82 protein-coding genes (1 of these 82 cut by a window edge) are annotated in these 103,838 nt (G+C 73.2%); 47 read left to right on the plus strand and 35 right to left on the minus strand.

What is annotated here, in order from left to right; translation table 11 throughout:
- Positions 1-686 carry the 5' portion of a PAS domain-containing protein gene (locus ABZ951_RS05030; protein WP_344093890.1) on the minus strand. Its footprint begins 469 nt before the window's first position, so only the first 686 of its 1,155 coding nucleotides appear in the window; the start codon lies at positions 684-686; the stop codon falls past the left edge of the window.
- 172 nt (positions 687-858) lie between these two features.
- Between ABZ951_RS05030 and ABZ951_RS05035 the strand changes: the two genes are divergently transcribed.
- The 3 genes from ABZ951_RS05035 (at position 859) to ABZ951_RS05045 (ending at position 4,130) form a co-directional block, all read left to right on the plus strand.
- Entirely contained in the window at positions 859-1,608 is a 750-nt protein-coding gene (locus tag ABZ951_RS05035; RefSeq protein ID WP_344093892.1) for an ANTAR domain-containing protein, read from the plus strand.
- 158 nt (positions 1,609-1,766) lie between these two features.
- Positions 1,767-2,975 carry an aminotransferase class I/II-fold pyridoxal phosphate-dependent enzyme gene (locus ABZ951_RS05040; protein WP_344093904.1) on the plus strand — a complete coding sequence of 403 codons (1,209 nt, stop codon included), beginning with the start codon at positions 1,767-1,769 and terminating at the stop codon, positions 2,973-2,975.
- A gap of 123 nt (positions 2,976-3,098) precedes the next feature.
- Positions 3,099-4,130 (plus strand): MBL fold metallo-hydrolase, encoded by a 1,032-nt coding sequence (locus ABZ951_RS05045; RefSeq protein ID WP_344093894.1) that lies wholly within the window; start codon positions 3,099-3,101, stop codon positions 4,128-4,130.
- Positions 4,131-4,218: 88 nt separating this feature from the next.
- Here ABZ951_RS05045 and ABZ951_RS05050 read toward each other — a convergent pair whose 3' ends face one another.
- From ABZ951_RS05050 to ABZ951_RS05060, 3 genes are all read right to left on the minus strand, one after another.
- Positions 4,219-4,842 (minus strand): VTT domain-containing protein, encoded by a 624-nt coding sequence (locus ABZ951_RS05050; RefSeq protein ID WP_344093906.1) that lies wholly within the window; start codon positions 4,840-4,842, stop codon positions 4,219-4,221.
- A complete protein-coding gene (locus ABZ951_RS05055) occupies positions 4,842-5,624 on the minus strand; it encodes an MBL fold metallo-hydrolase (protein WP_344093897.1) in 783 nt (260 codons plus the stop codon). The genes ABZ951_RS05050 and ABZ951_RS05055 overlap by 1 nt, the downstream gene beginning before the upstream one ends.
- Positions 5,625-5,992: 368 nt before the next feature.
- Entirely contained in the window at positions 5,993-6,517 is a 525-nt protein-coding gene (locus ABZ951_RS05060) for a GNAT family N-acetyltransferase (protein ID WP_344093900.1), read from the minus strand.
- A gap of 120 nt (positions 6,518-6,637) precedes the next feature.
- Here ABZ951_RS05060 and ABZ951_RS05065 point away from each other — a divergent pair, with 120 nt between their 5' ends.
- Complete coding sequence (locus ABZ951_RS05065; RefSeq protein ID WP_361279002.1) at positions 6,638-8,707, plus strand: phage holin family protein; 2,070 nt, start codon at positions 6,638-6,640, stop codon at positions 8,705-8,707.
- An 83-nt stretch (positions 8,708-8,790) separates the two neighbouring features.
- The gene (locus ABZ951_RS05070) at positions 8,791-10,188 is read left to right on the plus strand and encodes an amino acid permease (protein WP_344094649.1); all 1,398 of its coding nucleotides are present in this window, start codon (positions 8,791-8,793) and stop codon (positions 10,186-10,188) included.
- Here ABZ951_RS05070 and ABZ951_RS05075 read toward each other — a convergent pair.
- The 10 genes from ABZ951_RS05075 to ABZ951_RS05120 form a co-directional block, all read right to left on the minus strand.
- Complete coding sequence (locus tag ABZ951_RS05075; RefSeq protein WP_344094647.1) at positions 10,178-10,939, minus strand: glucose 1-dehydrogenase; 762 nt, start codon at positions 10,937-10,939, stop codon at positions 10,178-10,180. The genes ABZ951_RS05070 and ABZ951_RS05075 overlap by 11 nt on opposite strands.
- 117 nt (positions 10,940-11,056) lie before the next feature.
- On the minus strand, positions 11,057-11,638 hold the full coding sequence (locus tag ABZ951_RS05080) for a TetR family transcriptional regulator (RefSeq protein ID WP_344094645.1): 582 nt from the start codon (positions 11,636-11,638) through the stop codon (positions 11,057-11,059).
- 46 nt (positions 11,639-11,684) lie between these two features.
- Complete coding sequence (gene glyA, locus ABZ951_RS05085) at positions 11,685-13,037, minus strand: serine hydroxymethyltransferase (RefSeq protein ID WP_344094643.1); 1,353 nt, start codon at positions 13,035-13,037, stop codon at positions 11,685-11,687.
- A 16-nt stretch (positions 13,038-13,053) separates the two neighbouring features.
- Positions 13,054-14,676, minus strand: coding sequence for a condensation domain-containing protein (locus tag ABZ951_RS05090; protein WP_344094641.1), 1,623 nt, complete (start codon positions 14,674-14,676; stop codon positions 13,054-13,056).
- A gap of 40 nt (positions 14,677-14,716) precedes the next feature.
- Positions 14,717-15,994, minus strand: a complete 1,278-nt coding sequence (locus ABZ951_RS05095) for a hypothetical protein (RefSeq protein WP_344094639.1) — start codon at positions 15,992-15,994, stop codon at positions 14,717-14,719.
- Positions 15,991-16,761 (minus strand): alpha/beta fold hydrolase, encoded by a 771-nt coding sequence (locus ABZ951_RS05100; protein WP_344094637.1) that lies wholly within the window; start codon positions 16,759-16,761, stop codon positions 15,991-15,993. The genes ABZ951_RS05095 and ABZ951_RS05100 overlap by 4 nt, the downstream gene beginning before the upstream one ends.
- Entirely contained in the window at positions 16,758-16,937 is a 180-nt protein-coding gene (locus ABZ951_RS05105) for an MbtH family NRPS accessory protein (protein ID WP_344094635.1), read from the minus strand. Before ABZ951_RS05105 ends, ABZ951_RS05100 begins: the two co-directional genes overlap by 4 nt.
- The gene (locus ABZ951_RS05110) at positions 16,934-20,923 is read right to left on the minus strand and encodes an amino acid adenylation domain-containing protein (protein ID WP_344094633.1); all 3,990 of its coding nucleotides are present in this window, start codon (positions 20,921-20,923) and stop codon (positions 16,934-16,936) included. The genes ABZ951_RS05105 and ABZ951_RS05110 overlap by 4 nt, the downstream gene beginning before the upstream one ends.
- Positions 20,924-20,957: 34 nt before the next feature.
- A complete protein-coding gene (locus ABZ951_RS05115) occupies positions 20,958-24,836 on the minus strand; it encodes a condensation domain-containing protein (protein ID WP_361279011.1) in 3,879 nt (1,292 codons plus the stop codon).
- An 8-nt stretch (positions 24,837-24,844) separates the two neighbouring features.
- Entirely contained in the window at positions 24,845-26,680 is a 1,836-nt protein-coding gene (locus ABZ951_RS05120; RefSeq protein WP_361279014.1) for a non-ribosomal peptide synthetase, read from the minus strand.
- A 1,126-nt stretch (positions 26,681-27,806) separates the two neighbouring features.
- On the opposite strand from ABZ951_RS05120, the gene ABZ951_RS05125 reads away from it, so the two are divergent.
- The 5 genes from ABZ951_RS05125 to ABZ951_RS05145 all read left to right on the plus strand — a co-directional run bounded on the left by ABZ951_RS05125 (position 27,807) and on the right by ABZ951_RS05145 (position 33,806).
- Positions 27,807-28,394, plus strand: coding sequence for a hypothetical protein (locus ABZ951_RS05125; RefSeq protein WP_344094629.1), 588 nt, complete (start codon positions 27,807-27,809; stop codon positions 28,392-28,394).
- Between the two features lie 93 nt (positions 28,395-28,487).
- A complete protein-coding gene (locus tag ABZ951_RS05130) occupies positions 28,488-30,317 on the plus strand; it encodes a non-ribosomal peptide synthetase (protein WP_344094626.1) in 1,830 nt (609 codons plus the stop codon).
- Positions 30,318-30,345: 28 nt separating this feature from the next.
- Positions 30,346-31,644 carry a cytochrome P450 gene (locus ABZ951_RS05135; protein ID WP_344094623.1) on the plus strand — a complete coding sequence of 433 codons (1,299 nt, stop codon included), beginning with the start codon at positions 30,346-30,348 and terminating at the stop codon, positions 31,642-31,644.
- Positions 31,645-31,710: 66 nt separating this feature from the next.
- Complete coding sequence (locus tag ABZ951_RS05140; RefSeq protein WP_344094620.1) at positions 31,711-32,466, plus strand: alpha/beta fold hydrolase; 756 nt, start codon at positions 31,711-31,713, stop codon at positions 32,464-32,466.
- Between the two features lie 80 nt (positions 32,467-32,546).
- On the plus strand, positions 32,547-33,806 hold the full coding sequence (locus ABZ951_RS05145; protein WP_344094617.1) for an MFS transporter: 1,260 nt from the start codon (positions 32,547-32,549) through the stop codon (positions 33,804-33,806).
- An 80-nt stretch (positions 33,807-33,886) separates the two neighbouring features.
- Here the strand turns inward: ABZ951_RS05145 and ABZ951_RS05150 are convergent, their stop codons facing one another.
- Positions 33,887-35,371, minus strand: coding sequence for a M28 family peptidase (locus ABZ951_RS05150; protein ID WP_344094614.1), 1,485 nt, complete (start codon positions 35,369-35,371; stop codon positions 33,887-33,889).
- Between the two features lie 550 nt (positions 35,372-35,921).
- Between ABZ951_RS05150 and rsgA the strand changes: the two genes are divergently transcribed.
- Entirely contained in the window at positions 35,922-37,049 is a 1,128-nt protein-coding gene (gene rsgA / locus ABZ951_RS05155) for a ribosome small subunit-dependent GTPase A (protein ID WP_344094611.1), read from the plus strand.
- 169 nt (positions 37,050-37,218) lie between these two features.
- Positions 37,219-37,587 (plus strand): nuclear transport factor 2 family protein, encoded by a 369-nt coding sequence (locus ABZ951_RS05160; RefSeq protein WP_344094608.1) that lies wholly within the window; start codon positions 37,219-37,221, stop codon positions 37,585-37,587.
- Here the strand turns inward: ABZ951_RS05160 and ABZ951_RS05165 are convergent.
- Together ABZ951_RS05165 and ABZ951_RS05170 are read right to left on the minus strand one after the other, a co-directional pair.
- Complete coding sequence (locus ABZ951_RS05165) at positions 37,577-38,389, minus strand: helix-turn-helix transcriptional regulator (RefSeq protein ID WP_344094605.1); 813 nt, start codon at positions 38,387-38,389, stop codon at positions 37,577-37,579. The two genes, ABZ951_RS05160 and ABZ951_RS05165, sit on opposite strands and share 11 nt — an antisense overlap.
- 38 nt (positions 38,390-38,427) lie before the next feature.
- Positions 38,428-40,200, minus strand: a complete 1,773-nt coding sequence (locus ABZ951_RS05170) for an FAD-dependent oxidoreductase (RefSeq protein WP_361279022.1) — start codon at positions 40,198-40,200, stop codon at positions 38,428-38,430.
- Positions 40,201-40,376: 176 nt separating this feature from the next.
- Between ABZ951_RS05170 and ABZ951_RS05175 the strand changes: the two genes are divergently transcribed.
- Positions 40,377-40,682, plus strand: coding sequence for a 4a-hydroxytetrahydrobiopterin dehydratase (locus ABZ951_RS05175; protein ID WP_344096093.1), 306 nt, complete (start codon positions 40,377-40,379; stop codon positions 40,680-40,682).
- 76 nt (positions 40,683-40,758) lie between these two features.
- On the opposite strand, the gene ABZ951_RS05180 is transcribed toward ABZ951_RS05175, so the two are convergent.
- Both ABZ951_RS05180 and ABZ951_RS05185 read right to left on the minus strand, forming a co-directional pair.
- Positions 40,759-41,262 (minus strand): Asp23/Gls24 family envelope stress response protein, encoded by a 504-nt coding sequence (locus tag ABZ951_RS05180; RefSeq protein WP_344096095.1) that lies wholly within the window; start codon positions 41,260-41,262, stop codon positions 40,759-40,761.
- Positions 41,263-41,348: 86 nt separating this feature from the next.
- Entirely contained in the window at positions 41,349-42,722 is a 1,374-nt protein-coding gene (locus ABZ951_RS05185; protein WP_344096098.1) for a deoxyribodipyrimidine photo-lyase, read from the minus strand.
- A 527-nt stretch (positions 42,723-43,249) separates the two neighbouring features.
- On the opposite strand from ABZ951_RS05185, the gene ABZ951_RS05190 reads away from it, so the two are divergent.
- Together ABZ951_RS05190 and ABZ951_RS05195 are read left to right on the plus strand one after the other, a co-directional pair.
- Positions 43,250-44,368, plus strand: a complete 1,119-nt coding sequence (locus tag ABZ951_RS05190) for an ROK family glucokinase (protein ID WP_344085460.1) — start codon at positions 43,250-43,252, stop codon at positions 44,366-44,368.
- Positions 44,365-44,931 (plus strand): hypothetical protein, encoded by a 567-nt coding sequence (locus ABZ951_RS05195; protein WP_344085457.1) that lies wholly within the window; start codon positions 44,365-44,367, stop codon positions 44,929-44,931. Before ABZ951_RS05190 ends, ABZ951_RS05195 begins: the two co-directional genes overlap by 4 nt.
- A gap of 63 nt (positions 44,932-44,994) precedes the next feature.
- On the opposite strand, the gene ABZ951_RS05200 is transcribed toward ABZ951_RS05195, so the two are convergent.
- Positions 44,995-46,710 carry a CTP synthase gene (locus ABZ951_RS05200; protein WP_344085454.1) on the minus strand — a complete coding sequence of 572 codons (1,716 nt, stop codon included), beginning with the start codon at positions 46,708-46,710 and terminating at the stop codon, positions 44,995-44,997.
- Positions 46,711-46,747: 37 nt separating this feature from the next.
- Complete coding sequence (locus ABZ951_RS05205) at positions 46,748-47,773, minus strand: AsnC family transcriptional regulator (protein WP_344085451.1); 1,026 nt, start codon at positions 47,771-47,773, stop codon at positions 46,748-46,750.
- A 248-nt stretch (positions 47,774-48,021) separates the two neighbouring features.
- Between ABZ951_RS05205 and ABZ951_RS05210 the strand changes: the two genes are divergently transcribed.
- The 5 genes from ABZ951_RS05210 to ABZ951_RS05230 all read left to right on the plus strand — a co-directional run bounded on the left by ABZ951_RS05210 (position 48,022) and on the right by ABZ951_RS05230 (position 52,493).
- The gene (locus tag ABZ951_RS05210) at positions 48,022-48,525 is read left to right on the plus strand and encodes a flavin reductase family protein (protein ID WP_361279029.1); all 504 of its coding nucleotides are present in this window, start codon (positions 48,022-48,024) and stop codon (positions 48,523-48,525) included.
- A 305-nt stretch (positions 48,526-48,830) separates the two neighbouring features.
- A complete protein-coding gene (locus ABZ951_RS05215) occupies positions 48,831-49,376 on the plus strand; it encodes a nucleoside 2-deoxyribosyltransferase (RefSeq protein ID WP_344085447.1) in 546 nt (181 codons plus the stop codon).
- 50 nt (positions 49,377-49,426) lie between these two features.
- Positions 49,427-50,290, plus strand: coding sequence for a dihydroorotate dehydrogenase (locus ABZ951_RS05220; protein ID WP_344085444.1), 864 nt, complete (start codon positions 49,427-49,429; stop codon positions 50,288-50,290).
- Positions 50,287-51,183: a creatininase family protein gene (locus tag ABZ951_RS05225; protein ID WP_344085441.1), complete on the plus strand. Its 897-nt coding sequence runs from the start codon at positions 50,287-50,289 to the stop codon at positions 51,181-51,183. The genes ABZ951_RS05220 and ABZ951_RS05225 overlap by 4 nt, the downstream gene beginning before the upstream one ends.
- A complete protein-coding gene (locus tag ABZ951_RS05230) occupies positions 51,180-52,493 on the plus strand; it encodes an NtaA/DmoA family FMN-dependent monooxygenase (RefSeq protein ID WP_344085438.1) in 1,314 nt (437 codons plus the stop codon). Before ABZ951_RS05225 ends, ABZ951_RS05230 begins: the two co-directional genes overlap by 4 nt.
- A 97-nt stretch (positions 52,494-52,590) precedes the next feature.
- On the opposite strand, the gene ABZ951_RS05235 is transcribed toward ABZ951_RS05230, so the two are convergent.
- On the minus strand, positions 52,591-53,007 hold the full coding sequence (locus ABZ951_RS05235; protein ID WP_344085718.1) for a helix-turn-helix domain-containing protein: 417 nt from the start codon (positions 53,005-53,007) through the stop codon (positions 52,591-52,593).
- Positions 53,008-53,162: 155 nt separating this feature from the next.
- Here ABZ951_RS05235 and ABZ951_RS05240 point away from each other — a divergent pair, with 155 nt between their 5' ends.
- The 4 genes from ABZ951_RS05240 to ABZ951_RS05255 all read left to right on the plus strand — a co-directional run bounded on the left by ABZ951_RS05240 (position 53,163) and on the right by ABZ951_RS05255 (position 58,017).
- The gene (locus ABZ951_RS05240) at positions 53,163-54,674 is read left to right on the plus strand and encodes an MFS transporter (RefSeq protein ID WP_344085435.1); all 1,512 of its coding nucleotides are present in this window, start codon (positions 53,163-53,165) and stop codon (positions 54,672-54,674) included.
- A 358-nt stretch (positions 54,675-55,032) separates the two neighbouring features.
- Positions 55,033-55,431: a spore germination protein GerW family protein gene (locus tag ABZ951_RS05245; protein WP_344085432.1), complete on the plus strand. Its 399-nt coding sequence runs from the start codon at positions 55,033-55,035 to the stop codon at positions 55,429-55,431.
- A 175-nt stretch (positions 55,432-55,606) separates the two neighbouring features.
- The gene (locus tag ABZ951_RS05250) at positions 55,607-56,959 is read left to right on the plus strand and encodes a cytochrome P450 (protein WP_344085430.1); all 1,353 of its coding nucleotides are present in this window, start codon (positions 55,607-55,609) and stop codon (positions 56,957-56,959) included.
- Entirely contained in the window at positions 56,956-58,017 is a 1,062-nt protein-coding gene (locus tag ABZ951_RS05255) for a hypothetical protein (protein ID WP_344085427.1), read from the plus strand. The genes ABZ951_RS05250 and ABZ951_RS05255 overlap by 4 nt, the downstream gene beginning before the upstream one ends.
- 24 nt (positions 58,018-58,041) lie before the next feature.
- Here the strand turns inward: ABZ951_RS05255 and ABZ951_RS05260 are convergent, their stop codons facing one another.
- Positions 58,042-58,644, minus strand: coding sequence for a DUF2867 domain-containing protein (locus ABZ951_RS05260; RefSeq protein ID WP_344085424.1), 603 nt, complete (start codon positions 58,642-58,644; stop codon positions 58,042-58,044).
- A gap of 95 nt (positions 58,645-58,739) precedes the next feature.
- On the opposite strand from ABZ951_RS05260, the gene ABZ951_RS05265 reads away from it, so the two are divergent.
- The 4 genes from ABZ951_RS05265 (at position 58,740) to ABZ951_RS05280 (ending at position 62,506) form a co-directional block, all read left to right on the plus strand.
- Positions 58,740-59,300 carry a TetR/AcrR family transcriptional regulator gene (locus ABZ951_RS05265; protein ID WP_344085421.1) on the plus strand — a complete coding sequence of 187 codons (561 nt, stop codon included), beginning with the start codon at positions 58,740-58,742 and terminating at the stop codon, positions 59,298-59,300.
- 278 nt (positions 59,301-59,578) lie between these two features.
- Positions 59,579-61,039, plus strand: coding sequence for an alpha/beta fold hydrolase (locus ABZ951_RS05270; RefSeq protein ID WP_344085418.1), 1,461 nt, complete (start codon positions 59,579-59,581; stop codon positions 61,037-61,039).
- A 13-nt stretch (positions 61,040-61,052) separates the two neighbouring features.
- Entirely contained in the window at positions 61,053-61,697 is a 645-nt protein-coding gene (locus ABZ951_RS05275) for an MBL fold metallo-hydrolase (protein WP_344085415.1), read from the plus strand.
- Between the two features lie 29 nt (positions 61,698-61,726).
- The gene (locus ABZ951_RS05280; RefSeq protein WP_344085412.1) at positions 61,727-62,506 is read left to right on the plus strand and encodes an exodeoxyribonuclease III; all 780 of its coding nucleotides are present in this window, start codon (positions 61,727-61,729) and stop codon (positions 62,504-62,506) included.
- Between the two features lie 119 nt (positions 62,507-62,625).
- Here the strand turns inward: ABZ951_RS05280 and ABZ951_RS05285 are convergent, their stop codons facing one another.
- Together ABZ951_RS05285 and ABZ951_RS05290 are read right to left on the minus strand one after the other, a co-directional pair.
- The gene (locus ABZ951_RS05285; RefSeq protein WP_344085409.1) at positions 62,626-64,377 is read right to left on the minus strand and encodes an SGNH/GDSL hydrolase family protein; all 1,752 of its coding nucleotides are present in this window, start codon (positions 64,375-64,377) and stop codon (positions 62,626-62,628) included.
- 322 nt (positions 64,378-64,699) lie between these two features.
- Positions 64,700-65,116, minus strand: coding sequence for a hypothetical protein (locus ABZ951_RS05290; protein WP_344085406.1), 417 nt, complete (start codon positions 65,114-65,116; stop codon positions 64,700-64,702).
- 274 nt (positions 65,117-65,390) lie between these two features.
- Between ABZ951_RS05290 and ABZ951_RS05295 the strand changes: the two genes are divergently transcribed.
- A complete protein-coding gene (locus ABZ951_RS05295) occupies positions 65,391-65,831 on the plus strand; it encodes a DUF6278 family protein (protein WP_344085403.1) in 441 nt (146 codons plus the stop codon).
- A 24-nt stretch (positions 65,832-65,855) separates the two neighbouring features.
- Here the strand turns inward: ABZ951_RS05295 and ABZ951_RS05300 are convergent, their stop codons facing one another.
- Positions 65,856-66,602 carry a GntR family transcriptional regulator gene (locus ABZ951_RS05300; protein ID WP_344085400.1) on the minus strand — a complete coding sequence of 249 codons (747 nt, stop codon included), beginning with the start codon at positions 66,600-66,602 and terminating at the stop codon, positions 65,856-65,858.
- A gap of 211 nt (positions 66,603-66,813) precedes the next feature.
- On the opposite strand from ABZ951_RS05300, the gene ABZ951_RS05305 reads away from it, so the two are divergent.
- Genes ABZ951_RS05305 through ABZ951_RS05325 form a run of 5 tightly spaced genes read left to right on the plus strand, consistent with a single transcriptional unit; the run spans position 66,814 to position 71,108 of the window.
- Entirely contained in the window at positions 66,814-67,557 is a 744-nt protein-coding gene (locus ABZ951_RS05305) for an amino acid ABC transporter ATP-binding protein (RefSeq protein ID WP_344085397.1), read from the plus strand.
- Between the two features lie 32 nt (positions 67,558-67,589).
- Entirely contained in the window at positions 67,590-68,519 is a 930-nt protein-coding gene (locus ABZ951_RS05310; RefSeq protein ID WP_344085394.1) for a glutamate ABC transporter substrate-binding protein, read from the plus strand.
- Between the two features lie 10 nt (positions 68,520-68,529).
- A complete protein-coding gene (locus tag ABZ951_RS05315) occupies positions 68,530-69,174 on the plus strand; it encodes an amino acid ABC transporter permease (RefSeq protein WP_344085391.1) in 645 nt (214 codons plus the stop codon).
- The gene (locus tag ABZ951_RS05320; protein ID WP_344085388.1) at positions 69,171-70,040 is read left to right on the plus strand and encodes an amino acid ABC transporter permease; all 870 of its coding nucleotides are present in this window, start codon (positions 69,171-69,173) and stop codon (positions 70,038-70,040) included. Before ABZ951_RS05315 ends, ABZ951_RS05320 begins: the two co-directional genes overlap by 4 nt.
- A 48-nt stretch (positions 70,041-70,088) precedes the next feature.
- Positions 70,089-71,108: an aldo/keto reductase family protein gene (locus ABZ951_RS05325; protein WP_344085385.1), complete on the plus strand. Its 1,020-nt coding sequence runs from the start codon at positions 70,089-70,091 to the stop codon at positions 71,106-71,108.
- A gap of 97 nt (positions 71,109-71,205) precedes the next feature.
- Here ABZ951_RS05325 and ABZ951_RS05330 read toward each other — a convergent pair whose 3' ends face one another.
- The 3 genes from ABZ951_RS05330 to ABZ951_RS05340 form a co-directional block, all read right to left on the minus strand.
- Positions 71,206-72,402, minus strand: a complete 1,197-nt coding sequence (locus tag ABZ951_RS05330; protein WP_344085382.1) for a cytochrome P450 — start codon at positions 72,400-72,402, stop codon at positions 71,206-71,208.
- Positions 72,399-72,629, minus strand: coding sequence for an MbtH family protein (locus ABZ951_RS05335; protein ID WP_344085379.1), 231 nt, complete (start codon positions 72,627-72,629; stop codon positions 72,399-72,401). The genes ABZ951_RS05330 and ABZ951_RS05335 overlap by 4 nt, the downstream gene beginning before the upstream one ends.
- 91 nt (positions 72,630-72,720) lie before the next feature.
- Positions 72,721-80,322, minus strand: coding sequence for an amino acid adenylation domain-containing protein (locus ABZ951_RS05340; protein WP_361279047.1), 7,602 nt, complete (start codon positions 80,320-80,322; stop codon positions 72,721-72,723).
- A 452-nt stretch (positions 80,323-80,774) separates the two neighbouring features.
- Here ABZ951_RS05340 and ABZ951_RS05345 point away from each other — a divergent pair, with 452 nt between their 5' ends.
- A complete protein-coding gene (locus ABZ951_RS05345) occupies positions 80,775-81,953 on the plus strand; it encodes a tryptophan dimethylallyltransferase family protein (protein WP_344085373.1) in 1,179 nt (392 codons plus the stop codon).
- Positions 81,954-81,963: 10 nt separating this feature from the next.
- Here ABZ951_RS05345 and ABZ951_RS05350 read toward each other — a convergent pair whose 3' ends face one another.
- The 3 genes from ABZ951_RS05350 to ABZ951_RS05360 form a co-directional block, all read right to left on the minus strand.
- Complete coding sequence (locus ABZ951_RS05350; protein ID WP_344085370.1) at positions 81,964-83,565, minus strand: CocE/NonD family hydrolase; 1,602 nt, start codon at positions 83,563-83,565, stop codon at positions 81,964-81,966.
- 116 nt (positions 83,566-83,681) lie between these two features.
- Positions 83,682-84,872 carry a globin domain-containing protein gene (locus tag ABZ951_RS05355; protein ID WP_344085368.1) on the minus strand — a complete coding sequence of 397 codons (1,191 nt, stop codon included), beginning with the start codon at positions 84,870-84,872 and terminating at the stop codon, positions 83,682-83,684.
- A 335-nt stretch (positions 84,873-85,207) separates the two neighbouring features.
- Positions 85,208-85,663, minus strand: a complete 456-nt coding sequence (locus ABZ951_RS05360) for an Rrf2 family transcriptional regulator (protein ID WP_344085365.1) — start codon at positions 85,661-85,663, stop codon at positions 85,208-85,210.
- Positions 85,664-86,060: 397 nt separating this feature from the next.
- Between ABZ951_RS05360 and ABZ951_RS05365 the strand changes: the two genes are divergently transcribed.
- The 6 genes from ABZ951_RS05365 to ABZ951_RS05390 all read left to right on the plus strand — a co-directional run bounded on the left by ABZ951_RS05365 (position 86,061) and on the right by ABZ951_RS05390 (position 91,607).
- A complete protein-coding gene (locus tag ABZ951_RS05365; RefSeq protein WP_344085362.1) occupies positions 86,061-86,456 on the plus strand; it encodes a nuclear transport factor 2 family protein in 396 nt (131 codons plus the stop codon).
- Positions 86,457-86,467: 11 nt separating this feature from the next.
- Positions 86,468-87,802 carry an FAD-dependent monooxygenase gene (locus ABZ951_RS05370; RefSeq protein ID WP_344085359.1) on the plus strand — a complete coding sequence of 445 codons (1,335 nt, stop codon included), beginning with the start codon at positions 86,468-86,470 and terminating at the stop codon, positions 87,800-87,802.
- 117 nt (positions 87,803-87,919) lie between these two features.
- Positions 87,920-88,279, plus strand: a complete 360-nt coding sequence (locus tag ABZ951_RS05375; RefSeq protein ID WP_344085356.1) for a nuclear transport factor 2 family protein — start codon at positions 87,920-87,922, stop codon at positions 88,277-88,279.
- An 82-nt stretch (positions 88,280-88,361) separates the two neighbouring features.
- Positions 88,362-89,780, plus strand: coding sequence for an NAD(P)/FAD-dependent oxidoreductase (locus tag ABZ951_RS05380; protein WP_344085353.1), 1,419 nt, complete (start codon positions 88,362-88,364; stop codon positions 89,778-89,780).
- A 75-nt stretch (positions 89,781-89,855) separates the two neighbouring features.
- Positions 89,856-90,263, plus strand: a complete 408-nt coding sequence (locus ABZ951_RS05385) for a nuclear transport factor 2 family protein (RefSeq protein WP_344085350.1) — start codon at positions 89,856-89,858, stop codon at positions 90,261-90,263.
- 261 nt (positions 90,264-90,524) lie between these two features.
- Complete coding sequence (locus ABZ951_RS05390) at positions 90,525-91,607, plus strand: acyltransferase (protein WP_361279067.1); 1,083 nt, start codon at positions 90,525-90,527, stop codon at positions 91,605-91,607.
- Positions 91,608-91,689: 82 nt separating this feature from the next.
- Here ABZ951_RS05390 and ABZ951_RS05395 read toward each other — a convergent pair whose 3' ends face one another.
- Positions 91,690-92,148: a MerR family transcriptional regulator gene (locus tag ABZ951_RS05395; RefSeq protein WP_344085345.1), complete on the minus strand. Its 459-nt coding sequence runs from the start codon at positions 92,146-92,148 to the stop codon at positions 91,690-91,692.
- A gap of 59 nt (positions 92,149-92,207) precedes the next feature.
- Between ABZ951_RS05395 and ABZ951_RS05400 the strand changes: the two genes are divergently transcribed.
- Both ABZ951_RS05400 and ABZ951_RS05405 read left to right on the plus strand, forming a co-directional pair.
- A complete protein-coding gene (locus tag ABZ951_RS05400) occupies positions 92,208-93,110 on the plus strand; it encodes an NAD(P)-binding domain-containing protein (protein WP_344085342.1) in 903 nt (300 codons plus the stop codon).
- A 384-nt stretch (positions 93,111-93,494) separates the two neighbouring features.
- A complete protein-coding gene (locus tag ABZ951_RS05405; RefSeq protein ID WP_344085339.1) occupies positions 93,495-94,673 on the plus strand; it encodes an acyl-CoA dehydrogenase family protein in 1,179 nt (392 codons plus the stop codon).
- A gap of 162 nt (positions 94,674-94,835) precedes the next feature.
- Here ABZ951_RS05405 and ABZ951_RS05410 read toward each other — a convergent pair whose 3' ends face one another.
- Together ABZ951_RS05410 and ABZ951_RS05415 are read right to left on the minus strand one after the other, a co-directional pair.
- The gene (locus tag ABZ951_RS05410) at positions 94,836-95,711 is read right to left on the minus strand and encodes an NAD(P)-binding domain-containing protein (RefSeq protein ID WP_344085336.1); all 876 of its coding nucleotides are present in this window, start codon (positions 95,709-95,711) and stop codon (positions 94,836-94,838) included.
- A gap of 58 nt (positions 95,712-95,769) precedes the next feature.
- Positions 95,770-97,971 carry a BTAD domain-containing putative transcriptional regulator gene (locus tag ABZ951_RS05415; RefSeq protein ID WP_344085333.1) on the minus strand — a complete coding sequence of 734 codons (2,202 nt, stop codon included), beginning with the start codon at positions 97,969-97,971 and terminating at the stop codon, positions 95,770-95,772.
- Positions 97,972-98,394: 423 nt separating this feature from the next.
- Between ABZ951_RS05415 and ABZ951_RS05420 the strand changes: the two genes are divergently transcribed.
- From ABZ951_RS05420 to ggt, 4 genes are all read left to right on the plus strand, one after another.
- The gene (locus tag ABZ951_RS05420) at positions 98,395-99,717 is read left to right on the plus strand and encodes a transposase (RefSeq protein ID WP_361279058.1); all 1,323 of its coding nucleotides are present in this window, start codon (positions 98,395-98,397) and stop codon (positions 99,715-99,717) included.
- A 156-nt stretch (positions 99,718-99,873) separates the two neighbouring features.
- Entirely contained in the window at positions 99,874-100,704 is an 831-nt protein-coding gene (locus ABZ951_RS05425) for an AfsR/SARP family transcriptional regulator (protein ID WP_344094704.1), read from the plus strand.
- 247 nt (positions 100,705-100,951) lie between these two features.
- Positions 100,952-101,770: an SGNH/GDSL hydrolase family protein gene (locus tag ABZ951_RS05430; RefSeq protein WP_344094712.1), complete on the plus strand. Its 819-nt coding sequence runs from the start codon at positions 100,952-100,954 to the stop codon at positions 101,768-101,770.
- A 75-nt stretch (positions 101,771-101,845) separates the two neighbouring features.
- Positions 101,846-103,708: a gamma-glutamyltransferase gene (gene ggt, locus ABZ951_RS05435; protein WP_361279062.1), complete on the plus strand. Its 1,863-nt coding sequence runs from the start codon at positions 101,846-101,848 to the stop codon at positions 103,706-103,708.
- Positions 103,709-103,838 lie beyond the last annotated feature (130 nt).

The following is a 103,838-nucleotide window of genomic DNA, read 5'->3' on the forward strand; positions in this document are numbered from 1 at the left end:
CCCAGGAGGGCGGTCGCCATGGCGTCCAGAAGATCCATCAGCTCGGCGTGGCGCGTCACCTCGCCCACGTCCACCCGCCGCGGGCGGGGCACACCGCCCGCCCCCGGCACCGGGCCCTCCGCTCCCTCGCCCGTCGGCTGGAACACCGCCAGCACCGCCGTCCGCAGCTCGCCCGGCGGCCGCAGCGCCGCCAGCGTCGCCCGCAGGGCCGTGCCCGGCTGCGCCCCCGGCAGGTGCACCACCAGGCTGCGCCCGCCCTCGCCCCGCGCCACCGCCGCCACATGGCTGCGGAACGCCGCCCGCCCGTCGTGGCGCAGCGACCCCGTCAGCGTCCGGCCGGTGGCGAACCCCGCCCGCATCGAGAACAACTGGGTCGCCGCGAAGTTCAGCCGCCGCACCACGGACTCGCCGTCGAGCAGCGCCACCGCCAGCGGCATCCGCTGGAACAACGCCCGCAGTAGCCGCTGCTCCTGGCCGTCCGCGCCCCGCCCGCCGCCCCCGTCGCGGGACGCGGCCAGCGCCTCGTACCGGGGCCACAGGAAGTCCGCCGCGTGCTGTAGTTCGAACAGGGCGGCGTCCAGCGCGGACAGCCGCTCGTGGGACGGCAGCGCCCGCGCCGTACGCAACTCCTCGACCCGCCGGCGGAAGCCCGCCAGCTCCGTGCCCAGCTCTTCGGCCTCCGCCATGGGCACACCGTAGCCGCGCCCGCCGGAGAGCGCGCCGGGCACCCGGCAGTTGTTCCCCTCCGGTTGTTTCCCTCCGGTTGTTTCCGGCAGGGCGCGCGGGGCAGCCGACTCCACGCACCCTCAGGGAGCCTCAGAGAGCTCGCAGGGAAAGGCGAAAGGAGAGTGAGCCCGTATGGAGGACGACCCGCAGCGCGGAGCCGGCGCGCTCCCCGTCGACGAGGACGGCGTGCCCTCGCTCGGCCGCGGCCTGGCCCGCCTCGCGGAACGCGCGGTGCGCTGCGCCCCCGACAGCTGCGGCGCCACCACGACCGCGGTCACCGACGAGGAACCCGAGCCGTGCACCGCCGCCACCCACCCCGACCTCTCCGCGCTCGTCGCGGCCCAGCTGGCCTCGGGGGAGGGGCCCGTCCCCGCGGCGCTCGACACCGGCCGCCCGGCCGGTTCCGACGACCTGCTCCACGACCACCGCTGGCCCGCCTACCGGGCCCGGGCCCTGGACGCGGGCCTGCGCTCCAGCACCACCCTCGTCTTCCACCGCGACACCCTCGACCTGGCCCTGACGGTCTACGGCTTCCGCCCCGGCTGCCTGGACGAGGCGTGCCGGGGCGCCGCCGGGGAACTGGGTGACCTCGCCGCGACCACCCTTGTCCGCGACCGCCGCTACCGGGAGGCCCTCGCCGAGGTCGAACAGCTCGACACGGCCCTGCGCCGCCGCCCGGTCGTCGACCAGGCCCGCGGCATCGTGATGTACGTCCTGGGCTGCGACGCGGACGACGCACTGGCGCTGCTGCGCCGGCACTCCCAGCGGACCAACCGCAAGCTCTCCGAGCTGGCGGCGGACGTCGTCGACACCCGGGGCCGGGGGCTGGAGCGCACCCTGATGACCCTCGGCAGCCCGGACGGCGCCCGGGCGGTGCGCTGAGCCCCGCCCGGCCGCCCCGCACCCCGCCGGACGAAATCCGGCTCACCCGCCCGGCCCGTGTCGGACCGCCGCGTACCCCGTGATCTGCGAAGGTGGACCGCGGGACGCAACGGCCGGACGCGGCCGTCGCGGTGACGTCGGCGTGGGCGGAGGTACGGATGCAGTCGAGCCGCCCGGCGCTGCCCGCCGTCACCGCGCCGGAGCGAGGGCTGCCCGTCCTGCCGGAGATCGCCGCCCGGCTCGCCGAGACCGCCGCGCGCACCCAACCCGAGCCCATCGGCGGCGGCCCCGAACTGCGCGCCGCCGCCTGCGGCTACTGGGCGCGCCGCGGACTGCCGACCGGCCCCGAGCACGTCGTCGCCGCCCCCGGCGCCCAGCCGCTGCTCCTCGCCCTGCTCGCCGCGGCCGGCGGTGACGTCCTGCTGACCCGGCCGTGCGCCGCCTGGTACGGGCCGCTGGCCCGCCTCGCCGGCCGCCCGTCCTACCACGTGCCCGTCCCGGCGGAGTGCGGCGGCGTGCCCGACCCGTTCGCGTTCCTGGAGACCGTCCGGCGCATCCGGGACGAGGGCGGCCGCCCCCGCGTCCTGGTCCTCTCCGCCGCCGACGACCCCACCGGCACCGTCGCGCCGCCCGAGATCGTCCACGAGGTCTGCGAGGCCGCCGTCGCGGAGCGGATGACGGTCATCAGCGACGAGACGTGGCGCGACATGCGCCACGACCCCCACGGAACCCTGTTCTTCGGCCCCGCCGAGATGTGGCCGGACGACGTCGTCGTCCTCACCGACCTCGCCGGCGCCCTCACCCCCACGGTGTGGCCCGCCGCCGTGGCCCGCTTCCCGGCCGGGGGCCACGGGCCCGTCCTGCGCGGCCGGGTCGTCGCCGCCCTCGCCGCCGTACGGGCCGAAATGCCGCCGCCCGTCGCCGCCGCGGCCGCGTACGCGCTGACCGAACCCGACCCCGTCCGGGCCCGCACCGCGGCCGTCGCCCGGCTCTACGGCGTCCTGGGCGCCGCGGCGCACGAGCGGCTCGACGCCGCCGGGGTCCTCAGCCGCCCGCCGCAGGCCGGCCCCTACCTTTACGCCGACCTCGGCGAGCTGCGCACCGCCCTCGCCGCCCGAGCCGTCACCGACTCCGTCGAACTGGAGGCCCACCTCAGCACGGCGCTGGGCCGCACCGTCCCCGGCGGCCACCGCTTCGGCGACGCCCCCGACGCCCTGCGGGTCCGCCTGTCCACCCCACCGCTGCTCGGCGCCACCGACGACCTGCGGCAACGCGCCCTCGACGCCCGCGACCCGCTGGCCCTGCCGGAGATCCGCACGGCACTGACCACTTTCGGGTCGGCGTTCAGCGCACTCGCCGGCGGCTGACCTACCGTCGATGCGGACCGTTGCCCACCACCCCGCCCGTGTCGTACGGGCGAGCGCGCCCCACCCGGCACGCGGGGCCGCGCGGCGCGCCACCCCGGTTCCCCACCGAATGGAGCCCCCTCGATGACCGAACAGACCGAGCGCTCCCTCGCTGAGCCCCGCCCCCTCGGCGGGACCCGCGTCTGGCCCAGGACGTTCGCCGACCGGCTCACCGCGCCGCTGCCCGGCGTCCGCGCCCTGGCCCGCCTCGCCCGCGAGGGCCGGCTGCGGCCCGGTGCCGAGGCGCTGCGGGACATCTCCGCGCTGCCCGTGGAGCTCGGTCCGCTGCCCGTCGTCGACGCCGCCACGACCGCCGTGACCTGGGCCGGGCACGCCAGCTGGGTGCTCCGCATCGGTGGCCTGACCGTTCTCACCGACCCTGTCTGGTCCCGGAAGATCCTCGGCACGCCCGCCCGGCTCACCCCGGTGGGCGTCCGCTGGGAGGACCTGCCGCCGGTCGACGCGGTCGTCATCAGCCACAACCACTACGACCACCTCGACGCGCCCACCCTCAAGCGGCTGCCCCGCGACACCCCGCTCCTCCTCCCCGCGGGCCTCGCCCGATGGGCACGCCGCCGCCGCTTCACGCACGTCACCGAGCTCGACTGGTGGGAGGCGGTCGAACTCCCGGGCCCGGCGGGCCCGGTGCGCTTCGACTTCGTGCCCGCCCACCACTGGAGCAAGCGCTCCCTCACCGACACGTGCCGCTCCCTGTGGGGCGGCTGGGTGCTGACCGCCCCCGGCGGGCAGCGCGTCTACTTCGCCGGCGACACCGGCTACGGGCACTGGTTCGCCGCCATCGGCGACCGCTACGCGGGCATCGACCTGGCGCTGCTGCCGATCGGCGCGTACGACCCCCGCTGGATGCTCAGCCCCGTCCACACCGACCCGGAGGAAGCGGTCCGCGCGTGCCAGGACCTGGGCGCCCGGGCGATGGCCCCCATGCACTGGGCGACGTTCGTCCTCTCCGCGGAACCCCCGCTGGAGCCCCTGCACCGCGTCCGCACGGCCTGGGCGGCCACGGGCCGCCCCCGCGAGGATCTCTGGGACCTCCCGGTCGGCGGCTCCCGCGTCCTGCCGTCGGTGGACGCGACGGCGTTGCAGAACGCGCGGTGAAGGGGGGTCTTACCGGGCGCCTTACCGGGGCGCCTTGCCGGGCGGGGCGCACGTACCGGGTGGCGGTGCGGCACTCGGGCCCCCGGCCCTACCCCGCCCCCCGCACCCGCCGCCACACCCCCGGGGCCGCGCCTACCGCCAAGGTCACGGCCACCGCCGCCGCCACGCCCTGCCACGGGCGGGTGAAGAGGGAGCCGCCCAGCACCCCGATGGCCTGGTACGTCGCCGCCCACGCCAGGCACGCGGGGAGGGCGCCGCGGGCGAAGCGCGTGGGGGAGACGTGGGAGAGGAGGCAGGCCAGCATCACCGGGATACGGCCCGCCGGGACCAGGCGGGACAGGACCAGCACCGTCACCCCGTGCTCCGCCAGTTTCGTCTGCGCGCGGGCCAGGCGTTCCGGTGCGGCCCGGGCGCGGAGGCGTTCCAGCCGGCGGGAACCGTTGTCGGACGCGACGCCCCGCCGGCCGAGGGCGTACAGGCCCATGTCGCCGAGGAACGCGGCGCCCGAGGCGACCAGGAACACCCACAACAGGGAGAACGGGGAGCTCTGGTGGAAGGCCACCACCGCCGCCGAGCTCACCAGCGCACCCGTCGGCACCACCGGCACCAGGGCACCCAGCGCCACCAGTAGGAACAATGACGGGTAACCGACGGCCTGCTGCGTCGACTCCGGAGGGACGGCGCGGGTCACCGCCTCGGCGAGTGGGCCGATCACACCGCCCCCAGCGGCCGCACCGACTCGCCGTGGGCCAGCCGGTGCACCCCCGCCTCCGGCGCCAGCCGGGCCGCCAGGCGCACGAACTCCTCGCCCGGCGCGTGGAATTCGTGCGGCCGCACCCCGTCCAGGCCGATCGGCCAGTACGTGCCGTAGTGCACGGGCACCGCGCTGCGCGCCCCGAGCGCGGCGAGCGCCCGGGCGGCCCGGCCCGCGTCCAGGTGGCCGTGGCCCAGGAAGGGGCCCCAGCCGCCGACCGGCAGCAGCGCCACGTCCACCGGCCCCACCGCGTCGGCCATGCCCGCGAACCAGCCCGTGTCCCCGGCGAAGTACGTCGTCGCCGAGCCGTGCACCACGTAGCCGAGCGCCGGCACCCGGCGCGGCCCGTACGGCAGGCGGCGCCCGTCGTGCTCGGCGTGGACGGCCCGGATCCGCACGTTCCCGACGTCCACCTCGTCCCCCGGGCGGGTCTCGCGCAGCCGCAGGCCGCGGGCCGAGGCCAGCCGGCGCAGGCCCGGCACGGCCGCCGGCGCCCCCTTCGGCACGACGAGGAGGGTGCCGGGGGCGATCCGGGCCAGCGAGGGCAGATGCAGGTGGTCGGCGTGCAGGTGCGAGACGAGCACGGCGTCGGCGACCGCGGCCGCCGCGGGCGGCAGCGCGCCCCGGCGGCGGCGCAGGTGGGCCAGCCGCCGGACGAAGAGCGGGTCGGTGAGCACCCGGACCCCGGAGTCCTCCACCGTCGCGGTGGCATGCCCCCACCAGGTGATCTCCACCGACACCCGGCCACCTCCCTGGCTCGTCGCCGCCCTCCCCGTGGACCCCAGCCTACGAGCCCCGGCCTGGGGCGTGTCCGCGCCGTCGTATCCGGCCCGCGATGCCTGGGTGCCGCCGGGCGGCAGCCGGGGAACTCGGCGGTTCTCGGGTTCACCCGAGTGTGCCCGGTTCGGGGGCGGCCGTGGGCGCGGTGGTGCGGACGCGCCCCGGGGGCTTGCGAGCGCGCCTGGGGCGTGTCCGCGCCGTCGCGTTCGGCTCGCGATGCCTGGGGCGCCGGGGGTGCCGCCGGGCGGTCGCCGGGTTCTCGGGTTCCCCCGAGTGCGTCCGGCTCAGCGGTGACCCTCGACGCGGCGTCGCGGAAACGCGCCACGGCCTATGAACGCGCCTCAATGACATGCACACATACCGGCCGAGCCGACTGCGGGTCCGTCGTCTCCCGCTCCCGCCGCATCCCGAGCTTGCGCATGATCTTCTCGGAGTCGTCGTTGCCGATCTGGTGGACGCCCACGACCCGGGCCAGCCCGCGGTCGCGCAGCGCGAAGTGCAGCACCGAGCGCGCGGCCTCCGTCGCGATGCCCCGGCCCCAGAACGGGCGGCCGAGCCGCCAGCCGATCTCCACCGCCGGCAGGATCTCGGGCAGATAGGAGGGCACCGACAGCCCGGCGAAACCGGCCAGTTCGCCCGTCTCCCGCACCTCGACCGCGAAGAGCCCCACCCCCCGTTCCTCCCACTCCCGCTCCCACTCCGCGATCCCCGCGGCCGTCTCCCCGCGGCCCCGCACCGAGCCGTCGGCGATCCAGCGCATCACTTCCGGGTCGGCGTTGATGGCGGCCATCGGGCCGAGGTCGTCCTCGCGCCAGCGGCGGAGCGTCAGTCGGGGCGTGCGAAGGGAGGTCATGTCCGCATCCTGCCCAGCGGCACGGCGGTTGCCACGTGCACGTGAGGGTGTTGTGACGTTCTGTCGATCAAGTGATCCGTCCCTCCGGACGGGTTGACCTACCCTTCCACCATGGGGCGTGTGAGCAGCGCGGTTCGCCGCGCCGGAAGACGGGCCGGGGAGCGATGGCAGGAGGTCGTCGTCCCCTGGGCGGCCGGCACGCTCACCATGCTGGTCCTGGCCGGGGCCCTGCCCGACTTCCGGCTGCAGTCCGCCGACGGGGAGAGCGCCACCCGGGTGGCGATCACGGCGGCGCTCGGCGCCGGTGCGTTCGGCCTGCTCAGCGCGGTCGTCTGGCCGCTGCTCGTCCGGGCCATGCTGCTGGTGCCGGCCCTCGTGCTGGGCCTGCTCGTCTTCTTCCTCAACGGCTCGCTGCTGCTCATCGCCCTGGCCCTCATCCCGGTCGGCAGCGGCGCCGCCGAGCCCGAGACCGCCGTCGTGGTGGCCGCCGCGATGTCCGCGGCCTCCTCCGCCGCGGGCGCGTCCGTCGCCCTGCGCGACGACGGCGCCTACCGCCGCCGGCTGGCCCGCCTCGCCGGCCGCGGGCGCCGCCGCGGCGGCCGTCCGAGCGGGCCGAGCACCCCCGGCACCGTCTTCCTCCAGCTCGACGGCGTCGGCCACGACGTCCTCCGCGACGCCCTGCGCGAGCGCACCGGGCCCGGCGGCCGCGCCCGGCCCCCGCTGATGCCGACGGTCGCCGGCTGGCTGGGCACCACCCACCGCCTCACCCCCTGGCGCACCGACTGGTCGAGCCAGACCGGCGCCAGCCAGCTCGGCATCCTGCACGGCTCCAACGAGGACGTGCCCGCCTTCCGCTGGTACGAGAAGGAGACCGGCGAGATCCTGGTCAGCGGCCGGCCCACGGGGGCGGCCGAGCTCCAGCGGCGGGCCGTCGCCCGCACCGGTGACGCCGGGCTGCTGGCCGCGGACGGCGCCAGCCGCGGCAACCTCTTCAGCGGGGGCGCCGGCCAGGTCGCGCTCGTCCTGTCCGTCGCCGCCCGCCGCGGCCGGCACAACCGCTCCCGCTCCGGCTACTTCGCCTACTTCTCCGACCCGGCCAACGCCACCCGCACCGCCGTCTCCTACGTGGCCGAGGTCTTCCGCGAGATCGGCCAGGCCACCCGCGCCAGGATCCGCCGGGAGAGCCCCCGCCTGGGCCGGGGCGGCCTCTACCCCTTCGTCCGGGCCTTCGCGACGGTCGTCGAGCGGGACGTGGTCGTCGCGGCCGTCCTCGGCGACATCCTCTCCGGGCGCACCGCCGTCTACGCCGACCTCGTGGGCTACGACGAGGTCGCCCACCACTCCGGGCCGCGCGGACGGGACACCCACCAGGTGCTGCGCGGCCTCGACCGCGCCGTCGCCCTGATCGCCAAGGTCACCGAGCACGCCCCCCGCCCGTACCGCCTGGTGCTCCTCTCCGACCACGGCCAGAGCCCCGGCGAGACCTTCGCCGCCCGCTACGGGACGACCCTGGAGGAGCTGGTGCGGGGCGGCTGCGCCGCCGCGGCCCGCGAGCCGGTGGTGCTCGCCTCGGGCAACCTCGGGCTGGTGTCCTTCCCCGACCTGCCCGGCCGGGCGAGCCGCGAGCGGATCGAGGAGCGGCACCCGGCCCTGCTGCGCACCCTCGCCGACCACCCGGGCATCGGCTTCCTGCTCGTCACGTCCGAGGAGCACGGGCCGGTGGTGCTCGGCCCGGGCGGCAGCGAGCACCGGCTGGAGACCGGCGAGGGCGCGGCCACCAGCCCGCTGCGGGCCCTGGGGCCCGGGGCGGCCGAGGCCGTGCGGCGCACGGCCGGGTTCCCGCACACCGCCGACATCATGATCAATTCGGCGTACGACCCGGCGACGGGCGCGGTGCACGCCTTCGAGGAGCAGATCGGCTCGCACGGCGGGCTGGGGGGCGAGCAGGGCCGTCCGTTCCTGCTGTGGCCCGTGGAGCTCAGCCCGCCGGTGGCCGCCGGCGAGGAGCTGGTGGGCGCGGAGCGGGTGCACCGGGTGCTGCGGCGCTGGCTGGGGGAGGCGAGCGGCCCCCAGGTGCCGGTAGAGCAAATTCCGGTTGTCCGGAAGGTGGCGGACGAATCGCTGCCGATGGGCGATTTGCCAGCACCTTTTGCGGTCGGCGACCCGGGAATGCTTGACAAAACCCAGTGATTTGGCGGAGTGTCGCGCCTCGTTGAACCATGTGCTGTCGCAGACCCGGCGACCTGCCCGCAGGACGAGAGGCGCACCACCCCATGCACGACACCGACGGCAAGAGCCGCCGTTTCGGCCTCCCCACGGCCATATCCCTGGTCATGGGCAACATCATCGGCGGCGGCATCTTCCTGCTCCCCGCCTCGGTCGCCCCCTTCGGGACCGTCAGCCTCCTCGCCTTCGGTGTCCTCACGGTCGGTGCCATCGCGCTCGCCCTCGTCTTCGGGCGCCTCACCGAACGCTTCCCGCGCACCGGCGGCCCGTACGTCTACGCCCGCGAGGCGTTCGGTGACTTCGCCGGCTTCCTCTCCGCCTGGTCGTATTGGACGATGACCTGGGTCAGCAACGCCGCGCTGGCGGTCGCGGGCGTCGGCTACGTCCACGTGCTGACCGGCGGCGACGGCTCCAAGGCCGGGGACCTGGCCCTGGCGCTGGCCATGATCTGGCTGCCCGCGCTGGCCAACCTCGCCGGCACCCGCTGGGTGGGCGCCGTGCAAATGATCTCCACGGTGCTGAAGTTCGTGCCGCTGCTGTTCGTCGCCGTCGTCGGGCTGTTCTTCTTCGACCCCGACAACCTCGGCTCCTTCACCGCCGGCGACGGCAACTGGACCGGCGGGCTCACCGCGTCGGCCGCGATCCTGCTCTACAGCTACGTCGGCGTCGAGTCGGCCGCGATGAGCGCGGGCGAGGTCCGCGACCCCGAGCGCAACGTCGGACGCGCCAGCGTCTTCGGCACCATCGGCGCCGCCGTGGTCTACCTGCTGGGCACCCTCGCCGTCTTCGGCAGCGTCCCGCACGACAAGCTGGTCGACTCCACCGCCCCGTTCTCCGACGCGGTCAACGCGATGTTCGGCGGCGCGTGGGGCGGCACGGCGATCGCGGTCTGCGCCGTGATCTCCATCGTCGGCGCGCTCAACGGCTGGACGCTGATGAGCGCCCAGGCCCCGTACGCGGCCGCCAAGGACGGGCTGTTCCCCGCGGTGTTCGCCAAGAAGCGGCGCGGAGTGCCCACGGCGGGCGTGCTGGCTGCGGCCGTCCTCGCCTCGCTGCTGACCGTCATCAACTACACCTCCGGGGTGGCCGGGGTCTTCGAGATCCTGGTGCTGATCACGACGTTCTCCGCGACGGTCCCGTATCTGCTCTCCGCCGCCGCGCAGGTGTACTTCCTGCTGACCGGGCGGCGCGGAAAGGTCCGCCCGGCCCGCTTCACGCGCGACATGGTGCTCGCGCTCGGCGCGTTCGCCTTCTCCTTCTGGCTGGTGGCCGGCGCCGGTTACGCCGCCGTCTACCAGGGCGTACTGTTCCTGTTCGTCGGCATCCTGCTCTACGCGTGGATGGCGGCCCGCCGCCCGGAGGCGACCCCGGACGCGGAAGCCGCGGCGGACGCGGAAGCCGCGCCCGCCGCGGTGACGGGGCTCGCCGACGCCGTCAGGCGCTGACGCCCCCGTCGAGGACGAGGTCGGCGCCGACGGTGTAGCCGGCCTCGTCCGAGGCGAGGTGGAGCACGGCGGCGGCGATCTCCCCGGTGGCCCCCGCCCGCCCCACCGGCACGGTGTCCCGCATCCGCCCGGCCTTCTCCGCCGCCGACTCGCCGGGCCGGGAGGACATCGGGGTGTCCACCGGGCCGGGGCTGACGGTGTTGATCCGCACGCCGTCGCCGATGTGGTCGAGGGCGGCGTTGCGGGTCAGGGCGGTCACGGCCGCCTTGCTGGTCACATAGGCGCCGAGGCCCGGCAGCCGCACATGGGCGCCGAGGTTGGACGCGACGTTCACGACGGCACCGCCGCCGTGCTCGCGCATGTGGCCGATCTCGTACTTCATCGACAGCCAGATCCCCTTGAGGTTCGTGGCCATGGTGCGGTCCCAGTCCTCCTCGTCGATATCGGCGATCTTGGCGGGGGCCGCGAGCAGCCCGACGTTGTTGACGGCCACGTCGAGGCTCCCGAAGCGGTCGACGGCCGCCTCGACGAGGGCCCGCACCTCCGCCGCCCGCGTCACGTCCGCGGTGATCGCGGCGGCCTCGCCGCCCGCGGCCTCGACGAGGGCGACGGTCTCCTTCAGCGGCTCCGCCCTGCGGCCCGCGACGACGACCCGGGCGCCCTCACGGGCGAAGGCGAGCGCGATGGCCCGCCCGATGCCCGTCCCGCCGCCGGTGACGAGGACGGTCTTGCCGGTGAAGCGTGAGGTCATGACGACGACTCCTACGGGGCAGATGTGTTTTAGTTATTAACTAGAACGATTGGTCTTGAAAAGAGACATGCGTCAACCGGGAGGCGGCTCGCGCCCCGCCGGTTCAGTCCAGCCGGTTCAGTCCAGCAGGCTCAGGGCCTGGTCGGCCGCGTCCCGCAGCCGCGCCGGGCCCGGGTTCACCTTGCCGACGACGCGCATGCCCTGCAGGAGCACCATCAGCATCCGCGCGAGGGCGGCCGGATCCCGGCCCGCGGCGAGCTCCCCCTGCGCCCTGGCCCGCATCAGCGCCGAGGTGAGGGCGGTCTCCAGGCTGTTCCAGCTCTCCTCGACGCTCCGCGCCGCCGCCCGGTCGCGCGCCGCGAGCTCGACGGCCGTGTTGGTCACGAAGCAGCCGCGCCGCAGATCGTCGCAGGCGGACTCCGCCGCGAACCGGCGGACCAGGGCCCGCACGGCCGGCAGCGCGGGGCCGGGCTGGGACAGCTCCTCCACGAGGGAGGGGCCGCTCTGCTCCCCGTACCGTTCCAGCGCCTTCAGGTACAGCTCGCGCTTGCTCCCGAACGTCGCGTAGAGGCTCGCCCGGGCGATGCCGAGCTCGGCCACGAGGTCCGCCATCGACGTCGCCTCGTAGCCGCGCCGCCAGAACAGCTCCAGGGCTGCCTGCAGGGCGGCGTCGGGATCGAATTCCTTGGTCCTGGCCACGTCCTCACGATAGAGGTATCCAGAATGATCGGTCAATAAAGCGGGGTCATGCCGGGGAGCCGGCCCCCGGGGGCGAGAGAGGATGGAGCGCGCACAGTTCGGCGACCTCGGCCCGGACGGCGGCCCGGACGGCGGCGTCGAGATGCCACTCGCGGGTGCCGGTCGCCCGCACGGCCGACAGGACGCGGTCGACCAGGGCCGCGCACCGGCGGACGGCGTCCTCCTCCATGCCCCGGGCCGCCAGCAGGTTGGTGCCCAGCCGCAGACCGCTGGTGACGCCGGGACCGTGCGGGTCACCGGGGATCTTGTTCTTGTTCACGATGATTCCGCAGGACTCGAGCGCCTGCTCGGCGATGATGCCGGTCAGGCCCCTGCGGCTCACGTCGACGAGCACCATGTGGTTGTCCGTGCCGCCGGTGAGGACGTGGTAGCCCGCGGCGGCCAGCGCCGCGGCCAGCGTGGCGGCGCCGTCGAGGACGCGTCCGGCCAGCTCCTTGAAGGCGGGCTCCGCCGCCAGCGCCAGCGCCCGGCCCTTGGCCGCTATCGCCTGGAGCTGCGGGGTGCCCTGGACGAAGGGGAACACCGCGCTCTGGAGGGTCTCGGCGAAGGTCCTGCGGGAGCCGGGCACGCGCGTGCCGGCGTCCTTGCCCATCAGGATGAGCCCGCCGCGCGGCCCGTAGAGCTGCTTGTACGTGCTGGTCGTGGTCACATGGGCGAGGTCGATGGGGCTCGGGTGCAGACCGGCCACCACGAGACCGGAGATGTGGGAGATGTCGGCGAGGAGGACGGCCCCCACCTCGTCCGCCACCGCACGGAAGCGGGCGAAGTCGATCGTGCGGGGGTAGGCGCTCGCCCCGCAGACGATCAGCTTGGGCCGGTGCTCCCTGGCGAGGCGCTCGACCTCGGCGAAATCGATCAGCCCCGACGCGTCGGTGCCGTACCCCACCGAGGTGAAGTAGCGCCCGGAGACCGAGGCGCGGGAGCCGTGGGTGAGGTGGCCGCCCGCGCTCAGCTCCATCCCCAGCAGCACGTCGCCGGGTTCCAGGAGGCTGAAGAGCACGGCCTGGTTGGCCGTACTGCCCGAGTGCGGCTGGACGTTGGCGTACTGGGCGCCGAAAGCGGCCTCGGCCCGCCGCACCGCCAGCCGCTCCACCTCGTCCACCACCTCGCAGCCCGCGTGGAACCGGGCGCCGGGATACCCCTCGGTCGTGACGTTGCCGAGCACCGTGCCCTCGCAGGCGGTCACGGACGGGGGCGCGACGCTGGCGGCCGCGATCATGGCGAGCGTCTCGGACTGCCGCCGGTGCTCGCGCTCCAGCAGGTCGTACAGTTCGGGGTCCTCCTCGCGCAGTTGACGGATGCCGAGCTGCGCGTAGGAGGCGAGAGGGCTGGAAGACATGTCGGGCACCGGCTTTCTACGCGGTCTGGAGGCCGGCGAGGGCCGGCTCTTCGGGGCCTGCGGCCATCAGGCGCAGTGCGGACAGCACGTACCGCAGCAGCTTCTCGGCCGTCCCCTCGCCGTACTTGGCCTCGTCGGCCGTGACCTCCAGGACGTGGCCGCGGCCCCGGGGGTCGTTGATCACCTCGACGCGGACCGGGAAGCTGGAGCGGTCGCGCAGGTCTTCGTCGGCGGTGACCAGCCCGGTGTCCAGGAGCCGGTCGCGGGCGTGGAAGTGCACGTAGTTGAAGACCGTGGTGAAGGGGGTGCCGCCGAGCAGGGCGCGCACTTCGGCGTCGGGGAACCGGCGGTGGGCCAGCAGGGCGTTCTCCGCCTCGAAGGCCCGCCGGGCCGCGGTGTGCCAGGACACCCCGGCCACGTCCAGGCGGAGGGGCAGGGTGTTGAGGAAGAGCCCGAGCGTCACCTCGCTGCCCACGCGCTCCGGACGGCCGCTCACGGTCAGCCCGACCGTGACCGAGGTGCCCTCCGCCAGAGCCGCCTGGGCCGTGCAGTTCGCGGCCAGCAGCAGGCTCTTGACCGGCAGGCCCCACTCGGCGCCCAGCCGGTGGATCCGCTCGGCGTCCGCCGCGGGAATCACGGCGGAGGTCTTGCGGTACGGGTCGCCCGAGCCGTCTCCCCGCTCCGGCAGCACCGCTCCGGTGCCGGTGTCCAGGCTCGCGAAGTAGCGCGGCGACGCCTCGTCGCGCAGGGCCGCGCGCTCCAGGCGCACGTACTCCTCCGCGGGCGCCGGCTCGGGGAGTTCGAGCGGCTCGCCGCGCAGCAGGGCCGCGTACGTGCGGATCAGCTCGCTGCCGAGGACCGACTCGCTCCAGCCGTCGAGCGCGGCGTGGTGGAAGGAGTAGGAGAGCCGGAATGCCGAGTCGCCGGCTGCCGCGGCGTGCACGCGCCAGAGGGGGGCCCGCTCGGGATCGAAGGGCGTCAGCAGCTCCTGCATGGTCTTCTCGTACCGCTCGGCCGCCGTGGCCTCGTCCCCGACGGAGCCGTCCACGTCGAGCGGCACGGTGACGTCCCGCTCGACCACCTGAACGGCCTCGCTGAACGTCGTGAGGTCGAAGCGGGAGCGCAGCACCGGGTGGCGGCGGGCGAGTCGGTCGACGGCCTGCCGCAGCACCGGCACGTCGAGGGGGAGGGTGACCGTTCGGGAGACGGCGTCCATGTAGAGGTCGCCGCCGCTGAGCAGGCTCTCGTAGATCAGGCCGAGCTGGAGGCGGGTCGCGGGATGGACGGCCTCGGCGCTCTCGGGGACCAGGGCCTGGTCCGCCGCGGACAGCAGCGCGTCGCCCGGGCCCTCCTCCTCCGCCGCGCCGGCCGGCGCCGCCCCGGCGCAGGCACCCCGCGGGGTGGGGTTCTTGAACAGGTCCAGGAGGGTCAGGCGCAGCCCCCGCTCGTTGGCCGCGCCGATGACCTGCACGGCGAGGAGGGAGTCCCCGCCCAGGGAGAAGAAGTCGTCGTCGGGCCCGACGTGGCCGACGCCGAGGACCTCCGCCCAGATGCCGGCCAGCACGCTCGCGTCGGCCGGGGCACTCGCGCCGGGCAGCCGGTCCGGCCGGGCTGCACCCTCGGTGGCTGTGTCACTCACGTATCCGCTCCTTCGTGTTGTCGTGGCATCCGGGCCGGTCTCACAGCCGGCCGAGCTCGGCCCCGGTGACGGTCAGCGGGCCGGGTGCGCCGGGGAAGGCGAAGGTGAACCGCAGCCGCGCCCCGACTTCCTTGAAGACCGTGGCGAGTTCCTCCGGGCCGGCGGTCTCGCCGAGGACGACGTCGAGGTCCTGGGTGTGCACGCCGCCCGGCAGCCGGGCGCCCGGTCTGGCGTACGGGCGGTGCAGCGTCACCTCGGGCAGCGCGCGGATCTCGTCGATGCCCGCCACCCCGACCAGTTCACACGCCTGGCGGGGGGCGGGGTGGGTGATCTGGTAGACGACCCGGCCGGCCGGGAGGGCGGGCACGGTGACGCGCTCCCCGAGGGCGATCCGCCCGGCCAGCCCGATCAGGTTGACCCCGATGGCCCGGCCGGAGAGCTCGTTGATGCCACCGCCCAGCCGTCCGTTGACCTCGATGAGCCGGGGCCCGTCCGGGGTGTGCTTGACCTCGGTGTGGGTGAGGCCGGTGGTGATGCCCAGCGCCGCCACCGCCCGCCGGGCCAGGCTGAAGATCTCCGCGGTCTCCCCGGGGTCCAGCGGGGCGGGCCAGAACCGTCCGGTCTCCCGGAAGGGCGGCACCATGGGGAACTTCCCCGTGACGGCGATGTCGGTGATCTCGCCGTCCTGCACCAGCTGTTCGATCGAGACGTAGTCCCCGAACGGCGCGCAGTCGCGCCCGGTCAGGTACTCCTCCAGCACCAGGGCACCGTCGGGGTCGTACCCGGGGGCCCCGGCGGCCAGCAGGCGCTCGACGGTGCGCAGGCCGGCCTCCTCGTCGTCGATGTAGAAAGTGTTGCGGCTGGCGCCCCCGAAGGCGGGCTTGAGCACCGCGGGCAGCCCCACGTGCGCGACGGCGTCCGCCCAGTCGCGGACGGAGTCCACCCGGTGGAAACGCACGGAGTCGATGCCGGCCGCGCGCAGCGCGCTGCGCTGCTTCCACTTGTCCGTCAGCATCGCCGTGGTGGCCGGGCCGTGCTGGGGCAGCCCCAGCCGGTCGGCCAGCTCACCGGTGAGCCGCAGGGCCTTCTCGCTGAACGTCACGATGCCGCCGGGGGCGTGGCCGCGCAGCTCCCGCACCGCCTGGTCGGGGTTCTCGATCCACACGACGGGGGCGAACTGCTCCAGCAGCGGCGCCATGCGCAGAGTGTGCTCGTTGCGCTCGGCCGCGAAGACCCACGTGGCCCAGTCGCCCAGACCCACCGCGATGTCGCCCGGCTGGGCGGCGCCGAAGTCGTACACCACGATCAGGGGTTTCACCGGTACACCTCTCGTGCGTGGTCGCCGTCCAGGGCGCCGTGGATCAGCCGGGCCAGGGCGGTCAGGTCGTCGCGGTAGAAGAAGTGGCCCCCCGGCAGCGTGCGGGCGGTGAGGCCACCGGTGGTCCACTCGCTCCAGGCGGCCAGGTGGCCGCCGGTCACCCAGGTGTCACCGGCGCCGCCGACGGCGAGCACCGGGCAGGAGACCGGGCGGTGCGCGGGCCGGTGCCGGGCGAGCATCAGGTAGTCGGCCCGCAGCACGGGCACGATCAGATCCAGCACCTCGGGATCCTCCAGCAGCCCGGGGTCGAAGGTGCTGTACCGGGTGAGCTCTTCGAGCCACTCCCCGTCCGTCATGGCCAGGACCCGGTCGGCGTCCAGCCGGGCGGCGGCCGGCGGCCGTGCCGCGGAGGCGGCCAGCAGCTCGACCGGGCGCCCGGCGTCCTCCAGGCACAGGGCCAGGGAGTGCGCGAGGACGCCGCCGAGGCTGTGGCCGACCAGGACCACGGGCCCGGCGGAGTGCGCGAGGACCGCGTCCGCGGCCTCGGCGGCGAGAGCGGCCAGGCTCGCTGCCTGCGGCTCGGCGGCACGCGGCCCCCGGCCGGGGTACTGGAGGACGAGCGCGCCCTCGCCCTCGCGCAGCAGGTGCCGGGGCCAGTCGCCCATGGCGTACGCGCTGCCGCCCGCGAAGGGGGCCAGGACGTAGGTGCGGGTCCCCCGCGCCGCGCCGTAGCGCCACAGCAGGGGAGTGGGCTCGGTGCGCCTCACGACGCGCCGTCGACCACGGACCGGGGGCGGATGTCCGTCCACACCCGCGCGATGTGGTCCAGGCACTCGTCCCTGGAACCGGTGAATCCGGTGCGCTCCCAGCCGTTCGGCAGGGCCTTGGCCTCGGGCCAGACGGAGTGCTGCGCTTCGGCGTTCACCACGACGGCGTAGGTCATCGGGACGTCTCCTTCGGGTCGGACGGGTCGGACAGGTCGGACGGGTCGGTCAAGTCGGGTGGGCTGGACGGGTCGGACGGGTCGGGTACGGGAGAGCTCCTGCGCAGTGCCGCGGCGTAGGCGTCCACCAGCGCGCGCATCCGGTGCGGGCTGAAGACCTCACCGCTGAAGCGCCACAGGACCGTCAGCCGGCCGTCGACGACGCTGGGGTAGATCTCGATCGGGAAGGGGCGCGGCATGTCCGCGGGCCGGTCGTCGCCGGAGATGTCGATGCGGACGTCCCCGAGCGGCCCCGGGTCGCTGTCCGGGTCCGCGCCCGCTGCGCCGTCCGCGTGCAGGTAGGCGGGCTCGCCCCAGTAGTTGAAGAGCACCTGGGGGACCGGCACGGCGGCGAGCCGGGCGCGCAGCGCGGGGTCCGGGTGGAGGTGGCGCAGCAGGTCGTGGTCGAGGCCGCGGCCCGGTATCCCCCTGAGCAGGTCGGCCACCGCGCGCACCTGTGCGGGGTCGGCGGGGTCGGTGAGCATCGGCAGGCAGAAGGGGTAGGCGGTGTTGAAGAAGCCGACCGTGCGGCTGAGATCGACGTCGTCGAACAGGTCCTCCCGGCCGTGGCCGCCGAGCTGGACCTGAAGGGTGCCGCCGTCGATGCCGAGCCACTCCCTGAAGCCGGTGCCGAGGGCGGCCAGCAGGCGTTCGTAGACCGTCAGCCCGGCGCCGGCCGCCGAGGTGGTGAAGTGGCGGGTCCAGTCCCGGTCGAAGGCGTAGGTGATCTCCCGGGTGTTGCCCTCGACGCCCCGCGGCTCGGTGTCCGCGACCGGCACGCACGCTGCCCAGTCACGGGTCAGCCAGTACTCCGCGTCGAGTTGCTCCGGGTGGCGGCGCACGAACTCGGCGAGGCGGCTCGCCCACGCGGTGTAGGAGGTGCCGACGGGCTCCAGGGACCCGGTGTCGCCGTCGCGCAGGATCGCTGAGAGCTCCTCGGTGATCACGTTCCAGGAGTAGAGGTCCACCACCGCGTGGTGGACGATCATGACCAGCCGGTCGGGCAGACCGCCGGGGGTCCGCAGCAGCCCCGCGCGACACACCGGTCCCGTGCGCAGGTCCAGAGCCGCGTGGAGCTCGGTCGCCGAGGCGTGCATCCGGCCCTCCAGCTCGTCCTCCGCCACCGCCCGCAGGTCGAACTCCGTGACGGGCGGGGCTTCCTGGCCGATCGACTGGGCCGGCCCGCCGTCCGCCGTGGTGATCCGGGCGCGCAGCATGGGGTGCCGCTCGGCCAGCAGGCGGACGGCGTGTTCGATCTGTCCGGTGGTCACCGGGCGCCGCACGGCGTAGAGCACGCCGTGGTTCCAGTAGTCGGGGCGGGGCACACCGCGCTCGAAGAAGGCCAGCTGGGCGGGGGTCAGGGGGGCGGGCCCGCCGTCGGCGGCCGGCTCGGCCGGCCGCGGTGCGCCGCCGCCGGGACCGCGCCACCGGGCGACCTCCGCCAGCGCCTCGACGGTCCGGTGCTCCAGCAGGTGCCGGGGGCGCAGCTCGATGCCGCGGCGCCCGGCCGCCTGGACGATGCGGATACCGGTGATGGAGTCACCGCCGAGCGCGAAGAAATCGTCCCGGGTCCCGATGCGTTCGAGCCGCAGCGAGCTCGCCCACAGCTCGCACAGCGCGGCTTCCAGCGGGGTGCGCGGCGCGGTGTACGCGGTGGTCTCCACGCTGCGTTCGGCGGCGAGCGCGCGCAGCGCCTTGCGGTCCACCTTGCCGTTGCGGTTGCGCGGCAGTTCGCCGAGCAGCAGCACCTCGCCCGGGACCATGTACGCGGGCAGCCGGGCGGCGACGGACTCCTTGACCGCGGCGGCGGCGGGGGCGCTGCCGGGCTGCGCGGTGACGAAGGCGACGAGCCGCTCCAGGCCGTCCTCCTTGAGCAGTTCGACGACGCCCCGGGCCACCTCGGGGTGGCTCTCCACGGCGTGCTCGATCTCGCCGAGTTCCACCCGGCGTCCGCGGATCTTGACCTGGTTGTCGGCCCGGCCGAGGAGCTCGACACTGCCGTCCGCCCGCCACCGGCCGAGGTCTCCGGTGCGGTACATGCGCCGGCCGGGCTCGGGCGCGAACGGGTCGGGCAGGAAGGCACCGGCGGTCAGCGCGGGCTGCCCGACGTAGCCGCGCCCCACGCTCTCGCCGCCGATGTGGACCTGGCCGGTGACACCCGGCGGCACGGGCTGGAGGTCGGTGTCCAGGACATGGACGCGGACGTTGGGCAGCACCTTCCCGACGGAGGTGTACATCCCCTCGTCGGCGGTGACCGGGCCGCCGGTGCTGTCGTCGGCTACCTCCGCCGGGCCGTAGGCGTTGAGCAGCTCCACCCCCGGCATGACGGCGTGCCAGCGCCGGGCCAGTTCGCCGCTGAGCGGCTCGCCCGTGGCGATCATGCGCCCCAGGGTCGCGCGCACCGCCGCCGCGGAACCGGGGTCGTCCTCGAAGTGGGCGAGGAGGACGGCGAGGAAGGTGGGCACCAGGGCGAGGCAGCCGAAGCGGTGGTCGGCCGTCATCGCGGCGAGCGCCGCGGGGTCGCGCACCACGTCGTCGGGGACCACGCAGACCGTCGAGCCCGCCGTGAGGCCCGCGAACATCTGCCAGATGGACAGGTCGAAGGTCAGCGGCGCGGTCTGCGGGACCTCCACCCCGGGGCGCAGGCCGTAGTCCGGCACCCGGGTCGCGAGCAGGTTGAGGAACGAGTGGTGTTCCACACCGGCGCCCTTGGGCGTGCCCGTCGAGCCGGAGGTGAAGATGACGTAGGCGAGGTCGGTGGGCGCTGCCGGGGGGCCGAGCAGGTCCCGTACCGCCTCGGGGCCGTACGCCCCGGCCGCCGACTCGGCCTCCGCGCGCAGCTCCTCGGGGCTCAGCCGGGTCGCCTCCGTCTCCGGCGGCACCTCCACGCCGTCCTCCGCCACCACCACGCGGGCGCCGCGCAGCAGCGGGTCCCGGCGCTCGGCGGGCATCGTGGGGTCGAGCGGTACGTACACGCCGCCGGCGAAGAGCACCCCGACCGCCATGACGAGGAACCAGGCGCTGCGCGGCGCGACCAGCGCCACCTGGCTCTCGCGGGTGACCCCGGCCTTCCGCAGCCGCAGGGCGACGGCCGTGGCGTGCGAGCACAACTCGCGGTAGGTGTACGACCGGTCGCCGTCGTGCACGGCGACGGCATCGGGGCGCGACGCCGCCTGAGCCAGCAGCAGTTCCCGGTACGGCGTGCCGCTGTCCAGTTCGGCGGTGTCGTTGAAGGCGTCGAGCACCTGGTGGCGGGTGGCGTCGTCGAGGCCGCTGATCTCCGCGAGGCGGCGGTCCGGGTCGGCCAGCCCCTCCTCCAGCACGGCGGCCACCCCGGACGCCAGGGCCTGGAGCCGCGCGGCGGGCAGCAGCCGGGAGGTGACCGTGATCTCCCCGGCTTCCGCGCCGAGGGACAGGGTCACCGAGGCGCGGGACTCGGCGGCGGCCTCACCCGCGTCCCGCGGCGGGCAGCCTCGCCCGTGCACGGTGACACCGAGCGCCGGGCCCTCTTCCAGCAGGTCCTTCAGGGCCGTCTCGTCGGCGTCACCGTGCGGGAGGACCTCGGCGGCCGCGGACCGCACCGTGCCCAGCCACTGGCGGAAGGCCGCCGCGGGGTCCGGCCGGAGGCGTACGGGACGGTCGTGGCCCAGGGGCGCGCCGGCCAGCACGGTGACCGGGCCGTCGGCCCCGAACCGGCGCAGCACGAGGGCGGCGGCGGCCGCGACGGCGGTCCAGCACAGCAGGGGCTCGCCGCCGGTGATCCGGGTCAGACGGGCGCGGGTGTCGGGTGTGAGGGCCGACCTGGCGGTCGCCGGGCCGCCGGGGACGGCGTCGTGGGAGCCGCCCAGGGCTTCCGCCGTCGCGAGCGCCCCTTCGCGCAGTCCGTCCCGGCGTTGCAGCCAGAACTCGCGGGAGGCGAGGCCGGTCGAGTCGGTGGTGGTGTCCACGTGCGGGTTCTCCTCTTCGCGGGCCCGAGGGCTCTCAGAACGTGAAGTCCGGCACGGCCGGCGGGCCGGCGTCCACCGCCGGCGAGTCGAACAGGTCGTACAGAGTGGCGCCGGTGCCGAGCTCGGCCAGGCGCAGCAGGAGCGTGCGGTACTCCTCCAGCCAGGCGGCGGCCGTCTCCGGGCGGAACAGGTCCGTGGCGTACTTCAGCCGCGCCCACAGGGCGTCGCCGTACTCCATGACCGACACGTTGAGCGCGAACGTGGGGGCTTCGGGGTCGACGTCGAGCAGTTCGACACCGGGGCCGCCGGGGCCCAGGCCGCGGATCGGCTCGACACCGTTCTGGAAGCCGAAGTTGGTCGTGGCCGCCGGTTCGGCCGACCGCGGCCGGGCGATGCGGATGATCCGGTCCGCGGGCAGATCGCCGTGCGACAGGGCCGACAGCTGGGCGTCGCGGACCCTGGCGAGCAGAGCGGCGAAGGGCTCCTCGGGCACGAGGGCGGCCCTGACGACGATGGTGTTGGCGTAGCAGCCGATCACCTCGTCGTGGCCCGGCGCACGGCCGGTGACCGGCCCGGCGACGGCCAGATCGCGGTCGCCGCTGAGTTTCCACAGCAGCGCCATCCACCCGGCGAGCAGGACCATGTTGAGGGTGCCGCGCTCCCGGCGGGCGATCTCCCGCAGCTCGGCGGCGAGGGCGGCGTCGAGGGTCAGGGGCAGGTCCGCGCCGCGGCGGGGCGGCTCGGAGAAGTCGGCGTGCGCGGTGTCGGCGGGCAGCCGCACGGCCGGCACGCCGCTGAGCCGTTCGGTCCAGAAATCGACCAGTTGCCGCCCGCGTGGGCCGTCCAGCATCTCCCGCTGCTCGCGCACGAAGTCCAGGTAGGTCCGCTCGGGTGCCGGGCGGGCCTCCGCCGCGCTCAGGTCGTCCATCAGGACGCGCCAGGACCAGCCGTCGAAGAAGAGGTGGTGGAAGGTGACGAGGAGGACGTGCTGGTCGCCGTCGGCGAAGCGGGCCCGGACGAGCTGGTAGCGCGCGGGCGTCGGGGCGTAGAGGTCGACGGGCCGGCCGACGAGCTCCTTGAGGCGGGCCAGCAGGGGCTCGCGGCCCCCGGCGGCGGTGTCCGGCCTGAGGTCGACGTCGAGGTGTTCGAGGGTGACCCCGGCTTCCTCGGGGGCGGCGACCCTCTGGACGGGGCCGTCCTGTCCGTCACGCAGGCTGACGCGGAGCATGGGGTGGCGGCGCACGACCGCTTCGAGACGCCGGGTGAGCCGGTCGGGGTCCACCGGGCCGTCGAAGAGGAAGGCGCCCGGGACGTTGTAGGCGGCGGAGTCGGGGGCGAGCTGGACGGCCGCCCAGATCGCGGCCTGCTGCCCGGAGAGGGGGCCCTCGACGGCGGCGCCCCCGGCCCCGGTCTCCGCCCGGGCCGGGGCGGCGGGCGCCGTGGCTTCGAGCGAGGCCGCCAGCTCCCGCAGGGACCCGACGTCGAAGAGGTCCAGCACGTCGAGGCCGGTGCCCAGGAGTTCGTTCAGCCGGGTGACCAGCTGGACGCCGTTGAGGGAGTTCCCGCCCAGCTCGAAGAAGTCGTCGTCCAGGGTGAGCCCGGGCTCCTTGAGCACGTCCCTGGCCGCGTCCAGCACCGCCTCCGCGGGGGTCACGGCGCCCGCCCCGGTCCCTGTGGGCGCCGGCGCCGTCCGCGCCACGGGTGCGGTGAGGGCGGCGTCCGGCCAGCAGTGCCCGGCGGCGAACGGCGCGAGGGGGAGCTCCAGGCGCCGCCGGGGCCCGTGCCCCAGGGCCGTGCGCCAGTCCAGGGAGAAGCCGAGACGGTGGCAGACACTGAGCAGGTCCGCGGGCGAGAGCGCGGTGACGATCCTGAAGCGGGTGCCGTGCCGCTCCCGCAGCAGGCCCGACAGCTCGCTGCCGGGCGCCAGGTCCACCAGGACCGTCCCGTCGGCGCACCCGGCCAGCGCCGCCCGCAGACGGTCCGCGTCGGGCGCCCCGGCCCGCGCCTCGGCGTCCGCCAGGTCCAGGGCGGCCGGCAGGTCCACCGCCCCGCGCGCGCAGCGGGCCGCGGTCGCGCCCACGCCGTGCGCGAGGACGAGGCCGGGGGTGACGCCGAGATCGGCGAGGAGCGCCTGCAGGCCGGCGAAGCGGAGCAACCGCCGCTGCGCGGGCGTCCAGCGCTCCGGCGGGAGGTGCCGCCCGGCCGCGTCCAGCACGCGGGCGACGGCGGGGAACGCGGCGGCCGCCGCCGCGAGGTCCGCGGCCTCCGGAGCCGCCGGCGCGTCCGCGGGAGAGCCGAGGACGAGGACGAGCGGGCCGCGGGTGCCCTCGGTCACGACGGGCGGGCCGGTCAGGAAGGCGTCCAGGGCACCGAGGAGCCCTGCCGCGTCGCGCACCGGCCAGGCCAGCCGGTGGGAGAAGCGCTCCGGGTGCTCGCGGCCCAGGGCCAGGACCTCGGCCGCGGCGGCGAGCGGGAAGCTGCCGGGGGCCGCGGCGACGGTGTCCCGCAGCCGGGCGGCGTACTGCCGCAGGCCCTCCTCGCTGGGCGCGGAGAGCACGACGGCGCACTCGGCCGGTTCGGCGGCGCGGCCCGCGGCCGGCGGCCGGGCGGGGCGGCCCTCCTCGACGATCAGGTGCGCGTTGGTGCTGCTGAGCCCGAAGCTGCTCAGCGCGGCGCGCCGCGGGGTCTCGCCGGCCGGCCACGGCTCGCACCGGTCGGCGATGCGCAGCGGCCCGCCGTCCAGGCCCAGCAGGGGGTTGGGAGCGGTGAAGTGGGCGGTGGGGAAGATCTCCCCGGCCCGGAACTGGGCGATGACCCGGACCAGGCCGGCGAACCCCGCCATGCAGTCCAGGTGGCCGAAGTTGCCCTTCACCGAGGACAGGGGGAGGGGCGCGGAGGCCGGGTGGCGGGCGGGGAAGGCGGCCAGGGCGTCGGTCAGCCCCTGGACCTCGATGGGGTCGCCGATGCGGGTGCCGGTGCCATGGGCCTCGACGTAGCCCAGGGTGGCCGGCTCCACGGCCGCGTCCCGCAGGGCGGCCGCGATGACGTCGGCCTGGCCCGCCGGGCTGGGCGCCGTCAGGCCGTTGCTCCGCCCGGCGTCCTGGTTGACGGCGCTGCCGCGGATCACCGCGTGCACCGTGTCCCCGTCGCGCAGGGCGTCGGCGAGCCGCTTGACCAGGACGAATCCGCCGCCCTCGCCGAAGGTCGTGCCGTCGGACTTCTCGTCGAACGGGCGGCAGCGGCCGGTGGCGGAGAGCACCCCCAGCCCGTCGGCGCCGTCCGGGCGGCGCGGCGGGTCGCCCAGGATGAGTTCGTAGCCGCCGACCAGGGCCATCTCGCCCTCGCCGCGGGTCAGTTTCCAGCGCGCCTCGTGCAGGGCGACCAGGAAGGACGAGCAGGCGGTGTCGATGACCAGCGCGGTGCCGCGCAGGTCGAGGTGGTAGGCGATGCGTCCCGCGGCGAAGGCCCGGATGCTGCCGGTGAGGGCCGCGCCGTCGCGCCGGGCGGCCTCGGGCAGCAGGTCGTGCAGGGTCGGCTCGGGTCCGCCGTACCCGGCGGTGTAGACGCAGACGTCCCGGCCGCGCAGCTCCGAGGGCGCGTAGCCGGCGCTGCCGACGGCCCGCACCGCGAGCTGGAGCATCTTGCGCTGGCGGGGGTCGATCAGCTCCGCCTCGGCGCGGGAGAGGCCGAAGTACCGGTGGTCGAAGCTCGTGATGTCCTCGATCCACCCGCCCTCCTGGTCCTCGTCGGAGCGGGTGGCTCCGGTGGCCTCGGCGCGGGCGGCGGGCATCGGCCCCACGTGGTCGCGTCCGGCGCGCAGCACCTCGGTCAGCGTGTCCCAGTCGTCGCACCCGGGCAGTTCGAAGGCCAGGCCGACCACGGCCACCGCGCTGCTGTCATTTGCCGTGTCCATGACGCCCCTCACAGCTCGACGGTCGCCGCGGGCCGCTCGGCCGGCGCGGGGGCCGTGCCGTCGAGGGCGGCGGCCAGTTCGGCGACGGTGGGGTGTTCGAAGAGCTGGCCGATGGTCAGGGCGGGCCAGCGGCGGCGCAGCCCGGCGAAGACCCGCAGGGCCTTGAAGGAGTCCCCGCCGATCTCCATGAACCGTTCGTCGCGGCCGACTTCGGAGCGGCCCAGTGCCGAGCACCACAGGCCGGCCACGAACCGCTCGGTGTCGGTGCGCGGCGGGTGGTCCACCGGGCCCGCGGGCGCGGCACCGGCCGCGGCCGCGGCGCGCAGGGCGGCCAGGTCCGCCTTGCCGTTGACCGTGACGGGGATGGCCGGAACGGGGACGATGCGGCTCGGGACCAGCGCCTGGGCCAGGGTGGCGCGCAGGCGCCGGGAGATCTCCTCCGGCCCGAGGGGCCGGGCCGTGACCACGTAGGCGACGAGCTCGGCCGGTGTGCCGGGTGCCGCGCTCTCCCCGACGACCAGAGCCTGCCGGATCCCGTCCAGGGCGAGCAGGGCCGACTCGATCTCGTCGGGCTCCACGCGGTTGCCGCGGATCTTGAGCTGCCGGTCGGCCCGGCCCAGGTACTCGTAGACGCCGTCGCCGTCCCGGACCATGAGGTCGTCGGTGCGGTAGAAGCGCTCGCCGGCGGCGTCGCGGGTGAACTTCCGCTCGGTGAGGGCCGGGTCGCCGAGGTAGCCGTGGGCGAGGCAGGCGCCGCCGATGTACAGGATGCCCGGGGTGCCGTCGGGCACCGGCTCGCCGTCGTCGCCGAGCAGCCGCAGGTCGACGCCGTCGATGGCCTTGCCGACCGGAATGCGCGAGCGGCGGGTGTCCTGCTCCGTCACCCGGTGGAGCATCATTTCGATGGTCGCCTCGGAGGGCCCGTAACCGTTGAAGACGAGCAGGTCGGGGCGGGCTTCCAGCATGGCGGCGGCCAGCCGGGGCGGGAACGCCTCACCCGCGACGACCGCCATCCGGGTGGGCAGCAGCGCGGCGATGTCCTGCTGTCCGGCCAGTGCTTCGAGGAGGGAGGGCGTGTACGTCAGCGCCTCCACCGGGTGCCGCCCGAGCTCCGCCGCGAAGGCGCCGGCGTCGAGCGTGGTGTGGCGGTCGTAGATGTCCAGCCGGGCGCCGCTGAGCAGGGCACCGAACACCGAGATCAGGCCGAGGTCGGCGGCGAAGGTGGTGGTGAGGCCGAAGCTGTCCGCGGTCGTGATCGGTTCCATGTGGCGCCAGAACCCGAAGTGGTGGTTGAGAACGGCGCGGTGCGGGACGTCCACGGCCTTGGGCACACCCGTGGAGCCGGAGGTGAAGACGAGGTACGCCGTGTCCTGCGGCTCGCTCTCTTCGGGGAGCTCGTACGGCGCGGTCGGCAGCGAGGCGTCCAACAACAGGACGGGAGCGCTCCGTTCAGGCAGCCGCGCGCGGTTGCGGGCGTCGGCCAGCACCGCCCGGGCCCCGGTCGCGGTCAGCAGTGCCGCGATGCGGGCTTCGGGGTCCGAGGGCTCCAGGTGCACATGGGCCGCGCCGGCCGACCAGGCGCCCAGGATGGACACCACCGACCACACCGAGCGGTCCGCCACCGTGGCCACCACGTCCCCGCGCCCGATGCCCTCCTCGCGCAGCCGGCTCGCGAGCCCGCCGGCGGCCAGCGCCAGCTCCGCGTAGCTCAGTTCGGTGTCGCCGTGACGCACGGCGGCACGCGCTCCGTCCCGGTCGGCCACCTCACGGAAGAGGGCGGCGGTCGATCGGTAAGCGGAGGAGGATGCGGACGGACCCCTGGATGGTGCGGCGAACACGAGCACTCCTTAACTGTCCTTGCTGACCGGCGTAAGACCTGTGCGGGGCGCAACGGGCGGCCCCGGCACGGGGATTCGCTGCGGCCGAAATCTGAAGGAAGAAGTCCGGAATCACAGAGCGGCAACAGGCCGGCGGATTCCCAGAAGGCATCTCGGTGCGAGTGGTGCTGATACGTGAAGTTAAGCCCACGGAGGGCCTGGAATGCCACTGTCACCGGGAAGTAGAGCATGCTCCCTCGTGTTCGCACCAGGACCTTTAAAAGCCCCCGAATGCTTTCCTCCAAGTTGAGAGCGCTTTCAACCAGGCAGCCCGGGGAGGGAGGAAAAGCGCCGCTTTGGGCGGTACATATCGGACTTGTGGGTCCAGGAGAGGCCACGGCGGAGACCCCCCAGTGGCCGACAGTCCCTGGCGGGCGGCGGTCGGTCCGGGGCGCGGATCGCCTCCCGGAGTTATCGGCGGGCAGCAGCCAGCAATATCCCGCGCGAGTAGGGCCGGTTGGCCTACTCGCGGCGGGCGGAAGGGTCGTCCGGCCCCGCGCGCCGCCCCGCTCGAAGGCGACGGTGGTGCCCCGCGCCGAATTGAAGCGGGCCGGCGGAGCCGAGCAGTCCGGTAAACCGCCAACCCCCTGTGGGAAATACCCCATTGCCCGGCGCGGATCCGTTGGGCTACGCTCCGAGCGTTTGATCCTAAGGCTGTCCCGCGACTCTCGTACGCTCCTGACGATGCCCGGTTCGATCGGCAGGTGGCGGTGCGGAACGCGAGTCAGGCCGGTACCGGGGCAAGCCGCTCCGGTCATGGCAACCCGCCGGTTCCTTAAGTCCGTCGAGGGGCAGCCCCCTCAATAACGGACGGCATGCTCCGCACTGTCCGGCACCCGGCCGACGGCAATGCGGCGAAACCGTGGAACCGGCGGCGTGAAAGGTCGGCGGAAATCCTGCCGTTCTTTGGCGCATTGCGTAGCTGAGGGGGGTCGTGCGCGGCGTGCAGGATCTGGTCAGACCTATTATCGCTTCCCGGTTCAACGGCCCACCGCATTCCGCGCAAGGCGGTTATGCGTGCGGCCTCTTCGCCGGTCTGATCGAGCCCGGAGAAGGCTTATCCGCGGCTGTGACGCTCCTGTCCCCACCGCCCATGGACGCTCCCCTCGACTTTCAGCGAGGAGAGCGCAGATCCCATATCCGGTCGGCCGGAGACCTCATCGCCACCGTCACCGCGGTGGCCGGGGAGCCGGCCGGGACCGACCCTTGTTCCCCCGCCGACGCCGCACAGGCGGCCCGCGGCTTCCCCGGGTTCGCCGGACACCCCTTCCCGACCTGCTTCGTCTGCGGCCACGAGCGCCCGGCCCGCGACGGACTCGCCCTGACCCCCGGCCCGGTGGACGGCAGGCCGGGCACCGTCGCCTGCCTGTGGACCCCCACGGACGAGCAGGCCGGCGCCGACGGCCGCATCCCGGACGAGCTGGTCTGGAGCGTGCTGGACTGCCCCGGCGGATGGACCGGTGACCCGGCTACCGAGCCCATGGTGCTCAGCCGGATGACCGCCGTGATCACCCGGCCGCCGGCCCCGGGCCGGACCCACGTCGTGGTCGGCACACTGCGGCGCAGGAACGCCAGGACCGCCTCCGTCGACACCGCCGTCTTCGACGCGGCACAACAGCTCGTCGGCAAGGCGTCAGCGGTCTGGACCGCCGTGCCCGGCGGACTGCCCCCGGCCGCCTGACCGACGCCCGCCGGCCCCCAATCCCATCCACGCCCCGACGGTGCCGCGGTCGTCACCGCGGCAGCGCGGAAGAACTCACAGGACGGACGGAGAATGTCGACGAACACCGTAGTGGACGGGTCGGTCGGCGCTGCGAACGCAGCATCGGTGCACTCCCTCTTTTCCCGGCGCGCCGCGGACCACCCGGACGCCGTGGCCCTCAGCGCCCATGACGAGGAACTGACCTACGCCGAACTGGACGCCCGCTCCGACCAATTGGCCCACCAGCTGAACGGCCTGGGGATCGGTGCCGAGGACACCGTGGGAATCTGCCTGGACCGCTCGGCGGGACTGATCGTCGCCCTGCTCGCCGTCCTCAAATCCGGCGGCAGCTACCTGGCGCTGGACCCCAAGCAGCCCCCGGAGCGCCACACCACCCTCCTTGAGGATTCCGGCAGCAAGGCCGTCATCACCACGTCCGCCTTCGCCGGGCGGCTCGGCCGGACGGCCACCACCATCCTCCTCGACGCCGTCCCCGCGCCCTACGCGGACTTTCCCGCGACACCGCCCGGCGGCCGGACGGCACCGAAGAACACCGCGTACATCGCCTACACCTCCGGGTCGACGGGAAAGCCCAAGGGCGTGTGCGTGCCCCACCGGGCCGTCGTGCGCCTGGTGGTCGGCGCCGACTTCCTGCCGGTACGGCCCGAGGACGTCTTCCTGCACTTCGCCCCCGTGGCCTTCGATGCCTCCACCCTGGAGATCTGGGGCGCGCTGCTCAACGGCTGCCGCCTGGTCGTGGCCCCGCCCGGGGAGCTCACCCCCGCCGAACTCTCCGCGATCATCGCGAAGAACCACGTCACCGTCGCCTGGCTGACCGCGGGGCTCTTCCACGCCGTGGTCGAGTCCGGCACCCAGGACCTGGGCAAGCTGCGCTACCTGCTGGCCGGCGGCGACGTGCTCTCCGCCGCGCACGTCGACCGCGCGCTGCGCGAGCTGCCGGACACCACCCTGGTCAACGGCTACGGACCCACCGAGAACACCACCTTCACCGCCTGCCACACCTTCGACGGCGCCGTGGCCGACGGCCCCGTCCCCATCGGACGGCCGGTCAGCGGCACCAGCGTCCACCTCCTCGACGAGAACCTCCAGCCCGTCCCGGACGGCGAGGTCGGGGAGCTGTACGCCGCGGGCCTCGGCCTGGCCCACGGCTACCTCAACAACCCTGCCCTGACCGCCGACCGGTTCCTGCCCAACCCCTTCTCGGACGTGCCCGGCGAGCGGATGTACCGCACCGGCGACCTGGCCCGCCGCCGCCCCGACGGCTCGCTCACCTTCCACGGCCGGGCCGACGACCAGGTCAAGATCCGCGGCTACCGCATCGAGCCCGGCGAGGTCGAGACCGTCCTGCGCGCCCACCCCGAGATCGCCGACGCCGCGGTCGTCGCCCAGGGCGCGGCCGGCGCGGACCGCCACCTGACGGCCCGCTACGTCAGCGAGGAGCCCGTTCCCACCGCCGAACTGCGCCGCCACCTGGCGCGGAGCCTGCCCGCGTACATGCTCCCCGCCTTCTTCCTCCGCGTCGACGCCCTGCCGCTCACCTCCAACGGCAAGGTGGACCGCGCGCGCCTCGCCGCCGAGCCCCGGCCCGGGCGCCCCGAGCTGAGCAGCGACTACCGCGCACCCGAGACCGAGGTGGCCACCTGGCTCGCCGAGCTCTGGGCCGACTTCATGGAGTTCTCGCCCGTCGGCGTCGACGACGACTTCTTCGAGCTCGGCGGCCACTCCCTGATGGCGGCCCGGATCACCGGTGAGATCAGCGCCGAATACGACGTGAACGTGCCGCCGGTGGCCTTCTACGAGAACCCGACCGTCGACGAACTGTCGGCCTACATCACCGGATTGCTGACCCCAGGCGAGAGCGACGGCACGCGGGCCGGGTGACCGGCGCGAACAGGAGACGACGAACCCGATGAAGATTTCCCTCCCGCACCCCGGCACCGACATCGACCTGAGCACGGTCGACCTGTTCGACCCCGCGCTCTACGCCGCCGGTGACCCGCACGCCATCTGGTCGCTCCTGCGTGAGCGCGCCCCCGTCCACCGGCAGACCCTCGCGGACGGCCGTTCGTTCTGGTCGGTGACGAAGTACCACGACGTCAACGACGTCCTGCGCGACCACACCCGGTTCACATCCAACCGCGGCACGCTCCTGTCCATCCTGGGCGGAACGGACCCGGCCGGGGGCAAGATGATGGCGGCGAGCGACCCGCCCGTTCACACCGCGATGCGCGAGCCGATGAACAAGGTGCTCTCGCACCGCGCCCTCAAGACCCGCCGGCCGCAGATCCGCCGGGTGGTGCACCGGCTGCTCGCCCCGCTGCTGGACGGCGGCACCTGGGACGTCGCGGCGGCCGGTGCGGGCTTCCCGATGGCGTTCACCGGCACCCTGATGGGGCTGCCCGAGGCCGACTGGCCCCGGCTCACCCGCCTGACCACGATGGCCGTCGCCCCCGAGGATCCCGACTACCGCCAGTCGGACGGCGACGGCACCCTCGCCGCCGCCCACCACGAGCTCTTCGCGTACTTCTCCGGCCAGGTCAAGCGGCGCGTCCGGCACGGCTTCGCCGACGACGACCTGATCGGATTCCTGACCGAGCTGGAGGCGGACGGCAGGAAGCTGCGGCACGACGAGATCGTCTACAACTGCTACAGCCTCCTCCTGGGCGCCAACGTCACCACGCCGCACGCGATCGCCGCGACCGTCCTGGCGCTGATCGAGCACCCGCAGGAGTACCGGCGGCTGCTGGACGACCCGTCCCTGATCACGGGCGCCGTCGAGGAAGGGCTGCGCTGGGCGTCCCCCGCCAACCACTTCATGCGCTACGTCACCCGGGACATCACCCTGCGCGACCAGGAGCTGAAGGCCGGGGACGCGGTGGTGGCCTGGCTGGGCTCGGCCAACCGCGACGAAGAGGTCTTCGCCGACCCGTTCCGCTTCGACGTGAGCCGCTCCCCCAACCGCCACGTGGCCTTCGGCTTCGGACCGCACTACTGCATCGGGGCCCCCTTGGCCCGCATCGCGCTGCGGCTGCTGTTCGAGGAGATCGTCGCCACCGTCGACGCCTTCGCCCCCGCCGGCCCCGTCGAGCACCTGACGTCCAACTTCGTGGCGGGCATCAAGAGCATGCCGCTCACCGCGCGGCTGCGCCCCGGCGCCGAGCGGATCCTCGACGAGGCCGTCACGGCGGACGGACCCGTACCGGCCTGAGGCCGGCCCGCCCCGCGACCCACTCCCCGACCACGCCCGGAAAAGCCCGAGAAAGCGAGGTGGCCCATGCCCCCGGCCCGCCCGAACAAGACGCTGCTGCGGCCCCCGAAGCAGGACAGCACGGCCCGGCTCTTCTGCTTCCCGTACTCCGGCCTCGGCGCGTCGATGTACAACAAGTGGCCCGACCGCGTCGGCGACGTCGAGATCTGCCGGATCCAGCCCCCGGGCCGGGAGAACCGCCTCCGCGAACCCCACTACGGCACCTACGAGGAGCTCGCCGAGCAGCTCGTCGAGGCGCTGCTGCCGCACTTCGACCGGCCCTTCGCGTTCTTCGGCCACTGCGGCGGTGCGCTGCCCGGCTTCGCCACCGCCCTGCTGCTGGCCCGCTCCGGACTGCCCACCCCCCGGACGCTGTTCATCTCCTCCCAGGTCGCACCGCACATCGGCCCCTTCGGGCGCTTCCTGGGGATGACCAACACCGAACTGGCCGTGGAACTCGCCGAGCTGACCAGGTCGATGGGCGGCACCCCCACTCCGGACATGATCCAGATGAGCCTGCGCGTGCTGCGGGCCGATGTCGGCGCCAACCAGAAGTACCACCTGGAAGAGCCGGTGACCCTGCCCTGCGACGTCCGGGTGATCGGCTGGAGCGAGGACCAGGAGATCCGCCCCGACCAGATGCGGGAGTGGAGCGCGTACGCGGAAGCCGGGAGGTACTCCGCTACCGTCCTGGAGGGCGGTCACCACGCGTTCCTCGGCGCCCCGGCCGAGCTGCTCGCCGAACTGACGGGCACGCTGCGGACCCCCGCACCACAGCACTGAACCCGGCACCACCCCGCTCACCACCCCCGCACGCCTCTTTCCCTACGCGTCTCCCCCTACGAATGGCGGACCCTGCCCCCATGCCAGCCCCTGCTGCCCCGTCAACCCCCATCGCCGGCTTCCGGCGATTGCTGGCCGGCCGGACCCTGTCCGTGCTGGCCACCTGCTTGATCCCCACCGCCCTGACCCTGGCGGTCATCCACGCCACCGGCTCGGCCACGGACCTCGGCCTGGTCCTGGCCTGCGAACTCGTCCCGCAGCTCGTGCTGTTGCCGATCGGCGGCGTGCTGGCCGACCGGCTCCCGCCCCAGCGGGTGGCGTTCGCAGCCGACATGGTGCGGGGCCTGGTCCAGCTGGTGATCGGCCTGGAGCTGCTGATCGGCACCGTCGACATCCTCCACCTCTCCGTCCTGTCGGTGATCACCGGCGCCGCCGTCGCCATCGGGACGCCCACGGTGTCGCCGCTGGTGACGGCGGTGGTACCGCCGGAGGCCCGGCTCCGGGCCAACAGCCACCTCGGCACGGCGCGCGGCATCGCCCTGGTCGCCGGACCGGGAATCGTCGGCGTCATGGTGGTCACCATCGGTGTCGGCTGGTCGTTCGTGCTCACCGCGGCCCTGTTCATCCTGGCCGCCGCCACCCTGGGCGGCCTGCGGGTGACGCGCCACGAGCGCCCGGCGGGCCACAGCACGTTCATGACGGACCTGGCCGAGGGCTGGCAGGTGGTCCGCGCCCACCGCTGGTTCTGGACCAACCTCATCGGCCACGGCATCTCCAACCTGACCGCGGGCGTCCTGATGACGCTCGGGCCCCTCATCGCCCTCCGCGAACTGGGCGGCGACGCCTCCTGGGTGATCACCTACCAGTGCGGCATGGTCGGCATGCTGCTCGGCGCCTACCTGGCGCCGCGGCTGCCGATCCCGCGCCCGCTCGTCGCCACCTCGCTCGGCGGCGCCGTCTTCGCCCTGCCGCTGCTGACGTTCGCGGTGCCCGCGCCGACCGCGGTGAACGCGGCCGCGTACTTCGTGGCGATGCTGGGCCTGGGCGTCCTCAACACCGTCTGGCAGACCGTGATGCAGCAGCGGTTCGAGCCGCACACCCTGGCCCGGGCCGACTCCTACGACGCGCTGCTGTCCTTCGCCGCCCGTCCGCTCGGCCTCGCCCTGGCCGCCCCGGTCGCCGCCACGACCGGCAACGCCGCGGTCCTGGTGGTCGCCGCCGTCCTGGTGGGCGGCAGCAGCCTCGGGCTGCTCGCCCTGCGCGAGGTACGCACCATGGGCTTCGTCACGGCGAAGGAACCCGTCAGGAAGCCCGTGCCGGAAGCGGCGGAGGAGCACTGACGGACGCGGCACGGGGATGAACGCGACGGCCTGTCCGCACCGGAAGGGGTGCGGACAGGCCGTCCTCGTACGCCCCGCGGCTACTTCACCTCGCCGCCTTTGCCGTTGACGTCGGAGGTGTCGACGCCGAAGCGGCCGGCGGCCCAGGCCATGGCCCGGCCGTTCTGCTCGAAGATGGTCCGGTTGACATTGGCGAGGGTGTCACACGCCTGGTGGTAACAGGGGTCGAGCATCTCGCCCGCCTTACCGCCGAACAGCTGCGCCCACTCCGGTGACTTGAGCTTGTCGGACCCGGCGTTGACCCCGCCGGCCGGTATCCCGGCGGCGATGAAGGGGGAGTGGTCGGAACGCCCGTCGAGCTCCAGGCCCACCGTCGGCAGCTTACGTGCGGCGAAATGCCCGTTGATGAGCTCGGAAATCCGCTCGGAGCCGGCCGGGCCCGCGCCGGTGGAAGTGCGGCCGTTGTAGACCTGCCGGGCGAAGTTCGGCGAGCCGATCATTTCGAGATTCAGGTAGAGAGCGGTCTGCTTCCGCTGCTCGGCGCTCAACTGGTCCACGTAGTACTGGGACCCGGATATCCCCTTCTCCTCGGCGGCCCACCAGGCGAACCGCACGCGGTTCTTGAGGTGCTTCCACTCCGGGGCCATTCGGACCGCGGTCTCCAGCAGCATGGCGGAGGCGGCACCGTTGTCGTTCATGCCGGGGGTGGTGTCCACGCTGTCGATGTGCGCGCCCATGACCACGGTGTTGTCCGCACGGCCGGTCGGGGTGTCGGCGATCAGGTTGTAGGTCTTGGTCGTCTTGTTGTTGCCGCGCAGCTCGACATTGACGGTGACGGGCCCCTTGGCGACATCCGCCTTCAGCCGCTCGGCCTCACCCCGGCTCAGCGTCGCGATGGGAATGCGGGCGTCCTCGGGCGGCACCATGCGGTACCGCAGATTCAGGTCGGGATTGGGGGCGTTGACGTTCATGAGTACGGCGGCCGCGCCGACCTGGGCCGCGACGATCTGCTTCTGCGTGATGAAACAGTCGTTGACGTCCACCAGCACGACCTTGCCCTTGACGTCCGCTCCCGCGTAGTCGTCCGCCGAGCAGCCGGTGGACTTGCCCGAGGGCACCCCGACGCCGGCGGTCAGCCCGCCCACCGGGGTGGAGACCGAGAACCGGGCGATGATCGGCTTCAGCGTCCTGGCCTCCGGAGCCGTCACGGACGCCTTCTCCGCGAGGATGTCGTAGTCGGGGAAGGAGAATTCCTGCCGCTTCACCTGGTAACCGGCGGCGGTGAGCGTACGGCTCACATACTGGGCCGACGCCTCGTAGCCCGGTGAACCGTCGGCCCGGTGCCCGCCATTGGCCTCGGTGGCCCGGGATATGGCCTCCAGGTGGCGCCATGCATTCTGACCGGTCACGGACCGGGACATCTTTTCCGCCAGCGTCTTCGCCGGCCCGGGCGGCACCTCCGCCCGGGCGGGAACGGCGGAGGCGGCGAGGAGCAGGGCGGCCCCGGCGGCCAGATACGCCGGGGAGGTGACACGGAACAGGTTCCTTCTGGGAAGGCCCGTCATGGGATGGCCACTCCTTGATCTGTCGGATGCCCCGCCGAGGAATTCGGCCGGGGGCAGACGGAGGCGGCCGGGCGAGTGATCGCGCGGAACCGGGCACGCCGCGCCGGTGTTCCTCGCGCGCCCCGGGCACCCCCGCCGAAGGTCCCGAAGTCGCGGTGCGCATTCCGCAACGCCGCTGCGTCACAGTGCACTTGATCGCTATCGGGCGGTGTGATCATATCGCGGTGGCCGGAAGCCGACGCAAGGAAAATCCGTCCTGAAATCAGCGCCGCGACCTGCGGGACGGGCACCGCGAAAAGGGGCTGGCGCAGCCGTGCGGGGCTGGTCTAGGGTCGGTTGAGTTGGAGAAGACGGCCTCGGGCCGTCGTCGTCGGCTGTTGAGGGAGGTGTGTATTGATGGCTGTCATTGCGATGAGTGCTGCCCGCATCCAGAAGACCGTCAATTCCACTTCCGTGGTCTCCGGCTGACGCGCCTCCCCTTTAACCCCCTTTATCTTTACGCGCCCTTGGCGCGCGCGGCCGGTACCTCTCCACTCGAAGGGCCTTCCCGTTGTTCAGTTACGACCTTCCTTCCGCACACCCTTTGACGTCCTTCGGCTGGGACGAGGAGTTCGCGGACAGCTTCGCCACGCACGGCGGACCGGGTCACCTGCCCGGCCGGATCGTCCGGGTGGACCGCGGCCGCGTGGACGCCGTGGTGCCCGACGGGGACGACGTCCGTACGGTGTCGGCCGATACGGCGCAGGTGGCGACCGGTGACCCGATGCGGGCGCCCTGCACGGGCGACTGGGCCGTGATCGACATCGAGCACGGGGTGACCGGCGGCGTGGACGGCGTGGTGCGGTCCCTGCTGCCCCGCCGGACGGCGATCGTGCGTTCCTCCTCCTCCAAGCGCTCCGAGGCGCAGGTCCTCGCCGCCAACGTGGACCACGCGGTGATCGCCGTCTCGCTCGCGGCCGAACTCGACCTGGGGCGCATCGAGCGCTTCCTGTCCCTGGCGTGGGAGAGCGGCGCCGAACCGCTGGTGGTGCTCACCAAGGCGGACCTGGTGCAGGACCCCGCCGTCCTGTCCTACCTGGTCTCCGACACGGAGTCCGTGGCGCCCGGCGTTCAGGTGCTGCCCGTCAGCTCGGAGACCGGCGAGGGGGTCGAGGTGCTCTCCGCGGTCCTCGCGGGGGGCACGTCGGTGCTGCTCGGCCAGTCCGGCGCGGGCAAGTCCACCCTCGCCAACGCCCTGCTCGGCGAGAGCGTCCAGGACGTCCGGGCCACCCGCGACCAGGACGGCAAGGGCCGGCACACCACCACGACCCGCGACCTGCTGCGGCTCCCCTGGGGCGGGGTGCTCATCGACACCCCGGGCCTGCGGGGCGTCGGCATCTGGGACGCGGAGTCCGGGCTCGCGCAGACCTTCTCGGACATCGAGTCACTGGCCGGGGAGTGCCGGTTCCACGACTGCGCGCACCTCGCGGAGCCGGGGTGCGCCGTCCTGGGGGCGATCGAGCGGGGGGCGCTGCCGGAGCGGCGGCTGGAGAGCTACCGCAAGCTCGTGCGGGAGAACCAGTGGGTCGTGGCCAAGAGCGACGCCCGGGTGCGCTCGGAGATGCGCGAGGGCTGGAAGCAGATGAGGGCCACCTATCAGCACATGGGCGAGCGCAAGCGCGGCGGCCCCCACCGCTGACGCTCCGGCCGGCTGCCGTGGCCGGTGCCGCGCGCCCCACCGCATTACCTCCGCGGTAATCGCGCCTCCCGCCCCGCCCGGGCACAGTGAAGCCATCGGGTTCCGGGGCGGCGCACTCCGCTCCGGGGCCCGGCCTCTACAGCCGTACCGATCCCTCCAGGAGACCGCCATGTCGCAGCACGAGAACGCCGTCGACCGCTACTTCGAGGCGTGGAACGCCACCGGGCCCGCGGCGCTTGCCAAGGCCGTGGCCGCCGCGTTCACGGAGGACGGGACCTACACCGACCCCCTCGTGGACGTCCGCGGACACGAGCAGCTCGCCACCGTCATCGCCGGGGCGCACGAGCAGTTCCCCGGCTTCGCGTTCCGGCGGACCGGCCGGGCGGACGGGCACCACGGCATCGCGCGGTTCTCCTGGGAGCTGGTCTCCCTCACCGACGGGTCCGCGCCCGTCGCCGGGTTCGACGTGATCACCCTGGACGAGGACGGGCGGATCCGCTCCGTCCTCGGCTTCCTCGACCGGGTGCCTACGGCATGAGGCGGTGCAGCTCCCGGAGGTGATGGGCCGTCTCCGGGCCGGCGGGCAGGAACGTCTCCACCGCCAGCTCGGAGACGGTGACGTCCATCGGGGTGTTGAACGTGGCGATGGTCGAGATGAACGACAGCGTGCGGCCCCCGTGCTCGACGACCATCGGCAGCGCGTACGGCACCCCCTCGTCCCCGGCCGTCACCCACTCCTTCACCCCCTCCGGCAGCGGATAGGCGCTGACCTCCTCGTACAAGGCGCGCAGGGGAGCGGACCGCATCAGGGCCAGCTGCCGTTCCATCTGGTGCAGCAGATGGCCGCGCCACTCCGGGTAGTTGCGGATGCGCGAGGACAGCCCCCGCGGGTGCATGGTCACGCGCATGGCGTTCAGCGGGGGCGCCAGCAGCGCGCCGTCCACGCCCTCCAGCAGCATCGCGATGCCCCGGTTGGCGGCCACCACCTGGTACGTACCGTCGACGACCAGCGCGGGGAACGGCTCGTAGCTCCGCAGCAGCCGCTCCAGCCCCTCCCGCAGCCCCGTCATGGCGGGGTCGTCCAGCGGCCGCTCGGGGAAGCGCGGCGCGTAACCCGCCGCCGTCAGCAGGGCGTTCCGCTCCCGCACCGGCACGTCCAGGTGATCGGCCAGGCGCAGGACCATCTCCTGGCTGGGCCGGGAGCGGCCCGTCTCGACGAAGCTGATGTGCCGGGCGGAGGAGCCCGCCCGCAGCGCCAGCTCCAGCTGGCTGATCCTGCGCCGGTCCCGCCACTCGCGCAGCAGCGCGCCGACGCCGGGGGCTTCCGTGACAGTCCTCATGGCCCGACCGTAACCCGTCCCCGTCCGCCGCCCGCGCCCTACCCCAGGTCGAGGGCGTTGGGCAGCCCGAGCCGGTAGCGCGCCTCGTCGTGGGCCCGGGCCGGCCCGAGCTCCGGCGCCCGGTACAGCGGGGTCACCGCGCACCGCTCCGCCGCCGAACCGGCCGCCTCCAGCAGGGCGTTGACGGCGGCGCGGGCGGAGGCGTTGGCGCCCTCCATGGTCGCCAGGTCGATGTCGGTGGCCACGTAGTCCCCGCACAGGAAGAGGTTGGGGATCGCGGTCTTCGCCCGGGGCCGGTCGTACCAGGTGCCGGTGGGGTGGATGAGCAACTGCTCGTCATTGGCCGGGCGGGGGCCGCCGAGCTCCACGGCCGGGTCCAGGAACCACGAGTGGAGGGCCGAGTCGCGCAGCACCGTGCGCCCGGTGTCGTTGAGCCCCGCCTTCATCTGGGCCCACACCTCGCGCGCGACCTCCTCGCGCGTGCACTGCTTGGCGGTCTTCCCGTAGAGGATGCCGGGCCTGTCCCACTCCGAGACGTCGACCGACAGGCAGTCCGCGGCCACGCCGTCGCCGTAGTCGGCGCGGAAGTCGCGCCCCGGCCAGTACTGCGCCTGCCCCACGGACGTGATCGACCAGGGCGAGTCGATGTGGTTGACGTGCCCGTGGATGACGGGCGTCGGCTCCGTCAGATAGAACTGTATGCCCGTCATCCAGTCCGTCTGCAGCCTGTCGCAGCGCGCCAGGGCCGGGTCCGCGGCCCGCACCCGCGCGTTCCAGGTCGTCCGGGCGTGCTCGACGGGCATGGCCGACACGAAGTGGTCGGCGGTGACGGCCTGCCGGGCGCCGGAGGGGTCCTGGACGACGGCCTCGGTGATCCGGCCGCCCGCGAGCGTGAGGTCCCGTACGGTCCAGCCGACGCGGAAGGTGACGCCCAGCGACCGCAGGTGCGCCACCCACGGGTCGATCCACGCCTCGTTGGTCGGGGCGTTGAGGACCCGGTCGGGCTCGCCGTCCGCGCCCCGGCCCAGGGCGGTGAAGACGAACGCCTCCATGCATGTCGACACGGTCCTGGTGCTGGCCACCTCCGCCTTCGTGGCCACGATGTTGCGGGTGATGCCGATGGCCAGCAGCCGCTGGTAGTTCGGCGACATCCGCGCGGCCCGGATGAACTCCCACCACGGCACCCGCTCCCAGGCGGCGTCCCGGCGCCGGTCGCAGCTGGTGAACCAGACCAGCAGTCGGCCCACGAAGTACGCGAGCTCGTGCGCCGGGATGTTGCCGAGGGCGTCGAACAGACCGGTCAGCGCCCGGCGGAGGGCGTCGGGGGTGAGGACGGGCGGGGGCTTGCCGACGCTGCGGAACGGCAGGCGGATGTCCTCGTGCCCGATGCGCGCCAGCATCACCTCGGTGGAGGGCACGAGGTTGTCGTGGCAGCCGTTGGCGTTGCCGGGGAAGGGGATGCGGCGCATGGTGTCCGGGAGGTTCCGGTAGAAGCCCGGGAAGAAGCGGAACCCGTGCTCCCCGGGCAGCGGTCTGCGGTTGCCCTTCGCGCTGCCCGGCACGTCCATGCTGCGCGCCTTGCCGCCCGGCGCCTTCTTCTCGTACACCGTCACGTCGAAGCCGCGCTCGGCGAGTTCGTGCGCCGCCGTCAGCCCCGCCACGCCACCGCCGAGCACGGCCACCGCCCGCCCGCCGGGACCGCGCCGGGGCGCGGCGGCCGCCGGCGCGCCGAGCCCCGCCGTTCCCGCCGCGGCGGCCACCGCCGCCGCACCGCCGATGAAGCCTCTGCGCGTGCTGCCCGAACCGCCCATGCCCTGCCCCCTACCGCCGGTAACGAGTCACGTCCGGCGCAGGAGCATAGGAGTGTCACCTCTCTCCCGGAAGAGTCCTCCCAACCCGCCGTGCGTCCCCCCGCACATTGGCCCGAAAGCGCCCCCGGCCCGTGGGACCCTTGAGCCACCGCAACCCGCGACGAAGGGGATCCCTCATGGCGGTCGAACCGCTCTCGCAGAAGGACGTCGAAGAGCGCCTCCAGGAGCTGCCCGGCTGGACCACCGACGGCGAGCGCATCCGCCGCACGTACTCCTTCGAGGGGCACCTTCCGGCGGCGGCCATGGTGATCCACATCGCGCAGATCCAGGAGGAGCTGGGGCACCACTCCGATCTGACGCTCGGTTACAACACGGTGGCCGTCGCCGTTAACACCCACAGCGCCGGGGGCAAGGTGACCGGCCTCGACGTCGAGCTGGCCCGCCGCATCGAGGCGATCGCCGCCGCGCACGCGGCGAGGTAGGGCCCCTCGGCGGCAGATCGGTGACAGCGACGCGCGCACGAGCCGCGCCTCGGCGTCACCGATCTGCCGCGAGCGCTCACCGGACGCGGGCCTCCGCCTCCGGCTCGTCGTCATCGGGCAGCCGGACGTCCACCACCGAGATGTTGACCTCGACGACCTCCAGCCCCGTCATCCGCTCCACGGCGGCGATCACGTTCTCCCGGATGTCGCCCGCCACCTCGCGGACCGGCACCCCGTACTCCACGACGATGTCGAGGTCGACGGCCGTCTGCCGCTCCCCGACCTCGACCTTGACCCCCCGGGTGACGTTCGACCGCCCCCCGGGCACCCGCTCCCGTACCGCGCCCAGCGTCCGGGCGAAGCCACCGCCGAGCGCGTGCACGCCCGGCACCTCGCGCGCGGCCATCCCGGCGATCTTCTCCACGACGCCGTCGGCGATCGTGGTCCGGCCGCGCTCGGCCGCCGGTGCCCCGGCGCCCGCCGTGCCGGCCTGCACGGTGGCGGCCTCCTGGGGCCGGCGGCTGTCGGGGAGCGGCCGGTCCGGCGCGGGGGAGGGGGAGAGCTGCGGTTCTGTCGTCATGACCCTGTCTCCTTCTGGTGCGACGCGGCGGCGGCCGGTGCTCCGGCCTCCGGTGCTCCTCGTCTTCTGTCCCCCGAGCTCCCCGCTCACCCCTCCAGGCCGCGCGCCCGCCGGAAGCGCGCCAGTGCGTCGGTGAGGTCGACGACCGGCTCGGGGTAGGCGAGGCGCCGCCGTTCGCGGTCGGGCAGCCGCCACGGCTCGTGGACCGCCCGGCCCTCCAGCCCCGCCAGCTCGGGCACCCAGCGCCGCACGTACGCGCCCGACGGGTCGAACCGGCGCGCCTGGGCCAGGGGGCTGAGGACCCGGTTGGGCCGGGTGTCGCTGCCGGTGCCCGCGACCCACTGCCAGTTGAGCTGGTTGTTCGCCACGTCCCCGTCGACGAGCAGGTCCAGGTAGTGCCGGGCGCCCGCCCGCCAGTCGAGATACAGCGTCTTGGTGAGGAAGCTCGCCGCCAGCAGCCGGGCGCGGTTGTGCATCCACCCCTCGTGGGCGAGCTGCCGCATCGCCGCGTCCACCACCGGGTACCCCGTGCGGCCCGCCCGCCACGCGGCGAGCTCCTCGGGGGCCTCGCGCCACCGGTCGTGCCGGGTGCGGTAGTCGTGCGCGGCGGCGCGGGGCCGGGCGGCCAGCAGCTGGTGGTGGAAGTCGCGCCAGGCGAGCTGCCGGACGAACGCCTCGGCACCCTCACCGCCCGCCTGCCGCGCCCGGGTGACCAGCTCGACCGGTGACAGGCAGCCGAAGTGCAGGTAGGGGGAGAGCCGGGAGGTGGCGTCCCCCGGCAGGTCGTCGTGGCGGTCCGCGTAGCCGGCGAGCCCGTCGCGCCGCCACGCTTCCAGGCGCCGCCGCCCTTCCCGCTCGCCGCCCTCCGGCAGCGCCGGGGACGGCCGCCCCCGGGCGAGGGACCCCGCGTCCGGCAGCGGCTCCGAGCGCACCCCGGGCGGCACGTGCACCGCGCGCGGCGGTGGGGTCACCGTCCGCAGGGACTCCGCCGACCAGCGCCGGAAGTACGGGGTGAACACCGCGAAGTGGTCCTTGCCCGCCGGGACGAGCGCGCCGGGGGCGACCGCCGTGACCACCGCGTCGTGCACCCGCAGCCCGCGCCCGTCCGCCTCCAGCGCGGCCCGCAGCCGCTCCTCGCGCCGCTGGGCGAAACCGCTGACGTCACCGGCGAGGTGCACCTCCCCGGCACCGGCTTCGGCGGCCACCCGGCAGGTCTCCTCGACCACGTCGCCGCGGCGGATCACCAGCCGGCCGCCGCGCTCCCGCAGGGCCTCGTCCAGGCCGGCGAGGGCGTCGGCGAGGAAGGCGGCCCGGTTGGGCACGGCGAAGCCCGCCGCGGCGACACCGGAGTCGACGACGAACAGGGGCACCGTCCGCCGGGCGGCGCGCAGGGCGCCGCCGAGCACGGGGTTGTCATGGAGCCGCAGATCGGACGTGAAGAGGGCGATCGATACATCCACCCACCGATTGTGCGCGCGCCGCCCGCCGCGGACGGGCGCGCCGCACCGGCTCACCGGGTTCCGGCGGAGAGACGGGGGCACGGCGAAGGGCCGCCCGCCGCTGTGGTGGCGGGGGGGGCCCCAAGCCCGGGGGGGGGCAGGGGGGGGGACAGGTTGAGGGGGCTGGGGGGGGCGGGGTGGGGGGGTGTGGGTGGGGTGGTTTTTTTTTTTGTGTTTGTGGGGGGGGGGGGGGGGGGGGGGGGGGGGGGGGGGGGGGGGGGGGGGGGGGGGGGCGCCGGGTGGTGCGCGCGCCCGCCGGGGCGGGGGGGGGGCTGGTGGCGCTACCGCCCTGTGGCCCCCGGGGGGTGTGCGGCGCCGTTGTGCGCCGCACACCGCCCGTGAGGCACAATCGCCACGACGGGCCGGGCCCGTCACCCACCCGTACGCCCGAGGCGCCAGGCGCCTCCCAAGACCCCGCAGGGACGACGACTCGTGCGAGCACGCCCCCGTACACCCGCCGCAGGCCACGCCGTGGGGGAGGTGGAGCGATGAGCATGTACCGCGAGCTCCACCGGGGTGCGGCGAGAGCGACGGTCCTGCGTACGGTGGGCACCCGCGAGCGGCGCTCCCACCTGACCGCGCCCCGCGTCCCCACGGTCGGCATCGACATCGGCGGCACCAAGGTGATGGCGGGCGTCGTCGACGCCGACGGCAACATCCTGGAGAAGATCCGCACCGAGACGCCGGACAAGTCCAAGAGCCCCAAGGTCGTCGAGGACACCATCACCGAGCTGGTCCTGGACCTCTCCGACCGGCACGACGTGCACGCCGTCGGCATCGGTGCCGCGGGCTGGGTCGACGCCGACCGCAACCGCGTCCTGTTCGCCCCGCACCTGTCCTGGCGCAACGAACCGCTGCGCGACCGCCTCGCGGGCCGGCTCGCCGTGCCCGTCATGGTCGACAACGACGCCAACACCGCCGCCTGGGCGGAGTGGCGCTTCGGCGCCGGCCGGGGCGAGGACCACCTCGTCATGATCACTCTCGGTACCGGGATCGGCGGCGCGATCCTGGAGGACGGGCAGGTCAAGCGCGGCAAGTACGGCGTCGCCGGCGAGTTCGGCCATATGCAGGTCGTCCCCGGCGGCCACCGCTGCCCCTGCGGCAACCGCGGCTGCTGGGAGCAGTACAGCTCCGGCAACGCCCTGGTGCGCGAGGCCCGCGAGCTGGCCGCCGCCGAGTCCCCGGTCGCCTACGGCATCATCGACCGCGTCGGCGGCAACATCCCCGAGATCACCGGCCCGCTCATCACCGAGCTGGCCCGCTCCGGCGACGCCATGTGCGTGGAACTGCTCCAGGACATCGGCCAGTGGCTGGGCGTCGGCATCGCCAACCTCGCCGCCGCCCTCGACCCGTCCTGCTTCGTCATCGGCGGCGGCGTCAGCGCCGCCGACGACCTGCTCATCGGACCCGCCCGGGACGCCTTCCGCCGCCACCTGACCGGCCGCGGCTACCGCCCCGAGGCCCGCATCGTCAAGGCCCAGCTGGGCCCCGAGGCCGGCATGGTCGGCGCCGCGGACCTGGCCCGGCTCGTCGCCCGCCGCTTCCGCCGCGCCAACCGCCGCCGCGTCGAGCGCTACGAGCGCTACGCCCAGGCGGGCCGCGGGTGATCACGGTGGACCCCGAGCGCACGGCGGCCGAGCCGGAGGAGCCGGGCCGGCCCCGCCCCCGGCACCGCTGGATCAAGCCGGTCGTCGTCTTCCTGCTGATCGCCGTCCCCGCCGGGTACCTCTACATCTCCGCGATGCAGAGCCGCGGCGGCAGCGCGTCGAAGAAGGAGCAGGCGGCCGCCTCGGGGCTGCAGGCGGAGTGGCCGTCCCGGCTCCAGCGCCGCATCTACCAGGTGTGGATCCCGCCCGGCTCGGCGGACGTCGCCCACTACGAGACGAACTCGTGGAAGGCCAGCTCGCTGTACCTGCAGTTCACCACGACCGGTGACGGCTTCAGGAAGTTCCTGGACCGGGTGGGCAGCGGGACCGGTCAGCTGGAGGAGGGCGAGGTCACCGTCGACGGCGACCAGGCCGCCGAGGTCGGCTGGAACTTCGGCGCGGGCCACCGCTGGACGGGCACGGTCCTGGAGCAGGACAAGCCCAAGCCGTCCCTGCAGATTACCGCCAACCTGGACGATCCGAAGTACCCCCGGGTCTTCGTGGTCTCGACGACGACCCCTTGACCGCGCTCCGCCACCGCGGCGGACAGCGTGGCGCGGGAGAGCGGGACCCGCGCGGGGCAGCGGTCACCCCGCCGTCCGCCACGAGGCGGAGTCCGGCCCGCCGGCGTCCGGGAGCGGCTGGTCCGCCGCGCCGCCGCTCGCCTCCCGGCGGGCCAGGGCCGCCGCCACCAGCCCGGTGAAGAGCGGGTGCGGGCGGGTGGGCCGGGAGCGGAGTTCGGGGTGGGCCTGGGTGCCGACCAGATAGGGGTGGACCTCGCGGGGGTACTCCACGTACTCCACCAGCGTCTCGTCCGGGGAGGTGCCCGGGAACACCAGGCCCGCCTTCTTCTCCAGCTCGGCGCGGTAGGAGTTGTTCACCTCGTACCGGTGGCGGTGCCGCTCCTCGACCCGGGCCCGCCCGCCGTAGACCGCGCGCACGATCGACCCTTCGGCGAGTTCCGCCGGATACGTCCCCAGCCGCATCGTTCCGCCCATGTCGCCGTCCCCGGCCACGATGTCCAGCTGTTCCGCCAGCGTGGAGATCACCGGGTCCGCGGCACCCGCCTCGAACTCCGTGGAGTTCGCCCCCGCGATCCCCGCGAGGTTCCGCGCCGCCTCGATCACGATGCACTGCATTCCCAGGCACAGACCGAGCAGCGGAACGCGGTTCTCGCGCGCATGGGTGATCGCACCGATCTTGCCGTCCACCCCGCGCTCCCCGAACCCCCCGGGGATCACCACCGCGTCGGCACCGGCCAGCTCCCGCGCCGCGTCCGCCGGAGTGCGGCAGTCGTCCGACGCCACCCACATGATCCGCGCCCGCGCATGGTTGGCGAACCCGCCGGCACGGATCGCCTCCGTGACCGACAGATAGGCGTCCGGGAGATCGATGTACTTCCCCACCAAGGCCACCGTCACCTCGTGCTCCGGCTCGTGCACCCGGTGCAGCAGATCGTCCCACCGGCTCCAGTCCACGTCCCGGAACGGCAGGTTCAGCCGGCGCACCACATAGGCGTCCAGCCCCTCCGCGTGCAGGACCTTGGGAATGTCGTAGATCGACTCGGCGTCGACCGCCGCGACCACCGCCGCCTCGTCCACGTCACACATCAGCGAGACCTTGCGCTTGATGGAGGCCGGCACGGCACGGTCCGCCCGCAGCACGATCGCGTCCGGCTGGATTCCGATGCTGCGCAGCGCCGCGACTGAGTGCTGGGTCGGTTTCGTCTTCAGCTCACCGGCGGGGCCGATGTAGGGCAACAGGGAGATCTGGACCACGAAGACGTTGTCCCGGCCCACCTCGTGCCGTACCTGCCGTACCGCCTCCAGGAACGGCAGCGATTCGATGTCGCCCACCGTGCCGCCGACCTCGGTGATCACCACGTCCACCGCGTCGGTGGCCATGCGCCGGATGCGGCTCTTGATTTCATCGGTGATATGCGGAATCACCTGCACCGTTTCGCCCAGGTACTCTCCGCGCCGCTCCTTGGCGATCACCGTCGAATACACCTGCCCCGTCGTGACGTTCGCCGACGCGTCCAGGTCCACGTCCAGGAAACGCTCGTAGTGCCCGATGTCCAGGTCGGTCTCCGCGCCGTCGCCGGTGACGAAGACCTCACCGTGCTGGAACGGGTTCATGGTGCCGGGATCGACATTGAGATAGGGATCCAGCTTCTGCATCGTCACCCGCAGCCCCCGCGCCTTGAGCAGGGCACCCAGGCTGGAGGCCGTGAGCCCCTTGCCCAGTGAGGAGGCGACGCCCCCGGTGACGAAGATGTGCTTGGTCGGTTCGGTGTGGCGCACGTCTGATCAGCTCCCGTGGACGGAGGGGGAAGGGTCGTCAGGCTCCGCCGCCGATGTCGGCCACAGGCGAGGGCAAGGCCGGGTCCTTGATGACGGAGCCCCGTTTGTAGGCGTGGGCGATGATCTCGGTCTCCACGTCCATGATGTGCGGCATGGTGCCGAGGCGTTCGACGAGGAAGCGGTAGAGGTCCGACTCGTGTTCCAGGCACAGCTCCACGAGCAGGTTCTGTCTGCCGGTGACAGCGGCGCAGTAGCGGACTTCCGGACATCGGGCGAGGGCGCGGCCCACCTCTTCCAGTCCTTCGGCGCGCACCCGGAGGCCGAGCTGGACCTCGTTGGGCCGGCCCAGGCAGGCCGGTTCCACTTCGGTCCGCAGATGGAGCATCCGGCGTTCGAGCAGCGAGGTCACCCGGCGGCCCGCGGTCGCCACGGAGAAGTCCAGTTCTTTCGCGAGGTCGGTCAGGGTGATGCGCGAGTTCCTGATGAGGGCCTCGGCCACCCGCCGGTCGGAGGGGCACAGTTCATAGTGGTCCTGAGGGTCGGGAAGTGGCTTGATCGCGCTGGACCGCAGTCGGCAGACTTCCTGCTCCGTGAGAAGCGGAGCGTGCCATTCGGCGACGGTCATGAAGGTGCGGATCGTGAGGTACGCGCTGAAGCTGTCGATGTGCGGGACGTGCGGCAGGTCCTTGGTCATCAGGGCGTACAGACCGGTGTCCCGCGATGTGATCATCTCGGCCCAGAGCACATCGCTCTGGCCGCCTATCGCCATCACCAGCCGGACGTCCTGACGGTTCGAAAGAAAAGCCGCGACCTCCGTCTGCGTGCCGCGTTCGGCCTGTATCCGTACATGGGTCGAGACGCCCATGCTGCACCGCAAGGCGTCGTAGATGGCCGTCGGAACGACGATTTTCTCGGTCAGCAGCCGGTGGAGCCGCCTGGCCACGGTGCGTTCGTGCTCTCCGAGAATCCGCCCGATCTCACCGATACTCGCCCGCGGGTTCACCTGGAGCGCGGCGATGACGCGTCTGTCGAGACGGTCGGTGACGTCTGGTTCTTTCAGCATGGGGTGATGATTGCAAGATTCTCGCCATCCAGCATAGACCTGTTGTCAGATCCGTTCAGGCCGTGCATGCTTATGATCACCCGGTGGTGTCCCGCCGGGCAGGTGGCCGTCAACACCTCCAAGGGACCGGCGCGTTCGGAAGCCACCCCTTGGATGCAGTGCCCGGTCCATCGCCCACGCAACGCAAGGAATTTCTCGGCACCGCCGTTCCCCGGGACGAAAGTGCATGCTCGATGAGTGGAGAGAACATGCCTGCTGACAACGCACCCCCGGTCTTAGAGGATCAGGCGGCATTTTTCCGGTCCGTACTCGGAAACTTCCCTTCCGGTGTCACGGCCGTCACCGCCATGAGCCCCGAAGGCCCGGTCGGGTTCACCTGTCAGGCGTTCTCCTCCCTCTCCCTGGACCCACCGCAGGTCGTGTTGTGCGTCAGCCGCACCTCGACGACGTGGCCGCTGATCAGCCGGATCCGGCATTTCTGTATCAACGTCCTTGCGGAATACCAGCAGAACCTCAGCGACAGCTTCGCCCGTACCGGAGGGGAGAAGTTCGCCGGCGTGCGCTGGGACTACTCGCCGGGCGGGTCCCCCTTGCTCGCCGGTGCCTCGGCGTGGATCGACTGCGAACTCCACGCGGAGTACCCCGGGGGCGACCACGTGATCGCGGTCGCCGACGTGCACCGGCTCGACGCAGCCCGGGACGTCCGTCCGCTGCTGTACCACCGCGGTCGGTACACCGGTCTCACGCCGTAACGGCGCCGGCTGACCGCAGGCTCCGCCCGGTCGGGCCGGAGCGCCCACCGCGCGGAATGCCGTCGTCGTGGATTCCGCCCCTCATCCCTACGCTCCTCCGCCCGTTCCGGCGCCGCGGGCGCGTGAACCGGCCCCCATGGCCGGTTCCGCGGCGACCCCCGGCGCACGGGCCCGTTCCGTCCGGCCTCGCGCTTCCCGCCGCCCCACCGGTCCATCGCCTCGGCACGCCTTGATGCGGCTCCCACAGGTGACCCACCCGTGCCGCACGCCGTCGAGGTGCATTAGTAAGAATGAGGAGAACTCGTATGTCAGGAACCGCCCTTACCTCCGGCCTGCTGACCGGTCTGGATGTCTTCGTCGGCGGCCCGATCCAGCACGCGATCCTGCCGAACGGCTTTGTCCACCACTTGCAGGACGCCATTCAGACGGCGATCGCCGTGGCCGAGGAAAACGGCGCGAATACCTTCTCCGCCCACCGTGTGGAGGAATTCGGCGCCCAGACCGCGGCGTTCACCCCGGAGCAGGTCTCCGTACGCGACTTCCGCTGGATGCGGAAGTGTGACGTCTTCGTCCCGGTGCTGCCCCTCCTGGAGGACCAGACGCTGCGGCGTACCGACGGCACCCATGTCGAGCTCGGCTGGGCCACCGCCCTCGGGCGTCCGATCGTGCTCATCACCAAGCAGCCGTTCGTCGAGTCGGCCAGCCACCTCCTCAAGGGGCTCCACAAGGTCGGGGCCGTGCGGACCATCGACTTCGACGAGTTCGTCGACAAGCCGAACCTGCTCATCGAGGCCGTCCTCGCCGCCACCGAGCAGCAGCGGGAAGCCGTCAACGCGGGCTATGTCGCCTGACCGCGCACCCTCTGCCGCCGCACCCCACCGCACCCCCCCCGGAGGAACGTGTGTCTGACCTCTCCATCTTGGGCATACCCATCGCCAACCCCGTGATCGTCGGCTCCGGGCTCCTGACGGACCAGGAGCGCAACATCCGCAAACTGCTGGAGACGGGCGCCGGAGCCGTCGTCACCAAGACGATCCACCCGAGCCCGCCCGTCGGGCTGGACGAGCGCATCCTCCGGCTCCCGGTGGGGATGCTGAACAGCACGACCTACTCGAAGCGCTCGGTCGGCCACTGGCTGGGGGTGCTGCGCTCGTTCGCCAACGACGGGCTCCCGGTCATCGCCTCGATCCACGCCGACACCCCGGCCGAACTCGCCGTCCTGGCCCGGCAGGTGCAGACCACCGGCTGCCGGGCGCTCGAACTCGGCATCTCCTGCCTCAACGAGGAATCCGGCCTCCCGGACGACAACCCGGACCGGGTGTACTCGTACACCTCCGAGGTGCGGTCGGGCACCTCGGTGCCCATCTCGGTCAAACTGGCCATCGGGGAAGGGCTGGAGGACCGGGTCCGGGCCGCGATCGCCGGCGGCGCGGACGCCATCACCGTCAGCGACACCATCTCCGGGGCCGCGGTGGCGCCGGAATCCGGCGAACTCGAACTCGGCGGCGTGTACGGCTACTCGGGCCCCGGGATCAAGCCGCTGGTGCTGGCGGCCATCTGGCGGCTGCGCAGCCGGCGCTTCACCATACCGATCATGGGCAGCGGCGGCATCGCCTCCGGCCGCGACGTCGCCGACTACCTCCAGGTAGGGGCGAACGTGACCCAGGTGTACACCGCCCTGCACACCGACATGTACACCACCTTGGACCGGATCGTCACCGAGACCGCACGGATCACGGGCACACCGCAGGAGGCGCTGGCATGACCGCCGCGCGCGCCGGCGCCCGCTCCTACACGGACCTGACCAGCGCGGAGACGGCCGGCGCCCTGGGCGGCCACACCCTCGTGTGGCCGATCGGTGCCACCGAGCAGCACGGGCCGCACCTGCCGCTGTCCGTGGACTCCGTGCTCGCCGAGGAGTTCGGCCGCGCGATCGCGGAGGAGCTCGACGGCTTCGTCCTCCCGGTGCAGCCGGTGGCGGCCCGTTCGCTGCCGCAGAGCGGCGGGGGGCTGTCCTTCCCCGGCACGCTGCACGTCCACGGCGACACGCTCGTCCGCTTCCTGCGCGAGGCGCTGCTCTCGGTCGCCGAGCTGCCCTGCGCCCGGCTGCTGGTGGTGAACGGCCACTTCGAGAACGAACCGTTCATCTTCGAGGCCCTGGACCAGGTGTGCCGGGACGGGGCGTTCGACGACAAGGAGGTGCTCGCCTTCAGCTGGTGGAGCCTGGTGCAGGAGTCCTGGCTGCGGGCCGAGCTCCCGGAGTTCCCCGGCTGGCACGCCGAGCACGCCGGGGTCACCGAGACCAGCCTGATGCTGCACCTCCGGCCCGACCTGGTGCGCGAGGCCAGGCCGGGCCACGACCGGCCGCCGCGCAGCGGCATCTACCTGCACCCGATCGACGTGGCCCAGACCACCAACGAGGGCGTGCTGTCGTCCACGCAGGGCTCCAGCGCGGCCCTGGGGGAGAAGCTCTTCCGCCACGTCGTCGCCGAGGCGGTCGCCCTCGTCCGCAGCGGTGAGGGCCTGCTGCTCGCCCGCACCAGGCCGGACCGCCGCCGGAACGGCACCGCGGCCGCCGCGCCGACCGCCACCCATGCCGTACCGACCGCTGCCGTACCGACCGCCGCCGTCACGACCGAGGGGACAGAGACACCGTGAGCCGCCCGTTCCATCTCGCCTTCATCTTCAACTTCACCCCGGACGACTGGCAGGGCCCCTTCGGATCGGGCGGCACACCGTGGGACGGGAAGTTCCACACCGAGGTCGCCCAGGCGCTGGAGCGCGCCTGCTTCGACTACGTCATCATCGAGGACAAGCTGATGGTGCCGGAGAGCTACGGCGGCTCCGCGGAGGCCGTGCTCAAGCAGGCCATGGTGGCGCCCAAGCACGACCCGGTGCCGCTGGCGGTGGCGATGGGCCTGGCGACGCGGCACCTGGGCATCGTGGCCACGCTCTCCACGATGGCGTACCCGCCGTTCATGACGGCCCGGCTCTCCTCCACCATGGACAGCATGCTGGGCGGGCGCTTCGGCTGGAACATCGTCACCAGCGCCGAGGACCTGGCCGCGCAGAACTTCGGCATGGACGTCCTGCCGCCGCGCGACGTGCGGTACGAGATGGCCGACGAATACGTGGACGTGGTCAAACAGCTCTTCGCGTCCTGGGACGAGGACGCGGTCGTCATCGACCGGGAGAACGGCGTCTACGCGGACCACACCAAGGTCCGTCCGATCCACTTCAGGGGCAAGCACTTCTCGGTGCGCGGCCCGCTGAACACCGTGCCCTCGCCCCAGCACCGCCCGGCGTTCGTCCAGGCCGGCGCCTCGCCGCGGGGCCGCCGGTTCGCGGCCCGCAACGCCGACTCGATCATCGCGATCGGCAGCGGCGTGGAGAGCATGCGGGAGTTCCGCGAGGACGTCCGCCGGCACGCCGTGGAGGCCGGCCGGGACCCCGACGAGATCAAGGTGCTGTTCTGCGTCACGCCCACGCTCGGTGAGACGCAGGAGGAGGCCGAGGCCAAGCAGGCCCGGATGGTCAACTCGCCGCGGTTCGCCCAGAACATCCTCGCGCAGATCTCCTCCCTGACGGAGATCGACTTCATGCAGTTCGAGCTGGACGAGCCGCTGCCGCGCAAGCTCACCACCAACGGCGAACAGGGCTCACTGGACAAGTTCCAGCAGTGGGGGAGCGGCAAGACGCTGCGCCAGCTCGTGGTGGACGGCGCCGGCGGCCTCGTCTCGTCGGTGGAGCTGGTCGGCACCCCGGACCAGGTCGCCGACCGGATGGGCGAGATCATGGAGGAGGTGGGCGGCGACGGCTTCATGATCACCACGCCGTTGCTCCGCCTGAACCGGCGCTACATCGCCGAGGTCGCGGACGGGCTGGTGCCCGCGCTCCAGCGCCGGGGCCTGACCCGCTCGGTGTACACGCCGGGCCGAACCCTGCGCGAGAACCTCCGGGAGTTCTGACCGCGCGGCCCGCGGAGTGCCGGCGCCGAGGCGCCGGCGCTCTTTCGGTCCGCCGTGGACCACCCCATGATGACGCGTCCCCCTCCGGGACAGGCGTTCACTCAGCGGCGGTGACCGCGGCGTGGGCCGGGGCCGGAACGCCGGCCGGGGCAGGGGCATGGGCCGGGGCCGCGCTAGTCGGCCTGCCGTGGGTGTCCAGGTACCAGTGGCCCCACGCGTCCAGTAGTCCCGCGATGGCGTCGAGGCTTCGGCCGGTCTCGGTGAGCGCGTACTCGACCCGGGGCGGCACCTCGCGGTAAACGGTGCGCTCGACCAGCCCGTCGGCCTCCAGCTCGCGCAGCTGCCGGGTCAGCATCCGCTGGGTGATCCGCGGCAGACCGCGCTTCAGCTCGCTGAACCGCTGGGTGCCGCCCAGGAGTTGCTTGAGGATGGCCAGCTTCCAACGGCCCCCGAGGACTTCCATGGCCGTCTCGATCGCACAGTAGTCGGGCGTTTCACCGATGGTGTTCCGCATGCGCGACAACCCCCAATGGTATACAGATTGGCACTATGGCACATGAATGACCGTACTTGCCCCGACGGTACCCGGCCCGCGAGGGTTCTTCCATGAACAACAGTGAAGCGCCGCACGCGGACGCACCGTTAGGGGTCCTTGCACCGCCGCCCGACATGACCGCGAGGCAGCGCTGGCTGGTTCTGGCCGTGGTCTCCACCAGCCTCCTGCTGTGCGGGATCGACCTGACGGTGCTCCACGCGGTGGTCCCCAAGATGAGTCTGGAACTGCGCCCCAGCGGCAGTCAGCTGCTGTGGATCGTGGACATCTATTCGCTCACCCTCGCCTCGCTCCTGGTGACCTGCGGAACGCTCGGCGACCGGATCGGGCGCAAGAAGATGGTCCTCAGCGGCTTCGCGCTGTTCGGCCTGGCCTCCGCGGCCGCCGGCTTCTCCTCGTCCACCCCGCAGCTGATCGCCTCGCGGGTGGTGCTGGGCATCGGCGCCGCGATGATCATGGCGTCCACCGTCGCGATCATCCGGGTCGTGTTCACCGACGACCGCGAGCGGGCCGTCGCGATCGGCATCTGGACGGCCGCGCACAGCGTGGGCGCGACCCTCGGCCCGCTCGTGGGCGGACTGGTCGCCGAGTGGTGGGGCTGGGGCGCCGCCTTCCTCATCAACGTGCCGATCGCCCTGGTCATCCTCGTGGTCGGTGCCCGGGTCATCCCCGAGTCGCGCAATCCCCGCCCCCGGCAGTGGGACCTCGCCAGTGTGGCGCTCTCCGTCACGGGCCTGGCCGGCGTGGTCTTCGCGCTCAAACAGGCCGGTGAGCACGCCGGCGTCAGCACGGTGATCGTCATCACGGCCGTGGGGGGTGCGGCCCTGCTCCACTTCTTCGTCCGCCGCCAGCGCCGGCTCGCCGAACCGCTGGTGGACTTCTCGCTCTTCGCCGACCGCCGCTTCACCACCGCCACCGTGTGCGTCATCGGCTGCTTCGGCAGCTATGTCGCGCTGCTGTTCTTCCTGACCCAGTGGCTGCAGCAGGTGGGCGGCTTCTCACCGGTCCGCGCGGGCCTGGCCCTCATGCCCCTCGCCGCGACCAACGCCGTCGGCGCGACGACCGCGCCCTGGATCTCGGCCCGCTGGGGCAACCGGTGGGCGATGACCGGAGCGCTGGGCCTCTTCGCCGCCGCCATGGCGCTCCTGGCGCTGGTGGGCGACACCGGGGCGTACGCCGTGCTCGTCGCGCCCCTCGTGGCCGCCGGGTACGGAGCGGGGATCGTGATGACCCTGGGCGCGGACTCCATCATGGCCGCCGCCGACCCGGACCGCTCGGGCGAGGCCGCCGCCATCCAGGAGACCTCCTTCGAACTCGGCGCCGGCCTGGGCGTCGCGGTCCTCGGCACCGTGCTGATCGCCGGCTACCGGCTCGCGCTGCCCGCCACCCCCGGCCTGGACGCCGCGGACCGCGACGCGGTGAAGGAGTCGTTCGCCTCCGCCGAGACGGTCGCCGACAAACTGGACACCTCGGCCGCGGCCCAAGTGCTCGACGCGGCCAGAACGGCCTACGACCGCGGCTTCACCACGGTCACCGCCTGCGCCGCGGTGGTCCTGCTCGTCACGGCGACCCTGGCGGCCACGCTGCTGCGACCCCGGTCCACCGACCGCGAGGGCCTGCCTCACTGAACGGCGGCGGTCCGACGTACGCGGGGGCACGTGAGAGGTGAGGGGCACTCGTCGGCGCGCTCCGGCGGGGGCCGACGCCAGGCCGTCCCCTCCGGCAGCTGTTGACTCTGCTGCTGGTCCTGGTGCTGGACCGGCCCTTCGCCGGTGACATCAGCGTCAGCTCCGGCGCGTACCAGCAGGGCGCGCCGGCCCAGTTCTGGAAGCCGTGAGTCAGAAGGCGGCCGTCGCCGCGCGGCCGCTCGCCCCTCCGCCGCGCGGCCACCCCCGCACACCGCCCACCGGCATCTCCACGAGAGCGCCTTGTCCCGGGCACCCCCATATCCTCGGTACCGCCTACCCGCCACCCCGGAGGTATCCGATGACCAGCTCAGACACACCGGACCAGTCCCTCCCGCAGGCCGACACGGCTGGAGCCCTGATGGGACGCCTGGCCGAACAGCTCGGCAGCCGGGCCTCGGTGGCAGCCGTCTTCGGCGAACCCGTGACCAGCGGTGGGATCACCGTCATTCCAGTCGCCGAAATCGCCTTCGGGTTCGCCGGGGGCACGGGCCCCGAAGCCGGAGCCGCCGACACCGGCCAAGGAGGGGGCGGAGCCGGCGCCCGCCCCCGCGGCTACATCGAGATCAAAGACGGCACCGCCACCTACAAACCCCTCCGAGCCTCCTGGGCGGACGTCGCGGTACCGCTCGCCGCCCTCCTGGCAGGAACCGTCGTCCCCCTGCTCGTCCGCCGCCTCGCCAAGCGCCGCCCTCGCTGAACCAACCGCAACGACCCACCAGACAGCAACTCATGCACCGCCCTCTCAGGGCCGGGTGGTGGCGCCTTGCGGTGCGGGCCGCGTTTCCCCCAGATGCCGCTACAGAGAGTGGCGGAGCGGTTACTCCGGCTGTATCCTCCGCTGAGATCAACGGGGTTCTTCCGGGGGGCAGCGCGTGCAGCAGGTGGTTCGGACGTTCCAGGGTGAGCTTCCCCTGATCGGGCACGCGGGGCGCCTGGCGGTTGACCCGCTGGGGTTTCTCGAACAGCAGCGGGCCTCGGGCTCGGTGGTCGCGCTGCGCCTGATGGGTCGGGAGTGCTTCCTGATCAACAGTGCCGAGGCAGCGACGCAGGTGCTCGTCTCACAGCAGGACCGTTTCGACAAGGGCGGCCCGTTCATGGAGGCCGCTCGCCAACTGGTGGGGAACGGTGTCATCACCTGCAGCGCGGAGGACCATCGGGTGCAGCGGCCGGTGATGAGGCCCGCGTTCCATCGCAGCCGGGTCGCCGGTTACACCGAGGTGATGCGCGAGTGCGTGCTGGAAGCGACGGCTTCCTGGCAGCCGGGCCACGTACTCGACATCGGGGCGGCGATGTACCGGCTGGCGGCACTGGTGGTCGCCCGGACGCTGGTGTCCGCACCGGCCGGCCGTCAGGCTGCGGAGGTGATGGCGGACGCGTTGCCGGAGCTGCTGCGCGGCCTGCTGCGCCGGATGCTGATTCCCGCGGCGTGGGTGCACCGGGTACCGACACCGGCCAACCGGCGTTTCGACGGAGCCCGCGCCCGCCTGGACGCGGCCATCGGGGAGGTCATCGCCCAGTACCGGCAGCAAGGCCAGGACGCTCAGGACCTGTTGTCCCAGATCATGGCCGGGGATGAGGACAGCGGGCGCCGTCCGGATGACGCCGAGGTGCGCGACCAGGTGATGTCGGTGCTGGCCGCGGGCGTGGAGACCTCCGCCTCGCTTCTGGCGTGGACCTTCCAGCTCCTGGCCCGTCACCCCCGGGTCCAGAACAGGCTGTGGGAAGAAGCCGACGGTGTTCTCGGAGAACGCCCGGTCACCTTCGATGACCTGCCCTCCTTGCCGTTCACAAAGAGGCTGCTGACCGAGGTGCTGCGCTTGTATCCACCCACCTGGCTGCTCAGCCGCATCGCCGTCGAAGACACCGAGATCTGCGGGCACCTGCTGCCGAAGGGGGCCGATGTCCTCATCAGCCCTTACGCCCTGCAACGCAACGCCGACGTCTTCCCCGACCCAGGCCGCCTCGACCCGGACCGGTGGCTGCCCGAACGCCTCACTCCCGCACAGCGCCAGTCCTTCCTGGCCTTCGGTGCCGGACGCCGCCGGTGCATGGGCGAGTTCTACGGCATGACCGAGACCACCCTCGCCCTGGCCACCATCACCCGCACCTGGCACCTGCACCCCACACGGCCGGGACCTGTCCGCCCCGTGCCACGGTTTCTGCTCGTCCCCGCCGAACAGCCCCTCACCCTGCACCGGCGCACCCCCCGAAGAGCTCAGCGGTGACCACCCTCCCGGCTCCCGGCCTTGAGCCCGGAGACGCCCTGAAGACCGGGCCGTGCCCCAGCTTCCGGCTGCCCTCCCTCTCCCGGTTCCAGCCCGCGCTGCGCCGCCCCGGAATCGACGAGCTGGAAACCTCCTGCCGCGCCTGGCTGGACGAGGCCCTGCGCCCGGCACACGCCGACAGCCCGCATGCGTTCGAGGAGTTCCTTCATCAGCGGACCACCTTGTGGAACCTGCTGGCCTACCCCACCACCGGCACCGAACGCACCAAGACGATCTGTCACTGGATCGACGTCCTCTTCAGCACCGACGACCTCTTCGTCCACGCACCCCACGCACATCTGGAACGCCTGGGCCTGCATCAGCTGGACACCGCCCTCACCCCGGACCGGCCCACGCCGCAGGCCCCGTACCCCAGGGTGCTGGCCGGGCTGGCGCAGCGCCTGCGCGCCGGCATGCCGACCGGGCTGTGGGACCGATTCGCGCAGGAGATGGAGGGGTTCTTCGCCGCCTGCCGCACCGAACGGGGCTGGCTGGACGCCGGCACGGCCGTGGAGCCGGCCGCGTACGAGGCATCCCGCATCAAGAGCGTGGGCGCGTGCTGTTTTCCGCTCCTGGAGTACGGGCTGGGCGTCGACCTCACCGGCGAACTGGCCGCCCTTCCCCAGCTCGGCCGGCTCAACTACCTGGTGGCCCGGCACTGGGTCGCCGTCAACGACATTTTCTCGTACCGCAAGGAGCTCTACAGCGGCGACCGCATCAATGAGATCAGCCTCGCCCTGGCCACCAACGGCGGCGATCTCCAAGCCGCCGTCGACCACATCGCCGCGACCGTCAAACGCATCGAGAACGAATTCCGCACCCTCAGCCGGGACCTTCTGGGATCAGTGCGCGGCCAGGACGCCGCGGTGAGACCGTACGTCGAAGCCCTCCGCTGGATGATCGCCGGCAATCTTGAATGGTCGTACATCACCTCCCGCTACAACGGCCCTGACCACACCTGGAACGGCCACACCACAGCCACCGTCATCCTCACGCCACACCGGACCCTCTATCAGTGAGGGGCGAGAGGTCTTGCCGACCGGTCAGCGCACGCTTCGCTCGGCGGCGTTCGCCTGCCACTGGCGGCCGATGGAGCGCATCAGTGCCGGGTACACCCCGATGTACCGGAAGGGCTTGATGGCGGCCATGTAGAGGGTGCCGAACAGCCCGTTCGGCTTCACCAGGACGGCCATCTGGCCGCGGTAACCGCCGACACCGTCCGGGACCCAGCCGATGTGCATCACCGCCTGCACGGTCTTGTTGCCCATCTCGGCGGCCCACTCATCGTTCCTCTGATAGAGGGAGGTGAACGGGGACGAACCGAGGTCGGGACCCCGCGGGCCCTCGCGAAGGTCCGCCGGCAACCGGTCGCGCAGGGAAGGCGGCCGGGTGCTGATGCCGGTACCGGACTTGTCCCAGCCGAGCAGTGCTCCGAGTTTCCAGCGGACGGCGAAGAGCACGCGGGAGACGAGCCCGTCTCCGTTCACCCCGCCCCTGATTCCGTCTGCGGTCTGGCGCACCAGCCACTCGAGGTCGTCGGGTCCGCCGGGGGTGGGCAGTGCCCACACGTCCTCGACCGTGAAGTCGTGGGCGATCTCGTGGATCCGCCAGGGGCGGTCGGTGTGGGCGGTTCGGGGAAGTCGCATGGGCAGGCCCCTGTCTATACGGTTGCGTATAGATCGAGCGTAGACCCGACTATGCGCACCCGTATACTCGGCCGTGACGTGAGGAGGCACACACCATGGGCGCGACCCGCACGCCACGCGGCAAGTGGATCGAGGAAGGCTTGCGGGCACTGGTCGCCGGCGGCCCCGAAGCCGTCCGGATCGAGGCACTGGCACAGGCACTCGGCGTCAGCAAGGGCGGCTTCTACGGGTACTTCCGCAACCGAGGCGCGCTGCTCACCGAAATGCTCGACACCTGGGAGTACGAGGTCACCGAGAGCGTGATCGAGCAGGTGGAGAGCGGCGGGGGAGACGCCAGGGCCAGACTGGAGCGGCTGTTCACCGTCGTCGCCGCCGCCACGGACGGGCCGGTGCGGGGCACCACCGCTGACATAGCGATCCGCGACTGGGCCCGCCGCGACGCGGCCGTCGCCGAGCGCCTGCGCCGCGTCGACAACTGCCGTATGGACTACCTGCGTTCCCTGTTCACCGCCTTCTGCCCCGACGAGGACGAGGTCGAAGTCCGCTGCCTGCTCGCCGTCTCGGTGCGCATCGGCAACCACTTCAACGCCGCCGACAACGGCAAGCGCAGCCGCGCGGAAGTGATGGAGCTCATCAGGCAACGGCTGCTGGAGTAGCCGCCCGTCGCCACCCGCGCGTGGCGTCTCTCTCATGCGGGCGAAAACGGCCTTCGCCGGGTCCGTCTGTACGATGCTCGGGCGTCGTGCTTGATCTACCTGGCGAACAACGGGATGCCGGATCACCTGCTTGCCCTGCGGGCCGGGCACACGAACGTGAAGACGACCAAGAAGTGGTACGTGAAACCGGACGTGGCGGACCTGCTTCCAGCAGCGGAGGCACGGGGAGGTCTCGCGGGGGGCGTGTGACAGATCGTGACAGATGAAGGTGTGAACCCGTGAGCGAGACCAAGACCAATACCCTGCAACACCGCTTCGACGGGCCGGAAGACGCCCCGGTCCTGGTCCTGGGGCCGTCCCTCGGTACCACCTGGCACATGTGGGACCGGCAGATACCCGAGCTGACCCGCCACTGGCGGGTGTTCCGGTTCGACCTGCCCGGCCACGGCGGCGCCCCCGTCGAGCCCACGCCCGACGTCGGGGGGCTCACCGACCGGCTGATCGCCACCCTCGCCACCCTCGGCGTCGACCGCTTCGGCTACGCGGGCTGCTCCATCGGCGGGGCCGTCGGCGCCGACCTGGCCCTGCGCCACCCGCACCGGCTCGCCTCCCTGGCCCTGGTCGCCACCTCCGCCCGGTTCGGCACCGCCGACTCCTGGCGGCAGCGCGGCAGCGCCGTCCGTACGAGCGGGCTCGACCCCGAGGCCCGGTCCGCGCCCGAGCGCTGGTTCACCCCGGCCTTCGCCGCCGCCCAGCCCGCGATCGTGGACTGGGCCGTGCAGATGGTCAGCACCACGGACGCGCACTGCTACGTCGGCGCGTGCCAGGCGCTCGCCTCCTTCGACGCGCGGGCCGACCTCGGCCGGATCAGCGTGCCGACGCTCGTCCTCGTCGGCTCCGACGACCAGGTCACCCCGCCCGCCGACGCCCGGGTGCTCGTCGCGGGCATCCCCGACGCCCGCCTCGCCGTCGTCCCCTCGGCCTCCCACCTCGCGCCGGTCGAGCAGCCCGCCGCCGTCACCGACCTGCTGGTGCGGCACTTCACGACGGCCTGGCAGCTCTCCACCCAGCAGAGCCTGCCCACCGTCGGCGCGAGCCCCGCCGGCCCGGCGCACACCCCGCCGCCCGCCGTGGTGCCCCCGGCCTTCCCGCAGGGCACCACGCCTGCCCCCGGCGCCGTACCGCCCGCCGCGGCGGCCCCGCCGGTCACCCCCGGCCCGTTCGCGCCGCCCGCGGCCCCCGCCCCCGCCTTCGTTCCCGGCCCGGCCCCCGCCCCCGCCGTGTTCCCCGGCTTCGGCCCGCCGCCCTCCGACGACGAGCCCCTGCCCACCCCCTTCCCGCCGCCGCCCGCCACGCACGGCGGCGACCTCCACGAGCAGGGCAGCCGGACCCGGCGCGAGGTCCTCGGTGACGCCCACCCGGGCGGCCCGGAAACCGCGGACGACTTCACCGGCGACTTCGAGGACTTCGTCACCCGCTACGCCTGGGGCGCGACCTGGTCCCGGCCCGGCCTCGACCGCCGCACCCGGTCCGTCGTCACCCTGACCGCCCTCACCGCCCGCGGCCACCTGGACGACCTGGCCGCGCACACCCGCGCCGCCCTGCGCAACGGCCTCACCCCCGACGAGATCAAGGAGACCCTGCTGCACACCGCCGTCTACTGCGGGATCCCGGCCGCGGGGGCCGCCTTCGAGGTCGCCCGGCGCGTCATCGCCGAGGAGACACCCGCCCGTTCGTAGCAAGATGGTCATCATGAAGTTGACCAAGAAGAGCCACGCGTGCGTCCGCCTCCAGAAGAACGGCCGCACACTCGTCATCGACCCGGGCGCCTTCAGCGAGGAGGACGCGGCCCTCGGCGCGGACGCCGTCCTCGTCACCCACGAACACCCCGACCACTTCGAGGAGAACCGGCTGAGGGCCGCCCTGGAGGCGAACCCCGCCGCCGAGCTGTGGACCCTGCGCAGCGTCGCCGAGCGCGTCTCGGCGGCCTTCCCCGGCCGGGTCCACACCGTCGGCGAGGGGGACACCTTCACCGCCGCCGGGTTCGACGTCCAGGTGCACGGGCAGCTGCACGCCGTGATCCACCCGGACATCCCGCGGATCACCAACGTCGGCTACCTCGTGGACGGTTCGGTCTTCCACCCCGGTGACGCGCTGACCCTGCCCGGGCAGCCCGTCGACACGCTGATGGTGCCCGTCATGGCCCCCTGGAACAAGGTCTCCGAGGTCATCGACTACGTCCGCGAGATCCGGCCGCGGCGGGCCGTCGACATCCACGACGCGCTGCTCACCGACCTGGCCCGGCCCGTCTACGACCGGATGCTGGGACCGGACGGTCCCGGCGCCGGAGGCGCGGAGCACTCCCGGCTGGCGGCCGGGCAGAGCATCGACCTGTGACTGTCACACCCGGCCGTTAGGGTGGCCGCATGCGCATCGCCACCTGGAACGTGAACTCGATCACCGCCCGTCTGCCCCGGCTCCTGGCCTGGCTGGAGAGCAGCGGCACGGACGTCCTGTGCATACAGGAGACGAAGTGCGCGGAGGACGCCTTCCCGTTCGAAGCGCTGCGCGAGCTCGGCTACGAGGCCGCGGTCAACGCCACCGGCCGGTGGAACGGCGTGGCCCTGATCTCCCGCGTGGGCCTCGCGGACGTGGTGTCCGGGCTGCCCGGCGGCCCGGACTTCGAGGGGGCGCAGGAGCCCCGCGCCGTCTCGGCGACCTGCGGCGGCGTCCGCGTCTGGTCGGTCTACGTGCCCAACGGCCGGGAGGTCGGCCACGACCACTACGCCTACAAGCTCCGCTGGCTGGAGGCGCTGCGGGACGCGGTCGTCGCGGACGCGGAGGGCGAGCGCCCGTTCGCCGTGCTCGGCGACTTCAACATCGCCCCGACCGACGAGGACGTGTTCGACCCGGCGGTCTTCGAGGGCGCCACCCATGTGACGCCCGCCGAGCGGGCCGCCCTGGCCGCCCTCCGCGACGCCGGCCTGTCCGACGTCGTGCCCCGCCCCCTGAAGTACGACCACCCCTACACCTACTGGGACTACCGCCAGCTCTGCTTCCCGAAGAACAAGGGCATGCGCATCGACCTGGTCTACGGCAACGCCCCCTTCGCCAAGGCGAAGACGGACGCTTTCGTGGACCGCGAGGAGCGCAAGGGCAAGGGCGCCTCGGACCACGCCCCGGTCGTCGTCGACCTGGACGTCTAGGGCTCGTCCAGGGCGAGTCGTACGGATCAGCCCGGTCAGGCCGTGCCGGGAGCCGCAGTCCCCGGCGGCGATCCGTACGACACGCCCCGAGCCTCCGGGCGCCCTCGCCGGCGGCTCGCTCAGACCAGCTGCCGCAGGTCCACCGAGTCGCTGAAGGCCCGCATCCCGGCGTCGTTGGGGTGCAGGTGGTCACCACCGTCATAGGCGGGCAGCATCCGGTCCGGCTGCCGCGGGTCGCGGACGGCCGCGTCGAAGTCGAACACGGCGTCATAGAGGCCCTGGTCCGACCGGATGTGCTTGTTGATGGCGGTGCGCTGCGCCTCGGCCACCGCGGTGCAGTCGTAGAACCCGCCGCAGGGCGCGATGGTCGCCGCGATCACCCGCAGGCCGCGCTCGTGGGCCCGCTCCGCGATCGACCGCAGCCCCGCGATCACCTGCTCGGCCGTCGTGCCCGCCCGGATGTCGTTGACGCCCTCGAAGACGATGAGCGTCCGGGCCGAGGTCTGCGCCAGGACGTCCCGCTCCAGCCGGTGCTGCGCGCTGACCCCGCTCATGATGGTGCTGGTCCCGTCACCCGGGTAGCGGTCGCTCACCACCCGGTTCCCGGAGATCCCGTGGTTGAGCACCCCGAACCGGGGCACCTCCCGCTGCCCGAGCAGCCGCCGCGCCAGCAGGTCCGGCCAGCGCCCGTTGGCGCCCTGCGTCGACCGCTCGCCGTCGGTGATCGAGTCGCCCAGGGCCACCACCGACCCCGGCCCGCCCCCGACGTCCACGCCGGTCAGCAGCGGCCACATGGTGAGGGTGCCGGTGAAGGCGCCGGCGCCCGCCTCGCCCGTCCGGTCACCGCTGCCGTCGGCGCTCAGGTACGAGGTCTGGCTGGTGTAGCTGTGCACGGGCACCGCCCGGACCGTCCCCGGCAGGTGGACGCTCACCAGCAGATTGGTGTTCTCGGGCACCCGGAACCCCAGGGGGTCGCTGAACAGCTGGGAGCCGCCCGGCACCACCGCCCCCGGGCGGCCGCCGAAGGTCAGCCCCACGGGCCTGCCGGCCGCCGCGGCTCCCGTTCCCTGGAGCGCGACGCTCACGTGCCCGATGGTGACGGGCCGGGGCGCGAAGGTGTTCTCCAGCCGGATCCTGGTCCGGGGCCCGCCCGCGCTGCTGTGCACGACCAGCCGCAGGGTCCGGTCGGTCCACGGCCCCACCGCGGCGTAGCCGGAGGGGGACGCCGCCCACGTGCCCGTCCACCCGCCGGTGGGCTCGCGCAGCGCCAGCGCGAACACGTGCAGATCGGTGTCCGGCCCGGGGTCCCGGGGGAGGACCACGGCGGCGATCTCCCGGCCGCGCCGGACGGGCACGGTCACCGCGTACAGCCGGGTGGTCTCCGCCCGCTGCCCGCCCGCCGTGTTCAGGTGCGGCAGCCCGAGCGCCTTGGTCGTCAGCGGCCCGCGCCGCCAGTCGGGCGCGGCCAGCCGGTAGGTACCGGCCGATCCGTCGCGGTAGCGCACCGTGCCCGTGCCGGTGGCCCCGTCGCCCGGCGCGCCCTTGGCGCTGCTCGCGACGAGGAAGGTCAGGGCCTCCCCGGCGCCGGTCAGGCGGGCCACCTGCCCGTCGGCGCGGACGTTGTCGGGCCGGCCCGGTCCGCCGCCCGGCCAGCGCAGCCGCGAGCGGTCGATCGTCAGGGCGCGCCCCGGCGTCCAGCCCGCGGCGTGGAGGTCCTGGGCGGACAGGGAGTTTCCGGCGCCGTCGAAGTCCGCGGTGCCCGGGCGGGCGTCGTCACCGACCGCCCTATTGTCGAAGAGCCGCTCCAGAGGGAGCGGCTCCTTTTCCCGCGCGGGGCTGCCGGCGAGCGCCGGGGCGGTCGGGAGGGCCATCGCACAGGCGGCTCCCACGGCCACGAACCCGGCGGCCGTCCAGCGTCTGTGGCGTCTTTCCTCAGGTCGCGATGTCCGGAGCATGCGTGTCATGCCTCCCAGGTTTTCGTGCTCTGAATGCGGCTGGACGAAGCTAGGGAGGCCCCCGGGGAACGTCAAGGAGGCCAACCGGCCACGCCGGACATCGCACGCGCGTGCCCCCCCCGGGGCGGGGCCCGGCGCCGGCCTCCCGGCGCGGGAGGGCCCCGTAGACGGCCGTGACCCCCCACCGCCTCCGGAGGGAGGCCCTGGTGAGGGGTCACGGCTGACGGTCCGGCAGTGCCTACTCGGACGCGGCCTTCGTCTTGGCCCGGCGCTTGCGCTGGCCGGGCACCGGCTGCTGGGCCTCGCGGGAGACGGCCGCGTAGGGCTGGAGGGCCTCCAGGTACTCCTTGAGGGTCTCCGGGCCCATGTCCAGCTCCCGGCGCTCGTACACCAGGCACGGCTTCACGGCGATGGCCGGGCTGCCGTCCTCGTTCATCTCGCCGGTCTCGTACTCCTCGGTGCTCATGACCGGGATCAGGACCTCGACCAGGAGGACGTCCTCAGTGACATCGGGCTTCAGATCATCGTGCTGGATCAGACGGCCGTAGGTCGTCGTGGTGATGGTCTGGCCACCGATGACCGTCGTGGTGACAGCCTCCTCCACCCCCGGCTCGTCCTTCTGGGCTTCCTCGACCTGAACAAACTTGACTGCCACTCAACTGCTCCTTGCTGTCGGCGAGCTGGCTCTCCCTGAGCCCGCCTGCATGTCTCGCCTGATCTTAATCGGGGCGGGAACCCCTCCCGGCACTTCCCGGACAGCGCGCCCCGGCACACCTGCGGGGGCGCGGACCGACACGCCGTGGGCAGGGGGCCGCGGGCCGCCGCGGACGTGCCGGACCCTCCCGCCGCCCGGCTCCGGTGAAGGGCCGGTGGCCCCTCCGTGACGTTCCGGAGTCCGCGCGGTGCTCCGATGCGTCAGACTGTCCGGTATGAACATTCCCTTCCTGGACAGCTGGCGCAGGAGGCACGGCCCGGTGCGCAGTGCGGCGCTGGCGGACGCGGTCGACCGGGACCCCGAGGGCCTGGCCGAGCTGCTGGCGGAGTGCGAATTGCTGCGGGCGCACGCGGAGTCCGCGGGGACCGCGCTGGACGACTCGCCGGCGTCCCTGGAGGCCCTGGACCAGCTGCAGCCGCGCTGGCGCGAGGACCCGGAGCTGGCGGGGTGGCTCGGCAACGACGCCGGGCTGTACCTGGGCACGGTCGTGGTCCGCACCGTCGGGGGCGCCGGCTGGTGGATCTGGCCCAACGGCCAGCCCGTGGTGCGGCTCGCCGACGGCCGCGAGGTCGACGTGGTGGAGGCGGGCCAGGCGTGGGCGGCCGAGGGCGCGCCGGAGCTGTCCCAGCTGTACGCGGAGCTCGCGGAGAACTGACGGGCACGGCGGAGGGCGCCGCCGTCAGCTGGTGAAGGGAATGTCGTACTCCAGCCGCCACCGGTCGGCGCGCACGACGATGTCGGAGGTCTCCACCGCCCTGCCGTCGCCGTCGAAGTGGGTGCGCTCGACGACGGTGACGCACTGCCCCGCAGCGCAGCCCAGCGCCTCGGCCTCGGGGGTGGTCGCCGGCCGTGACCCCACCAGCTCCTGGGCCCGGACGACCCGGATGCCGATGGCCGCCAGCCGCCCGCGGACCCCGCGCCGGGCATAGGGCCCGCGCTCGGGCAGGACGACGTCGGTGCCCTCGGTGATGCTGAGCGGCTCCCAGCTGGTGGCGAGCTGCACGGGGTGCCGGTTGGCCAGGTACTCGTACTGGGTGCACAGCACCCGCTCGTCCGGCGTGATGCGCAGCCGCTCGGCGACCCGGCCGGGCACGGTGACCTCGCTGGAGGACGCCTCCCAGGTGAGCGTGGTGTCCCGGGCCGTCATCCGGGCGGCGAAGGGGGAGTCGACCGCGCCGGTCGACCGCAGCAGGCTGCCCAGGGGCACCCGGTCGGTGACGAAGACGCCCCGGCCGAACTGGCCCTCCGCGTACCCCGCGGCCTTCAGGACGCGCACCGCCCGGTCCACCGTCTGATCGCTGGCGGCGTAGGCCCGCTTCAGCTCGGACCGGGAGGGGATGCGATCGCCCACGGCGAGCCCGCCCTCGTCGATGCGGCGCCGCAGATCGTCCGCGATGCGCTGGTAGACGGGCCTGCTGTCGCCCACCCCCGGCTCCCTTCCCCCGAAGACTCCCCCAGTTCGACCCCCACAGGCTAGGTACCCAGGCCGGGTCTGTGTACCTAGGGCAAATGGCGGGCAATCCGCGGAGAATCCCCCTATGTACGCGTGTCACCGGTGAAGTGCCGTAATGGGACCGATAGTTTGCGCGGATACTGTGCGTCGACCGCGGGACAGCTGAGAGTGGGTAGGGCTGGGTATGGCCGTCGATCCCTTGATCGAACTGCGTGGTGTCAACAAGCATTACGGCACGCTGCACGTCCTGCGGGACATCGACCTCACCGTCGGCCGCGGCGAGGTGGTCGTGGTCATCGGGCCCTCCGGCTCGGGGAAGTCCACGCTGTGCCGGGCCATCAACCGGCTCGAACCCGTGGAGTCGGGCACGATCACCCTCGCCGGGCAGCCGCTGCCCGAGGAGGGCCGGGCGCTGGCCAGGCTGCGCGCCGATGTGGGCATGGTCTTCCAGTCCTTCAACCTCTTCGCGCACAAGACCGTGCTCGCCAACGTCTCCCTGGGCCAGCTCAAGGTCCGCAAGCGCGGCAAGGACGAGGCCGACAAGCGCTCGCGCGAACTCCTCGAACGGGTGGGACTGCTCAACCAGGCGGACAAGTACCCCGCGCAGCTGTCCGGTGGGCAGCAGCAGCGGGTGGCGATCGCTCGGGCGCTGGCGATGGATCCGAAGGTGATGCTCTTCGACGAGCCGACCTCGGCGCTGGACCCGGAGATGATCAATGAGGTGCTGGAGGTCATGCAGCAGCTCGCCCGGGACGGCATGACGATGGTCGTGGTCACCCACGAGATGGGCTTCGCGCGCTCGGCCGCGAACCGGGTGGTCTTCATGGCCGACGGCCGCATCGTCGAGGACCGCACCCCCGAGGAGTTCTTCACCGCGCCGGAGAGCGACCGCGCCAAGGACTTCCTCTCCAAGATCCTCAAGCACTGAGCGGGGGACCCGTGCACAGGAGACGCCCGCCGATGAGGCGAATGGACCGCACCCCGGCGCCCCGCCGCGCCGCCGCCCTGGCCCTGACCGCGCTCGCCCTGCTCGCCGCGGCCTGCGGCAAGGCGGGCAGCCCGCCCGTCAAGGGCCCCCAGCCCGACGAGCTCCCCGTCTACAAAATCGCCACCGGCTTCCGCCTGCCCGACTCGCCCACCTGGCGGAAGGCCGAGCGGCGCGGCCACCTCGTCGTCGGCGCCAAGGAGGACCAGCCCTACCTGGGCGAGAAGGACCCCGCGAGCGGCCGCTACTCCGGCTTCGACATCGAGATCGCCCGGATGATGTCCGCCTCCCTCGGCTTCGACCCCAAGACCATCAGCTTCCGCACCATCGCCTCCGCCAACCGCGAGACCGCCCTGCAGAACGGCCAGATCGACTACTACGTCGGCACCTACACCATCAACGACCTGCGCAAGAAGCAGGTCGGCTTCGCGGGCCCCTACTACATCGCCGGGCAGTCGCTGCTGGTCAGGACCGACGAGAAGGGCCTCGCCGGCCCACAGGACCTGGCCGGCAAGAAGATCTGCTCGGCGGCCGGCTCGACCCCCTTGCAGCGCATCCAGCGCGACTACCCCAGGGCCACCGCCGTCGCCTACGACACGTACTCGATCTGCGTGGACAACCTCCTCAGCCTCCAGGTGGACGCCGTCACCACCGACGACACCATCCTCATGGGCTTCGCCGCCAAGGCCCCCGACGAACTGAAGATCGCCGGCAAGCCGTTCTCCCGGGAGCCCTACGGCATCGGCGTGCCCCGCGGTGACAACGCCCTGCGCTTCGCCCTCGACGACGCGATCGAGGCGCACGAGAAGAACGGCGACTGGAAGAAGGCCTACGACGTGACCCTCGGCCTCTCCGGGGTGCCCGCCCCCAAGCCGCCGCCCGTCGACCGCTACCCGGCCAGCTGAGGTCCTCCCGATGAACGTACTCACCGACAACTGGTCCCTGTACGGCAAGGGGCTGCTCGGCACCGTCGAACTCACCGTCTACGCCTCCCTGCTCGCGCTCGGCGTCGGCTTCCTCATGGCCTCCTTCCGCGTCGCCCCCGTCGGCTCGCTGCGCGTCTTCGGCACCGTGTGGGTCGCGGTCCTGCGCAACACCCCGCTGACCCTGCTGTTCTTCGCGGTGCTGCTGGGGCTGCCGCGCTTCGGCGTCGTCCTGCCCTTCCAGCTCTTCGCGGTCCTCGCCCTCGGCTGCTACACCTCGGCCTTCATCTGCGAGGCCGTGCGCTCCGGCATCAACACCGTGCCGACCGGGCAGGGCGAGGCCGCCCGCAGCCTGGGCATGACCTTCGGGCAGACGCTCGGCACCATCGTCCTGCCCCAGGCCTTCCGCTCCGTCATCCCGCCGGTCGGCTCCACCCTGATCGCGCTCGCCAAGAACTCGGCGATCGCCGGGTCGTTCAGCGTCACCGAGCTCCTCGGCACGTACAAGAACCTCAATGAGCTGGGCTACAGCATCATCTGGTCCTTCATCTGGATCGCCGTCGGCTACCTGATCGTGACCCTGACCATCAGCGCGATCTTCAACGTGCTGGAGAAGCGCTGGGGAGTGCCCCGATGACCGACACCGCGCTGTACGACATCCCCGGCCCCCTCGCCCGGCGCCGCCACCGGCTCTACGGCGTGCTCTCCACCGCCGTGATCCTCGGCTTCGTCGGCTGGGCGCTCTACCTGCTCTTCGACACCCACCAGTTCACGGCCGAGAAGTGGCGGCCCTTCCAGTACGTGGGCATCCAGGAGCTGCTGCTGCGCGGCCTGGGCAACACCCTCAAAGCCTTCGCGTACGCCGCCGTGCTCTCCCTCGTGCTCGGCGCCGTCCTCGCCGCGGGCCGGCTCTCCGCGCACCGGCCGGTGCGCTGGGCCGCCACCCTGCTCGTGGAGTTCTTCCGCGCGATGCCGGTCCTGGTCATGATCTTCTTCGTCTTCGTCGCGCTCAAGGTCCAGCCGCTGCCCGCCCTGGTCACGGGGCTGACGCTCTACAACGGCTCGGTGCTCGCGGAGGTCTTCCGGACGGGTGTGAACTCCGTGGACCGCGGCCAGCGGGAGGCGGCCTACTCGCTGGGCATGATCAAGACCCAGGTGATGGGCTACGTCCTGGTCCCGCAGGCGCTGCGGGCGATGCTCCCGACGATCATCAGCCAGCTCGTCGTCGCCCTGAAGGACACCTCGCTCGGCTTCCTCATCACCTACGAGGAGTTCCTGCACGCGGGCAAGCTCATCGCCAGCAACCTCGACTACGGACTGCCCTTCATCCCCGTCGTCCTCATCATCTCCCCGATCTACATCGGGATGTGCATGCTCCTGTCGTGGTTCGCCCACTGGGTCGCCCGGCGCGAGCGGCGCAACCCCAAGACGGAGGCCGTGGACGTCAGCGCGGCCGAGCCGGGGACCCTCCTTCCCGGGGCCGGCCGGCAGCCCCCGCAATGAATTGCGCATTCGCCCGGACGGCGCCGACTCCGTTGCTAGTTTGGGCTCATGGAATTCCGCCACCTGGGACGCAGCGGTTTGATCGTCAGCCGGATCGCCTATGGCAACTGGCTGACCGGAAGCTCTTCGAGAAGCGAGGAGACGGAACTCGCCTGTGTGCGGGCCGCCCTCGACGCCGGAATCACCACCTTCGACACCGCGGACGTTTATGCGGACACCGCCGCGGAGGAGTCCCTCGGCCGGGCGCTGAAGGGCGAACGCCGGGAGGGCCTGGAGATCCTCACCAAGGTCTTCGCCCCCACCGGCCCCGGCCGCAACGACATGGGGCTCTCCCGCAAGCACATACGTGAGTCCATCGAGGGGTCCCTGCGCCGGCTGGGCACGGACCACGTGGACGTCTACCAGGCCCACCGGTTCGACCTCTCCACCCCGCTGGAGGAGACCATGGAGGCGTTCGCCGACGTGGTCCACTCCGGCAAGGCGCACTACATCGGCGTCTCCGAGTGGACCGCCGGGCAGATCCGGCGCGGGCACGCCCTCGCCCGTGAGCTCAAGATCTCCCTGGTCTCCAACCAGCCGCAGTACTCGGCCCTGTGGCGGGTGCCCGAGGCCGAGGTGATGCCGGCCTGCGAGGAGCTCGGCGTCGGGCAGATCGTCTGGTCGCCGCTGGCCCAGGGGGTGCTGACCGGCAAGTACCCGCCCGGTGCCGGCCCGTGGCCCGAGGGCTCCCGGGCGACGGACGTCAACGACGGCTCCCCGGAGCTGGCCGCCTGGCTGAACGACGACGTCCTGGGCCGGGTGCAGCGGCTGCGGCCCGTCGCCGCCGACCTGGGCTTGACGCTCGCCCAGCTCTCGCTCGCCTGGGTGCTCCGCAACCCCGGCGTCTGCGCCGCCGTGCTCGGCGCCTCCCGGCCCGGGCACATCACCGACAACGCCAAGGCAGTCGACGTCCGGCTGGACGAGGAGACCGTGGCCCGGATCGACACCGTGCTCGGCCCGGTGGTGCGGCGCGACCCAGCCGCCACCCGGGAGAGCAGCCCGCCCACCCCCGACTGGCGCCTCGCCTGACCGGCATCCGACCGGCACGGGCCTCCCCGCCGAAGCGCGGGGAGGCCCCATCCATTTCACCCGCGGATCGCCCGCCGGCGGATTTCCTACCGCATTCTCACCAGAGCACCGGAAGGTGCAGCAGACTCCGCACCTGCATTCCGTCCTTCCATTCCAGCGTTTCCGGGGGAACCGCGCACCGCATGCCGGGCAGCCGGGCGAACAGCGATTCCAGCGCCACCTGCATTTCCAGCCGGGCCAGCGGCGCCCCCAGGCACCGGTGGATGCCGTAACCGAATCCCAGGTGCGGATTGTGCTCCCGGGTGAGGTCGAACAGATCGGCGTTCTCGAACACCGATTCATCGCGGTTGGCCGACGGAATCGCCGGCAGCACGGATTCGCCCGCGCGGACCAGCGTCCCGCTCAGCTCCACGTCCTGCGTGGCGTACCGCGCGAAGGTGACGTGGGAGATGAGCGGCACGTACCGCATGAGCTCCTCGATCGCCCGCGGCATCAGCTCGGGCCGCTCCCGGAGCAGCGCGAACTGCTCGGGGTGGGTGAACAGGACGAAGAGGGAGTCGATCAGCTGGGACGAGACCGTCTCGTGCCCCGCGATCAGCAGGACGCTCGCCAGCTCCACCAGCTCCTTCTCGGAGAGCTTCTCCTCCTCGTCGCTGGCCTTGACCATGGCGCTGATCAGGTCGTCCTGCGGCTGCCCGCGGCGGTGGACCATGAGCTTCGCGATGTACCCGTGCAGCCGCTCGGTGTCCGCCTCGATCTCCTCCTCCGTCATCACCGTGGTGGCGGAGAAGGCGTCCAGCCAGCCGCGGAACTGCTCGCGGTCCTCGAACGGCACGCCCAGCAGATCGCAGACGACCGTGCCCGCGAACGGCACGGCGAAGTCCTCCATGAGGTCCCCTGGTGGCCCCTGGGCCACCAGGTCGTCGATCAGCCGGTGCGCCTCCGCCTCGATGCCGGGGCGCAGCAGCTCCACCCGGCGCATGGTGAACACCTTCGCCAGGAGGCGGCGCAGCCGGGTGTGGTCGGGCGAGTCCATGCCCAGGATGCTGGTGTGGATGGGCAGCGGCGTGAGGCGGGACTCGTCGCGCTCCTTGGCCATCGCCCGGCTGAACCGGGGGTCCCCGAGGATGGTCTTCATGTCGGCGTGCGAGGTGACCAGCCAGGCGTCTTCGCCGAAAGGGCAGCCGACGCGCACGACGGGCTCCTCCCGGCGCAGCTTCGCGTACAGCGGGTCGACGTCCAGGGCGACCGCCTCGTTGAAGGGGTACGCGGGGGGTATCGGGCGGTCGTTCATGCGGACTGCACCTCCGAGATCCGGTTGTGGTGCTCGATGAGGCTCTTGGGCCGCATGTCGGTCCAGTTCTCCTCGATGTAGGCGAGGCACTCCTCGCGGGTGGCGGGGCCGCGGACGGCGGTCCACCCCGCGGGGACGGCCGTGAAGGACGGCCATAAGGAGTGCTGTCCCTCGTCGTTGACCAGGACGGAGAAGGTGCCCTCGGTGTCGTCCCAGGGGTTGCTCACGATGTGTGACCTTTCCGTGAAGGGTGGGTGGGACGTGCCGGGGCTCCGGGCCCCGGCACGCGGACGAAACGGATGCGGCGGCCGGCCGGGTTCAGCGACCGGCCGGCGGGAAGAAGCCGGAGGCGACGAAGTAGTCGGCATAGGCGCGGATCAGCGCGCCGTCCAGCGGCGGGCACGCCGGCCCGGAGTCGGCCAGCCCCGCCAGGGTGTTGGTCCGGTCGAGGCGGATCCGGCCCAGCCGGGAGAGCGCGGGCAGGGTGTCCGTGAGCAGCACCGCCGCGTCCAGCGGGCCCGTGCCCCCCTCCCCGGCCCGCCCGGCCGTGCCCGCCGCCGCGTCCGCCCGCTGCCGCAGGGCGCGCGTCCACTCGTCCAGGTCCACGCTGTCCAGGCGGTAGCCGCAGGCGCGCAGGTGGCCGAGGACCGTCTCGAAGGGGACGGGCTCCGGGCAGGTGAGGTGGTGCGCCAGGCCGAGACTGCCGGGGCGGCGGGCGAGGTGGACGACGGCGGCCGCGGTGTGGTCGACGGGGATCAGGTCGACGACGGGCGGCGGGTCCGCCGGGTCGGCGGGGCGCGGCGCGGCCCCGAGGACGAGCATGGCCCGCACCAGCTGCCAGAGCACGTCCGTGCTGGAGCCCGCCCCGGTGACGGAGTGCCCGCTGACGCGCCCGCACCGGTACACGCTGACGGGCAGCCCGCGCCGGGCCGCCTCCCAGACGAGCTGCTCGGCCACCCACTTGCTGGCCGGGTAGCCGCCCGGCATGACCGACTCCGGCCGGACCCGGTGGGACTCGGGCACCGGGCCGAGGGCCTCGAAGTCCTCGTCGGTGCCCACCGACACCGCGGCCGTGGAGATGTAGTGGACCGGCACCGGCCGGCCGCGGGCCGCCAGCCGCAGCACCTCCTGGGTGCCCAGGACGTTCGCCGCCTTCAGCCGGGCGTACGGGTCGACCGCGCTGACCCGCGCGCCGTTGTGGTAGACGGAGTCGACCAGGGCGGCCAGGGCGTCGAACCGGCCGGGGGCGAGGCCCAACAGCGGCTTCTCCAGGTCGCCGGGCACGGGGACGATGCGGCCGCTGGTGGACTCGTCCCACAGGCCGTACTCCGTCAGGCTCCGCCGGATCCGCCGCGCCGCCCGCGCGGTGTCCGCCGCGCGGACCAGGCAGTGGATGGCGGCGTCCGTGCGGTCCAGGAGCTCGCGCAGCAGGAACGCGCCGAGGAACCCCGTCGCGCCCGTCAACAGGATGTGCTCCTCCCGTCCCCCGGCCGGGTCCGCGGTGCGCGGGCCGACCGTGATCTCCGGGTCCAGGACGGCCTCCGCGGCGAGGTCGGCCGGGGCCGGGGTGGGTGCGGCCACCCCGTCGACGGCCTCCAGGAGCGCGGCCACCGACTGCCGTTCGAAGAGCGTCCGGACGGGCAGCTCCACCCCCAGGCGGCGGCGTACCCCGCTGATCACCCGGGTCACCAGCAGCGAGTGCCCGCCCAGGGCGAAGAAGCTGTCGTCGATGGTGACCCGGGGGACGCCCAGCACCTCCGCGAACAGCTCGCACAGGATGCGCTCGCGCGGATTGCGCGGCTCCCGGCCCGCGGACAGCGCCCCGAAGTCGGGCGCGGGGAGCGCGGCCCGGTCCACCTTGCCCGTCGCCGTGACGGGCAGGGCGTCCAGCACCAGCACTGCCGACGGGACCATGTAGTCCGGCAGCACGGAGGCCAGATAGGAGCGCAGCTCCGGGCCGTCCGGGCCCGGGGCGGCCCCGGCGGGCACGGCGTACGCGGTGAGGTAGGTGCCGCCCCGGCCGTCCGCCCGCGGCACCACGACGGCCTGGGCCACGCCCGGGTGGGCGCCCAGGGCGGCCTCCACCTCGCCCGGCTCGATCCGGAACCCCCGGATCTTGACCTGCCCGTCGGCCCGGCCGATGAACTCCAGCTGCCCCGCGCCGTTCCACCGCACGGTGTCGCCCGTGCGGTACATCCGCGAGCCCGGCGCGCCGAACGGGTCGGCGACGAACCGCTCCGCCGTCAGCCCCGGCCGGTCCACGTAGCAGCGGGCCAGCCCAGCCCCCGAGACGTGCAGCTCCCCGGGCACGCCGGGCGGCACGAGGCACAGGTCGCGGTCGAGGACGTAGGCGCGGGCGCCCACCGTGGGCGTGCCGATCGGCGGGGTGCCGCCACCGGAGAGCGGGGAGCTCAGCGTCGCGCACACCGTGGTCTCGGTCGGGCCGTAGCCGTTGAGGAACCGGCGCCCGGCCGACCACCGGCGGACCGTCTCCCCGGACGACGCCTCACCCGAGACGATCAGGGAGGTGAGCGAGGGCAGTTCGGCCGGCTCCATCACCGTCAGCGCGGCCGGCGGCAGCGTGGCGTGGGTGACGCCGTGCCGCTCGATCAGGGCGGCCAGGCCGGGCCCCGGCGCGGTGACCTCCGCCGGTGCCATCACCAGCGTGGCCCCGGTCAGCAGCCCGCCGCACAGCTCCCACACCGCGCCGTCGAAGCTGTGCGAGGCGAATTGCAGGACGCGGCTCCCCTCCGTCACCCCGAACCGCCGCAGCTGCGCCTCGACCACGCCGGCGAACCCGGAGTGGGTCACCACCACCCCCTTGGGGCGGCCGGTGGAGCCTGAGGTGTAGATGGCGTACGCGGGGCAGGCGGCCGTCAGCGGGCGGACCCGCTCGGTGTCGGCGACGTCCACTTCCCAGCACAGGCCGACGGCGCGCCGCGTTTCGTCCCGGTCCAGCACGACGCGGCGCACCGCCGGGACGCCGGAGCCGTCGGGGGCGCCGAGGACGTCCGCGTCCGCCAGGGTGAGGGCGGTGGCGGAGTCGGTGAGCAGCAGGGCCGGGCGGGCGTCCTCGACCATGAACCGCAGCCGCGCGGCGGGGTAGTGCGCGTCCAGCGGGAGGTAGGCGCCGCCCGCCTTCAGCACCGCGAGGGTGGCGACGACCGAGTCGACCGTCCGGGGCAGGGCGATGGCCACGTACTGCTCGGGGCCGACGCCGCAGCCGAGCAGGTAGCGGGCCAGGCGGTTCGCGCGGGAGTTCAGCTCACGGTAGGTCAGCTCCCGGGCCGGGCCGGCGCCGTCGTCGAAGAGCAGCGCCGTCGCCCCGGGCGTGCGCCGCACTTGCGCCTCGAACAGGTCGGGCAGCGGCAGGGCGGGGACGTCCCGCGGGGCGCCGCCGCCGTGGGCCAGCAGCCGCTCCCGCTCCTTGGGCAGGAGCACATCCAGGGAGCCGATCCGGCGGCCGGGGTCGGCGGTGACGGCGTCGAGGAGGCGCAGGAACCGCCGCACGAGGCGCTCGACACCGGCCCGGTCGAACAGGTCGGTGCTGTACTCCGCGACGCCCTCCATGCCGTGGGGGCTCTGGTCGTCCCCCCGGCGCTCCCGCAGGCTCAGCGAGAGGTCGAACCGGCACGCGCCCGTGCCCACCGCCCGCTCGCCGACGGTGAGGCCCGGCAGCTCCGGGGCGCCCTGCGGGGCGTTCTGCAACGCGAGCATCACCTGGAACAGCGGGTGGTGGGCCGGGCCGCGCGCCGGGGCGAGGGCGTCCACCAGGCGCTCGAACGGCACGTCCTGATGGGCGTACGCGGCCAGGTCGGTCTCCCGGGCCCGGGCCAGCAGATCGCGGAAGGAGGGGTTCCCCGAGGTGTTCGTGCGCAGCACCAGGGTGTTGACGAAGAACCCCACCAGGCCGTCGAGGGCGGGGTCGGTGCGGCCCGCCACCGGGGTGCCGATCGCGATGTCGTGGCCGGCGCCCAGCTTGGTCAGCAGGGTGGCGAGCGCGGCGTGGACCACCATGAACGGGCTCGCGCCGCAGTGCGCCGCCAGCTCCGTGATCCGCCGGTGCAGGCCGGCGTCCACGCTGAAGTGCAGGGTGTCGCCCCGCTGGGAGGCCACCTGCGGCCGGGGCCGGTCCAGGGGCAGTTCGGTGCGCTCGGGCAGCCCGGCCAGGGCCCGGGTCCAGTAGGCGACCTGGCGGGCCGCCGGGCTCCCGGGGTCGTCCTCGTCGCCCAGCAGCCGCCGCTGCCACAGGGTGTAGTCCGCGTACTGGACCGGCAGCGGCTCCGCGGCCGGGGCCCTGCCCGCGCGGCGCGCGGCGTAGGCGGTGGCGAGGTCCCGCCACAGCGGCGCGAGCGACCACCCGTCGCAGGCGATGTGGTGGACGGCCAGGGCCAGCACGTGCCGGCCGGGGCCGGTGGTGAACAGATGGGCGCGCAGGGGGATCTCGCTCGCCAGGTCGAACGGGCGCCGGACGGCCGTGGCCACCGCCGCGTCGAGCTCCGGCTCGGCCGGCGTGCTGACGCCCAGCTCCGGGCGGGCGGCCGCCGGGTCCAGGACGAGCTGCCGGGGCACACCGCCGGTCTCGGGGAAGACCGTCCGCAGGCTCTCGTGCCGCTCCACCACATCGCCGAGGGCTGCTTCCAGCGCCGCCCGGTCCAGGTCGCCCGCCAGGTCCAGCACCAGGGGGACGTTGTACGCGGCGCCCGGCCCCTGGAGGCGGTCGAGGAACCACAGGCGGCGCTGGGCGAAGGACAGGGGTATCTCCGCCGGGCGCTCCGCCCGCCCGAGCGGGGGCCGGTCGCCGGCCGACGCCCGGCGCACGGCCTCGGCCAGACCGGCGACGGTCGGCGTCTCGAAGACGCTGCGGACCGGCAGCTCCAGGCCGAGCACGGACCGCAGCCGGGCGCTGAGCCGGGTGGCGGACAGGGAGTGCCCGCCCAGGGCGAAGAAGCTGTCGTCGATGGTGACCCGGGAGACCCCCAGGATGTCGCCGAACAGCCCGCACAGCAGCTCTTCGAGGGGGTCGCGCGGCGGGCGCCCGTCCTCGGCGGAGCCGGTGTCCGGCGCGGGCAGCCGGCGGCGGTCCACCTTGCCGTTCGGTGTCAGGGGCAGCGTCTCCAGCACCACCGTCGCGGCCGGGACCAGGTAGTCGGGTAACCGCTCGCGCAGGAACCCCCGGATCGAGGAGACCAGGGCGCCGGTGTCCCGCGCGGCGGCGGGGGCGTTGACCAGCGAGGCGGGTGCCGCACCGGGCGGGGCCGGTGCCGTGGCGCCCGGGGTGCCGGGCCGGCGGCCGGTCACCACGACGTCCAGGGCGTCCGGGACGGTGGCGGACCAGGCGGCGGAGGCGCGCAGGCCCAGGGAGTCGGCCAGTTCGTGGAGGTCCTCCAGGGTGGGGGCGGCGGTGTCGTCGCCCGCGCCCAGCGGGACGATCCGGGCCGCGCCGCCGTCCTCACCGTGCAGGGCCCGCCGGGCGGCGGCCACGGGAGCCGTCCGGCTGTCGGGCAGCCCCGTCACCCGGATGTCGACGGGCCGCCCGGCGTCGAGCCGGGCGGCCAGCGACGCGAGGTCCGCGACGTCGTGGCCCCACCGCAGCTCCTCGACGGGGAAGCCGGGCCCGGTCCCGGCCGACGCCTTGCGCAGCACGGCGTCGTAGCGGTAGCGGGTCAGCTCGTTGACGTACCGGCCCCGTTTGACGCGGACCTCGCTGCCGCCGATGCCGGGGACGGCAGCCGCCAGGGCGGCGAAGAACGCCGGGTCGACCAGCAGCTCCTTCTCCCGGACCATGCCGTGCTCGACGGCCGCGCGGACGGCGGCCGGGTCCGGCGGCAGATCGGCCCGGCGCAGCTGGACGTCGGTGTGGAAATCCCGCAGCAGCCGGAGGTTGCGGACGTCACCGACGAAGACCGTGCCGCCGGGGACGAGCAGCTCCACGGCCTTGGCCAGGACGTCGGCCAGGTAGTGCCCGTCGGGGAAGTACTGGGTGACGGAGTTGACGACGACGGTGTCGAAGAAGCCGACGGGCAGCCCGTCGGTGTCGTCGGCGGCGCGGGCGCGCAGCTCCACCCGGTTCGCCAGCAGGGGGTCCCGGCCCACCAGGGCCGTCAGGGCCTCGATGACCCGGCCGGAGAGGTCCGTGCCCCAGTAGGCGTCGCAGTCGGGGGCGAGCTTGGACATCAGCAGACCGGTGCCGACGCCGATCTCCAGGACCCGGCGGGGGCGCAGCTCGCGGATCCGCTCCACGGTGGCGTCCCGCCACTCCCGCATCTGATCCGCCGGGATGGGCCGCCCGTCGTAACTGCTGTTCCAGCCGGAGAAGTCCTCGCCGAAACGCGCCCGGGCGACCTCGCTGTACAGCGAGTCGTAGATCTCCTGCCACTCGCCCACCGGGTCCGCGTGCCCGGTCTCCCGGCCGGGCGCGGCCTCCTCGGCGGGGACGACGTACCCCACGAGCCGCTTGTGGCCCGGCCGGTCCTCCCGGACCACGACCGCGGCCCGGGCGACGCCGGGGTGCCCGGCGAGCACCGCCTCCACCTCGCCGGGCTCGACCCGGAAGCCGCGGATCTTGACCTGGTCGTCGCTGCGGCCCACGAACTCCAGGAGTCCCTCCGGGCCGCTGCGCACCAGGTCTCCGGTGCGGAAGAGCCGGGCGCCGGGCTCGCCCAGCGGGTCGGCGACGAACCGCTCGGCCGTCAGGCCGGGGCGCTTCCAGTAGCCGCGGGCCAGGCCGGAGCCGCCGACGTACAGCTCCCCGACCTCGCCGGGGGACACGGGGCGCAGCCGCCCGTCGAGGACCTCGGTGCGCATGCCGGCCATGGGGGCGCCGATGGGCACCACGGTGCCCAGGCCGCCGGGGTCGGCCACCCGGTGGCAGGTGGCGAACGTCGTCGTCTCGGTCGGCCCGTAGCCGTTGACGACCGCGGTGTCCGGGCAGGCCCGCAGCACCCGTCGGACGGCGGCGGGGGACACCGCGTCGCCGCCCGTCCACACCTCGCGCGCGCCGCGGAAGCACCCGGGGTCCTCCTCCGCGAGGACCGAGAACAGCCCGGCGGTCACCCACAGTCCGGTGATGCCGGCGTCGGTGACGGCCGAGGCGATGCCGCGCGCGTCCAGCTCGCCGGGCGGTGCGACCACGACCGTGCCGCCGCGCAGCAGTGGTACCCACAGCTCGTAGGTGGAGGCGTCGAAGGCGTGCGGGGAGTGCAGCAGGACCCGGTCGTGCGCGCCGCCGCGCCACGCCTGGTCGCGGGCCAGGCCGACGACGTTCTCGTGCGTCACCGCGACGCCCTTGGGCGTGCCGGTGGATCCGGAGGTGAACATCACGTACGCGAGCTGCCGCGGCTCGGCGGGGATGCCGGGGGAGGAGGGGGCACCGGGGGAGGGGGTGGCGCCGTGGCCGCCGGGGGCCGGGGCGTCGAGGGTCACGGACAGCACCTGCCGGCCGGTGCCCGCCGCCGGCTCCGGGTGGGCGCCGGAGGTGAGGAGTACCCGGGCTCCGGTCTGTTCCAGGACCCAGTCCAGCCGGGCGGCGGGTTGACGCGGGTCCAACGGCACATAGCAGCCACCGGACTTGACGATTCCGAGCACGGACACCACGAGCTCGGCCGAGCGCTGCATGAGGACCGCCACGGTGTCGCCCGGGCCCGTGCCCGCGGCGAGCAGGCGTCGGGCCAAGTCGCCCGCGCGCTCGTCGAGTTCGCGGTACGTCAGGGCGGTGTCGCCGCATATCAGGGCGGTTGCGCCGGGTGTCAGCCGGGCCTGGTGTGCGAAGGTGTCCGGGAGGGTCGCGGGCAGGGGGCAGCTGTCGGCGGGGCCGGCGGGGCCGGGGAGGGAGGCTGGAGCGGAGCAGTCGGTGGGGTCGGCGGAGCGCGGAGCACCGGCCGGGGACCGGAGTGGTGCGGAGTGGTGCTGTGCGGACACGCGTCAACAACTCCTCTGCGCAGGCTTCCCGGAGCACGACGGCGCCGATCACTCCGGTTGGCCGCATGGACAGGGCACACGCATTCGCCTGATGCGTGCATCAGCGAACGATGTGTAGCGATCATGTCGCAGAACGTCGTGATGCGAACCACCACGGTGCAGCAATTCGGCCGTTCTCGTCCTCGCCTGATCGTTCATGGGTGCAACCGCGGGTAAAGCGCAGGTGCGCTCGCGGGTGCGGGCAGGGCCTCCGGGACGCTCCCGCCGCCTCAACGGCCGCGACGCGGCGCCCGGTTGAGCGGCCGCCGCCCGGGGCGCCGGCCCCGCATATTGGCTGGAACATAGGCCCGATAAGGGTCCCACTGACAATTGTCGGGCAAAGCTCCGGCACCACGCCGCCGGCGATGGGACGATCGCGTCGTTTTTGCCGACACCTCGCGCAGGGAGACACGATGGATGCCATGGACCTCGGTGCCGCACCCCGACAGCCCCTCGTCCCCGAGGCGTTCACCCCGGGGACGGGTGTCATAGCCGAGATGGTCGGCCGCCCCCTGCGCTTCGCGTCCGCGCGGTACCGGCCCACCGACACCTACGCGGAGGTCGCCTGCGACCGGGTGTGGCGCGCGCACCAGAGCCTCGGGCTCACCGGCGAGACCCGCGCCTCCGTCCTCGCCCTCCTGCGTGACCTGACCGACCCCTGGGGCGAACTCCCCGTCGGCACGCCCCCCGAGCGGGCCTGCTGGGTCTCGATCGACGGGATGCCCTGCGAGCTGTCCCTGGCCTGGGCGGACGGCAAGGCGGGCGTCCGGATGTCCCTGGAGTCACCGCGCGGCGACGCGCGGACCCGCATGGCGGACGGCACGGCCCTCACCCGCCGCCTCGCCGGCCGGCCCGGCGTCGCCATCGACCGCTACCTCCGCGTCGAGGACCTCTTCACCGCCGACGACCCCCAGGGCTTCTTCGCCGTGGCCCACGCCGTGGCCTTCACCCCGGGCGGCCCCCCGCGGTACAAGGTCTTCCTCAACCCCGCGGTGGCCGCACGGGAGCAGGCCGCGGCCCGGACGGAAGAGGCCATGGTCCGGCTCGGCCTGGAGCGCCCCTGGCGCGCGCTGACCGCGCACCTGGGCGGCTGGCACGGCCCCGAGCACGAACCCGCCGCCGTGGCCATGGACCTCGTCGGCGGCGACGCCTTCCGGGTACAGGTGTACGTGGCGCACTCCGGCGTCTCCGCCGAGGACATCGACGCCAAGGCCGCCGTGGCGGGTGACCACGTGCCGGGCGCGTTCGCCCGGGCGCTGCGGGCGGTCAACGGCGGGCACGACACCCCGGAGTGGAAGCGGAAGCCCCCGGTGACCACGTTCTCGTTCCGCCCCGGCCGGGACGTGCCCGGCGCCACCGCCTACATCCCGATGATCCCCGTCCACGACCACGACGCCGCCGCCCGCGACCGCGTGGCGGCCTTCCTGCGGGGCGAGGGCATGGACCCCGCGCCGTACACGGCCGTCCTGGACGCCCTGGCGGACGAGCCCCTGACCCGGTCACGGACCCAGAACTTCATCTCCTACCGCGGTGGCGAGGCCCCGCGGTTCTCCGTCTACCTCGCACCGGGCACCTACCGTCCGGCCGACTGACCGCCGGCCGTCAGCCGCGCACGGGCACCGACAGCGACGAGGGGTCCCCCGCCGGCGAGGAGAAGGTCAGCCGGGCACCCGCCGGGTTGTGGGCGATGTACAGCGGATCGACTGTGTCCACCACCAGCGCGAGCCGGTGCCCCGCCGGGACGTCGTAGGACGTGGCGAACAGGTTCAGGTCCACCCCGAAGGCCCGGCCCGGCTCCCGGCCGTGGAAGGTGTACGGCGCCTGGCTGACCAGCTTGCCCACGCCCAGCGGCCCCACGTCGTAGAGATAGGCGACGGCCGTTCCGCTCTCCTTGTCGCTCGTCAGCGTCGTGTGCAGCTTCACGCTGCCGCGGACGCGCTGCGCACTGCCGTAGGGGCCGGTCTGCCACACGGCCGCGTAGGAGCGCGGCAGCAGCGGGACCGAGACCATCGGGGGCAGCTTCAGGAACTGGTCGAGCGTGTTGGAGAGCAGCGCGGTACCGCCGTTGGCCCCCGAGTCGACGCCGGCGCGCACGGTCCGGGTGCCCTCCAGCGGCACGGTGTGCCGCGTCCGCTGCACGGCCGCCCAATCGGGGTAGGACTCGTAGCCGCCACCGGTGCGGGCCTTGAGCTGGACGGGCTGCTCGCGGTCGATGCCGTTGGCCGCGCCCTTGAGGTGGTGGTCGAACCAGCGGTGGGCGTTGCCCCACACGTCGTTGGGCAGCCCGAACAGCCCGGTGCCCTCGGCGGTCGCGTGGTCGCCCGGCCGCAGCTCCAGCCGCTTGGGGCCGGTGAGCCGCTCGTAGAACTTCGCGTACTGGTCGGGCGGGAAGATGGAGTCGCCCCAGGCGTTGCCCAGCATGATGGCCGCGCCGCCCGCGTTGATCTCGTCGAGATAGGTGGCGGGGGAGCGCTTGGCGCCCCACGCCAGCATGTCCTTCTCCTTGGCGAGGTTCGAGCCGAGGAAGTCCTTGAGCACCGCCTGGAGTTCGTCGCCCGGCCGCCCGGTCAGCGAGCCCAGGCCGCTGAGCACCCCGGCGGCCTGCCGGTGCTGGGTCTGCCGGCTGTAGATGGACTCGATGAGGTCGGCCCAGCCGCTCATCGCCACGACGGCTTTGATCCGCTTGTCGAAGGCGGAGGACATCAGGCTGATGCCCGCCCCGTAGGAGACTCCGGCCATGCCGACTCTCTCCGGGTCGGCGGGGGTGTGGGCGAGCGCCCAGTCGATGACCTTCGAGGCGTCGGCGATGTCCGGCGGCCCGGCCGTCTCGATCTTCCCGCCGGAGAGCCAGAAGCCGCGGGAGGTGTAACTGACCACGACATAACCGGAGTCGGCGAGCTTCTTGGCCTGGGCGATGTACTCGAACTGGGGCATGGCCCAGCTGGTGGGCAGCACGATCACCGGGTAGCGGCGCGAGGGCCCCGCGTCCCGCGGGGTGAAGACGTTGCCCTTGAGGGTGATGCCCCCGGAGCCGGGGATGTCGGTGAAGGCGACGCCCGCCGCCTGCCGCGCCGCGGCCGCGCTCCCCGGAGCCCCCGGGGCCGCCTGCGCGCCGGGGGCGGCCCCGAGGGCGGTACTGACGAGGAGCGCGGTGGAGGCGGCGCCGATGGCCGCCGCCCGCAGGGGCTTCCGGGGGTGTCGCACGGGGCACTCCTGACGTCGTTTGTCACACGCCGATAAAAGTGACCCGACAGTAACCTTGGGCACTTACCGGAGGTAATACCTCCATGTGTTACGCGTCAGTAACGATTGATCGCCCGTCAGGCGTCCCGGCCCAGCCACAGGTCCGGGCCGAAGACCTCGTAGTGGATGTCGGCCGCGCGGACCCCCGACGCCAGGAGCTGGGCGCGGGTGGCGCGCAGGAAGGGCAGCGGGCCGCAGAGGTAGGCGACGGTGCCGGCGGGGACGTCGATGAGCGTGAGGTCGGCGAAGCCGGTCCGGTCGGCCGGCCGGGGGGCTTCCGGCCGCTCGTACCAGACGTGCGCCACCGCGTCCGGGAGCTTGGCGGTGAGCCGGTCCAGGTCGGCGCGGAAGGCGTGGGACGACTCGCTGCGGTCGGCGTGGACGGAGACGACGCGGCGCGTCGAGCCGGTGGCCGCCAGGTGGGAGAGCATCCCGATCATGGGGGTGCAGCCGATGCCCGCGGAGGCCAGCAGGACGGGGGAGTCGCCCCCGTCGAGGGTGACGTTCCCGAACGGGGCGCTGACGAGCAGCGTGTCGCCCACGCGCACCCGGTCGTGGAGGTGGCCCGAGACCTCGCCGGCCCTGTCGCCGGACACCCGCTTGACGGAGAACTGCAGGGCGTCGTCGTGCCACCCGGAGAGGCTGTACTGGCGGATCTGCCGGGCGCCGTCGGGGAGTTCCACCTGCACGGAGACGTACTGGCCGGGCCGGGCCGCCGGCAGCGGGCGCCCGTCGAGCGGCCGGACGAGGAAGGTCGTCACCTCGGCGGTCTCCGCGAGACGGCCGACGACCGCGCAGGGGAAGCGGGTGTCGCCGTCCGGGGCGCCGGCGCGCTCGTACAGCCGGGCCTCCAGGGCGATGAGGGCGTTGGCCATCAGCCAGTAGACCTCGTCCCAGGCGGCGGCGACCTCCGGGGTCACCGCCTCGCCCAGCACCTCGGCTATGGCGGCGAAGAGGTGCCGCTGGACGAGGGGGTACTGCTCGGCGGCGATGCCGAGCGAGGCGTGCTTGTGGGCGATGCGCGCGAGCATCGCGTCGGGGCGCGTCTCCGGGTGCTCGACCAGCGCGGTGGCGAAGGCGGCGACGGCGCCCGCGAGCGCCTGCTGCTGGCTGCCGGCGGCCTGGTTGCCCCGGTTGAACAGATCGCGCAGCAGCTCCGGGCGGTCCGCGAAGAGCTTGTCGTAGAAGAGCGGGGTGATCTCCCCGATGGCGCCGCCCACGGCGGGGAGGGTGGCGCGGACGATCTCGGTCGAACGGTGGGACAGCATCGGAGCTCCTGACGTGCGGGCTTTAATGCGCATCTGACATGCGTATTTTAGCGGGTGCCGGGAGGGGTGATGGGGGAGGGGTGGTCAGCTTGGGGGGGCGGGTGCCCGGCCCGGGATGCGGCAGGGCGGATCAGTCGTCGGGGCCGCGGGCCAGGGCTGAGGCTCAAGAGGAGGCCGACCGGGCCGTGCGGTCTTCGACGGGGAGGGGGTGGGCGCCGCGTAGAGCGCGGGGTCGGTCCTTGGGCCGGGGTTCGGCGGGACTTGGCAGGAGGGGCCCGGCCCGCCGGGTCGTCAAGGCTTCGGTGGCGAAGTGCCGAGCGCTGCGGGAGCGCGGGTCAGCCCTTGGCGCCCGGGCCCGGGCCGGGGCTGAGGCTCAGGAGGAGGGGGCCGGTCGGCCGGGCGGTCAGGTCCTCGACCGTGAGCGGGTCGAGCGCCGCGTAGAACGCCTCCTGGGCCGCGCGCAGCGCGCTGCGCAACCGGCAGGCGTCCCGCAGGGGGCATGGTGGCTCGTCCTCGCAGCCCACCACGTCCCCGACCCCCTCCAGCTCGCGCACCAGGCGGCCGATCGACCCCGCGCGCCCGGCCGCCGTGAGGGTGAGGCCGCCGCCCCGGCCGCGGCGGGCCTCGACCACGCCCAAGTGCTGGAGCCGGCTGGCGATCTTGGCGGCGTGCGTGAAGGGCACGCCGACCGCGCCGGCCACCTCCCGGGTGGTCGGCGCCTCCTCGCCGGCCGTCACCGCCAGGCGCATGATCATGCGCAGGGCGATATCGGTGCTTTTGGTGAGCCGCATCCCTCCACCGTATCCAACGGGGCCTCTCCCGGGTACTTCCCCTTCGGGCCGCGGCCGCCCCGGCCGCCGCGGCGAACTACCGGAATTCCCCCTTCGATTACCACCCGGTTACCGCCGGTCGGAAAAGCCCGCAAGAGGGGCGATTGTGATCCGCCGCAGTTCGCGGCCCGATATCGGAAGAGAAGTTCGTCCGGATCCGGGCAGTCGCGGAAGGAAGAATTCCGGGGGGTGTCGGCCGTTCGGCCAACAAGCCCTGCAAGGACGGCTGGTGGGTCGTTCGTTACCCGGCGGTGCGCCGACGGCAAAAACGCTCCGCTAGCGTGCTTTCGGGTTCGTGAACGATCGTGAACCCCTTCCGTTCGTTTTGATTTCACAAGAATTATGGGGCGGTTTCGCTATGGCCAGCAAACACGCGGGCGGCGTTGAAGAGCACCTCGAGTTCTATGTCCGCACCTTCAACTCGGGCGACGCCGACGCGGTCAATCGGCTGTACACCGAGAACGCGGTCGCGATCTGGGCACCGGGAGAGCCGCTCACCGGCCGGGAGAGACGCGCCAGCCTCGCGGAATTCCTCACCCGCAAGCCCGTCCTGACGGCGACGCTCCGGGAGTCCCATGTCACCAAGGACACCGCCCTGCTGACCGTCGACTGGGCCATGGAGGCCGTCGGCGAGGACGGCACGAAGGAGCGCGCCGAAGGAATCGGCGCGGACGTCCTGGTCCGGGACGCGAGCGGCGCGTGGCGTTATGCCGTCAACGCTCCCTACGGCGACCCGCGAAACGCGAAGAAGTAAGGGCGGCCACCGTGGGAGACAACGGGAAATACCGCGCCGTCGTACTCGGCGGCAGCATATCCGGGCTCTTCGCCGCCCGGGTGCTCGCGGACTTCTGCACCACCGTGACGGTGGTGGACCGCGACGCGCTCACCGGCGTGGCCGAGCCGCGCCGGGGCGTCCCCCAGGGGCGCCAGGTGCACGGCCTGCTGGCGCGCGGCCACCAGATCATCGAGGAGCTGTTCCCCGGCATCACCGACGACATGGTGCGCGCGGGCGCGAGCATCGGCGACGTCGCCGGGAACCTGCGCTGGTACGTGGGCGGGGTCCGGCTCCCGCAGAGCCGGTCCGGGCTGACGGCCCTCACCTCCAGCCGGCCCTTCCTGGAGCGCCACGTGCGCTCCCGGGTCCAGGCCCTGCCCGGCGTGGAGTTCCTGGAGCGGCACGACATCCTCCGGCTCCGCGCGACCCCCGGCCGCGAGCGGGTCACCGGCGTCGTGGTGGCCGGGCAGGAGAGCGGCGCGGAGACCGTCCTGGACGCGGATCTGGTGATCGACGCGACCGGGCGGGGCACCCGCACCCCGGCCTGGCTGGAGGAGCTCGGCTACCCCCGGGTCGAGGAGGACCGGCTGAAGATCGGCCTGGGCTACACCACGTGCCACTACCGGATGCGCTCCGACCCCTACGGGAGCGACACCGCGATCAACATCATCGGCTCGCCGGACCTGCCGCGCGGCGCGATCTGCGCGAAGGTCGACGGGGATCGCAGCGTCGTGACGGCCTACGGCGTGCTCGGCGACCACCCGCCCACCGACCCCGAGGGCCTCCTGGCCTTCGTCAAGTCCGTGGCGGCGCCGGACGTGTACGACGCGCTCCAGGACGCGGAGCCGCTGGACGCCCCCGTCGCCTACCGCTTCCCGGCCAGCCTCCGGCGCCGGTACGAGCGGATGTCCCGCTTCCCCCAGGGGCTGTTGGTGACGGGCGACGCCATGTGCAGCATCAACCCCACCTACGCCCAGGGAATGACCGTGGCCGCGCTCGAAGCGGTGACCCTGCGCCGGCACCTGGCCTCCGGCACCCCGCCTAAGCCCCTCGCCTACCTGCGCGACCTGGCCACCGACGCCATCGACCGGGCCTGGGACCTGATGGTCGGCAGCGACCTCTCCTACCCCGGCGTCGAGGGCGAGCGCACCCCCGAACTCCTGGCCGGGCAGGCGTACGCGGCGCAGGTGCAGCGCGCCGCGACCCGCGACGCCACCGTGGCGCAGGCGTACCTCCAGGTGATCGCCCTCATGGAGCCGTCCGAGTCCCTCGCGCACCCCGACATCGCGCAGCGCGTCCTCGCCCTCCAGGACGAGCCGGCCTGACGGCCGGGCCGAACCCGTCCGCGCTCCCGTCCGAACCCGAACATCCCGCACCGGCCCCGCCCCGGTCCATCCGACCGGCTGACCGGCAGGGCCCGCCGAAGAGAGGTACCACCCGCCATGCCCCAGGAAGCCGTCGAGCTCGTCGAGCGCTACATCGAGGCCATCAACGAGCGGGACGACGCCCGCCGCCGCACCCTGCTGGACGCGCTGTTCACCGAGGACGGGTCCTACATCGACCAGAACCTCACCGAGCCGCTCACCGGCCGCGAGGCGATCAACCAGTCCATGGTCGAGATGCAGGAACTGGCCCCCGACGACTACTTCACCATCGTCTCGGTCCTCGGCGCCCACAACGACATGGCCCTCTTCACCTGGCGGTGGGGTACGCCGGGCGGAGCGATGTCCCGGGCCAGCGGCACCGACACCGTCCTGTTCCGGGACGGCCGCATCCACCGGATCCTCGGCTTCATCAACTGACGTACCGGGCAGCCCCCACCGTCCCGCCCGCCCCCCACACCTCCTGCCCCGCACCATCGTGCGCAGACTCGCAAGGAAGAACATGCATTCAGGTAGTTCTCTCAACCGCCGGTCCCTGCTGAAGGCGGCCGGTACGACAGCGCTCGCCGCGGGGGCGGCCTCGGCGCTCGCGAGCCCGGCGCTCGCGGGCGGCCGCGCCGTCCCGGAGGAGGAGGCCCGTTACGACGCCATCGTCATCGGCGCGGGATTCGCGGGCGTCACGGCCGCCCGCGAGCTGCGGAACAAGGGCCTCAAGCCCCTGGTGCTGGAGGCGCGGGACCGGATCGGCGGCCGGGTGTGGACCAGCACGTGGGCCGGTGAGCAGGTCGAGCTCGGCGGTGCCTGGCTGCACCCCAACTACGAGCTCACCTACAAGGAGCTCAACCGCTACGGCCTCAAGACGATCTCCGACGCGGCCCCCGAGAAGGCGATCTACCCCACCCCCGCCGGCTACAAGACCTTCGCACCCGAGGAGATCGTCCCGCGTATCGGCGCCGTCCTCGCGAAGGTCTTCGACGGCTCCCGGCAGTACTTCGAGCGCCCGCGCGAGCCGCTCTACCGCGCGGACCTGCTCAAGGCCGTCGACCCCCTCTCGCTGCGGGCCCGGCTCGACGCCCTCAAGCTCAGTGCCGAGGACCTCGCCCTCGTCCACGGTGAGCTGGCCACCTACGCGGGCGGCGACAGCCGGGACGGCGCGCTGACGGCGCTGGCCCAGTGGTGGGCCCTGTGCGGGTGGACCCACGAGGGGTGGGCGCAGATGTCCGCCGCCCGCATCGAGAAGGGCGCGAGCGCCCTGGTGCAGTCCATCCTCACCGCCGCCCAGGCCACCGTGCGGTTCAACACGCCGGTCACCGCGGTCGCCGACGACGGCAAGCGCGTCGTGGTCACGACGGCTTCCGGAGCGAAGTTCTCCGCGCCCGTGGCGGTCGTCGCGGTGCCGCTCAACATGTGGAAGAAGATCCAGTTCAGCCCGGGGCTGCCCAAGGTGCACGCCGAGGCCACCCAGGAGGGCGTCGGCGTGAAGCCCAACGCCGCCAAGATGTGGCTGCGGGTCTCCGGTGACGTCGGCCGCATCGTGGTCCAGGGCAACGCCGGCGACCCCATCGCGGCGATGGTGCCGCACGCCCGGCTCTCCAACGGCGACTCCCTCATGATCGCCCTCAACGGTCCGGGCCTGAACGTGAACGACCGGGCAAGCGTCGACGCCGCGGTCAAGAAGTTCCTCCCGCAGACGCGCGTGATCGACATGAAGGTCCAGGACTGGGTCAACGACCCCTGGTCGCAGGGCGGCTGGGGCATGCGCCGGCCCGGCCAGATGCTGCGCCAGCTCCCGGCGATCCAGCAGCCGCACGGCCGGATCGCGTTCGCGGGCGGTGACCTGCCCAGCGGCTGGATCGGATCCTTCGAGGGCGCGATCGAGTCGGGGATGCGCGCGGCGGGCCAGGTCGCCCCGCTCGTGTAGGGCTCGGCGCCCGTCCCCGCGAGGGGCGGGCGCGAGCGCAACCTTCGCCGTAGGACAGAAAGTGGGTAATCCGCCATGACCGCCGACCACGACCCGCGCCACTTCGAACTCACCGACGACCCCGAGCAGCAGAACGACGCCTTCCTCGCGGCCTTCAACACCGGCGACGGAGCGATCTTCGACGGGTTGTACCGGCAGGACGCGATCTCCAACCTCTCGGGCCGGCCGCTGACCGGCGCCGAGCGCACCCGGGTCATCACCGAGCTGCTCGCGCAGCAGCCCACGCTGAAAGCGGAGTTCAAGGAGGCGTACGTCGCCGGCGACGCCCTGCTGATCTTCGTGGAGTACGACCTGGAACTGCCCGGTCCGGACGGGCGGCGGGTGCGGACCCTCGGCACCTGCACCGATGTCCTCAGGCGCGGCGAGGACGGGAAGTGGCTCATGGTCATCGACCGTCCGGTGCCGGCGGACGCCGTCGCCTGAACCACCCCGGCCGCCCCCGCCGACCGGCCCCCGTGCCAGGCCAACCCAGCCCGGCGCGGGGGCCGTTCCGCATTCCGGCGGGGGCCGGTCGCGCTTACTTCGCGATGAACGAGTCAGGGAAGGGGCCGGTTGATCTCCGCGCGCCCTTCCCGGGTAATCCCGACACACCGAGAGGCCGTCCCCATGGCTCAGACACATCTGGACAGAAAACCGATCACCGGGACCGAGGGAAAGAGACCGCCCCTGCCGTCCCTCACCGGAATGCGGGGTGTGGCCGCCATCGTGGTATTCCTGTGCCACATCATGGTGCAGGCGGACGACCTGCCTTACGACGTCGACCTCTTGCATATCTTCGCCGACCCGGATGTGCGCTCCAACTACCGATTCGCCTTCGGCGTCGTCGGTTACACGTGCGTGTCCTTCTTCTTCGTCCTCAGCGGCTTCATCCTCACCTGGGCCGCGCGGCCGTCGGACACGGTGACGGGGTTCTGGCGCCGGCGCTTCGTCAAGCTCTATCCGCTGCACCTGGTCACCTACCCGCTCGGCATGCTGGTGCTCACGGGGGCGCTCACCTCCGGCAAGGACGTGCCGGGGCTCTTCCTCATCCAGACCTGGGTGCCGGACAACCGCGTCATCTTCGGGGCCAACGGGCCCAGTTGGTCGATCTCCGTGGAAGCGTTCTTCTACCTGGCCTTCCCGGCCCTGCTGCCGCTGCTCTCAAAGATCAAGGAGTCGCACCTGTGGGGATGGGTCGTGGGCGCGGTCGTCGCCGTCTTCGCCACCACCGTGGTCAGCTACACGTCGATCTCCGAGACCTACCAGGTGTGGTTCAGCTATGTCTTCCCGCCCGTGCGGGTGGTGGAGTTCATCCTCGGCATCCTGCTCGCGCGGCTGATCATCAGCGGCCGGTGGATCAACATCGGGCTCGGCCCGGCGGGCCTCCTGCTGCTCGTCGCCTGTGTGATCGCCCCCAATGTGCCCGAGGTCTTCGCCTTCGCCGCGGTGACGGTCATCCCCGTCCTGCTGGTCATCGGAGCGGGCATCAAGGTGGACACCGAAGGGCTGTCCTCACCCCTGCGGAACCGGGTGCTCGTCCGGCTGGGGGACCTCTCCTTCGCCTTCTACCTGGTGCACATCTCCGTCCTCGTCGCGGCGCGGCGGCTGCTGGGCATGGACAAGTCCTGGAGCGTGGGCGGCGCGGCCCTCTTCATCGTCGTCACCTACTTCATCACCCTCTTCGTCGCCTGGGTGCTGCACACCTTCGTCGAGAACCCCGCCATGCGGCGCTGGAGCCGGCCCGCCGCGCGGCGCGACGCCGGGAAGACCGGCGCCGCGGCGGGCTGAGCGACCCGGGCGGGACAGGAAGGAGGGGCAGGAGGGGCAGGAGGGGCGGGAGAGGCGGGACAAGTGGGACAAGCGGGAGGGGTCACCGGGCCTCCGGCCGCGGCGCACCTCCGACCACCGACAGCTCCTTGAGCCTGGACAGTTCCTCGACCTCCGCCGCGCGGCAGGCGTCCCCGCCCGGCCCGGCGGAGGTCGCCGTCTCGGTGATGATGCCGTCCAGCGCGCCGCGCGCCGCGAGCAGCCGGGCCACCGCCTCGTCGATGCGCCGCCGCTCCCGGTGCAGTTCGGGCAGCATCTCCGTACAGGCGGGCACCAGCCGCTCCCCGTCGTCGGACATGCAGGGCAGCAGCGCGGCGATCGTCGCGGTGCCCAGACCGGCGCCGAGCAGGGTACGGATCCCCCGCACGGTCACCACATCGCTTTCGCGGTACTCGCGGTACCCGCTGGGCCGCCGCGCCGGAAGCAGCAGGCCCTGTTCCTCGTAATAGCGCAACAGCCGTTCGCTGACGCCGGTCCGTCGGGCCAATTCACCGATACGCATGTGACCACCACCACGCAGAGTTGACCTTCACATCAATGAGAGGCTCTAGCTTAACTCTTATGACGAATTCAACTGAGCAGGACCACGCACCGGTTACCGTCATCGGCCTGGGCCCCATGGGGCTCGCACTCGCCGGGGCATTCCTCGATCACGGCCACACCACCACGGTCTGGAACCGTTCGCCCCGGAAGGCCGACGACCTTGTCGCCAAGGGCGCCCACCGCGCGGAGACCGTCACCGACGCCGTGACGGCCTCTTCCGTACTCGTCGTCTGCGTCAAGGACTACGAGGCGATGTACGGGATCCTCGGCCAGGCCGGTGACGCGCTCGCCGGCCGCACCCTGATCAACCTCGGCTCCGGCACGCCGGAAGAGGCCCGCGAGGCCGTCGCCTGGGCGGCCGAGCGCGGCATCCACTACCTCGACGGGGCCATCATGGTGCCGCCGTTCGCCGTCGGGAACCCCGAGGCCGTGTTCCTCTACAGCGGTTCGAAGACCGTCTTCGACGCCCAGCAGGCGACGCTGTCGAGCGTGGGCGGCACCACCTTCCTCGGTGACGACCCGATCCTGGCGGTGCTGTACAACACCGCGCTGCTCGGCCTCATGTACTCGACCCTGAACGGCTACCTGCACGCCGCCGCGCTGGTGGGGACGGCCGGGGTGGAGGTCGCGAAGTTCGCCGAGATCGCCAACGGCTGGTTCCTGCCGTCCGTGGTCAACGCCTATCTCGGTGCCAACGCCGCCGAGATCGACAAGGGCGAGTACTCGGGCGCGCAGGGCTCCATGGAGATGAACCTGACCGCACTGGAGCACATCGTCCGCAGCAGCGAGGAGCAGGGCGCCGACGCCGAACTGCCCCGCCAGATGAAGGCGCTCGCCGAGCGCGCGATCAGCGCGGGCTACGGGCCGAACAGCTACATGGCCGTCATCGAGCTGTTCAAGAAGCCGGCCGGTAACGCGTAACCGGCTTTCCTTTTCCGGCAGTGCACACCATCCGTGCACACCACCGGGCCGCCCCGCCCGAACAGGCGGCGGCCCGGTGGCCCTCCGGGCACCAGCACGGAACGAGCGGCATACGGGCCGGGACCGGCAGCTGAAGCGGCGTGCCGCACCGCCGATCCCCGCCCGGTCACCCGCCGGCTTCCGCCTCTCCGCATCCGCTGATGGACGGTTCGTTACCTGGTGGTGGGCGCCCGGTGGCGGAGGTCGAGCAGACTGGGCACGTCTTGCCGACGGGGCCCGGGGCGGGGTTCACCCCGTGCGCTCCCCCTGAGCCGGAATGCGTTTCCGGGCACCCCGGACCACGCTGCCATGTGCCATTTTGTGAATGCGCCAACAGGAGATCAGATGCCCAAGATCGACACTTCGGTGACGTCCGTTCTGGACGCGGTGAAGGAAATCGTCCCCCGGCTCCGGGAGAACGGCGAAAAGGCCGAGGAACTGCGCTGGCTCCCGGACGAGAACATCCAGCTCCTGGAGGACGCCGGCGTATTCCGGATCGCCACCCCGGCCCGCTTCGGCGGCCTCGACTTCCCGCTGGCCGACCAGGCCGCGGTCCTGACCGAGATCTCCCGCGGGTGCAGCTCCACCGGCTGGGTGTCGATGGTCTGGGTCTCCAACGCCTGGGTCGCCACCCTCTTCTCGGACCGCGCCCAGGAGGAGGTCTTCACCACCGACTCCGTCCGCATCTCCGGCGGCTTCGCACCGACGGGCACCTTCGTGCGCACCGAGGGCGGCTACACCCTCAGCGGCACCTGGCGCTTCAACACCGGCTGCCGGGGGGCGAGCTGGAACATCGTCGCCGGCATCCTGGAGAACCCCGACGGCACGCACGAAGAGGTCGTCGGCATCGTGCCGATGTCCGAGTTCTCCGTCGCCGACGACTGGCACACCTCCGCGGCGGCCGCCACCGGCAGCTCCACCTCCTCGGTGGAGGACGTCTTCGTCCCCGAGCACCGGGTGGTCGGCTTCGGCGACGCGATCTTCAACACCACCGCCGGGCGCGCGAACCCCACCGAAGGCGGCCGCTTCTACGGCCTGTTCACCTTCGTGATGGCCGAGTGCGCCGCCACCTTCATCGGCCTCGCCCGCGGCGCCTACGAGCTCTTCCTCGACCGGGTGCCGGGCCGGGGGATCACCTACACCTCCTGGACCGACCAGACGCAGCACCCGCTGACCCAGATCCAGGTCGCCACCGCCGCGAACAAGATCGCCGCGGCGGAGGGGCTCGCCGCCGGCTGGCTCGACCTCCTGCAGAAGCGCGCCGACGCCGGCGAGCAGCCGACCCTGGACGAGAAGGCCATCGTGCGCGGCCAGGCCGCCTACGCCATCCAGCTGGCCAAGGAAGCCGTCGAGGGGCTCTACAACGCGAGCGGCGCCACCGTGATCCAGCGGAGCGTCCCCCTCCAGCGCTTCCACCGCGACAGCCAGGGCCTGTCCCTGCACGCCCTGCTGCTGCTCAGCACCAACCTGGAGGTGCAGGGCCGGGTCCTGCTCGGCCTCGACAGCGACACCCCGCTGCTCTGACCTGCTCCGGTTGCTCCGAGCCGCTCTGTTTCCGTCCCGGGACCCCCCTTTCCGGGACGGCGAAGGGCGGGCCGCCCCCTGGCCCGCCGCACAGGGCAGGCCCCCTCGCCACCGTGGCGGCGAGGGGACCTGCCCGCAGGCTCAAGGGCGGGGTCCGGGCGGTCAGGCCGACGGGCGGCCGAGCACCTCGGTCAGCCGGGAGAAGCCGTCGGCGCCGTGGCCCTCGGCCGCGGCCCGCCGGGCGACGGCCTCGGCGGCCCGCAGCACGCCGACGTCGATCCCGCGGTCCTCGGCGGCGTGGATGATGTGCGCCATGCCCGCCGCGGCGGAGTTCACGTTCGTGACGTGGTTCGGGTAGGTGCCCTCGTCGACCTCCGCCGCGAAGTCCGTGACGATGTCGGGCAGCAGGCCGACGATGCCCTGGGCGAACGGCGCGAGCTCCTGGGCCGAGATGTTCTCGGCCTTTGCCAGGGCGAACGCGTGGACGATGCCGCTCATGGCGGTCCAGAAGATGTCCAGCAGGGCGACATCGTGCGCCGCCGCCCGGCCGTGGTCGGCACCGAGGTACGCGGTGGTGCCCGCCAGGGTCTCCAGCGCGGAGCGGTGGGCCGCGAAGACGTTCTCCGGCCCGCTGAAGAGGACGACGGCGGCCGGCGTGCCGATGGTGACGGTCGGGGTCATGATCGCGCCGTCGAGGTAGTCGGCACCCTGCTCCGCGGCCCAGGCGGCCGTGGAACGGGCCCGCTCGGGCGAGTCGGCCGTGAGGTTGACCAGCGTGCGGCCCTTGAGGGCGCCGGCCGCCGGCTCCAGGATCTCGTGCACGGCGTCGTAGTCGATGACGCACACGATCACCAGCTCGCTCGCGGCGAGCGCGTCGGCCGCGGTGGGAGCCAGGACCGCGCCCCGCGCGACCAGGGCCTCGGCCTTGGCGGCCGTGCGGTTCCAGACCGTCGTCGGGTGGCCGGCCTCGACGAAGGCGCCGGCCAATGCCTGGCCCATCGGGCCCAGGCCGACGACGGTGACGGGGGACTTGCTCATGGTGCGTGTCCAATCGTTGCGAAGTGGTGGTGACAGAGAAGAAGAGAAGCGGAGGAAGTCACGGGCAGGCGGCGAGGTAGGTGCCCGCCAGAGTGGTCAGGAGCCGGTCGGCGGAGTCGGGGACCGCGTCGAGGGTGAGCGTGGTGGCGTGGCGCTTGCCGCCGCCCCAGCCCGCCCGCCGCCGGAGCAGATCGGGGCGGGCGGCGGCGATCACGAGCAGGGGCACGGGGCCCGCGGTCTCGGTGAGGTTCTCCACGAGGTCCAGCAGCGTGTCGTCGGCGCGGTGGGCGTTGTCGACCACCACCACCGCGGGCCGCTCCCGGGCGATCTCCCCGAGCAACCGCCGCCAGGCGTCCACGACGGCGGCCGGGTCGGCCTCCCGGTCCTCGTCGGGGGCGACGAGCGGGGTCAGGGCGGACACCAGCCGGCCCGCCTCCTCCTCGGAGGCCGTCAGCCGGCGGACGGCCCGGTCGAGCTTGGCCGTCGCCTCCCCGGGCGGGTCGCCCGGCAGGATCCCGCAGTACGAGGACAGGATGTCGGCGTGCACGGCCAGCGGGCTGTCCTCGGCGAACGGCAGGGCCCGCGCCACCAGGAACTGCGCCGTCCCCGGCGCTTCGGTGACCCGGCGCTCGAACTCCATCAGGAGCCGGGACTTGCCGCTGCGGGGCTCGCCCAGCACGGTCACCAGGTGCGGGGTCGACCGGTGCCGCGTCCGCTCCAGCAGGCCGTGCAGCACCTCCAGTTCGTAGTCGCGGTCGACGAGCGGCGCCAGGTGGTGGCCCGCGAACTCCCGGAGCGCGCCGCGCGCCTGCCAGCCCGCGGAGGGGTCCTCGGCCCGCCCGTAGACGATCGCCGATTCCGTGGCCCGGCGGGTGACGTGGCAGACGCGCACCGCACCCGCCGGCACCCGGGAGAGCAGGGCGTGGCAGGCGTCCAGGAGCGCGCCCACGACGGAGGGCGGCGTGGTGTCGCCGGGGTGGCTGCGGACGAGGGCCGTTCCCGTGTTCACCGCCGCCTGGGCGACCGGCCCCTGCATCCCGGACGGGGTGCGGGCGCCGGGCCCCGCCGGGTCGTGGAAGTGGTCGCGGATCGCCAGCGCCGCCCGGACGGCCCGCTCCGCGCCGTCCTCGCGGTCGTGGTCGGCCTCGAACAGGGCGAGGGAGACCGATCCGATGGAGGCGGCGATGGTCCCGCCGAAGGACTCGACCTTCTCCCTGATCGTCCGGGCCGCCTCGTCGAGCATGACGTCGACGTCCTCGGGGCCGGCGTCGCGGGACTCCACCCCCAGCCAGGTCTGGAGGATGACCACGCTGAGGTCCTTGCGTTCCGTCACCACGATGCCCGGCCGCTGACCGGCGGCCCGCGGAGCGGCGACGGGGGCCCCGTCGGCCGGCTGCTCGGTGGCCGGGGCACTCGCGGGGCGGATGACGATGTCCCGCGCCCGCTCGCCGCGGGTGTCCGCGAAGAGCGGCCTGGGCCGGACCGTGGTCCCCGGCAGGGCCAGGGCGCGGTCCTGGGTGAGGATGGCCTGCTGGAGGTCGCGCAGGTCGCGGCCGGGTTCGAGGCCGAGCTCCTCGACCAGGGCGGAGCGCACGCGGCCGTAGACGTTGAGGGCGTCGGCCTGGCGGCCGCAGCGGTACAGCGCGAGCATGAGCTGGCCGCACGTGCGCTCCCGCAGCGGCCCGTTCTCGACCATGGCCTCCAGGTCGCCGAGCACGGCGTGGTGGCGGCCGCAGGCCAGCTCCGCCTCGCAGTAGTCCTCCATCGCGTCCAGGCGGGAGTTCTGCACGGCGGTCAGTTCCGGCCAGGCGATGCCGGCTTCCCTGAGGTCCGCGAGCGCCGGCCCCCGCCACAGGGCGAGGGCGTCCCGCAGGAGCGCCGCCGCCTCCTCGGGGGCCCCCGCCGCGAGCTTGGCCCGCCCGTCCTCGGCCTGCCGGTGGAAGAGGTGGAGGTCCACGTGGTGGGGGGCGACCCGCAGCATGTATCCGGGGGCCTGGGTCAGCAGGGTGGCCGAGCCGGGGGAGCAGCCGTCGGTGAAGAGGGTGCCGCGCAGGCCCCACACGGCGTTCTGCAGGATCTTCCGGGCCGACGCGGGGGCGTCGTCGGTCTCCCACAGGGCGTTCAGGAGCGCGCTCGTGGCCACCACGCGGTTGGCGTGGAGCAAGAGGTAGCCCAGGGTCGCCCGTTGTTTGGTCCCGCCCAGTACCACCGGCCGGCCGTCGGAAACGGCTTCCAGAGGCCCCAACAACCGAAACTGCATGCATCCCCCATGATTCCGTGCAAAGCGCCGTCCTCCGGGCAGGCGAAACCGGAGTAGCGACTCCGTTCCCGCGGTGCTCCGTGGTTCGGCAGCGTCGCACGCAGGGGTCGGGGGTCTGTGGAGGGCGAATGGTGGGTGAGTGGTCCTGGTCTGGACAAACAATAAAAGACCAACCGGACGGACTGTTTTGTCTCGCATTTCGGACGATCCGGGACCGAACTGTGGCGCCTCTCACGTCGCTTCGGGTCAAGTCAGGGCAGGACTGGCAAGTTGGCGGATCTACCAGGGGTGACTGCCGGTTCGCAGATGTATTCGCGGGCTTCGGCCTCGGCCCTCACGAGGCGTTCCGGGCCCGAAAAACAGGGCTGGTGGTCTGTATTGTCGGTCGAGTCACACCTTGCAGGCCGTCACACAGGGGGATCGATGGAACCGCCGGTACGCCCGGAGCGCCTCGCGGCGCTCCACGAGGTGCTCGGACAGCTCAGCCCCTCCCTTTTCGTGTCCCTTCCGCGGAACGACCAGAGGCAGAAGGCGGAACGGTACGTCCAGGGGCTGCTGGCGGCGGAGGGCCGCAAGACGCTGCGGAACATCGCGGCGCAACTGGGCGGCAAGGCCGCGCAGCAGAGCGTCCACCACTTCATCAGCGGCTCGTCCTGGGAGTGGCAGCCGATCCGCCGGTCGCTGGCCTGGCACGCCCAGCGGCTGGTGCGGCCCCAGGCGTGGGTGGTGCGGGCCCTCGTCATCCCCAAGGCGGGGGCGCACTCGGTGGGGGTCGAGCAGGTCTTCGTGCCGCACCTGGGGCAGACCGTCAACGGCCAGCGGGCCTTCGGCGCGTGGATGGCCTCGGAACGGTGCAGCGTGCCCTTCAACTGGAGCCTGGCGCTGCCCAAGAGCTGGCTGGCGGACGCGGAGCGGCGCAGCCGCGTCCACATACCCGCCGACGCCCGGGCCGCGACGCTGGAGGAGTACGTCGGCGGGGTCGTGCCCCATGTCGCGGAGGGCTGGCGCCTGCGGCGCCGCCCGGTGATCCTCGACGTGGAGGGCCTCGATCCGGGTGAGGTGTGGCGGGGGCTCCGGGATGCCGGGGCCCCCTTGTTCGTGCGGATCCGCCGGGAGACCCCGCTGCAGGTGGACGCCGGGGTGCTGCCGGGGTACGCCGGCCGGGAGGTGACGGCCGGGCAGCTCGTCGACTCCGTCAGACACCTGCGCCGGCGGGTCGAGTGGACGGGCGCCGGCGGGGAGCGGGCCGGCGGGGTGGCGGCCGTGATCCCGGGGGTCCGCCCGTACGGGCCGCCGGCGGCCGGGGGCGATCCGGCGGGCGGGGCGCCGCACGGCCCCGTGCTCCTGCTGGGCGAGTGGCCGGAAGGCGGCGGCCCCGCCCGGCTCTGGCTGACCGACGCCGGGGCGCTGCCCCCGGCCCTCCTGCTGCGGCTGATCAGGCTCACCGACGTGGTCGGCCGGGACTTCCGCAGCGTCTCCGAGCGGGTGGGCGTCCGGGACTTCGCGGGCCGCTCCTTCCAGGGCTGGCACCGGCACATCACCCTGGCGTCGGTGGCGCACCTCGTCGCGGTGGTGGCGGGGCCGGGGACGGCGGCGCCCGCCCCGCGCGGGGACCGCTCGCCGGTTCCCGGGGACCCGCCACGCGTCCGGCCCGCTCACTGGCGCGTCGAAATCCGTAACGGAGCGTGTGCGTCACGTGTGCGAGAGTGTTCGCGCGGAGGTCGAGTAACGGTGGAGCTCCGCTGAGTGTCCACTGGGGACCGCCTGAGGAAACTTTCCGGGCGGTAGTTTGACATTCTCCAAGATTTGCTGCGAAGTCTCCGGCCGTTCCTGCCTACCGTCGGGTCATCACTTCGGATGGGCGGTGGAAGCATCGCCGCGGGGGAAACGGGAGCGTGCGCTGTGCGGTTCAACCTCATCGGATCGTTCGAGATCGTCACCGACGACGGCAGGATCTGCTCACCGAGCACGCCCAAGATCTGCCAGACCCTGGCCCTCCTGCTGACCCGGCCGAATGTCATCGTCACCCCGGCCGTGCTCATCCGGGAATTATGGGGCAAGACCCCGCCGCGCACCGCGCAGACGACGGTGCAGACGTACATCTACCAGGCCCGCAGAATGCTGGCGGCGGAGAAGGTCGCACCGCCCGGGCGCGAGCTGCTGGTCACCCGCTCGCCGGGCTACCTGATCCAGGTGGAGGACGAAGAGGTCGACACCAAGGTCTTCGAGCGGCTGGTGGCGCAGGGCCTGGAGGACCTCAAGGGCGGCCGCTCCGAACACGCCCTGGACCACCTGCGCCAGGGGCTCGACCTCTGGCGCGGACCGGCCCTCTCCAACGTCCCGGCGGGCGAGGTCCTCACCGGCCGCATCGTGCACCTGGAGGAACTGCGGATCCGGGCCCTGGAGCTCCGCATCGAGGCGATGAACCGGCTGGGCAGGCAGCGGGAGTCGATCCCGGAACTGCGGACGCTCGTCAACGACTACCCGCTGCACGAGTGGTTCCACGGCCAGCTCATCTCCGCCCTGCACCGCTCCGGACGCCGCGCCGAGGCCCTGCACGCCTACCGGAACCTGCACGCGACCCTCGACGACGAACTGGGCATCGAGCCCTCACCGGACATCCAGCGGCTGCAACGGGAGGTCCTGAGCCCCCAGACCGGCCCGACCTCGGTCCTGCCCCAGAGGGACCGCCTCGGCACGGCCCCGCTGTGGACCAACGAGCTGACCGGCTGACGGGGCGTCCGCCCCCGGCCTGACGCCGCCCGCCGGGGGCCCGCCGGGCCCTGGTCCCGTCCGCGCCACGCGGGGCGGGCCGCTCACATTGACAGACGGTCACGGCGGGGCGAGTCTTGCGATCGCATTGATCGCAAGACCATCTCAGGACAATTTCTCGGAGGCAAAAGTGGCACAGGTGCACGGACGCGGGGCGCGGTACGGGAAGGCCGCGGCAGCACTGGGCGCGGCCGCGGCGCTGGCCGCGGTGGCCGCCGCCCCCGCGACGGCGTTGACCCGGACCACGGAGGCCGCGGGCGGCGAGCGCTACGTCGCCCTCGGCGACTCCTACACCTCCGGCCCCGGCATCCCGCAGCAGACCGGCGGCGCCTGCGCGCGCTCCAGCGTCAACTACCCGGCGCTGACGGCCAAGGCGCTGCACACCAGAACGTTCAAGGACGTCAGCTGCTCCGGCGCGACCACCGACGACATGTGGCGCGCCCAGGGCGCCAACGCGCCCCAGCTCAACGCCCTCGGCAAGAACACCACGCTCGTCACCGTCGGCATCGGCGGCAACGACATCGGCTTCGGCGACATCATCGGCACCTGCGCCAAGCTCTCGCTCAGCGACCCGGCGGGCGACCCCTGCCGCAAGCACTACACCGCGGGCGGCACCGACCGGCTCACCGCGAAGATCGCCGAGACCGCACCCAAGATCGCCCGGGTGCTCAAGGCCGTGCACCACAAGGCCCCGCACGCCCGCGTCGTGGTCGTCGGCTACCCGGCGATCATGCCGGACAACGGCGTCGGCTGCTTCCCGGCCGTGCCGATCGCCGCGGGCGACACCAGCTACCTGCGGGACACCGAGAAGCGCCTCAACACGATGCTGAAGCAGCAGGCCCGCAAGGCGCACGCCCGCTACGCCGACACCTACACCCGCACCGTCGGCCACGACGTCTGCACCCCGGCCGCCGACCGCTGGGTCGAGGGCCTGCAGCCCGCGAGCCCGGCCGCGCCCTTCCACCCCAACGCCAAGGGCGAGTCCGCCATGGCGCGGGCGGTGCTGACGGCCGTTCGGGGCCGCTGAGCGCGCGGCACCCTGTCCTCGCGCACGCCCTCCGAGTAGGCTCCGGGCCCCGCTCGACCCGCTTGGAGGTTAGGGATGGCCCGCGCGAGAACGACCGCACACCGACGTCTGCCCGTACTCGCCGCGACGGCCGCCCTGGTCGTCGCGGCGGGTGCGGTGCCGGCCGCCGCCGAACCGGGCGGCGGCCCGCCGGGCCTTGTGGCCGCCCCGGCGCCCGCGCACGGCCCCGCCAAGTCACCCGTCGCCGTCGGCCACGGGGGAGCGGTGGCCAGTGTCGACCCCGACGCGTCGGCCGCCGGCATCGAGGTGCTGCGCAAGGGCGGCAACGCCGTGGACGCCGCGGTGGCCACCGCCGCCGCGCTCGGCGTCACCGAGCCGTACTCCGCCGGCGTCGGCGGCGGCGGCTACTTCGTCCACTACGACGCCAAGAGCCGCCGCGTCTCCACCCTCGACGGCCGGGAGCGCGCGCCGCTGACCGCCGGCAAGGGCCTGTTCCTGGAGAACGGCAAGCCGATCCCCTTCGCCGACGCGGTCACCAGCGGCCTCTCCGTCGGCACCCCCGGCACCCCGGCGACCTGGGACACCGCCCTGCGCACCTGGGGCAGCCGGTCGCTCGCCCAGGTGCTCGCCCCCGCCCGGCGCATCGCCCGCTCGGGCTTCACCGTCGACGCGACGTTCCGTCAGCAGACCGCCGACAACCAGGCCCGCTTCAAGGACTTCCCCGCCACCGCGAAGCTCTTCCTGCCGGGCGGCCGGCTCCCGTCCGTCGGCAGCACCTTGAAGAACCCCGACCTCGCCCGCACCTACGCGCTCCTGGCCGAGCGGGGCACGGGCGCCATGTACCGGGGCGAGCTGGGCCGCGACGTCGTACGCACCGTCCGCAAGCCGCCCGTCGACCCCGCGTCCCGGCGGGTGGCGCGCCCGGGTGACCTGACGGCGAAGGACCTGCGGGCGTACACCGTCCGCAAGCAGGCCCCGACCCGCACGTCCTACCGCGGTCTGGACGTCTACGGCATGGCGCCCTCGTCCTCCGGAGGCACGACCGTCGCCGAGGCGCTCAACATCCTGGAGCGCGGCGACCTGTCGAAGCTCGGTGAGAAGACCTACCTGCACCGCTACCTCGAGGCCAGCCGCATCGCCTTCGCCGACCGCAACCGCTGGGTCGGCGACCCCACCCAGGAGGACGTGCCCACCCGGGAGCTGACCTCCCAGCGGTTCGCCGACACCCGCGCCTGTCTGATCAAGGACCACACCGTCCTGACCAGCCCGCTCGCCCCCGCCGACCCCCGCCACCCGGTGCCCTGCGGCACCCGCGGGCGGGCCGCTCCCACCCCGTACGAGGGGGAGAGCACCACCCACCTGACGACGGCCGACAAGTGGGGCAACGTCGTCGCCTACACCCTCACCCTCGAACAGACCGGCGGCAGCGGGATCACCGTGCCCGGACGGGGCTTCCTGCTCAACAACGAGCTGACCGACTTCTCCTTCGCACCGGTGACCCCGGGTGTCCACGACCCGAACCTGCCCGGCCCGGGCAAGCGCCCGCGCTCGTCCATGTCCCCGACGGTCGTCCTCGACCACGGGCGGCCCGCCTTCGCGCTCGGCTCGCCCGGCGGCGCCACGATCATCACCACCGCCTTGCAGACCCTGCTGAACCACGTCGACCGGGGCATGCCGCTCGTCGACGCGATCGCCGCGCCACGGGCCAGCCAGCGCAACTCCGCCACGACCGAGCTGGAGCCGCGCCTGTGGAACAGCGCCCTGCGGGGCCGGCTGGAAACGCTCGGACACGCGTTCAAACAGAACCCGGAGATCGGCGCGGCCACGGCGGTGCAGCGACTGCCCGACGGCCGGTGGGTGGCCGCCGCCGAGAAGGAACGGCGCGGCGGAGGCTCAGCGATGGTCGTCCGCCCGGCCGGCCAGCCGCCGCGGCGCTGAGAAGCCCCCGGACGGGCTGGTTTCGGCTGAGCTCAGCCGAAACCAGCCCGTCCGGCGATTGAGGGCAAGGCACAGCAGCCCGTCTGGGGGCACCTCCCAGCGGTAGCTGGGGGAGATTGAGGACACCGCC

This window comes from Streptomyces sp. NPDC046215 (genome assembly GCF_040646215.1).
Taxonomy (GTDB): domain Bacteria; phylum Actinomycetota; class Actinomycetes; order Streptomycetales; family Streptomycetaceae; genus Streptomyces; species Streptomyces stramineus.

Bases quoted from the DNA above. Each gene is read 5' to 3' on its own strand.
- ABZ951_RS05285 (WP_344085409.1), bottom strand. From the start codon at position 64,377: ATGGCCCTCCCGACCGCCCCGGCGCTCGCCGGCAGCCCCGCGCGGGAA.
- ABZ951_RS05330 (WP_344085382.1), bottom strand. From the start codon at position 72,402: ATGAACGACCGCCCGATACCCCCCGCGTACCCCTTCAACGAGGCGGTC.
- ABZ951_RS05150 (WP_344094614.1), bottom strand. From the start codon at position 35,371: ATGACGGGCCTTCCCAGAAGGAACCTGTTCCGTGTCACCTCCCCGGCG.
- ABZ951_RS05210 (WP_361279029.1), top strand. From the start codon at position 48,022: ATGCCTGCTGACAACGCACCCCCGGTCTTAGAGGATCAGGCGGCATTT.
- ABZ951_RS05115 (WP_361279011.1), bottom strand. From the start codon at position 24,836: ATGGACACGGCAAATGACAGCAGCGCGGTGGCCGTGGTCGGCCTGGCC.
- ABZ951_RS05160 (WP_344094608.1), top strand. From the start codon at position 37,219: ATGTCGCAGCACGAGAACGCCGTCGACCGCTACTTCGAGGCGTGGAAC.
- ABZ951_RS05035 (WP_344093892.1), top strand. From the start codon at position 859: ATGGAGGACGACCCGCAGCGCGGAGCCGGCGCGCTCCCCGTCGACGAG.
- ABZ951_RS05315 (WP_344085391.1), top strand. From the start codon at position 68,530: ATGAACGTACTCACCGACAACTGGTCCCTGTACGGCAAGGGGCTGCTC.
- ABZ951_RS05360 (WP_344085365.1), bottom strand. From the start codon at position 85,663: ATGCGGCTCACCAAAAGCACCGATATCGCCCTGCGCATGATCATGCGC.
- ABZ951_RS05390 (WP_361279067.1), top strand. From the start codon at position 90,525: ATGCGGGGTGTGGCCGCCATCGTGGTATTCCTGTGCCACATCATGGTG.
- ABZ951_RS05295 (WP_344085403.1), top strand. From the start codon at position 65,391: ATGAACATTCCCTTCCTGGACAGCTGGCGCAGGAGGCACGGCCCGGTG.
- ABZ951_RS05305 (WP_344085397.1), top strand. From the start codon at position 66,814: ATGGCCGTCGATCCCTTGATCGAACTGCGTGGTGTCAACAAGCATTAC.
- ABZ951_RS05105 (WP_344094635.1), bottom strand. From the start codon at position 16,937: ATGACCTACGCCGTCGTGGTGAACGCCGAAGCGCAGCACTCCGTCTGG.
- ABZ951_RS05275 (WP_344085415.1), top strand. From the start codon at position 61,053: ATGAAGTTGACCAAGAAGAGCCACGCGTGCGTCCGCCTCCAGAAGAAC.
- ABZ951_RS05075 (WP_344094647.1), bottom strand. From the start codon at position 10,939: ATGACCTCACGCTTCACCGGCAAGACCGTCCTCGTCACCGGCGGCGGG.
- ABZ951_RS05410 (WP_344085336.1), bottom strand. From the start codon at position 95,711: ATGAGCAAGTCCCCCGTCACCGTCGTCGGCCTGGGCCCGATGGGCCAG.
- ABZ951_RS05415 (WP_344085333.1), bottom strand. From the start codon at position 97,971: ATGCAGTTTCGGTTGTTGGGGCCTCTGGAAGCCGTTTCCGACGGCCGG.
- ABZ951_RS05045 (WP_344093894.1), top strand. From the start codon at position 3,099: ATGACCGAACAGACCGAGCGCTCCCTCGCTGAGCCCCGCCCCCTCGGC.
- ABZ951_RS05365 (WP_344085362.1), top strand. From the start codon at position 86,061: ATGGCCAGCAAACACGCGGGCGGCGTTGAAGAGCACCTCGAGTTCTAT.
- ABZ951_RS05420 (WP_361279058.1), top strand. From the start codon at position 98,395: ATGGAACCGCCGGTACGCCCGGAGCGCCTCGCGGCGCTCCACGAGGTG.
- ABZ951_RS05280 (WP_344085412.1), top strand. From the start codon at position 61,727: ATGCGCATCGCCACCTGGAACGTGAACTCGATCACCGCCCGTCTGCCC.
- ABZ951_RS05240 (WP_344085435.1), top strand. From the start codon at position 53,163: ATGACCGCGAGGCAGCGCTGGCTGGTTCTGGCCGTGGTCTCCACCAGC.
- ABZ951_RS05265 (WP_344085421.1), top strand. From the start codon at position 58,740: ATGGGCGCGACCCGCACGCCACGCGGCAAGTGGATCGAGGAAGGCTTG.
- ABZ951_RS05130 (WP_344094626.1), top strand. From the start codon at position 28,488: ATGTCGACGAACACCGTAGTGGACGGGTCGGTCGGCGCTGCGAACGCA.
- ABZ951_RS05205 (WP_344085451.1), bottom strand. From the start codon at position 47,773: ATGCTGAAAGAACCAGACGTCACCGACCGTCTCGACAGACGCGTCATC.
- ABZ951_RS05060 (WP_344093900.1), bottom strand. From the start codon at position 6,517: ATGACCTCCCTTCGCACGCCCCGACTGACGCTCCGCCGCTGGCGCGAG.
- ABZ951_RS05345 (WP_344085373.1), top strand. From the start codon at position 80,775: ATGGATGCCATGGACCTCGGTGCCGCACCCCGACAGCCCCTCGTCCCC.
- ABZ951_RS05310 (WP_344085394.1), top strand. From the start codon at position 67,590: ATGAGGCGAATGGACCGCACCCCGGCGCCCCGCCGCGCCGCCGCCCTG.
- ABZ951_RS05380 (WP_344085353.1), top strand. From the start codon at position 88,362: ATGCATTCAGGTAGTTCTCTCAACCGCCGGTCCCTGCTGAAGGCGGCC.
- ABZ951_RS05140 (WP_344094620.1), top strand. From the start codon at position 31,711: ATGCCCCCGGCCCGCCCGAACAAGACGCTGCTGCGGCCCCCGAAGCAG.
- ABZ951_RS05385 (WP_344085350.1), top strand. From the start codon at position 89,856: ATGACCGCCGACCACGACCCGCGCCACTTCGAACTCACCGACGACCCC.
- ABZ951_RS05320 (WP_344085388.1), top strand. From the start codon at position 69,171: ATGACCGACACCGCGCTGTACGACATCCCCGGCCCCCTCGCCCGGCGC.
- ABZ951_RS05325 (WP_344085385.1), top strand. From the start codon at position 70,089: ATGGAATTCCGCCACCTGGGACGCAGCGGTTTGATCGTCAGCCGGATC.
- ggt (WP_361279062.1), top strand. From the start codon at position 101,846: ATGGCCCGCGCGAGAACGACCGCACACCGACGTCTGCCCGTACTCGCC.
- ABZ951_RS05405 (WP_344085339.1), top strand. From the start codon at position 93,495: ATGCCCAAGATCGACACTTCGGTGACGTCCGTTCTGGACGCGGTGAAG.
- ABZ951_RS05135 (WP_344094623.1), top strand. From the start codon at position 30,346: ATGAAGATTTCCCTCCCGCACCCCGGCACCGACATCGACCTGAGCACG.
- ABZ951_RS05040 (WP_344093904.1), top strand. From the start codon at position 1,767: ATGCAGTCGAGCCGCCCGGCGCTGCCCGCCGTCACCGCGCCGGAGCGA.
- ABZ951_RS05125 (WP_344094629.1), top strand. From the start codon at position 27,807: ATGGACGCTCCCCTCGACTTTCAGCGAGGAGAGCGCAGATCCCATATC.
- ABZ951_RS05145 (WP_344094617.1), top strand. From the start codon at position 32,547: ATGCCAGCCCCTGCTGCCCCGTCAACCCCCATCGCCGGCTTCCGGCGA.
- ABZ951_RS05375 (WP_344085356.1), top strand. From the start codon at position 87,920: ATGCCCCAGGAAGCCGTCGAGCTCGTCGAGCGCTACATCGAGGCCATC.
- ABZ951_RS05165 (WP_344094605.1), bottom strand. From the start codon at position 38,389: ATGAGGACTGTCACGGAAGCCCCCGGCGTCGGCGCGCTGCTGCGCGAG.
- glyA (WP_344094643.1), bottom strand. From the start codon at position 13,037: ATGTCTTCCAGCCCTCTCGCCTCCTACGCGCAGCTCGGCATCCGTCAA.
- ABZ951_RS05245 (WP_344085432.1), top strand. From the start codon at position 55,033: ATGACCAGCTCAGACACACCGGACCAGTCCCTCCCGCAGGCCGACACG.
- ABZ951_RS05225 (WP_344085441.1), top strand. From the start codon at position 50,287: ATGACCGCCGCGCGCGCCGGCGCCCGCTCCTACACGGACCTGACCAGC.
- ABZ951_RS05170 (WP_361279022.1), bottom strand. From the start codon at position 40,200: ATGGGCGGTTCGGGCAGCACGCGCAGAGGCTTCATCGGCGGTGCGGCG.
- ABZ951_RS05215 (WP_344085447.1), top strand. From the start codon at position 48,831: ATGTCAGGAACCGCCCTTACCTCCGGCCTGCTGACCGGTCTGGATGTC.
- ABZ951_RS05070 (WP_344094649.1), top strand. From the start codon at position 8,791: ATGCACGACACCGACGGCAAGAGCCGCCGTTTCGGCCTCCCCACGGCC.
- ABZ951_RS05235 (WP_344085718.1), bottom strand. From the start codon at position 53,007: ATGCGGAACACCATCGGTGAAACGCCCGACTACTGTGCGATCGAGACG.
- ABZ951_RS05260 (WP_344085424.1), bottom strand. From the start codon at position 58,644: ATGCGACTTCCCCGAACCGCCCACACCGACCGCCCCTGGCGGATCCAC.
- ABZ951_RS05175 (WP_344096093.1), top strand. From the start codon at position 40,377: ATGGCGGTCGAACCGCTCTCGCAGAAGGACGTCGAAGAGCGCCTCCAG.
- ABZ951_RS05355 (WP_344085368.1), bottom strand. From the start codon at position 84,872: ATGCTGTCCCACCGTTCGACCGAGATCGTCCGCGCCACCCTCCCCGCC.
- ABZ951_RS05395 (WP_344085345.1), bottom strand. From the start codon at position 92,148: ATGCGTATCGGTGAATTGGCCCGACGGACCGGCGTCAGCGAACGGCTG.
- ABZ951_RS05190 (WP_344085460.1), top strand. From the start codon at position 43,250: ATGAGCATGTACCGCGAGCTCCACCGGGGTGCGGCGAGAGCGACGGTC.
- ABZ951_RS05400 (WP_344085342.1), top strand. From the start codon at position 92,208: ATGACGAATTCAACTGAGCAGGACCACGCACCGGTTACCGTCATCGGC.
- ABZ951_RS05180 (WP_344096095.1), bottom strand. From the start codon at position 41,262: ATGACGACAGAACCGCAGCTCTCCCCCTCCCCCGCGCCGGACCGGCCG.